Origin of the sequence: Pseudomonas putida, assembly GCF_009883635.2 — a bacterium.
GTDB lineage: Bacteria > Pseudomonadota > Gammaproteobacteria > Pseudomonadales > Pseudomonadaceae > Aquipseudomonas > Aquipseudomonas putida_W.
This window is the reverse complement of record NZ_CP026115.2, coordinates 4249410-4364752: the sequence shown is the minus strand read 5'-3', so window position 1 is coordinate 4364752 and position 115343 is coordinate 4249410. Positions and strand designations below refer to the sequence as shown.

Sequence of the window (115343 nt, the reverse complement as noted above, 5' to 3'; positions counted from 1 at the left end):
TCGCGGGCCAGCACGGTCAGCTCGGCGGCATTGGCGCAGCGGTCGATCTCCAGGTACATCAGCGACTCGTGGCGCACGTCCTCGCCCTGGGTGCCCTTGGGCAGCAGTTCGAGCAGTTCGCCCTTGGCGCCCCGGCGCACGCTCAGCACCGTGGTCTGCAGGGTGTGGATGCTGTAGCCGCGGCGATTCAGCTCGGTGCGTACCGAGTCGACCAGGAACGGCAGGTCGTGGTGCAGCACTTCGACCACGGTGTGGGTCGATTGCCAGCCATTGCGTTCGTAATCGGGGTTGTACACCCGCACTTGCGGGTACTCGGGGTCGAAGCGCTCGATGATGCGCCACGCCGACAGGGTGCAGCCGGCCAGGTCAGAAAGCCGGCGCTGGGTAAGTTCGTCCATCGAGATGATGCCGAAGAACTGCTCGGCGAATAGCGCCACTTGTGGCAGGGACTGTTCGCTGATGTGCTGCGCCAGGGCCGCTTGCAGTTGATGCTGGAAGTCGGCTTTGCTGGCTGCGGTGAAGAACGCCATCTGTGGTACTCCGCTTGGGCTTTGTATTAGTTGAAGCGTCGCGCACGTCCGCCATGTACGGATCAACAATAGCCAACCCATGGCAAGCCGGACGGTAAAAACCAGACGTTGAACGTGGCAGGCACGTTCAGGGCTCGCCGAAGCTTAACGACTGAGCGGTCATTGCCGCTTGCGAGGCTGCGACAATTTCGGTCAAGGGCTGGCAACTTTACGTTTATGGATGTGTGCAAGGCTGTCAGAATTCCCTCTCATTTCCACAAACCCGAGCCGTTGCCATGCAAATCAAGACCGCCCTGCTGTTCGCCACCCCTTGCGATGACGAGGAAGACAACATGGCGACCTTGTGCTGCCACAGCGACAAGGGGCAGATGTTTCTGCTGACCCGTTATCCGGATGAAGACACCGTCGACCTGACCCTGGATGACGAGCCGTCGACCCTGGATGGGCTGAAGGCGACCTTGAGTGCGCAACGCCTGCTGATCGAGGTGGCGGCCGGGGATCGGGATGCATTGAAGGGAGATGAAGCGCTGGAGATCGTGCTGACTTCGGCGGGGACTGACCTGGAAGAAGTGGCGCTGACCCTGAAGAACATCCTCGATGGCACGGGCACCTTCGTCAGCGAGCTCTGATTTTTTTGTGGCTGCTGGGTGCATGCGGATCGATTTGCAGCGCCTGCGAGACCGAGCGCCGCCCGCGCGGCGCATCGCGAGCTTTGCTCGCTCCTACGTTTGTTTCGGGCCAATCAGTCCTGGGGGATTTGCGCGCGAACGCCTTGGCGCATGCCTCATTTTCGTGTCGTACCAACAAGGCGGTCGTGCGCCCCTGTCACAGGCGTTACTGGCCAAAACAAACGTAGGAGCGAGCAAAGCTCGCGATGCGCCGCGCGGGCGGCGCTCGGTCGCCAAAGCAACAACCCTCTAAAGACATACATCCCAAACCTCTTCACCACCTCGAAACCGTTGACAGCCTACTCCTCCACAGGCATTGTCTGACAACCTGATAACTAGGCAACCGTTTCCATGTTAGAGCTCCAGCGCCCCGACACCCTGGTAGACCGGGTCGTCAGCGCCATTCGCGCCGAGATCGATTCCGGCCGCCTGGCCGCCGAATCGCGCCTGCCCACCGAACAGCAACTGGCCGAACAGCTGAACGTCAGCCGCTCGGTGGTGCGTGAGGCGGTGGCGCAGCTCAAGGCCGATGGCGTGCTGATCGCCCGTCGCGGACTCGGCTCCTACATCTCGCAAACACCCGCCGGCACCGTGTTCCGCTTCCCCGGCAGCAATGGCCGCAAGCCGGACCTGGTGCAGATGTTCGAAATGCGCCTGTGGATCGAGACCCAGGCCGCCGCCATCGCCGCCCGCCGCCGCGACGAGCAGGACCTGGCCCACATGGCCAAGGCCCTGCAGGAAATGCTCGACAAGCGCAGCGACTTCGCCACCGCCTCGGCCGCCGACGTGGCCTTCCACCGGGCGATTGCCGAAGCCAGCAAGAACGATTACTTCGTGGCCTTCCACGACTTCCTCGGCGGCCAGCTGGCGAGCGCCCGACGCACCGCCTGGGAAAACTCCGCTGCCCACTCGGTGGGTGGTTCGGCCGATGCCAATCGTGAACATCAGGCGCTGTACCAGGCCATCGCCGATGGCGACCGCCAGGCGGCCGCAGCCTGCGCCGAAGCGCACCTGCGCGCCTCGGCGAAGCGCCTGAAGATCGACCTTCCCGCCCTCGACTGACCTCGGAGAAACCGACGCGGCCTGACGCGGGCCTTTTTACGCACTACTTAGTCTGACAACCTGATAAGCAGATCCACCGACAAGAATACCAAGGTACCCCTGCATGACTTACGACTACTGCATCATCGGCGGCGGCATCGTCGGCCTCGCCACCGCGATGGCCCTGCTCGAACAGCGCCCGGGCGCATCCCTGCTGATCCTGGAGAAGGAAGCCAGCCTCGGTCGCCACCAGACCGGCCACAACAGTGGCGTGATTCATGCGGGCATCTACTACGCACCGGGCAGCCTCAAGGCCGAACTGTGCAAGCGCGGCGCCCAGGCGACCAAGGACTTCTGCAGCGAGCACGGCATCGCCTTCGAGGTCTGCGGCAAATTGCTGGTGGCTTCCAACGACCTGGAAGTGCAACGCATGCAGGCACTGTACGAGCGCTCGCAGCAGAACGGCCTGAAGGTCGAGCGACTGGACGCTGCCGCGCTGGCTGAACGTGAACCGAACATCGTCGGCAAGGGCGCGCTGTTCCTCGATGCCACCGGCATCGTCGACTACACCCAGGTGTGCAACGCCATGGCCAAGGTGATCCGCCAGGCTGGCGGCGAGGTGCACCTGTCCACCCGCGTGCGCGCCATCCAGGAGCACGCCGACCATGTCGCCATCGGCACCGACAACCACACCTGGCGCGCCCGCCAGCTGGTGGCCTGCGCCGGCCTGCAGTCCGACCGCCTGGCGCGCCTGGCCGGGGTGAAGATCGACCATCAGATCATCCCCTTCCGCGGCGAGTACTACCGCCTGCCGGCCAGCAAGAATCAGATCGTCAACCACCTGATCTACCCGATTCCCGACCCGGAGCTGCCATTCCTCGGCGTGCACCTGACGCGCATGATCGACGGCAGCGTTACCGTCGGCCCGAACGCCGTGCTCGGTTTCGGCCGCGAGAACTACCGCAAGCTTTCGGTCAACTGGCGCGACGTGGCCGAGTACGCCCGCTTCCCAGGGTTCTGGAAAACCATCTGGAACAACCTCGGTTCCGGCACCACCGAGATGAAGAACTCGCTGTTCAAGCGCGGTTACCTGGAACAGTGCCGCAAGTACTGCCCATCGCTGGAAGTGGCAGACCTGCTGCCCTACGAAGCGGGCATTCGCGCCCAGGCGGTGATGCGCGACGGCACCCTGGTGCATGACTTCCTGTTCGCCGAGACCCCACGCATGGTGCATGTCTGCAATGCCCCGTCGCCGGCTGCCACCTCGGCCATTCCGATCGGCCAGATGATCGCCGAGAAGATCCTGAAGGCCCGCTGAAATCTGCGTCACCCACAACTACAAAGACAATAAGGAACCCCCATGTCGGTACATGAGGCGGCCCCGGCCGCGCACGAGACTCCGCAACAGCAACGCAAGCGCCTGCGCAAGGTGGCGGCGGCGACCATCTTCGGCTCGATGCTGGAGTGGTACGACTTCTACCTCTACGCGACCATGGCAGCGATCGTGTTCTCGAAGATCTTCTTCGATGCCAGCAACCCGGCGGTGGCCTCGCTGCTGGCCTTCTCCACTTTCGCCATCGGTTTCATCGCCCGCCCCTTCGGCGGCATCCTGTTCGGCTACCTGGGCGACCGCTTCGGGCGCAAGCATGTGCTGGTGATCACCTTCTGCATGATGGGCGTGTGCACGGCGCTGATCGGGCTGATTCCAGGCTATGCCAGCATCGGCATCTGGGCACCGATCCTGCTGGTGGTGATCCGAATCATCCAGGGCCTGGGCGCGGGGGCCGAGCTGTCCGGCGCAGCAGTCACTTCCTACGAACATGCCAGCGAAGGCAAGCGCGGCAGCCAGGGCGCCTGGCCGGCGCTGGGTCTGAACCTGGGCCTGCTGCTGTCGTCGCTCACCGTGTACCTGCTGACCATGAATGGCAACGAGTTCCTCCTGGCCGGTGGCTGGCGCATCCCGTTCATTGCCAGCATCGCCCTGGTGGCGGTCGGCCTGTGGGTGCGCAAGAGCATCCCCGAGACACCGGACTTCAAGGAACTCGACAAGGCCGATAGCAGCAAGCCACAGGTGTCGCCGCTGAAGCTGCTGTTCAGGAACGACCTCAAGGGCCTGGCCGTGGTGTTCTTCGTGGCCATCGGCTACAACGCCCTGAGCTACATCTTCAAGACCTTCTCGCTGGCCTACCTGACCCAGTTCAAGGGCGTGGAAGCGCATGTCACCTCGCTGTCGGTGACCATCGCCAGCTTGGTGGCGATCTTCGCCGTGCCGTTCTTCGGCTGGCTGTGCGACCGCTGGAGCAGCAAGACCGTGCTGATGCTCGGCGGGGTTCTGTCGGCACTGTTCGCCTACCCGTTCCTGCAGCTGTTGAGCACCGGTGAGCCTACCCAGATCTACATCGCCATCGCGATCGGCACCGGCATTCTTGCGCCGATGATGTTCGCCCCGCAGGGGTCGTTCCTCAGCCGCCAGTTCCCGACCCAGACACGCTCGTCGGGCTTTGGCACCGGCCGTGAGATCGGCACCGCGGTAGCCGGTGGCCTGGCACCGCTGGGCGGCCTGGCCCTGGTGGCCGGGTCGGCGACCCATTCCACCGATGGCGTGGCGCTTATCCTGGCGATTGCCGGGGTGCTGGTGGTGGTGTTCGCCCTCTGCGACCAGGGGCGCAAGCATTCCACTTCGAAGAACTGACCCGAAAGCGTGCGGGGCGCCCTGCAGCGACCGTGACAGCGATAAAAATCGCGGCCTGCATTGGTCGGCACACCCCTGGATAGATTAAAGTATCACCCCCTGCCAGGTCGCCCGCGACCTGGCGCAAACCCAGGAACCGCCGCCGATGGAACACCGTGAAGCGCTGATCGCGCTACGCACCTTTCTTTCCTCCCAGATCCTAGGCCAGGAGAAGCTGGTCGAGCGGCTGTTGATCGTGTTGCTGGCCGACGGCCACATGCTGGTTGAAGGTGCGCCGGGGCTGGCCAAGACCAAGGCCATCAAAGAGCTGGCCGAAGGCATCGAGGCGCAGTTCCATCGCATCCAGTTCACCCCCGACCTGCTCCCCGCCGACATCACCGGCACCGAGATCTATCGCCCGGAAACCGGCAGCTTCGTGTTCCAGCAGGGGCCGATCTTCCACAACCTGGTGCTGGCCGACGAAATCAACCGCGCCCCGGCCAAGGTGCAGTCGGCGCTGCTCGAAGCCATGGCCGAGCGCCAGGTCAGCGTGGGCCGCAGCACCTACGACCTGTCGCCGCTGTTCCTGGTGATGGCCACGCAGAACCCGATCGAGCAGGAAGGCACCTACCCGCTGCCCGAAGCCCAGCTCGACCGCTTCCTGATGCACGTGAAGATCGGCTTCCCCGATGCCGCCGTAGAGCGCCGTATCCTCGCCCAGGCCCGTGGCGAAGCGCTGGGCGGCGAAGTGAAGCCCGAGCGCCGGGTCAGTCAGCAAGCGATCTTTGCCGCACGCAAGGAAATCCTCGGCCTGTACATGGCCGACGCCGTGGAGGAATACCTGGTGCAACTGGTCATGGCCACCCGCACCCCGGCCAAGTTCGACACCGAGTTGGCCGACTGGATCGCCTATGGCGCCAGCCCGCGTGGTTCGATCGCCCTCGACCGCTGCGCGCGTGCCCATGCCTGGCTGGCCGGGCGCGACTTCGTCAGCCCGGAAGACATCCAGGCGGTGCTGTTCGATGTGCTGCGCCACCGCATCATCCTGTCGTTCGAAGCCGAAGCGGCGGGGATCGACCAGGACCGGGTGGTCCAGCGCATCCTCGACGTCGTGGCCGTTGCCTGACCCATGCCCACCGCGCCGCAGGCCGAACCCGGCATCCGCATCGGCCTCGCCGAACTGATCGACATGCGCCACCGCGTGCGCGAGATCCAGCTGTTTTCCCGCCCCGGCCAGCGCAGCCCGCTGGTCGGCCTGCACCATTCCAAGCTGCGCGGGCGCGGCGTGGACTTCGACCAGGTGCGCGTGTACCAGGCCGGTGACGATGTACGCAACATCGACTGGCGCGTCACCGCACGCACTCAGGAGCCGCACACCAAGCTGTTCCACGAGGAACGCGAACGGCCGATCTTCATCCTCGTCGAACAGAGCCAGCGCCTGTTCTTCGGCTCGGGGCTGATGTTCAAGTCGGTGCTTGCAGCCGAGGCTGCCGCGCTGTTCGGCTGGGCCGCACTGGGCCACAACGACCGCATCGGCGGGCTGGTGTTCGGCGATAACGAGCACCACGAGATCAAGCCACGGCGCAGCAAACAGAGCCTGCTGCAGCTGCTCAACCGCCTGGCCAAGGTCAACCAGGCCCTGCACACCGAAGCCGCGCCGCAGACCGACAGCCTCGGCCTGGCCCTGCGCCGCGCCCGTGAAGTACTGCGCCCCGGCAGCCTGGCCATCGTCATCTGCGACGAACGCTCGCTCAGTGCCCAGGCCGAGCAACACCTGGCCATGCTCTCGCGCCATTGCGACCTGTTGCTGATGCCGGTGTCCGACCCGCTCGACCACGCCCTGCCCGCCGCCGGCCTGCTGCGCTTCGCCCAGCGCGGCTCGCAGCTGGAGCTCGACACCCTGGACGCCAACCTGCGCCAGGCCTACCGTCAACAGGCCGAAGCGCGCATCGAGCGCTGGGAGCTGATGGCGCAGAAGCTGCGCGTGCTGCTGATGCCGCTGAGCACCCAGAGCGAGATGATCGAACAATTGCGCGAATACCTGAACGCCCAGCGACCACGGGGCGATTCATGATGAGGTGCGCACAATGAACCCGCTGGACCAGCTGCAACCGCTGATCGCACCGCCAGCGATCGGCCTGTGGCCGCCGGCACCGGGCTGGTGGCTGCTGCTCGCGCTGCTGCCGCTGCTGGTCTGGGGCCTGTGGCGGTTGCGCCGCTGGCGCCCGGGCAAGCGTCCGGTGGTGCGCGCCGAGCTGCCACTCGACCCGGTGCGCCTGGAAGCCCTGGCCGAACTCGCCCGCCTGCCGCGCCCCTACGACGGCGCGCCGGCCGGCGCCTGGCTGCAGCAGATCAACGCCCTGCTCAAGCGCCTGTGCCGCAACCACTACCCCGGCGCCAACAGCCATACCTTGAACGGCCGCCAGTGGCTGGCCTTTCTCGACAACCGCTGCCCGGCCGCCGGCCTGACCCGCTGGATGGTGCTGGTCGAAGGCGCCTACAAGCCCGAGTGCAAGCTCGACGACAAGGCCATCGTCGGGCTCAGCCAGGCGGTCGAAACCTGGATTCGCAAACATGTTTGAACTGGCCTGGCCGTGGGTCTTCGCGCTGCTGCCGCTGCCGTGGCTGGCGCGCCTGGTGCTGCCCGCCGCCGACAGCGGCGAGCCGGTGCTCAAGGTCGGCTTCCTCGACGAGCTGGAAGGCCTGGCCGGGCGCCGCGCACGCCTGAATCTGCCGACCCTGCGCCAGCAGGCGCCGTATGTGCTGATCTGGCTGTTACTGCTGCTGGCCGCGGCGCGCCCGCAATGGCTCGGTGAGCCGGTGCCGGTGGCCGCCAGCGGCCGCGACCTGCTGGTGGCGGTGGATGTGTCGGGCTCGATGGACTTCCCCGACATGCAGTGGAAAGACGAAGACATCAGCCGCCTCGACCTGGTCAAGGCGCTGCTCGGCGACTTCCTGCAGGACCGCGAAGGCGACCGTGTCGGCCTGATCCTGTTTGGCAGCCAGGCCTACCTGCAGGCCCCGCTGACCTTCGACCGGCGCACCGTGCGCACCTTCCTTGACGAAGCGCAGATTGGCATCGCCGGCAAGAACACCGCCATCGGTGACGCCATCGGCCTGGCGGTCAAGCGCCTGCGCCAACGCCCGGCACAAAGCCGGGTATTGGTGCTGGTCACCGATGGCGCCAACAACGGTGGGCAGATCCACCCGCTGACCGCCGCCCGCCTGGCTGCCCAGGAAGGCGTGCGCATCTACACCATCGGCATCGGCGCCAACCCCGAGGCCAGCGGCACGCCCGGCCTGCTCGGCCTGAACCCGAGCCTGGACCTCGACGAAGCGTCGCTCAAGGAAATTGCCGACATCACCCACGGTGCCTACTTCCGCGCCCATGACGGTGCCGAGCTGAACGCCATCGGCGACACCCTCGACCAGCTGGAGCCAGTGGCCCAGCAACCGACCCAGGCGCGCACCGCCAAAGCCCTGTATGCCTGGCCGCTGGCCTTGGCCCTGCTGCTCAGCGTGTTGCTGGTGGTGGCGGTGCAATGGCCCGACAACCTGCTGCACAAGGTGCTGCGCAAACCGCGTTTCCTGCAGCCCCATCCGGAATGGCGCCAGCGCCTGAAACGCCTGCGCCTGAGGAAACGCCGATGATCGATTTCTGGCCACAATGGCTGCGCCCGCTCTGGCTGCTGGTCGTGCCCCTGCTCGGCTGGCTGCTGTTCAAACTGTGGCACCGACGCAAACGCGCCGGGCGCTGGCAGATGATCCTGCCGCCAGCGTTTCACCCGGTGCTGCTTGGCGGTGGTAGCGGCAGCAACAGCAAGCTGCCGTGGGTGGCCCTGGGCCTGGCCTGGCTGCTGGTGGTGCTGGCCCTGCTCGGGCCGAGCTGGCAGCGCCTGGAAGAAACCCGCCAGCGTCCGGCCGACCCGCTGGTGATCCTGCTCGAACTGACCCCGCAGATGCTTGCCGAAGACGTTGCGCCCAACCGCCTGGAACAGGCCCGGCGCAAGATCCTCGACCTGCTCGAACACCGCAATGACAGCCAGACCGCGCTGATCGTCTATGCCGGCAGTGCGCACACCCTGGTGCCGCTGTCGGATGACCTTGGCACCACGCGTAACCTGCTGGAAGCCATCGACCCGTCGATCATGCCCAAACCCGGTCAACGCGCCGACCTGGCCGTACAAAAAGGCCTGGCCCTGCTGGCCCAGAGCGGCCTCGGCCAGGGTCGCCTGCTGCTGGTCGGCTCGGCGCTGAGCGCGCCGGAGCGCCAAGGCATCACCCAGGCCCTCGGCCGCCAGGGCCCGAGCCTGCTGATGCTCGGCATCGGCACCGGCGACGGCGCGCCAGTGCGCCAGGCCAATGGCGAGTACCTCAAGGATGACCAGGGTGGCATCCTCCTGCCGCGACTCGACAGCGCCAGCCTCAAGGCCTTCATCAGTGGTACCGGCGGGCGCTACCGCCATGCCCGCATCGACGACCTCGACCTGCGCGGCCTTGGCCTGTTCGACAACCCGCGCCACCTGCACGATGCCGGCCAGACCCTGCAACTGGACAGCTGGGCCGACCAGGGCTACTGGCTGTTGCTGCCGTTGTTGCTGCTGGCCGCCTGTGCCGGGCGCCGCGGCTGGCTGTTCTGCCTGCCGCTGCTGCTGGCCCTGCCGCAACCGAGCCAGGCCTTCGAGTTCAATGACTTGTGGCTGCGCCCCGATCAACAGGGCCAGATGCTGCTGCGCAAACAACGCCCGGCAGACGCCGCCCGGCACTTCCACGACCCGCAATGGCGCGGCATGGCGCTGTACCAGGCCGGCGACTATGCCGGTGCCGCCGAGGCCTTCGCCCAGGGCGACAGCGCCGCAGCCCACTACAATCGAGGCAATGCCCTGGCCCGCAGTGGCGAACTGGAAGCCGCCCTGGATGCCTACGAACAGGCCCTGGAGCGCCAGCCCGACCTGCAGCCGGCACTGGCCAACCAGGCGCTGGTGCAGCAACTGCTGCAGCAACGTGAGGCCCAGGCCGAGGAGCAACCGGCCAACAGCGATGCCCAAGGTACCCCCGGCAGTGAAACCGAAGGCAACAGCAGCTCGGCCAGCAGCCCTACCCAAGGCACGCCCGGCAGTGAGGAACAGGCCAAGGCCGAACAACCCGGCGAAGGCAGCAACAACAGCCAGGCGGCGCCTGGCAACCAGGGCGGCGATGACGACAGCATCACCCAGCCGCCGCAGCGCCCGGTATCGACCAGCCTCGATGCCGAACAGCGACAGGCCCTGGAACAATGGCTGCGCGAGATCCCCGACAACCCGGCGGAGCTGTTGCGGCGCAAATTCTGGTATGAACAGCAATTGCATCAGGAAAAAACACGATGAGTCGCTTCGGCGTCTTTCTACTCAGCCTGTTGTGGGCCGTCATGGCCCAGGCCCTACCCACGCTGCAGGCCAGCGTCGACCGCACGCGCCTGGAGGCCGGCGAAACCCTTGAGCTGACCCTCGAAAGCCAGGACGTGACCCAGTTCGGCAAGCCCGACCTGCACGCCCTGGACAGCGACTTCGAAGTACGCGGCACACGCCAGCTGAACAGCCTGCACACCCTCGACGGGGAAACCCGCGCCAGCACCCGCTGGATCATCACCCTGCTGCCACGGCGCAGCGGCAGCCTGCGCATCCCCGAACTGCAGCTGGGCCAGTCGCACAGCCAGGCCATCGACCTGCAAGTGCTGCAGGCCGACAGCAGCCGCCCGGAAATCGCCTCGCAGGTGTTCGTCGAGGCCACACTGGACAGCAACGAAGTGTACGTCCAGGCCCAGGCCGTGCTGACCCTGCGCATCTACCATTCGGTGTCGCTGTACGACGACAGCAGCCTGAGCCCGCTGCAGCTGGAAAACGCCAAGGTTGAGCCGCTGGGTGAATCGCGCACCTACGAGAAAGAAATCAACGGCGTGCGCCACGGGGTGATCGAAACCCGCTACGCGGTGTATCCGCAACAGAGCGGTGACCTGGACATCCCACCGTTGACCTTCACCGCCACCGCCGCCGACAACGGCCAGCAGGCCGCCGGCACCGCCCGGGCAGGCCGCCAGGTCCAGGTCAGTTCGTTGCCGCTGCGCCTGGCCGTGCGCCCCATTCCCGCCGACTGGCCCGCCAACGTGCCGTGGCTGCCGGCGCGCAGCCTGACCCTGGAAGAACACTGGAACCCCGACCCGGCAAGCCAGCAGCCACAGATCGGCGACTCGCTGACGCGCAGCATCACCCTGCGCGCCGAAGGCCTGTCGAGCACCCAGCTGCCGCAGCTGCCCGCCACCGAAATCGTCGGCCTGCGCCGTTACCCCGACCAGCCGGTGCTGCGCAACGAGATCAGCGAGCGCGGCATGACCGCCAACCGCGAGGAACGCGAAGCCCTGGTGCCGACCCACAGCGGCAACCTGGCCTTGCCGGCAGTGGAAGTCACTTGGTGGAACACCCGCGAAGACCATCTGGAGCACAGCAGCCTGCCGGCGCGCACCCTGGACGTGCTGGACAACCCGGCGCTGAGCGCCGACTCCCCGGCCGGCGACAGCAGCGGCGCCAGCCACCTGCTCTGGCCCTGGCAGCTCGCCACCCTGCTGTTCGCCCTGACCACGGTGCTCGGCTTCGCCCTGTGGTGGCGCGCCCGCTCGCAACCAGCGGTGCTGCGTGCCGCGCAGAACGGCCCAAGCCCGCGCACCCTGCTGGACGACCTCAAGCGCGCCTGCCAGGCCAACGATCCACAGGCTACTCGCCAGGCGCTCGATGCATGGGCGCGGCAGCAGCCGGAAACCCTGGCCGAGATGGCGGCGCGCTTCGTGCCGCTGTCGGATGCGCTGGATGGGTTGAACGGGGCGCTTTACAGCGAGAGTGGGCAATATTGGCAGGGTGAGGATCTGTGGCGGGCGATTGGCACGATTCCGCCGGCGGAACAGGTGTTGTTGCCTGCGGGCGAGAGTGGGAGTTTGCCGCCGCTTTATCCGAAGTGAGGGGGTGGCTGAGAGGTGCATGCCTCCGGATTTTCAGCGCCTGTGAGATCGAGCGCCGCCCGCGCGGCGCATCGCGAGCTACGCTCGCTCCTACGTTTGTTTCGGGCCAATTATTCCTGTGGGATTTACGCGCGAACGCCTTGGTGCATGGCTTGGTATCGCGCCGTACAAACAAAAGCGGTCGCGCGCGCCTGCCACAGGCGTTACTGGCCAGAAATAAACGTAGGAGCGTGCAAAGCACGCGATGCGCCGCGCGGGCGGCGCTCGATCTCACAGGCGCTGAATCTCCCCCGCCAGGCACCTGGCAGCCCTGACGCAATCAGAAACTCAATCAACCCAAGCTTGGGTTACCATACCCGGCTCCGCAAAGCCCATCATTCACGCCAAGCCCCCGGCTTGCTGACTCGACACCGACAGGTCATCCATGCGTCTGTTTCACACCTCCGACTGGCACCTGGGCCAAAGCCTGCACGGCCAGGAACGCGACTTCGAACACGCCTGCTTCCTCGACTGGCTGCTCGGCCAGCTGCGCCTGCGCCAGCCGGACGCGTTGCTGATCGCCGGCGACATTTTCGACACGGTCAACCCGCCGGTCAAAGCCCAGGAGCGACTCTACGACTTCATCGTCCAGGCCCACGAGCAGCAGCCGAAGCTGGACATCGTGATGATCGCCGGCAACCACGACTCCGGCTCGCGCATCGAGCTGCCCGCCGCGCTCATGCGCCGCCTGCGCACCCACGCGCTAGGCCGTGTGCACTGGCTCGACGAAGGCCAGCTGGATGCCGAGCGCCTGCTGATACCGCTGACCAACGGCCGCGGCAAGGTCGCCGCCTGGTGCCTGGCCCTGCCCTTCCTGCGCCCGGCCGAAGTGACCGGCCCGCAACTGGGCGACGACTACCTGCAAGGCATCACCCAGGTGCACCAGCAGCTGATTGGCGCGGCGCAGAAAAAGCGCAAGAAGGACCAGGCACTGATCGCCATCAGCCATGCGCACATGGCCGGTGGTGCGGTGTCGGAAGACTCCGAGCGCAGCCTGATCATCGGCAATGCCGAGGCCTTGCCGGCCAAGCTGTTCGACAAGTCGATCAGCTACGTGGCGCTCGGCCACCTGCACAAGCCGCAGAAGGTCAACCGCGAAAGCCGCATCCGCTACAGCGGCTCGCCGATCCCGCTGTCGTTCGCCGAAATCAACTACCCGCACCAGGTGGTGGAAGTCGAACTCGACGGTAGCGAGCTGGTCAGCGTCGAGCCGCGCCCGGTACCGCGTGCGGTGGCCTTGCAGCGGGTCGGCCCGGCGCCGCTGGGCGAACTGCTCGAGCAACTGGCCGAGCTACCGGTGATCGACCTGCTCGAAGACCCCAACCGCCAGCCTTGGCTGGAGGTGCGCGTGATTCTGGACGAACCGCAACCCGATCTGCGCCTACAGATCGAAACCGCGCTTGAGGGCAAGGCCGTGCGCTTGATCCGCATCAGCGCTGAGTATGCTGGCCGCAACAACAGCGAAGACGACGACCTGGCATTCGTCGAACTGGCGCAGATGACCCCGCAGGACCTGTTCAGCCGCGCCTGGGAGCAGGCTTACGGCAACCCCGTCGACGAGCAGGCCCTGGCCGATTTCGCCCTGCTGCTGCAGGACGTCCAGCTGGAAGAGGAACAGCCATGAAGATTCTCGCCATCCGCCTGAAGAACCTGGCATCCCTGGCCGGCCCGGTCGACATCGACTTTACCGCCGAGCCCCTGGCCAGCGCCGGCCTGTTCGCCATCACCGGGCCGACCGGCGCCGGCAAGAGCACCTTGCTCGATGCCCTGTGCCTGGCCCTGTTCGGCACGGTTCCGCGCCTGAACGACATCGGCCGCGAAGCCAAGGTACCGGACGGCGACGGCGAAATCCCCACGTCCGACCCGCGCAACCTGTTGCGCCGTGGCACCGGCAGCGGCTTTGCCGAAGTCGACTTCGTCGGCATCGACGGCCACCGCTACCGCGCCCGCTGGGAAGCCAACCGCGCCCGCGACAAAGCCAACGGCAAGCTGCAGTTCAGCCGCCAGAGCCTGTACGACCTGGACAGCGAACAGGTGCTGGGCAGCGGCAAGAGCGAATACAAGCAACTGATCGAAGCCCGCCTTGGCCTGAATTTCGAGCAGTTCACCCGCGCGGTGATGCTGGCGCAAAGCGAGTTCGGCGCCTTCCTCAAGGCTGACGACAAGGAGCGCAGCGAGCTGCTGGAAAAGCTCACCAACACCGCCATCTACACCCGTCTCGGCCAGCGTGCCTTCAGCAAGGCGCGGGAAACCGGCGAAGCACACAAAGCCCTCAATGACCGCGCCAGTCACTTGTTGCCGATGGCCGCCGAAGCCCGCGCCGAACTCGACCAGCGCCTGGAGCAGGCGTTGCAGCAGTTCAAGACCGACCAGGCCGGCGAGCGCCGGCTCGAGCAGCAACGCAACTGGCTCAATGAACAACGCCAGTTGCAGGCCCAGCACGCCGAAGCCAGCGCCACCCTGCAAGCCGCCGAACAGGACTGGCAGCAACTGGCCGAGCAGCGCCTCGACCTGCAACGCCTGGAGCGCCTGGCGCCGCAGCGCCACCAGTTCCACCGCCAGCAGATGCTCGGCGCGCAACTGGCACCGGTCGCTGCGCAGATTGCCGAGCAACAGCGCCAGCAAACCGAATTGCACACGCGCACCGCAGAGCTGGAACAAGCATTGCTGGCGTCTCGCGAGGCTCTGGCGCAGAGCCAGACCCTGCACAGCGAAAATGCCCCACGCCTGCGCCAGGCCTTCGCCGGCCAGGACAGCCTGATACGTCTCGACCAACAACTGGCGGGGCAACGCAGCGCCTGCGATCAGGCCGCGCAGCAGGTCGCCGAAGGCCAGCAGCAACTGCAGCAAACGGAAGAGAATCAGCAGCGCAGCCAGCAGCAACTGACCCAGATCGACACCGCCCTGGCCGACAGCCAGCACCTGGCCGGCCTGGCCAATGCCTGGCAGGCCTACCTGCCACAACTCAAGCAGGTGATGCTGATCGGTGGTCGCCTGGCCAAGGGTCGCGAGGAACTGCCCGGCCTGCAGGCCCTGGCCAGCCAGGCCAATGTCCAGCTGCAGACCCAGCGTGACCACTTCGAGCTGCTGTTCCGCGAAGCCAAGGCCGAACCCCAAGCCCTGGCCGAACAGATCGACCTGCTCGGCAACATGCTGCAGGACAACCGCAAGCAGCAACGCGCCGTCGAGGAGTTGTCGCGCCTGCATGGCCGTGAACAGGAGCTGCGTCAGCAACTCGATGCCCTGCGTGAGCGTCAGCAGCAGGCCATGCAGCAACGCCAGCAACTGATCGGCAAAGGCACGGCAGCCAAGGCCGAACTGGAGGCCGCCGAACAGGCGCTCAACCTCACTCGCCAGTTGCTGGAACGCCAGCGCCTGGCGCGCAATACCAGCGTTGAGGAACTGCGCGGCCAGTTGCGCGATGGCGAGCCCTGCCCGGTATGTGGCAGTGCCGAACACCCGTTCCATCAACCTGAAGCCCTGCTGCAGAGCCTTGGTCGCCATGACCAGGTTGAAGAAGAAGCCGCGCAAAAACAGGTCGAAACCCTCAACGGCAAGCTGGTCGAGCTGCGCACCCAGCTCGGCGTGGTCAACGCCCAGCTCAAGGACTATCAGCAGCAACAGCAGCAGCTTGGCGAACAGCTGCAACCGCTGGTGGCGCAGGTGCAGGCGCACAGCCTCTGGCCCGCCCTCGCCCCGCAGGACGACAAGGCCCGCAGTGCCTGGCTCGACAGCCAGCTGCGGCGCCTCGACGAAGAAGTCGGCAAGGACGAGAAGCGCCTGAGCGCCCTGCTCGCCCTGCAGAAGGATGCCGCCCGCCTCAACCAGCAACTGCAGGCAGCGCAGGAAGCCCAGCAACAGGCCCAGCGCCATCTCGACCAGCAGCACCAGGCCTTGGCCAGTGATGAGCAGCAGCTAGAGCAGGGTCTCAAGGACTTGGCCAACGTACTCCCGGGCGACGTACTCAATGCCCTGAGCGATGACCCGGCCAATGCCTTCCTCGCCCTCGACCAGCAGATTGCCCAGCGCCTGCAACAGTTGGAGCAGCGCAAGGACGAGCAGGAAGAACAGCAAGCGCGCCAGGTGCAGCTGGACAAGCTGCGCGACCAGCAGCAAGCCCGCGTGCAAGCCCTGACGCAGGTAGAGCAACAGCTCGCCGCGCTCGACAGCCAACGTCAGCAGGCCCAGGCCGCGCTGGCCGAGCTGCTCGGCGAGCAGGCCAGCGCCGAAGCCTGGCAGCAGCACATGGACAGCCAGCTGGAGCAGGCCCGCGCCGTCGATGCCGACACCGCCCAGCGCCTGCAGGACCTGCGCACCCAGGGCGTGCAACTGGCCAGCGAACTCAAGGCCAATATCCAGCAGCAGCAGGCACTGGAAAGCGAGTGCCAGCAACTGCAGGGCGACATCGCCCAGTGGCGCGCCGAGCATCCAGAGCTGGACGACGCCGGGCTGGATCGCCTGCTGGCCATCGACGACGCCCAACTGGGTGAGCTGCGCCAGCGCCTGCAAGGTGCCGAGAAGGCCATCGAGCAGAGCCGCGTGCTACTCCAGGAACGCGCACAGCGACTGCAGCAGCACGCCGCGCAGATGAGCGTCGATGCTTCGGTCGAGAACCTTGAGCAAGCGCTGGGCGAGCTGCGCGAGCGGATGGCCGGCCATGAACAACAATGCGCCGAACTGCGTGCGCAGCAGGCCGACGACCAGCGCCGCCAGCAGGCGAGCCAGGCCCTGGCCGGGGAAATCGAGCAGGCCTACCAGCAATGGCAGCGCTGGGCGCGGCTGAACGCGCTGATCGGCTCGGCCTCGGGCGACGTGTTCCGCAAGATCGCCCAAGGCTACAACCTCGACCTGCTGCTGCACCACGCCAACGCCCAACTGCGCCAGCTGGCGCGCCGCTATCGCCTCAAGCGCGGTGGCAGCGCCCTGGGCCTGCTGGTGCTGGACACTGAAATGGGCGACGAGCTGCGCTCGGTGCACTCGCTGTCAGGCGGTGAAACCTTCCTGGTCTCGCTGGCCCTGGCCCTGGGCCTGGCATCAATGGCTTCGAGCACACTGCGCATCGAATCGCTGTTCATCGACGAAGGCTTCGGCAGCCTCGACCCGGAATCGCTGCAACTGGCCATGGACGCCCTCGACGGCCTGCAGGCGCAGGGGCGCAAGGTCGCAGTGATCTCCCACGTGCAGGAGATGCACGAGCGCATTCCGGTGCAGATCCAGGTGCGTCGCCAAGGCAATGGCCTGAGCGACGTAGAGGTGTGCGGGTGATTCTCTACTCGTTCCGCCGCTGCCCGTGGGCCATGCGTGCGCGCCTGGCGCTGCGCTATGCCGGCTGCGCGGTGGAGATCGTCGAGGTGGCGATGAAGAACAAGCCGGCCGCACTGTTGGCCTTGTCGCCCAAGGGCACGGTGCCGGTGCTGGATACCGGTGACGGTGTATTGGAAGAGAGCCTGGACATCATGCGCTGGGCACTGCAGCACAACGACCCACAGGACTGGCGCCTGCAGGCCGACCCCGCCGCCGCACAGCACGCCGAGGCGCTGATTGCCCGCAACGACAGCACGTTCAAGGCGCAGGTGAACCTGTACAAGTACGCCGAGCGCTACCCGGAGCACTCACGCGAGCATTATCGCCAGCAGGCCGAGGCCTGGCTGGCGGAGCTTGAGCAGTTGCTCGAAGGCCGGCCATACCTGCTGGCCGATCACCCGAGCCTGGCCGATGCCGCCCTGTTGCCCCTGATGCGCCAGTTTGCCGGGGTCGAACCGCAGTGGTTCGCCGAGGCGGCTTATCCGCGGGTGCGGAGCTGGCTGGAGGGGTGGTTGGCTTCGCCGCTGTTCACCTCGGTGATGGCGCGTTAAACAACTATCGACTACAACGGGGTCCCTGTAGGAGCGGGCTTGCCCCGCGAAACAGACGACGCGGTGCCTGGCTCCGGCTTCGCCGGTGTTCGCGGGGCAAGCCCGCTCCTACAAGGACCTCATACGGGCTGGAATCAGTGGCTGTGCTTGCCACTCAAAGCCGCATGAAAGTTGGCGCTCTGGCGCAGGTACTGCTCGGTATAGCTGTGGGTAGCCGTGGGCTTGCTGCTGTCGGCATGGGCATGGGCCGGCAGCACGACGGAGGCGGAGATGGCGGATGCGGCAATCACGGGGAAGAGATTGAAGTTCATGGTGGCTGACCTCGACGTGTGTGGTTTGACGTTCAGCCGCTTGGGCCTTGGGTCAAACTTACGCCGCTGAGGTCGCCCGCAGAAATTCATTGCGCTGGTAAGGGTTATCACCGCTATCGATAGTCAATCGATGAACTTGAGGTCCGAAGGTGCATCCTGGGTGAAGGTCTGCACCGTCTCGCCGAGCTTGCCGCTGCGCGGGTCGCGGCGCATGACCACGATCTGGTTGCTCTTCTGGTTGGCCACCAGCAGGAAGTTGTCGCTCGGGTCCAGGGCGAACTCCCGCGGGTGGTCGCCCTCCACCGAACGACGCTGCAGGAAGGCCAGCTGGCCATCGTCCTTGCCCACGCTGAACACCACGATTTCGTTCGCAGTGCCGCGGTTGCTCACATACAGAAAGCGCCCGTCCGCCGACAGGTGCAAGCCACCCGAGGCCTTGGCGGCGGCATCCTGTTTCTCGGTCAGTGGCAGGCGCTGACGCTCCAGCAGGGCATCGTCCCTGACGTCGAACATCACCACTTCACCGCTCATTTCCAGCGTCAGGTAGGCATGCCGGCCCTTGGCGTCGAACAGCAGATGACGCGGCCCGCTACCGGGCGGCAGGTCCACCGACGCGGGGATCGCCGGGGTCAGAGGGTGATCGGCGCTGGCGCCGTCGTAGCGATAGATGAAGACCTTGTCGGCGCCCAGGTCGCAGGCATAGACATGCTGGCCATCCGGTGACAGCACCAGCGAATGCACGTGGGCCCCGGCCTGGCGCTCGGGGTTGACGCCACTGGGCTTGTGCCGCAGCTGCTGCACCACGTCCTTGAGCTTGCCATCCTTGGCCACCGGGATCACCACCAGGCTGCCGCCCGGGTCAGGGGCAACGGCGTAGTTGGCGACGAACAGGTAGCGCTGGTCACGGCTCAGGCTGGCGTGGGTCGGTTCGTCGCCACGGCTGGCCACCTGATTCAGCGGCTTGATCTCGCCTTTGGCGCTGACGCTGAAGCTGCTGACTTGGCCGTTCGGGGTTTCATTGACCGCGAACAACTGGCGCTGGTCGGCTGACAGCACCAGCCACGACGGGCTGACGCTCTTGACCACCTGTTGCGGCGCAGGGTCGATCTGCCCCGTCCTGCTGTCGAACGCGTAGCGGTAGATACCCTGGCTCTGGCCATCGGTGTAGCTGCCCACCAGCAACGTGGCGGCGTGGGCGGTGATTGTCAGGCTCATCAGGCTAGCGGTCAGCAGGCTCGTCCAGATCCGGTTCATCGTCGTCTTCATCCGGGGCGCGAAAGGCACTCATACAGACTAGACGATGCTCGCCCTGGGCATCGGCGAGTTGCCATTCATCACCGGCGCCGACGGCGGCAGCAAGCTGCTCGGGGGTGAAGGACCAGCGGCGGTGCTGGCGTCCGTCCATGCATTCGATGGTGAGGCCGGATTCGTCGCAGGTGAAATCGAAGGCGTGCAGGCCGTCGATCAGGAGCATGTCGCAGGATGCGAGGGAAGTGGCGAGGGGGGACATGGGGATACCGATCAGAAATGAATCGGCATTATAGCGAGCTCTGTGGGAGCGGGCTTGCCCCGCTCCCACAGGATCGCTCTGTCAATGGGCGAAGATCGAGCCCCCCTCCTTGCCCACCATCTTCTCCGGCTTGATCAGGAACCGCGCCAGCGCCGGCAGCAGCCACAGCGCGCCGAACATGTTCCACAGCAGCATGAAGGTCAGCATCAGCCCCATGTCGGCCTGGAACTTGATCGCCGAGAAGATCCAGGTGCACACGCCAATCGCCAGGCACAGGCCGGTGAACAGCACCGCTTTGCCGGTCGAGCGCAGGGTCTGGTAGTAAGCCTCCTGCAACGGCAACCCGGCGCGCAGGAAGCTTTCCAGGCGGCTGTAGATGTAAATGCCGTAGTCCACGCCGATACCCACGCCCAGGGCCACCACCGGCAAGGTGGCGACCTTGACGCCGATGCCCATGAACGCCATCAGCGCATTACCCAGCACCGAGGTCAGTACCAGCGGCAGGACGATGCACAGGGTCGCGGCGAACGAGCGGAAGGTGATCATGCACATCACCGCCACGCAGAGGTAGACCAGGATCAGGATGGTCAGCTCGGCCGACTTGATCACCTCGTTGGTGGCCGCCTCGATCCCGGCGTTACCGGCCGCCAGCAGGAACTGCAGCCCCTCCTTGTCATGGCTGTCGGCAAACGCCTTGGCCACGCCGGTGACACGCTCCAGGGTCTCTGCCTTGTGGTCGTTGAGGAACACCAGTACCGGCGCCAGCGAGCAGTCGGCGTTGTACAGGCCGTCTGCACGTGCGATGGAGTTGTTGAGGATGTCCGGGTTACGCGACAGGGTCTCCCACTTGAGGCTGCCCTCGTTCATGCCCTTGATCACCTGCTTGGAGACCGTCACCAGGGAGATCGCCGACTGCACGCCTGGGGTGTTCTGCATGGTCCACATCAGCTCGTCGATCGGCGCCATGGTCGAGTGGATGGAGCAGCTTTCCGGCGGCGTCTTGACCATGATCACCAGCACGTCGGAACTGGTCGAGTAGTTGCTGATGATGAAGTTGTTGTCCTGGTTGTAGCGCGAGTCCGGGCGCAGCTCCGGCGCACCCTGGTCGAGGTCACCGATCTTCAGGTTCTGGCTGTACCACAGGCCGCCGGCAAAGGCGATCAGCGCCAGGGTGATGGACACCGGGGCCACCTTGGCGCTGGCGAAGTTCGACAGCAGGCGCCAGAACGGGTGCTCGCGGGTCGCGTCCTTCTTGCTGCGCTCGATGGCCTTTTTGCTGATGCCTACGTAGGAAATCGCCACCGGCAGCAGGATCAGGTTGGTGAACACGATCACCGCCACGCCGATGGACGCGCCGATGGCCAGCTCGCGGATCACGCCAATGTCGATGATCAACAGGGTGATGAAGCCCACGGCGTCGGCGAGGATGGCGATCATCCCCGGCAGGAACAGCTGACGGAAGGTGCGCCGGGCCGCAGTCAAGGCATTGTCGGCGTCACTGGACTGCAAGGCGATGCCGTTGATCTTCTGCACGCCGTGGGAAATGCCGATGGCGAAGATCAGGAACGGCACCAGCATCGAGTAAGGGTCCAGGCCGAAGCCCACCGCGTGCATCAGGCCCAGCTGCCAGACCACCGCCACCAGGGTGGTGATGAGCACGGCGATGGTGCTGCGGATACACCAGGTGAACCAGTACAGCAGGACCCAGGTGATCACCAGGGCCACGCCGAAGAACATCGCCACCATCACCAGGCCGTCGATCAGGTCGCCGACCTTCTTGGCGAAGCCGATGATGTGGATCTTCACGTTGGGGTTCTGCGCCTGGAACTTGTCGCGGATCTTCTCTTCGAGCTGGTGCGAGAACTGCTGGTAATCCAGCTTGACCTGCTTGCCGGGGTCCTGCGGGTCAGGGAAGCTTTCCAGCAGTGGCACGTCGACGATGCTGGACTTGAAGTTGTTGCCTACCAGGCGCCCGACCTGGCCGGACTTGAGCACGTTGTCGCGCAGGGTATCCAGGCTGTCCTGGGAGCCGTTGTAGGTGTTGGGGATGACTTCGCCGCCGGAAAAGCCCTCTTCGGTGACCTCGCTCCAGCGCACGCTGGGGCTCCACAGCGACTTGAGGCCGGCGCGGTCGACCCCAGGGATGTAGAACACCTCGTCATGGATCTGCCGCAGCGTTTCCATGTAATCCTTGTCGAAGATGTCGCCGTTGACCGCCTCGACCGAGATGCGCACGGTGTTGCCCAGGTTGGCCAGGTCGTTGCGGTGCTCCATCATCTGTTCGATGAACGGGTGCTGCAGCGGGATCATCTTTTCGAAGCTGGTCGAGGGGCGGATCTGCGTGGCCTGCCAGAACAGGAAAATGCTGACCAGCAGGCACAGGGCAATGACCACCGGGCGGTTGTTGAAGATCAGGCGTTCTAGCAGCGTGGCCTTGTCCTGATGGTGCGGGTGCATGGTGATGCTCTCCCTGCTGGTCATGGACGCACCTCCTTGGCAGCCGGCTCTGCACCTTCGGCGCTGGCCAGGTGTACACCCCCCTGCCCCACCAGCAGCAAGCCACCGTCGGCCAGACCCGTGACACCGGCCAGGGCGATACGGTCGCTGCGGTTGTAGACGCTGAAGGTCTGGCCATCATCGGTGCTGCGCAGCACGCTGCCACCGTTGCCGACCAGCACCAGGCTGCCATCCTCGACAAGCGTAGCGCCTGCCAGCCCGAATTCGAGTTCGCCACGGGTAGCCTTGAGCGCAATCGGCTGCCAGCTGTCACCGAAATCGGTGGAGCGGAACAGGTTGCCGCGCAGGCCGTAGGCCAGCAGCGTATTCGCCTTGGCGGTACCGATCACGCCGAACAGCGAGCCCTCATAAGGTCCCTGGACCTTGGCCCAGGTCTGGCCGTCGTCGCTGGAGCGGTACATGCCGCCCTGCTCGCCGACGATGAACAGGCCAGCGTCGCGCACCCGGGTGATGCCGTTGAGGTGGAGTTGGTCGGGGTTGTCCAGGCGTTCGGCAATGTCCTGCCAGTGCTGGCCGCCGTCGCGGGTTTCCATCAGCGCGCCGTAAGCGCCCACGGCAAACCCGTGCTGGGCATCGAGGAAGGTGACGTCCAGCAGCGGCGCTTCACGGGACAGGTCTTCGAACTGCTTGCTCCAGGTGGCACCCCCGTCGCTGCTGGCAAGGATCTGCGCATCATGGCCGACCGCCCAACCACGCTTGTCGTCGAGGAAGAACACCGCGGTGAGCAACTGCCGGGTGGGCACCCGGGCCTGGGTCCAGGTGCTGCCCTGGTCGTCGGAGAACAGAATGTGGCCGCGATCCCCCACTACCACCAGGCGCTTGCCGGCATGGGCGGCGCCAATCAGCAGGCTCTGGCTGGCCTTGGCTGATTCGGTCGAGTATTCGTCGGCGGCAGCGGCCTGCGCGCTGTCGGCCCACATCCCCAGTGCCAGCGCCAGCATCGCGCCGGCCGCCAACGGCCAGGCACCACGCCTGGCCTGCGTCATCACCCGCTGCTTCATGACCATCCCCTGTTGTGTTCTTCTTGGTGGGTCTGTGCTGTGAAAAGCCTGTGTTAGAGGCTTGGGGGGATCGTATCGGGGAAGGTTGCGCGATTACAACGCGCGGGACGTTATGTTTTGTTAACCGCCAAAAAGCTTCGCGGGACAAGCCCGCTCCTACAAGGGCACGCGGTCACCTGTAGGAGCGGGCTTGTCCCGCGAATGGGCAGCCCAGGCATTGAAAAACTCAAGCCAGGCTCTTGCTCACCACTTCATACACATCGCTGGACAACGCACCGGACGCGAGAATCCGCTCCAGCTCACCCTTCATCAGCACCTGCCGCGCATCGTCATACTTGCGCCAGCGGGTCAGCGGTGCCAGTTGGCGCGAAGCGATCTGCGGGTTCAGCGCATTCAGCTCGATCACCAGGTCCGCCAGGAAGCGATACCCCGAACCATCGGCCGCATGGAAGTTGACCAGGTTTTGCCCGGCAAAGGCACCGATCAGCGCCCGCACCTTGTTCGGATTCTTCAAGGTGAACGCCGGGTGCTTCATCAGCGCCTTGACCCGCGCCAACACCTGCGGCTTGCCGCTCTGTCTCAGGTACGACAGGGCGATTTTCTGCAGGCTGCGGTGAGCTGGAGGGCTGGTGGGCTGGTGGGCTGGTGGGCTGGTGGGCTGGTGGGCTGGTGGGCTGGTGGCACCCTGCTCGGTTTTCATCGGACGTTTGAAGTAGAGAGTGAATTTTAAGTGTTTCACGATGTGTTTCTTAACGCGCAAGAATGGCATAAACGGGCTGGCGGATTGGGTAAATTATTTTTAACACCCATCTTGATTGCCTACTCCGTTATTTGGGTCTCGCTAGGGATTTTGCGCCACCCAAAATTTTTGGCTTTAGCTGTCATTGCTATAGCTCCGGGGGGGGTCATGGAAAGGCCCTAAGTCCGTAGGGTAGGTGCAGGATGATTACCATGAGGTCAATAGTCTCATCGTTGGTCGAGGCACTGATGAATACTAAAGGTATTGTTAAATTGGCGATCCTGGCTGTAGATCTTAAAGATAGAATGCTGTCGGAAAAGACCTACATCGCCTATTTGCCAAAGTCGATTTTTTTAACGGCACTGACCACGTCATTACTCTTTTTCCTAGGTAGATAATGGGGCACCCACTAGACGGGACGATAGGCATGCCGATTGAGGTGTTTGATTTTTTCCGGATTCCCTATTACCGTCCAATGACATTAAGGCCAAGGCTACGCAGATGCCCCACTCACCGCAGGAGACATTTTCGCCCTAATTATTCACACCAATAATTGGTTATGCAATTTAACAGGCACGTCCAACGCTGGCACCTTGATCACTCGTTACCCCGGCACCTCTACGCATCGTAGCAGAGGACTTTTTAATACTCACACTCGTTAAAAACGAGCAAATTTCACACGCGACATCTCATCAAAGGCAACCCACCAGTTGACCGAAATAATGGGGGCGACGTCATGAAAAATATACCTAATACACTATATGCACTCTCGAGAGAGCAGTCTCGACGCTTGAAGGCAGTGCACCGTGCGCCCGAATCAACAAATGGGGTATCGCCCTATCTGGCAACCATCACTTGGTCATTCCCAACTGATCCCACATTACTATCAAACGCCGTGGATGCAGTGATCTCTCGGAATGAAGTCCTACGTTCGAAGATTACCTTCCCCAACCATTCCAGAACCCCGTTTCAAGCTATCCTTCCCACTTCCGAGCTACGACTATTAGGTTTGCATTCTAAAGCCCCATCGACGAGCGATGCCTTTGAGATGCTCTTAGATTGTTGGAGGGAAAGTGGTTGCGAGCAGGCTCTGCTACTCACATATAGTGTTACAGAGTTAGGTGAGAACTGCCTTTCTCTCCTGCTATCACCCGTGTTTGGAGACCTACCTACTCTCCGACTCTTCGCCAGGGACCTTACACGGTTTTATCACCAGCAGACCTTGGCCCACACAGCTATTCTAGACCCCGCGGTGCAGTTCGTTGAAGTCATAGAATTTCTGAACGAGCGTGAACTTGGACTACAACCAGAGACTGAGAGGAGACCTCACGCCTTCAACGCAAGCCTTAAACTGTACGGATTCCAAGACAAACCAGACGGGCAAAGTACCTGTTCTGCGTTAGTGCAGATCAATGCTGATGCCATGGAACAGATCTGCACAGTGTGTTCCAAGACCGGCGTCTCGAAAGAAGCAGTGTTGTTGGCGGCCTCTCATAGAGTCTGGAGACGCCTTTACTCGACGGAGCCCTCTGGGTTCATAATCCTCCACGAAGGACGTGTGCACTCTGAACTTGCTGATGCCTATGGCCCTTACGCACTGCGCCGACACTTACCGACGCAGTGGGAGACAGAGAAAGAAAAACCAGAAGATGTACTGAGCAAGGCGGCGGGTTTTCTAGACGCCTCTTTTGAAACAGAAATTGAACCGGCTGAACATCCCGGCGCCATAAGCCTTGTGTTCGAATGTGGCTTGGGAAGCAAATGCGCTGACCCTGCAGGTTTTAAACTTAACTTGCACGCCGCGCCTGCATCAGGCTCTGAGGTCGTCATCTCTTTTATCGAGGGGACATTACCCACTGCGCCAGGATCACTGATTTTGAGTGGGCATTCTGCCACCATCAGCAAGCTCGCCCTAGCAGACTTAGGCCATATGATATGCGCGGAAATAAATGAGTGGCTCAACCCTGCGCGAGACAGTAGTTCATCATCGGTGATTGCCCAAAAGCAATCGAACAAAATAAAGTCAACTGACCTTCTTTCCAACCTGCTCAAGGCTTTGCGCACAGGTGCAGAGAACTTAGCGATCAGGTCCGACACTCGAGACTGGACGTACGGTCAGCTGTATAGCTTTGTGAACGCTACAGGCTGGCGCCTGTTGGAGCTTGGCGCTACAAAGGGCCGCCCGGTCGTCCTTATCGATACGATCTCAAATGAACTAATTGGTACTTTGTGCGCATGCCTGTTGCTAGGCGCCCCATTCGTCGTGATTGATCCGGATACGCCAATAAAGCGACGAAATAGAATATTAGACGATTTGCAAGCACCGCTAATTCTGGCAGCCGAGGGTGCGCTCCTTACCGAGTTGCACGCGCCTGGCGCACAAACGATTGGCGCCGCTGAATTCTTCAACCCACTCCCTCTTCCAATAAATTTAATGAATGGGGAGCACCCCGCTTATCTGATTTACACATCCGGATCCACAGGCACCCCTAAGTGCGTAGAAGTTGGCCACGCGGCATTGGAGAATTTTCTCTCTTGGATGGTTGAAGCCTTCACGCTAACTTCTTCGGATCGGGTTCTCGTCACTACTGCCCCAACCTTCGATGTATTTATGCGCGAAGTATTTTGGCCATTGTTGCAGGGCGCGGCAATTGTACTTCCCGGGCGGCATTCCAACTGGCTGGATCCTCGAACTCTTACCTCCTTATGTGCTGAGGAGCGGATCACCCATCTTCGCCTTGTGCCATCTTTGATGCTGGAATTTGTCCAACTTGGGGTGGCGCTTCCTTCTACGGTTAAACGATTCATGAGCGGTGGAGAGGCTGTCTCTACGAAACTCCTACAGGATTTTATAGCGCTTAACCCACTACCATTTTGCGTCTTTTATGGACCTACCGAGACCACTATCAACATCGCTTTATGGCAAGGAGAGGGGAACTTCACCCCCATCAACACGCCACTTGGGTCACCCGCTGCCGGAGCGCAGTTGCTAATTTTAGACGAGTCGTTTAAGCCAGTACCGTGGGGGGCTGCTGGTCAATTGTCTGTGGCCGGTACGCCATTGGCAAACAGCTATAAGGATAATGCTGCTCTGTCTGAAGAGAGCTTCCGTTGGCTGCTTGAACTCTGGTCGACGTCTCTTAACAGCCGCTGCGAGGCGAGCCCTGGGAATAGCGAATGACTCAGCTCAATCTCATTACAGTGGCCAGATCCCAGTCGCCGGAGTGCCCATGACCTTATCGCCCCTACCGACTAGGATGACCCGACAACTCACGTGGATCATTGTCGCTACGCTCTGCACGTTGGGTGTCAAGGAAGTATGGCAGACCTCGATTCCGTTGATCGCGGTATCGATCATGCACCTTGATCCACGAACACTGGGGTTTCTCGTCGCGACCGAAACCTTGCCGCTTGTTTTGCTGGGATTATTGATCGGTGGCTGGGTCGATCGTCTGGGACCGCTCAAAACCCTGGGGTTGTCACAAGTCGGCTTGGTCGTGATCTTCTCGATCAGCATTTATATGTCCCAGCGGTATGACATATCGAACGCAATCCAACCGTTTTTCCTAGTGGTATTTCTGGTTGGCTTGCACAGCATGTTATTCGATGTGTCATTGCTTTCAGTCACACCGACCTTGGTAGCCCCCGAACAACTGCCTTGGGCCAACAAAATCCAGGCCATCTGCCAATCGCTAGCAGAGATTGGCGGGCCCATTCTTGCCGGCACTACGCTGGCTGGAGCTGGACCTACAGGTACCTCCACGCTCTTGTGCTTGCTTTCCGCTTCGGCCTTGGTCACCTGCACGGCTGCAATACGTTCGGGGCCCTGTTTTAAGGCTCACGAAATGCCTGCGAAACCAGTGACAACGCTTGGCCCCAAGTTTTCCGGGTTTCGATCGCTGGCGCAGTCGGCGCTGATGCGTGCGGTAGTGTTCAACTCGCTAACGTGGAACATATTCTACGGCATGTTGTTGCCTATCTTTGTCGGCGGTGTGGCGATTCTGGGAAACCGCCCCGAACTCACTATCTCTGTGGCCTTCTCAGCCAATGGCGCGGGCTTTCTCTTGGGGAGTCTGGGTTCAACGTGGATGGTCTCGCGATTAGGCGTGGGACGCACCATCCTGGCGGCAAAACTGATAGCCGCATTAACAATGCCTTGGGTTGATGCTGTTCCTCTACACGTCCCGCTTTGAGACGCTGACAGCCCTCGCGGCCGTTGTTTTCTTCATCTTCGGCGCGGTTGTAGCGACCTCTCAAGTCAGCTCCGTGAGCATTCGCCAGGCAGCAATCCCGCGCCCGTTCTTGGGACGCACAATGGCTGCGTTCCGTGTCACAACGTGGGTGGGTTTGCCGATTGGCTCGGTCTTCGGTGGCTATGCCGCTCACCACTTCGGAACCTTTGGCGCTCTGGGCGTGGCCATTGCCTTCAATGTGCTTTGCTCCGCAGTGCTATGGCGCTCTCCCCTGTCAGCCCCCGTTCTGGGCATTCAACAGTTCAATCATGACTTCCCATCCGGCCTTCCAGATCTGGAGAAAAAATGAGCACCATCCGCCGACAAAGAAACGGAATTTCGTCTGTCGATGCACTTCAGACGCTGGTTTCGTTCAGCACCGATCCACACGCCTCCCCTTGCACCATTAAGCCTCGTGTTTCAGGTGTTTCACTGGATGATCTACGCGACGAACGCCTGGAACAGACCAGGCAGTTGCTGGCGCAACATGGCTGCGTCTTGCTGCGGTCGTTCCAGGTAGAAGGGGCTGCCATGTTCTCTTCAGATAGATAACTGGGACAGGCCTGCACGACCTTTGCTGGCAAACGGTATGCCATTGTCGGTTCGAATACGCTCAGGTAAGCCGTTTTCCCGGAGCACCTTGGTAAACACCGCCTGGGTTTCCTGAAAGTTGGTGTTAGCCATGCTGTGGCACGCGAGCAAGAAGCGGCTGGCATGATCCATGATCGTAAGTGGGTAGCACCACACGCCGGCACCCGTCAGATACTGCCCTTTGTAGTCGGCGCTAAAAAGCTGATTGGGTGTCTCTGCCTTCTCCAGGGGTTTGGGATAGACCGCCACGCGCTGGCGTAAACGGCGTGGTTTTACGAGCGCTGCTTGCTTCAGGATGTTGTAGATCGTCGTCTTCGACGGAGGCACCTGATCTGGAAAACGCTCCTGCAAGGCGGCCTGATTTTACTTGGGCCCACGCTCTGTTTCTCCTCGGCCACGCAGCTCAATGATTGCCTCACGGACCGCATGCGGGGTAAGCGTCCGGCAAACTCACCTTGCGTAAGTCAGGCCGGCATCCACTGATGCGGCAGCAACTGCCCGATCTCACTGGCCCGTTGGGTCGGCAGCCGCGTCAGCACATCCTTGAGATAGGCATACGGATCATGCCCATTCATGCGTGCCGACTGGATCAAACTCATGATCGCCGCCGCGCGCTTGCCGCTGCGCAGCGACCCGGCAAACAACCAGTTCGAGCGCCCGAGTGCCCATGGCCGTATCTGGTTCTCGACCTGGTTGTTGTCGATGGGCACAGCCCCATCGTCCAGGTAGCGCGTCAGCGCTACCCAGCGTTTCAGGCTGTAATCGAGGGCTTTGGCCGTGGCTGATCCGTTGGGCACCAAGTCGCGCTGGGCCAGCATCCAGTCATGCAGTGTTTTGAGGATTGGCACCGCCATTTCCTGACGTATTCGCCAACGATCTTCATCACTCATGTCCCGCGCTTGGCGTTCGACCTCGTACAAACCGCTGATCGAGTGCAGGGCCTGTTCAGCCAGCTGGCTTTTATTCGCTACGTGCAGATCAAAGAACTTGCGACGGGCGTGGGCCATGCAGCCGATTTCAGTGATGCCTTGCTCAAAACCGGCTTTGTAGCCAGCGAAGTCATCGCAGACCAACTTACCGTTCCAGTCGCCCAGGAAGTTGCGCGCATGTTCGCCAGCACGGCTTGGGCTGAAGTCATAAACCACCGCGTTGAGCGCCGAAAACGGCGTCGTGCTGTAGGCCCAGACATAGGCCCGGTGGGTTTTCTTCTCGCCCGGCGCAAGCATTTGCACCGGTGTTTCATCAGCGTGAATCACGCCCTGGTTCAGCACCGCTTCACGTAGTGCATCGACCAGTGGCTGGAGTCGCACACCGGTTTGTCCGACCCACTGGGCCAAGGTCGAGCGAGCAATCGCCAGCCCGGCGCGGCCAAAGATTTTCTCCTGCCGGTACAGCGGCAAGTGATCGGCAAACTTGGCCACCATCACATGGGCCAGCAAGCCTGCGGTCGGGACACCTTTGTCGATAACCTGCGCCGGCACCGGCGCCTGGATCAGTGTTTCGCACTGACGGCAGGCCCATTTGCCACGCACATGTTGCTCGACCGTGAATACCCCTGGCGTGTAATCCAGCTTCTCGCTGACGTCTTCGCCGATGCGTTGAAGTTGGCAGCCACAGGCGCATTGGGTGTTTTCGGGTTCGTGACGAATCACGGTACGCGGAAACTGCGGCGGCAATGGTGCACGTTTGGGCGATTGCCGTGGCTCGGCCTGTGACGAAGCGGGAAGAAGCTGTTTCAGCTCGGCCTCGATAGCTTCAAGGTCTGTATCGAGCAGGTCGTCCAGCAAGCTGCCTTGCGCCGGGCTGATCTGCTCGCTGCGCTTGGCAAACTTGTGGCGTTTGAGCAGGGCGATTTCGAACTTGAACTGCTCGATGAGGATTTCATCGTTCTGGATCTTTTTGCTCATCGCCTCGACCTGAGACTGCAACTGCAACGCCTGTGCCGCCAAGGCACGAAGCTGTTCCGGGGTCATCTGGTCGAGATTGGGCGAGAAAGTCATGCCGCCGATTGTGCCAGACCAGGCGCGATGCGACGACAAGCAGACCGGTCAAATGGCCGGCGATTACAGCATGCTGATCACGCCACCCGCGCCGACTCGCTGCCACGGCAAACCCAGTACCAACGCCTGGAGTTGCTCGCTGTCGAGTTCGACCTCACAGCCATGGCGAATGCCGGGCCAGTGAAACTTGCCTTGATTCAGGCGCCGTGCGGCAAGCCAGACGCCCACGCCGTCGTGCACCAGTACTTTCATTCGGTTAGCCCGGCGATTGGCAAACAGATAAGCGCAGTGCGGCTTCGCCGCACCAAACACCGCGATCACTCGAGCTAATGCGGTTTCGGTACCGGCGCGCATGTCCATCGGCTCGGTGGCCAGCCAGATCGCATCGATGCGGATCATTGAGCGACAGCCCGGATAAATTGCGCGCAGCCCTCAGGATCTGAGGTAGGCCATTTCACCGTGATCACTTGCCCGGCCATGGGCAGCTCGATGATCACTGACGCTTCGACTGGCCGTTTAGGTGCGGCTTTAAGCGGGACGAATGCTGGGAGTGAAGTCGCTGCGGGCTGATCTCGATAGAGCGGCATCCATTTGCGGATGACGTTGGCATTGATGCCGTGGCTGATGGCGACACTGGAAATGGATGCGCCAGGTTGCAGGCATTCCTGAACGACCTGGGCTTTGAACGGTTTCGGATAAGAGCTTCGTTGGCGCATGGAAATCCTGGCGATAAGGGCGATCGCGTCCGCTTAAAAATACGCGGACACCATCGCCCTTAAAGCCGGAGTTCGGAAGGTGAGTTCACCGGACGCTTACCATGCGGGATGCTTCCGTCTTGGGTCAATCGGCGGCGGCTGTGCTCTTCAAGCCCTGCAGGGCCTTCCTTCTCATAGCGCTCAATCCACTTGTAGCCGGTCTTCCGACTGATTTCGTAAGCCTGGCACAGGGCACTGAAGCTGGGCGGCCCCTTGAGGTAGTCCGCGATGAAAAGCAATTTCAGACCCATAGGTGTTAGCTCTCGCCAAGGCATGGTCAGATCCTCGAAAACCGACCCTGCCAGTTAAAAACTGTTACCTATGTGAGTGAACAGATTTGTAACCTATGTGGATGAGTCATACCTGTTTTTGTCTTTGCCCGAACTCTGTGAAAAACCAAAAATTTGGGGCTGCAAAGCAACCCCCTTGGCCCTTAAGCCAGGCTCTTGCTCACCACTTCATACACATCGCTGGACAACGCACCGGACGCGAGAATCCGCTCCAGCTCACCCTTCATCAGCACTTGCCGCGCATCGTCATACTTGCGCCAGCGAGTCAGCGGTGCCAGTTGGCGTGAAGCGATCTGCGGGTTCAACGCATTCAGCTCGATCACCAGGTCCGCCAGGAAGCGATAGCCCGAACCATCGGCCGCATGGAAGTTGACCAGGTTTTGCCCGGCAAAGGCCCCGATCAGCGCCCGCACCTTGTTCGGGTTCTTCAAGGTGAACGCCGGGTGCTGCATCAGCGCCTTGACCCGCGCCAGCCCGCCCGGCAGCGTGCTGGCTGCCTGCACGCTGAACCACTGGTCCATGACCAGCGGGTTGTCCTTGAAGTGCTCGGCGAAGGTCTCCAGGGCCTTGGCACGCTCGGCCTCGAACGGCGAGTTGACCAGCACGGCCAGTGCGGTCAGGCGCTCGGTCATGTTGTCGCACTTGTCGAACTGCTCCAGGGTCGCTTCCAGCACCTGCGGCTTGCCGCTCTGCATCAGGTACGACAGAGCGATGTTCTGCAGGCTGCGGCGGGCGAAATGTTCGGCAGCGGCGACGTAGGGGGTGTTGCGCGAAACCTCGCGGTTGGCCTGGTAGCGCGCCCACAGCGCGTCGAACAGCTGCTCGGCGATCTGCTGGCGGGCGAACTCGCGGGCGGCGTGGATGGCGTCGACATCGGCCACCTGGCTGATCTCGGTCAGGTAGGCTTCACCTGGCAGCGAGAGCATCTCGGCGACCATCGCGGCGTCCAGCGACTCATTGCCCAGCACGGTACCGAGCGCGGTGATCAGGCGCTGGTCGAGTTTCAGCGCTTCGCCGCGCTGATGCTGGCCGATCAGCTCCTGCAGCACCTGCACCGACAGCTGCTGGCCCGCTTCCCAGCGGTTGAAGCCGTCGCTGTCGTGCTGCATGAGGAACATCAGCTGGTCACGGTCGTACGGGAAGCTCAGCTTGACCGGGGCGCTGAAACCGCGCAACAGCGACGGCAGCGGTTTGGCCGCGATGCCCTGGAAGGTGAAGGTCTGCTCGGCTTCTGTCACCGACAGCACGCGGCTGTTGCCCGTGGCAGCAGCTTCGCCAGCCAGTTGCAGCGGCAGGTCGTTGCCTTCGGCATCGAGCAGGCCCAGTTCGACCGGGATCACGAACGGCAGCTTCTCGGCCTTTTCCGGAGTCTGCGGGCAGCTCTGGCGGAAGGTCAGGCTGTAGGTCTGCGCAGCCGCGTCATAGGCTTCGCTGACGTCCAGGCGCGGGGTGCCGGCCTGGCTGTACCAGCGTTTGAACTGGGTGAGGTCGACGCCGTTGGCATCTTCCATGGCCTTGATGAAATCGTCGGTGGTCACCGCCTGACCATCGTGGCGTTCGAAGTACAGGTCGCTGCCCTTGCGGAAGCCATCGGCGCCCAGCAGGGTGCGAACCATGCGCACCACTTCGGCCCCCTTCTCGTACACGGTCAGGGTGTAGAAGTTGGAGATCTCGATGAAGCTGTCCGGGCGCACCGGGTGGGCCATGGGGCCAGCGTCTTCGGCGAACTGGTGGGTGCGCAGGTAGGCCACGTCCTCGATGCGCTTGACCGTGCGCGAGTTCATGTCGGCGCTGAACTCGGCATCGCGGAACACCGTGAAGCCTTCCTTGAGCGACAGCTGGAACCAGTCGCGGCAGGTCACGCGGTTGCCCGACCAGTTGTGGAAGTACTCGTGGGCGACCACACCCTCGACGCGCTGGTGGGCGGCATCAGTGGCGGTTTCGGCGCGGGCCAGCACGCAACTCGAGTTGAAGATGTTCAGGCCCTTGTTTTCCATGGCCCCCATGTTGAAGTCGTTGACGGCGACGATCATGAAGATGTCCAGGTCGTACTCGCGGCCGTACACTTCTTCGTCCCAGCGCATGGACTTCTTCAGGCTGACCATGGCGTGGTCGCACTTGTCGATGTTCTCGGGCTCGACATAGATGCGCAGGGTCACGTCGCGGCCGGACTGGCGTACGAAACTGTCTTCGACGCACCACAGGTCACCGGCCACCAGCGCGAACAGGTAGGCCGGCTTCATGAACGGGTCTTCCCAGGTCGCCCAGTGGCGGCCGTCTTCTACCGGCCCGCTGCCGATCGGGTTACCGTTGCTGAGCAGCACCGGGTAGCGATGCTGCTCGGCGATCACCGTGGTGGTGAAGGTGCTCATCACGTCCGGGCGGTCGAGGTAGTAGGTGATCTTGCGGAAGCCCTCGGCCTCGCACTGCGTGCAGAACATCTTGCCGGATTTGTACAGGCCTTCCAGCGCGGTGTTGCTCTCCGGGTGGATCTTTACGCTGGTGTCGAGGGTGAAGCGTTCAGCCTTGGGATGGACCGTCAGGCTGTCGGCTTCGAGCTGGTAGTCGCTCGCCTGCAGTTCGACATCGTCCAGCGAGGCGCGCAGCAGCTCCAGCTGCTGGCCGTCCAGTTCCAGTGGCGGCAGGCCGGCACCGCGTGCCGGGTTGCGGCGCATGACCAGTTGCGCGTGGACCAGGGTGTGGTCCTCGAACAGCTCGAAGGTCAGGTGCGTCTCGTCGATCAGGTACTCGGGCGCCTGGTAATCCTTGAGGTAGATCACTTGCGGTTGTTCGGTACGCATGTGCAGGTCCTTTTTACTGGAGCACGGCCAACTGGTAGGCCGTGTACTTGCGAATATTGATCACGCCGGTGTCGAAGATCAGGTACTGGCCCTTGATGCCCAGCAGCGTGCCTTCGGCCACCGGGTCCTTGTCGAGGTTGAAGCTGACGATCTTTTTCGGGTAGGCCTCGACCGGGTAGCGCATTTCCACCACTTCGGCGTCAGGCAAAGGCTGGATCGCCTGCAGGCCGAAGCGGCCCTGCAGCTCGCGCAGGCCGTCGGCGCAGGCGTCGAAGATCTGATCGCGGATGGCCGGCAGGTCGAGCACCTCGGCGTCGCCCTTGAGCAGCGTGCGCCAGTTGGTGCGGTCCGGCACCTGGCTACGCAGGATGTCTTCGACCAGGCCCGATTGCTGGCGGGTGGCCACGCGCATGATCGGCAGCGCCTGGCTGGCGCCCTGGTCGAGCCAGCGGGTGGGCAGTTGGGTGGCACGGGTGATGCCGACCTTGATCCCCGACGAGTTGGCCAGGTACACCACATGGTCGGTCATGCAGAACTGTTCACCCCACGACGGCTCGCGGCAGGTGCCGGCGTCGTAGTGGCATTTTTCCGGGGCCATGATGCACACGTCACACTGGGCCAGCTTGGTCATGCACGGGTAGCAATAACCCTGGCTGAAGCTGGTCTTGGTGCGCTTGCCGCAATGGCTGCAGTGAATGGCGCCGAGGTACTCCAGGCGCAGGCGCTGGCCGATCAGCGGATTGACCGGCACCTGGGTGTCATCCAGGCGGAAGCTGTATTGCACCAGGGGTGCCTGCAGGCTGACCGCCATCTTGCTCAACGAGCCACGAGCGAGTTCGATCAATGTACCGAGTCCGACTTGAACAGAATGTTGGCGATGGGTGCCGACTTCGACGCGCATTCCTGCGGGCCCATGTAACCGGTGCGCTGCTCTTCGGGCAGGTTCTTCATCTCCCAGGCGATCACCGCCTGCAGCGACAACTCTTTCTGCTCGGCGGTGAGCTTGCGCCCGTCCGACCATTTGCCGATTTCCACGGCCAGTTTCAGGCTCTCGTAGATTTCCGGGGTAATGTTTTCGATCATTTGCGCGAAAGTGGACATAGTGTCTCCTGATTCAAGCCGACAGTTTACGCCGGGCCAGCGCCCCACCCAAGAGCCCGGTCAGGCATCCGATGAGCAGGCCGCCGACATGGGCGGCGTTGGCGATCTGGCCGAAGCCGAGCTGGCCGACCACGCCGGTCAGGCAGATCACCAGCCAGATCAGCATCATCACCAGCACGCCCTTGGGCAGGTTGAAGTGAGGGTTGGGCGCCAGCCACTGATATAGCCAGACGTGGCCGAGCAGGCCGTAGAGCACGCCGGACAGGCCGCCGAACAGGCTCGGGCCACTGGTGTAGTGCTGGGCCAGGTTGGACACCAGGCTGAACAGCAGGGTCAGGCCCAGCAGCAGCCAGGGGCCCTGGCGCAGTTCGATGCGTTTGCCCAGCTCCCAGTACCACAGGCCGTTCATCGCCAGGTGCAGCACGCCAAAGTGCAACAGCATGGGAGAGACCAGGCGCCACCACTGGCCTTCGGCGAGGCCCTGGGCCAGCGGGGTGAAATGCAGGTATTCACCCTGGACGCGGAAGTCGAGGAAGGTGAACCAGCTGATGGCGTTGAGGTTGTCGCCCAGGCTGGTGAGGCCGGCGACGATCAGGCACAGGACAAGGATAGTGGCGGTGACCTTGCAGGCTTTGGCTTGGGCGGCCAAAGAAGGCTGTGTGGGGGCCATCGCGGATAAATCCGCTCCTACATCGGCGTTACCGTCGGGGAAGCGCTGGTACAGCTCGCGCACGTCGGCCACCAGGCTGTCGGGGGCCCAGAGCACTTGCTCCTCGCCCTCCTCGCTGACCCGGTGCGGTACCTGAAGGCGCTGCAGCAGGTGGACGAAGCCGCTGAGGTCGACCGACAGCGGCAGGCGCATCACTTCGATGATTTTCATTGGTTGGCCTGCGGGCGTTCGACGTCGACCCAGACGAACTTGTGCGGGTCGATGCGGGTTTCATCATCCAGCCGGTAGGCCGCCAGCTTGCCGTACAGCACCGCGCTGTAGTCCAGGCAGGCCAGGTTGGCGCGGATCGGCGCCGGGCGGCCGCTGCGCCAGTAGTGGCCGACGAACAGCAACGGTTCGTCCTCGGCGTAGCGCAGCAGGGCATTCTTTTCGGTATGGCTCAGTGGCGTGCGGGCAACGTCGTCGGGCAGCGCATCAGGCTGGAAGACGATGTCGCCGTAGGTCTGCGGGTCTTCTTCCCAGAACTTGGTACGGAAGAAGGCGCGGGTCAGGCCGTCGCCACCGGTCAGGGTCAGGCCGTCCGGCAGGCGCATGTCGGTGCCGCGCAGCAGGCGGTTGCACACGGTGGCGGCAAAGCTGCCGGACACCGCCGACGCCTGGATGAAGTGCTCGTCGATGCGCCCGCCCGGGTACTGCTGGCGCAGCGGCTCGATCAGCCGCGGGTCCCAGCAGGCATGCACCAGGCGGAAGCGCCCGGCGTCGACGAACAGTGGCATGTCGTAGAACCACTGCACGAAGTCGTGCCAATCGCCGGGATGGTGGGCGAACTGGGTCAAGGTTTCGTCGATCAGCCGAGCATGGCGCGGGGTGTGTTCGCGCACGAACGACTTGCCGCTGCCGGGCAGTGCCGGTGTCACCCAGCCCAGGGCGTTGTACTCGTGGTTGCCCATGATGCAGAACGCCTGGCCGGCCTCGACCATGTCATGCACGATGTGCAGCGCCTCGCGGATGCGCGGGCCACGGTCGACGATGTCGCCAAGGAACAGGGCTTGGCGCCGAGGGTGATGCCAGACGCCGCCGACACGTTTGTAGCCGAGGGCGTCAAGCAGGCGTTCGAGGGTCAGTGCACAGCCGTGCACGTCGCCGATGATGTCGAAACTGCGCGCCGGATCGAGCATCAGTCGTCCCTGCCTCCCAGGCGGCTGCCCCAGCCGAGTTTGGTGCGACACACCTCATAGTAGTTGTGGTCGAGCGGGTGGATCAGGCGCAGCTTCTGCGGTTTCTTGCTCACCGTGATGGTGTCGCCCGGGGCGCAGGTGAAGTGGTTCTGGCCGTCGCAGGACACTTGCGGGTAGATCTGCAGGTCCTTGGACACCACGATCTTCAGCTCGCTGTTGCCGTCGACCACGATCGGCCGCCCCGACAGGGTATGCGGGTACATCGGCACGATGACGATAGCGTCGAGCTTGGGGTGCATGATCGGGCCGCCGGCCGACAGCGCGTAGGCGGTGGAACCGGTCGGGGTGGCGACGATCAGGCCGTCGGCCTTCTGGCTGCAGACGAACTGGCCGTCGATGTAGATCTCGAACTCGATCATCCGCGTCGACTTGCCCGGGTGCAGGACCACGTCGTTGAGCGCATCGCCCTGGCCGATGGCCTCGTGATGGCGACGTACCTCGGCCTGCAGCAGGAAACGGTTTTCCACCAGGTAGTGGCCGTCGAGCACCTCGGCGACTTTCTCCTCCAGCTCGTCCGGGCGGATGTCGGTCAGGAAGCCCAGGTTGCCGCGGTTGATGCCCAGCACCGGTACATTGTGCCGGGCCAGGGCGCGGGCGGCGCCGAGCAGGCTGCCGTCGCCACCGACCACGATGACCAGGTCACAGACCTCGCCGAGCAGCTTGCGCGTCGAGGTTTGCAGGCCGTGGCCGGGCAGCACTTCGGCGATGGTGTCCTCGAGGATCACGTGCAGGTGGCGCTCGAGGAGGAATTTTTTCAGTCGGCGAATGGTGTCGAGCACCTGGGAGCTGCCAAGGCGGCCGATGATACCGATATTGCGAAATTGCTCCATGGGGCTCCTGCGAGGCTCTGCGGCGGGGTGACGATGTCGCGATTATGGGCGAAACGACCGGGCAGCGGCAAACCGGCTATGCTCGCAGCATGATGCCATTTGCCGAGCTCCATGAGCTGCCCCGCCGCTTGCGCCGCCCCGCCGTGCGCGACCTGGCCTGGACCCTGCTGTCGCCCGCGCTGCTGAGCGCCCCGCCCTGCCCCCAGCGCCATCCGCTGGCGGGCAGCGCCTGGGCGGGCGATCCGCAACGCCTGCAGGACTGGTTGCACGCACTGGATGCAGATGATCTGCCCTTGCGCGAGTGGTTGGCAAAGATCACCAGCCGGCGCCTGGGGCTGTACTACGAAGGTCTGTGGCAGTTCGCCCTGGCGCACGCGCCCGGTGTCGAGCTGCTGGCGTCCAACCTGGCGATTCGTGCAGGCGGGCGAACCCTGGGCGAGCTGGACATTCTGCTGCGTGATGGCGAAGGCACCCATCATCTGGAGCTGGCCATAAAACTGTATCTGGGGCCGACCGAGGACGACGGACGCGACCCGGCGCACTGGCTCGGGCCTGGGTGCCATGATCGGCTCGGCAGCAAACTGGCACACCTGGCCGGGCACCAGTTGCCCATGTCGGCAGACGCGCAGAGTCGCGAAGCGCTGGCCGCTGTAGGGGTCGACCAGGTGCAGGCGCACCTGTGGCTGGGTGGCTATCTGTTCTATCCATGGCCGGGGCACGCCGAGCCGCCTGCGGGGGCCAACCCCCGGCATTTGCGCGGGCGCTGGATACGACGGCGGAATTGGGCAGCGACAGCAGACGAACACTGGCAACCGCTACCACGGCATGCCTGGCTGGCGCCGGCACGGGCAGAGCCAAAGGAATGCTGGACCGTACAGCAGTTCGAGGCCTGGCTGGCTCAGCTGGACGAACATGCACCCGCGCAGTTGCTGGTCCGGCTGGAGTCGGATGACGAAGGTGCCTGGCAGGAAGTCGAGCGCGTGTTTCTAGTGGCAGACAGTTGGCCACATTTGCCGGACAACAGAATTTTCACAGATCCAGCGCAAAGATTTGTTTCAAATAGCCATTAGAGTGCTATCTGAGCGCCAACAAGAGCGCCATTCCGACCCTGATGACGAGGACCGATCATGGTTTCATCCACCCCCGCGCCCCATTACGCGCGCCTGTCCATCGCCCTGCATTGGCTCATGCTGGTGTTGCTGGCCGCTGTGTACGCCTGTATCGAATTTCGCGGCCTGTTCCCCAAGGACAGCGCCGAACGCAACCTGATGAAAGACCTGCACTTCATGCTCGGCCTGAGTGTGTTCGTGCTGGTCTGGCTGCGCCTGGCCGCGCGCCTGATCTCCCCGGCCCCGCCCATCGTGCCCAATCCGCCGGCTTGGCAGACCGGCCTTGCGCACCTGATGCACCTGGCGCTGTACCTGCTGATGATCGGCCTGCCCCTGGCCGGCTGGCTGATCCTCAGCGCTGCCGACAAGCCGGTGCCGTTCTTCGGCCTGGAACTGCCGCACCTGATCGGCCCCGACCCGGACCAGGCCAAGTTCATCAAGGGCTGGCATGAACGGGTGGCGACCTGGGGTTACTGGCTGATCGGCCTGCATGCCCTGGCCGGGCTGTACCACCACTACGTGCAGCGCGACAACACGCTGCTGCGCATGCTGCCCTACAAGTAACCACGACGGCCTTGCAGGCCGCCGGTGTGGACGAAGATCAGGCGGGTACCGGGCGCGAACAGCCCAGCCCCGACCTGATCGCGCAGGGCCAGCAAGGCCTTGCCGGTGTACAGGGCTTCCAGCGGCACGCCACTGTGCCGCTCGCTCGCGGCGATGAACGCCAGCAACTCATCATCGAATTTGCCAAAGCCGCCGCGGCAGGCGTCGTGCAGCTGGTAGCCCTGCAAGCCGACCAGTTCGGCGACTGTTTCCGGCACGCCGTGATCCATTGGCACGGCCAAAGCAGCATGCACCGGGTGTTCTTCTGCCTCGGCAAGGACCAGACCGGCCAATGTCGTACCGGTACCTGCAGCCAGCCACCAGGCGTCGTAGCCCGACCACCCCAGCGCTGACAGCTGCGAACGGGCTTGCTCGACGATCAGCGCACAACCTTCGGCACCCGCCGCCCCGCCACCGCCTTCGGGAATGCAGTGCCAGCCCGGATAACGGGCCTGCCAAGGCTCCCAGAAGCCCCGTTCATGGCGTGCCCGATAGCCGCCGTAGCCCAGCCAGTGCACTTCCATACCCAAGGCTTGCAGGTCGCGCACTGTGGGGGTGTCTTGTGGGTGACCGCGCAGCAAACCGGCGGTGGCGAAGCCGAAGCGCTTGCCAGCGGCGGCCAAGGCGTGGAGGTGGTTGGAATGGTTGCCGCCCAGGCTGATCAGGCCGGGGGCGCCTGCGGCATGGGCATGCTGCAAGTGGTGCCGGAGCTTGAACCACTTGTTGCCGCTGATCAGTGGGTCGATCAGGTCCAGGCGCAGGATCGCGGCCTGGAGCTTGGCTTGCTGAACCCAGGGCAGATTCAGGGGCTGGAGCGGTGCTTGAGGGAGGTCATCGAACATGACACCGAGTTTACCGTGTATCGCGGGGGCGCGTTGCGCCCCGGCGATCTCACAGTTCGGCAGCGATTCGAGACCCTTGGTTGATTGCCCGCTTGGCATCCAGCTCGGCCGCCACATCGGCACCGCCGATCAGGTGCACCGATTGCCCCGCCGCAACCAGCCCTTCATGCAATTCACGCAACGGATCCTGCCCGGCACAGATCACCACGTTGTCCACGGCCAGCACCTGCGGTTCCCCTTCGCCAATGCGAATGTGCAGGCCAGCGTCGTCGATCTGCAGGTACTCGACGCTGTTGAGCATCTGCACCTGCTTGTTCTTCAACCCGGTGCGGTGAATCCAGCCAGTGGTCTTGCCCAGCCCGTCGCCCACCTTGGATTTCTTGCGCTGCAGCAGGTACACCTGCCGCGCCGGCGCATGCGGCTCGGCCGTGATCCCGGCAACGCCACCGCGTGCCTCCAGGTGGGTATCGATCCCCCACTCTTTCCAGAACGCTTCGCGGTCCTGGCTGCTGGCCACGCCCTGATGCACCAGGTACTCGGACACGTCAAAACCGATGCCGCCGGCGCCAATCACCGCCACCGACTTGCCCACCGGCTTGCGCTCGAGCAGCACGTCCAGGTAGCTCAGCACCTTGGCATGCTCGACACCTGGGATGGCCGGGGTACGCGGCGCGATACCGGTGGCCAGGATGATCTCGTCGAAACCGCCACCGACCAGTGCCTGCACATCGACCCGGGTATTCAGGCGCAGATCGACGCCCGTGCTTTTCACCTTGTTGCGGAAATAGCGCAAGGTCTCGTAGAACTCCTCCTTGCCCGGTACCCGCTTGGCGACGTTGAACTGCCCGCCAATTTCGCCTGCGGCATCGAACAGCGTCACTTCATGGCCACGCTCGGCCGCCACGGTAGCCGCTGCCAGGCCCGCCGGGCCGGCACCCACCACAGCGATGCGCTTCACGGCACGTACCGGCAGGTAGTTGAGCTCGGTCTCGTGGCAGGCGCGCGGGTTGACCAGGCAACTGGTCAGTTTGCCACCGAAGGTGTGGTCCAGGCAGGCCTGGTTGCAACCGATGCAGGTATTGATCTCGTCGGCGCGCCCTTCGGCCGCCTTGTTGACGAAGTCAGCGTCGGCGAGAAATGGCCGGGCCATGGAGACCATGTCGGCATCGCCCTCGGCCAGCACGGCTTCGGCCACTTCCGGGGTATTGATGCGGTTGGTGGTGATCAGCGGAATGTTCACAGCGCCGCGCAGCTTGGCGGTGACCTTGCTGAACGCCGCACGCGGCACTTTGGTGGCGATGGTCGGGATACGCGCCTCGTGCCAGCCGATACCAGTGTTGATCAGCGTCGCGCCGGCCTGCTCGATGGCCTTGGCCAGCAGCTCGATTTCGTCCCAGGTGCTGCCGCCCTCGACCAGGTCGAGCATCGACAGGCGGAAGATGATGATGAAGTTCGGCCCTACCGCGTCGCGCACACGGGTGACGATCTGCACCGCCAGGCGCATGCGGTTCTCGTAGCTGCCACCCCAGCGGTCGGTGCGGTGGTTGGTGTGGGCGGCGAGGAACTGGTTGATGAAGTAGCCTTCGGACCCCATGATCTCGACGCCATCGTAGCCGGCACGCTGGGCCAGCACGGCGCAATTGACGAAGTCGGCAATTTGCTTCTCGATGCCTGCTTCATCCAGCTCCTTGGGCTTGAACGGGTTGATCGGCGCCTGAATCGCGCTGGGTGCCACCTGGCGCGGGCTATAGGCGTAGCGCCCGGCATGCAGGATCTGCAGGCAGATCTTGCCCCCTGCCTCATGCACGGCGTCGGTGACGATCCGGTGCTTGTCGGCCTCTTCCTCGGTGCTGAGCTTGGCGGCGCCAGAATACACGCCACCTTCGTCGTTCGGCGCGATGCCGCCAGTGACCATCAGGCCGACGCCACCCCGGGCGCGCTCGGCAAAATACGCCGCCATGCGTTCGAAACCGCCCGCGCGCTCCTCGAGGCCGGTGTGCATCGAGCCCATCAGGGTGCGGTTGCGCAAGGTGGTGAAGCCCAGATCGAGCGGGGCCAGCAAATGCGGGTAGCGGTCGGCAGCCATGGTAGGTTCCCCAGGTGGCGTGATCACGGAATGCGGGTACCTCTGCGGGCCCCGTCGTTTATCTGCCTGCGACATTAAACAGCCGTTTGAACGCGCTCAATGATCGAAACTGACAACTTATTGATCCTCCCGCGCAGCGGGACTACCCTAGGGAACCCTCGATTCCCAAGGCGCTGTACCGCTTGATGCGAAAACTCCTGGCAGGCGCCCTGGCGCTGGTAATGATCACCGCTCTGTGCGGCTACGTTTTCTGGACCCAACAGCGCCCGGAAGGCCACTATCTCTCCGATCTGCGCATCGAACTGGCGCTCAACCATGGCGTGCCCGGCGAGCATGGCAACCTGCTCGGCATCGAGCCGTTGCTGTTCCCCAGCGACTACCAGAACTTGCAACGCCTGCACCGCAAGCTGTCTGCCTATCTGGAGCAGGCACGCGCCCAGGGCCTGGTTGGCCCGCGCACGGTTGTGGTATTGCCGGAACACATCGGCACCTGGCTGTGGGCTCGTGGCGAAAAGAACGAGCTGTACCAGGTCACCCGCAGCCGCGACGCCGAGCAGTGGCTTGAGCTCAGCAACCCGCTGCGCTATGGCCTGGCGATGCTGAACGCCAATGGCGATGATCGGCGCGCCGATGCCCACCTGCGCATGAAGGCCAAGCAAATGGCCCGCGACTACCAGCAACTGTTCGGTGGCCTGGCCAAGGAGTTCGGCGTAACCCTGGTAGCAGGCTCGATCGTGCTGCCCGCCCCGTACGTCGAACAAGGCGTGCTGCACATTGGCCAGGGGCCACTGTTCAACAGCAGCCTGGTATTCGCCGCAGACGGCTCGCCGCTTGGCCAGCCGCAACACCAGCAATACCCCGACAGCGAAACAAGGCGCTACATCCACCACGGCCGGCACTTCCCGCTGCAGGTGCTGCAGACCCCCGCCGGGCGCCTCGGCGTGCTGATCGGCAGCGACAGTTGGTACCCCGAAAACCAGCGTAAGTTGCAGCAACAGCAGGTCCAGTTGATCGCCAACCCGGTGTACCTCAGCGGCAAAGGCAGCTGGGATGAACCCTGGCGCGGCAATCGCCATCAGGACGCCGCTGCCGAGCTGCCCCTGCAACGCGGCGAAGTCAGCGAGCAGACCGCCTGGCAACGCCTGACCCAGGCCGCAGGTGACGGCGTCAGCAGCATGAGCGTGTTCATGCGTGGGCAGTTTTGGGAACAGGGCAGCGACGGCCAGGGCTTCGCCCATCAGGCAGGCGAGTTGCTGGCGGGCCCTCCCAGCCACGGTGCGCGCCTGCTGAACCTGTGGCTGTAGACACGTGAGCCGCCCCCGCGTGCGCCTGGGCGACCTTTCGGTGGGTTTCGTCCAGCCCCTGGCCGAAGCCCTGCGCGAGCTAGGTCATGATCCGGTGCCGCTGCTTCAGCGCTACGGGCTCGATAGCGCACGCCTGGCCGAAGCTGGCGCGCGCCTGTCGATCCCGCGCTACATGCACCTTGGGCATGCGGCCATCGCGCTGTGTGGCGAGCCAGCGCTGGGCCTGCGCATGGGGCGCCTGAGTCGCCTGGCCCAGGCCGGGCTGGCCGGCGTCACGGCAGCCCAGGCCCCTACCCTGGGCGAGGCGGCGCGTACGCTGCTGCGTTTCGAGCCACTATACGCCGCCAACTACCGTGGCCATTCCAGCTATCAGGAAGACGCCCAGGGCGCATGGCTGCGTTTCTACTCGATCAGCCCCTACAACGACTACAACCGCTTCGTGGTCGATTCGCTGCTGGCCGGCTGGCTGGCGCAGCTCGCCGCCCTGGCTGGCGCCCCCTTGCAGGCCGAGCGTCTGGAGGTCGAATTCGATGCGCCCGACTACGCCGCCGGCTACCAGCCCCTTTGCTCCACACCCGTGCAATTCGGCGCCAGCGCCAACCGCTTGCGGCTGAGCCGCAGCACGCTCGAGCAGGCCAATCCACAGCACTGCCCGAGCACCTTCGGCCATCTGCAGCAGTTGTGCGAAGCGGAAATGCTCCAGCGCACTCGGGTACGCAGCCTGGGCGAACGCATTACTTACCTGCTCGGCCCGTTGCTCAATGGCGGCCGTGAGCCGGACCTCGAAGAAGTGGCATTGCACCTGCAACTGCCCACCTGGACACTGCGGCGCAAACTGGCCGAAGAAGGCACACGCTTTCGCGACCTGCTCAACGACACGCGACGCGACCTCGCCGAGGCCTACATCCGCGATACGGAGCTGGCCTTTGGCGAGATCGCCTATCTGTTGGGGTTTGCATCGGCAGAAGCCTTCCAGCGCGCATTCAAGCGCTGGACGGGCCTTACGCCGGGGGAGTTTCGCCGCAGCCAGCGGCGGGCAGGTTAAAGCTCTGTGGCGTCGTCTGCCGGTTCCGGCGGATCCAGTTCGTAAGCCTGAAAGTCGAGCAGCTCTTCCTGATAGTCATCCATCGCCCTGCGTCCTCTTCTCATCTGTCTTCGTTGGTCATGTCTTCAACCTAAGCGGGCCGGGTGAAGGAATGATGACAAGCTCATGAGTGGTAAACGTAGCAGGTGTTCAGGAAGTTATCGCCGCTCATCTGTAACAGCGAATTAAAGCGACGACGGTGCAGGCTGCGCGTCCTGCTGCACCTGAATCGGTGCGGCTTCCACTGGCGGTGCCACCGGTTGCGAGCTCTGGCTGTCATCGACCACCGGCTTGGCCGCGGCTTCACTGGCAGGTGCAACCGCCGCAGGTTCCGGCGTGGCGTCAACCAGTGGCGCAGCTGCTGGCGCTGCAACGGCCGGAGCCGCCGAGGCCTGCTCCGGCAAGCCCAGGTCAGGCGCTGGCTTTTCGGGCTTGACCACAGGCGCTTCGACCTTGGCCTTGGCGACTTTCTTCGGTTTCGGCAGGAAGCTTTCGACCAAAGCGAAGTAACGGTCGTAGAACTGCGCCGCCGTCACCGTCTCGCTGGCGACCTTGACCATCGAGTCATCGCTGGAGCCGATCGGCATCGATACCGAGCCGAGCACGCCGACCCCCAGGCTGGCGGAGCTGTTGGACTTCTTCAGGCTGTAACGGTCCTGCAGGGCGTTGGCGAACATGGTCGAACGCTTATCGTCGTTGACGTCTGGCGCACAGGTCACGTTGAAGCTGATCTGCAGGTGGTTTTCGCTGTTCTGCTGGAAGCTCTTGTTGCCCATCACCTGGTTGGCGCCACTGCTGGTGATGATGTAGCCCTGGCTGAGCAACGCACGGCGAGCCGCCTCGCAGGAGCCGGCATCGGTCACCGGGAAGCTGCGCGAGTAGGTCCCCGAGTCGTCGAAGTTCTCGTGCTCGTAGATGGCAGCTTTCTTCGAAGAGCAACCGGTCACGCCCGCCAGCACCAGGGCCAGCCCGAGCGCACCAAAGACGGATGATCTGGCCATTGCGAATTCCGGGTAAGTCAAAAGATGCCTATTGTGCATCACTGCAGGCAAGCACAGGAACCATTGATCGGTGAAGAACCTGTCAGGTTCGTGTAAATCTGGTCGCCGACAGGACACAGAAACGAAAAAAGCGACCAGAAGGTCGCTTTCTCGTTGCTTCAAGGCGTTCAAGGGGCCTTGAGGCGAAGATGGCGCAGCGGACGGGACTCGAACCCGCGACCCCCGGCGTGACAGGCCGGTATTCTAACCGACTGAACTACCGCTGCGTATCATTCAGGCTTTCGCCCGATTGAAACCTGGGTCCGCCCTTCCGGCGCGATGGCCTCAGGGCAGGCACAAAAAAAGCGACGTGTGATCGCTTCATTTGTGTTTGCTTCAAGGTGTTCTAGGGACCTCGAAACGAAGATGGCGCAGCGGACGGGACTCGAACCCGCGACCCCCGGCGTGACAGGCCGGTATTCTAACCGACTGAACTACCGCTGCGTATCGTTCAGGCTTGCGCCCGATTGAAACTGGGATCAGCTTCAGGCATTTCGCCTTTGGCTTCAGACCGGTGCCAGGCACCCATCTGTTACTAAAAATGGCGCAGCGGACGGGACTCGAACCCGCGACCCCCGGCGTGACAGGCCGGTATTCTAACCGACTGAACTACCGCTGCGCAGTGCGTTTCTCTCCGGCCGTCGACTTCATCAGAAGCGTCCAGCGCTAGAAACAATCTCAGGAAGTGGTGGGTGATGACGGGATCGAACCGCCGACCCTCTGCTTGTAAGGCAGATGCTCTCCCGGCTGAGCTAATCACCCTCGCGATGTTGCTTGTTGCGTTTGCTTCGCTGAGGCCGCGAAATTTACGCAGGTGGCGATGCTAAGTCAATAGCCCCGTTGAATTTTTTTCAAAAAAGGTAAAAACGGAAAAGGGACCTTTCGGTCCCCTTCCCTTACTGCAGTCTGCTCAGGTGTAGATCATCTTGCGGGTCATGCCGCCGTCGACCACGAACTCCTGGCCAGTGACGAACCCGGCCTGGCGCGACAGCAGCCAGGCGACCATGGCCGCCACATCCTCCACCGTCCCTACCCTGCCCGTCGGATGCTGGGCATGGTCGGCCTCGGTCAAGGGCTCGGCACGGCGCTGGGACGGGTCACGGGCATCGATCCAGCCCGGGCTCACCGCATTGACGCGGATCTCCGGGCCCAGGCTCATGGCCAGGGCATGGGTCAAGGCCACCAGTCCGCCTTTGCTCGCCGCATAGGCCTCAGTGTCCGGTTCGGACTGCCGGGCACGGGTCGAGGTCAGGTTGACGATCGCACCATTGTGCGCACGCAAGTACGGCGCACAATGCTTGGCCAGCAACATCGGGCCATTGAGGTTGACCGCCAGCACCCGGTTCCACTGCGCCAGGCTCAGGCTTTCCAGGGTCTGGTTGTGCGGGTTGGCGATCGCCGCGTTGCACACCAGCGCATCCAGACGCCCGAATTGGCCGAGCACCTCGGACACCCCGGCGCTGACCTGGGCCTCGTCGGCCACGTCCATGGTGATGAACCAGGCGTTATCGCCCAGGGCCTTGGCGACCTTGGCACCGCGCTGGCGGTCGAGGTCGCTGAGCACCACTTGCCAACCTTCGCAGATCAGCCAGGCGGCAATGCCCAGGCCGATGCCGCGGGCGGCACCGGTGACCAGGGCAACCCGACCATTATGGCCGGGTACACCGCCGCGGATTTCCATCACAGCGCCGCCAGCCCACGGGCGAGATCCGCCTGCAGGTCGGCCACGTCTTCCAGGCCCACGGCAACCCGGATCAGGCTGTCGCGGATGCCCGCAGCCTCACGCTCCTGCGGCGTCAGGCGGCCGTGGGAGGTGGTGGCCGGGTGGGCGATGGTGGTCTTGCTGTCGCCGAGGTTGGTGGTGATCGAGATCACCCGGGTCGCGTCGATGAAGCGCCAGGCGCCCTCTTTGCCACCCTTGACCTCGAAGCTGACCACCGCACCGAAGCCGCTCATCTGGCGCTTGGCCAGTTCGTGCTGCGGGTGGCTCGGCAAGCCGGCGTAATGCACCTTCTCCACGCCCTCTTGTTGCTCCAGCCATTGCGCCAGGATCTGCGCGCTCTCGCAGTGCGCACGCATGCGCAGCTTGAGGGTTTCCAGGCCTTTGGTGAAGATCCAGGCGTTGAACGGGCTAAGGGTCGGCCCGGCAGTACGCAGGAAGCCCACCACTTCTTTCATCTGCTCGGCACGGCCGGCGACCACGCCACCCATGCAACGGCCCTGGCCGTCGATGAACTTGGTGGCCGAGTGGAACACGATGTCGGCACCCAGCTTGAGCGGCTGCTGCAAGGCCGGGGTGCTGAAGCAGTTGTCCACCACCAGCATGGCACCACGGGCGTGGGCAATTTCAGCCAGTGCAGGAATATCCACCAACTCGGCCAGCGGGTTGGAGGGGGACTCTACGATCAGCAGCTTGGTGTTGGCCTTGATGGCCTTTTCCCAGCCAGCAAGATTGACCAGTGGCACGTAGTCCACCTGCACACCGAAGCGCTTGAAGTACTTCTCGAACAGGCTGATGGTCGAGCCGAATACGCTCTGCGACACCAGTACGTGGTCGCCGGCACTGCACAGCGACATGACTACGGCAAGGATCGCCGCCATGCCGGTGGAGGTGCCCACGGCCTGCTCGGCGCCTTCCATTGCCGCCAGGCGCTCTTCGAACGCACGCACGGACGGGTTGGTATAGCGCGAGTAGACGTTGCCCGGCGTTTCGCCGGCAAAGCGCGCAGCGGCATCGGCCGCCGTGCGGAACACATAGCTGGAGGTCAGGAACAGCGCTTCGCTGTGCTCGGCCTCCGGTGTACGGTTTTGACCGGCGCGCACCGCCAGGGTGTCGAAACCGACACCCTCGAGGTCACTGTCCAGTCGTCCGGCATCCCATTGATCCGTCATGCCGTCGCTCCCAAATCAGTTGTTGTAGAGGTCGATGATCGCGCTGACCGCCTGGTTCTTGACCTTGGCCAGGTCGTTACGGGCCTGCTCGATACGGTCAAGGTAGGCTTCGTCGATGTCGCCGGTGACGTATTCACCGTTGAACACCGCGCAATCGAAGTGATCGATCTTGATCTTGCCGCCACCGACCGAGTCGATCAGGTCCGGCAGGTCCTGGTAGACCAGCCAGTCGGCGCCGATCAACTCGGCCACCTGTTCGGTGGTACGGTTGTGGGCGATCAGTTCGTGAACACTCGGCATGTCGATGCCGTAGACGTTGGGGTAGCGCACCGCAGGGGCTGCGGAGCAGAAGTAGACATTCTTGGCGCCGGCTTCACGGGCCATCTGGATGATCTGCTTGCAGGTGGTGCCGCGCACGATCGAGTCGTCCACCAGCATCACGTTCTTGCCGCGGAATTCCAGCTCGATTGCGTTGAGTTTCTGGCGCACCGACTTCTTGCGTGCGGCCTGGCCAGGCATGATGAAGGTACGGCCGATGTAGCGGTTCTTGACGAAGCCTTCGCGGAATTTCACGCCCAGACGGTTGGCCAGCTCCAGCGCGGCAGTGCGGCTGGTGTCCGGGATCGGGATGACCACGTCGATGTCGTGCTCGGGGCGCTCGCGCATGATCTTGTCGGCGAGCTTTTCGCCCATGCGCAGACGGGCCTTGTACACCGAGATACCGTCGATGATCGAGTCCGGGCGGGCCAGGTAGACGTGCTCGAAAATGCACGGCTGCAGCTTCGGTGCGTCGGCGCACTGCTTGGTGAACAGCTGGCCTTCTTCGGTGATGTACACCGCTTCGCCCGGCGCCAGGTCGCGGATCAGGGTGAAGCCGAGGACGTCGAGGGCGACGCTTTCCGAGGCGATCATGTATTCCACGCCTTCGTCGGTGTGACGCTGGCCGAATACCACCGGGCGGATGCCGTTCGGGTCACGGAAGCCGACGATGCCATAGCCGGTGATCATCGCGACTACTGCGTAACCACCGACGCAACGGCTGTGCACGTGGGAAACGGCGGCGAACACGTCTTCCTCGGTCGGCTGCAGCTTGCCACGCACGGCCAGCTCATGGGCGAACACGTTCAGCAGCACTTCCGAGTCGGAATTGGTGTTGACGTGGCGCAGGTCGGACTCGTAGATCTCCTTGGCCAGCTGCTCGACATTGGTCAGGTTGCCGTTGTGCGCCAGGGTAATGCCGTACGGCGAGTTGACGTAGAACGGCTGGGCTTCGGCCGAAGTCGAGCTGCCCGCGGTCGGGTAGCGCACGTGACCGATGCCGATGCTGCCGACCAGGCGCTGCATGTGGCGCTGCTGGAAGACGTCACGCACCAGGCCATTATCCTTGCGCAGGAACAACCGGCCGTCGTGGCTGGTCACGATACCGGCAGCGTCCTGGCCGCGGTGCTGGAGGACCGTAAGCGCGTCATACAGCGCCTGATTGACGTTCGACTTACCGACGATACCGACGATGCCACACATGCGACGCAACCCCTACTTTGATGAAACTTGAACGAACAGCGCTCAGGGCTTTGCCGGCCCGAGCAACTGCTCCTTGAATGGAAGATCAGCCGGAGCGCTGATCAGCCCACTGGGAGTCCACTGACCGGTGAAACCCAGGATCAGGTTTTTCGACCAGTCAGCGACCAATAGAAACTGTGGTATCAGGCGTGATTCCTGCCACCAGGTGTCTTGCTGCACCGGCCCCAGACTGAGCAGGCCGACGGCCACCACCACCAGCAAGCCCCCGCGTGCGGCACCGAAGGCCATGCCGAGGAAACGATCGGTGCCGGACAACCCGGTCACGCGGATCAGCTCGCCGATAAGAAAGTTGAGCATGGCCCCCACGAGCAGGGTGGCGACGAAAAGAATGGCGCAGCCGGCGATGGTGCGCATCGACGGCGTCTGGATATAGCTTTCAAGGTACACCGAAAGCGACCCACCGAACATCCAGGCGACCGCCCCTGCAACGATCCAGATGAGCAGGGACAAGGCTTCCTTGACGAAGCCGCGCTTGAGACTGATCAGTGCGGAGACGGCGATGATCGCGATGATCGCCCAATCAACCAGAGTAAAGGCCACGGTGCTGCCTGCAGACGTTTGAGGCGGCGCATTTTACCAGAGCGAAAGGCCGGGAGTAAGCGGAATGTCAGGTGGATCCCTGAGTCAGGTTTTCAGGCCTGCGTCGCTCCCACAGAGGTATCACCGGCGTCCAGGCCTGCGCTGTACTTGTGGGAGCCGCGCTTGCCGGCGATGGGCCGCGAAGCGGCCCCGGCAATTTATGCAACAACCATGAAACTATGGGGCCGCTTTGCGGCCCATCGCCGGCAAGCGCGGCTCCCACAGGGATCGCGCCAGCTTTAAGCATTTGACCAGGACAGTTGCTTCTACTGGAACAACGCTGACCCGTGCTCAGCCTTTTTCGGGCTGGAAGCGCACCACGAAGCCATTGAGCTTCTGCTGGCGGTTGATCGTTTCGCGCAGTTTGTCAGCCTCGGCGCGCTCGATCAACGGCCCGACATACACCCGGTTCATGCCACCGGCCGAGCGGATGTAGGCGTTGTAGCCCTGGCTGCGCAGGGTCTTCTGCAGGTTCTCGGCGCCGGCCCGGCTGGACAGGCTGGCCAGCTGGATCGACCAGCTCACCGGCAGGCCATTGACATCGATCTTCGACGGCGCAGGCGCAGTTGCCACTGGCGCGGCCGGCTTGGCAACAGGTGCCGGCGCTGGCACAGGCGTCTGCGGTTTGGCCTGGGCTTGCACCTGGGGCTGAGCCTGCGGCGACGGCGTGATCGGCTGGCTCGGCGTCCTCATCGGCGCCGTCGACTCGTTGACCACCACTGGCGGCTGCTCGGGCTGTTCGGATTGCTCAGGCAGAGGCTGTGGCTCAGGTACCGCCACCTGTTCCACCTTGACCTCCGGCAGGGTCGGCATGGCCGGCGCCTGCGGGGCGTCGACCCGCACCTGGCGCATCTCGTCCTGGCGGGTGAACAGCATCGGCAGGAAAATCACCGCCAGCGCCACCAGCACCAACGCACCCACCATGCGCTGTTTCATCCCTTTGTCCAGCACTGCCATCTAGTCACCCCTCCAGGGCCTGCCGCTCCAGCCATTCCAGGGCCTCGGCGACACAGAAAAACGAACCGAACAGCAGAATCTGATCATCCGCCGTCGCCTGCGCGCATTGCCCCTCAAGGGCGGCGTCGACGCTGGCGTAAGACTTCACCGCAGCACCATGGTTCGTCAAGGCAGCGACCAATTCGGCAGCCGGACGGCTGCGCGGCGTGTGCAGAGGCGCTACCGCCCAGTCATCCACCAACCCGTGCAGCGGCGCGATGACGCCCTGCAGGTCCTTGTCGGCGAGCAGGCCGAACACTGCCAGGCGCCGGCCTTTCAGAGGACGCGCAGCCAGACGACGGGCCAGATACTCCGCAGCGTGCGGGTTGTGCCCGACATCCAGCAGCAGCTCAACAGCACTGCCCTGCCAGGTCAGTTGGCGACGGTCGAGGCGGCCGGTGATGCGGGTGTCGAGCAAGGCCTGACGGATCTGCCCAGCGTCCCACGGCAAGCCCATCAACAGATAGGCCTGCAGGGCCAGGGTGGCGTTCTCCATGGGCAGGTCGAGCAGTGGCAGACCGTGCAACGCTACCGGCTTGCCGTCTGCAGCGACGCCGCGCCAGTCCCAACCACCTTCATGGTTTGCCAGATCGAAATCGCGGCCGCGCAGGAACAGTGGCGCCGCCAGTTCGGCGGCCTTGTCCAGCAACGGCTGCGGCGGGTCGAGGTCGCCGCACAGCGCCGGCTTGCCCTGGCGGAAGATGCCGGCCTTCTCGAAGGCCACCAGCTCACGGGTATCGCCCAGGTAGTCGACATGGTCGACGCCGATGCTGGTGACCAGCGCCAGGTCGGCATCCACCACGTTCACGGTGTCCAGGCGGCCACCGAGCCCCACTTCGAGCACCACGGCATCCAGCTGCGACTGGTAGAACAACCAGAACGCTGCCAGCGTGCCCATCTCGAAGTAGGTCAGGGAAATATCGCCCCGCGCCGCCTCGACGGCGGCAAAGGCCTCGCACAGGCGCTCATCGCTGGCTTCCTGGCCATCGATCAGGACCCGTTCGTTGTAACGCAACAGGTGGGGCGAGCTGTACACGCCCACCTTCAGCCCCTGGGCCCGCAGCAACGAGGCCACGAAGGCGCAGGTCGAGCCCTTGCCGTTGGTGCCAGTCACCGTGACCACCCGTGGCGCCAGCTTGCCCAGCGTCAGCCGGGCAAGCACCTTCTGCGACCGCTCCAGGCCCATATCGATGGCCGAAGGGTGCAACTGCTCGAGGTAGGCGAGCCACTCGCCCAGGGATCGTTGTCTCATCACGCGACCGCAGCGACCTCGCGGGCCTGCTCCGGCGTTTCCTGGCCGGTCATCTGCGCCAGCAGACGAGCCAGACGCGGACGCAGGTCGCCACGGGAGATGATCAGGTCAATGGCACCGTGCTCCAGCAGGAACTCGCTGCGCTGGAAGCCCTCTGGCAGTTTTTCGCGCACGGTCTGCTCGATCACGCGTGGGCCGGCAAAGCCGATCAGGGCCTTCGGCTCACCGACGATCACGTCGCCAAGCATTGCCAGGCTGGCGGAAACACCGCCGTAGACCGGGTCGGTCAGCACCGAGATGAACGGAATGCCTTCTTCGCGCAGGCGTGCCAGCACGGCCGAAGTCTTGGCCATCTGCATCAGCGAGATCAGCGCTTCCTGCATGCGCGCACCGCCGGAGGCGGAGAAGCAGACCATCGGGCAGCGGTTTTCCAGGGCATAGTTGGCGGCACGCACGAAACGCTCACCGACGATGGCACCCATGGAACCACCCATGAACGAGAACTCGAAGGCGCTGACCACGATCGGCATGCCCATCAGGGTACCGCTCATGGAGATCAGGGCGTCTTTTTCGCCGGTTTGCTTCTGCGCACCGACCAGGCGGTCCTTGTACTTCTTGCCGTCACGGAACTTCAGGCGGTCGACCGGCTCCAGATCGGCGCCCAGTTCGGCGCGGCCTTCCGGGTCGAGGAAGATGTCGATGCGGGCACGTGCGCCGATGCGCATGTGGTGGTTGCACTTGGGGCAGACATCCAGGGTCTTTTCCAGCTCCGGACGATACAGCACGGCCTCGCAGGCCGGGCACTTGTGCCACAGGCCTTCCGGCACCGAGCTCTTCTTCACCTCGGAACGCATGATCGAAGGGATCAGTTTGTCGACTAACCAGTTGCTCATGCTTTCTTTCTCCAGTATTGGCGGACGGGGACCGGACTGGCCGGCCATGCCCTGCCCTTGAGCTCAAATTCTTCTATGAAACGATGACGGCCCGGCCACAGGGGCTGCCTGCGCACCGCGCCGTCTTCAATCTGTGTTGTGGCCATACGGCATGCCGCTGGCCGCCCCGCAGGGCTGCGAAACCTATGGACGATGGCGCGCCGCCAGCCGTCACATCTGCCGTCACGCCTGCTTCACCGCACGCATGAAGGCTTCGATCTTCGCCGCATCCTTGATGCCCTTGGCCTGCTCCACGCCGCCACTGACGTCCACCGCATACGGCCGCACCTGGGCGATCGCCTGGCCAACGTTATCGGCCGACAGCCCGCCCGCGAGGATGATCGGCTTGCTCAGCCGCGCCGGCACCAGTGACCAGTCGAAGGCCTCGCCGGTACCGCCAGGTACGCCGGCCACGTAGGTGTCGAGGAGAATGCCGCGAGCGCCGGCATAGTGCTGGCAGGCGGCTTCCAGGTCATCGCCCGGGCGCACGCGCAGCGCCTTGATCCAGGGCCGATGAAAACCTTCGCAATCGGCCGGGGTTTCGTCGCCGTGAAACTGTAGCAGGTCCAGCGGCACCACCTCGAGAATCTCGTTCAGCTCGCAACGCGAGGCGTTGACGAATAACCCGACCGTGGTCACGAACGGCGGCAGCTCGGCAATGATCGCCCGTGCCTGGCGTACGTCCACGGCACGCGGGCTCTTGGCATAGAAGACGAAACCGATGGCATCGGCCCCCGCCTCGGCGGCGGCCAGCGCGTCTTCGATGCGGGTGATCCCGCAGATCTTGCTGCGAACGTTGCTCATGGACTGCAAACCCTGAGTGATCTTGTGAGGGGCCCGATGTTAGCAAATGACTTTTGACGCGTCAGTCGGCCAACGCCTCATAACCGGTCAAAAAGTGTGGGCCGATGTAACGCTGCGGCAGCTGGAACTCTTCCGGGTACTCCACTTGCACCAGGTACAAGCCGTAAGGGTGCGCGGTTACTCCGCCCTCGCGGCGGTTGCGCCCTTCCAGCACCTCGCGCGCCCATTCGACCGGGCGCTCACCGGCACCGATGGTCATCAGTACGCCGGCAATGTTGCGCACCATATGGTGCAGGAAGGCAGTGGCTCGCACGTCCAGCACGATCATCTGACCGTGGCGGGTCACGCGCAGGTGATGAATGTGCTTGATCGGCGACTTGGCCTGGCACTGGCTGGCACGAAAGGCGCTGAAGTCATGGGTACCGAGCAGGTACTGGGCTGCCTGGGCCATGCGCTCGACGTCCAGCGGGCGGTGGTTCCAGGTCACTTCCTCGGCCAGGTGCGCGGGGCGGATCGGATCGTTGTAGATCACGTACCGGTAGCGCCGGGCACAGGCCTTGAAGCGCGCATGGAAGTCGGCCGGCATCGGCCGCGACCAGACCACGCTGATGTCGTGGGGCAGGTTGAAATTGGTGCCCAGGGTCCAGGCACGCTCGTCACGCACGGCGCGGGTGTCGAAATGCACGATCTGCCCGCAGCCGTGCACGCCGGCATCGGTGCGCCCGGCGCAGATGACACTGATCGGCTCGTCGGCCACCTTCGACAGCGCCTGCTCGAGGGCCTGCTGGACGCTGGGCACGCCGCTGGCCTGGCGCTGCCAGCCGCGGTAGCGCGAGCCCTTGTATTCCACACCCAGGGCAATGCGGGTGAAGCCTTCGGCGGCCGATTCGGTGGCGGCAGTGTCGATGATGTCCAAGAGCGTGAAACCTGTGGGTGATACGGAATGGCGGGGATTATAACGACAACGGCAGCCCTGTTGGGCTGCCGTCGTGGTTGTTGCTGCCTGAAGCGGAATCAGACCAGGCGCGAGAGCATCTCTTCGGCTTCCTGACGCTGGCCGTCATCACCATCCTTGACCACTTCGTCGAGGATGTCACGGGCGCCCTGGTGGTCGCCCATGTCGATGTAGGCGCGCGCCAGGTCGAGCTTGGTCGCTACTTCATCGGCACCGGAGAAGAAGTCGAAGTCGAGGTCATCCAGCGGCTCGGGCTCGGCTGCAGCGTCCTCGGCGGTGAAGTGCGGCTCCAGCGATGGCGATTCCAGGCTTTGCGACAGCTTGTCGAGCTCGGCGTTGACGTCGCTCAGCTCCGAGGCAAAGCTCTTGGCTGCTGGCGAGTCGTCATCCAGCGACAGCGACAGGTCGAAGTCGTCCGGCAGCTCCAGCTCGGAAATCGGGTCGAACTCCGGGATGGCGTCGAAGGCCGCCAGTTCGGCGGCAACGTCCACCGGCTCTTCTTCCACCGCATCCGGGGCAACTGGAGCAGCCGTTTCGCCACTGTCCAGATCGAAATCGGCCAGGTCGAAATCAGCCAGGTCGTCAACACTCTGCGGCTCAGCCTGAGCCTGGGCCAGCAAGGCTTCGAAATCGTCATCGGCATCGGTTTCCGGCACAACGGCTGCCGGCTCGGCTTCCACCTGAGCCTCGGCCAGTGGCGCCTCATCCACCATCGGCGGCTCGAGATGATCATCAACCGGCAGATCATCACCCAGGCTCAGGTCGAAGGCGCTGTCCAGGTCGTTATCATCGAGTACCGAGGTCTCGGTGAACGCCTCGGCGGCTGCTTCGAGCTCAGGTTCAGCTGCTGGCTCAGTTGCCGGCTCTTGCTCGACGACTGCCTGCGGCTCAGGTGCCACTTCAGGTTCTGCTTCTGCTTGCGGCTCTTCCTGAAGCAACTCCTGCACATACTGCTCGTCCATTTCGGCGGCCAGTGCCGCAGCACCCACGCCAACGGCGGCGGCAGCGAGCCCCAGCATGGCCGGGTAGCGCTCCTTGAGGCTGTTGACCTGTGCAGTGTTCGCTTCGTTGCCAGGCAGCTTGCGCTCCTGCTCGACGAAGGCGCTGTGGTCGCCCTGGCGGGCGTAGACATCCATCAGCTTGAGGCGCAAGGTGTCGTTTTCCGGCTGCGCCGCCACAGCTGTTTCCAGCAGGTCGGCCGCGTGATTCAGGCGACCACGCGACAGACTCAGATCAACTTCAGCCAGCAGTTCGGCATTCGGGTCCTGTACCGGCTCGGGCTCGGCAACCGGGGCAACAGGCGCGGGAGCAGCTGGTTTTTCCGCAGCCACGGCAGCGGCAGCAGAAGCCGCCACAACGGCAGGCGACAGGGTGACGCTCGGCGCAGACACTTCCAGCTCGTCGAAGCTGCTTGGTGGCAGGTCGAGATCCGGGCTGCGCTCGCCCTCATCGGCCAGCGCGCGGGCCATGCGCAGGTGTTTTTCCGCTTCCTGCTGGGCTTTGCGCTTGCGCGCCAGCAGCAACAGCAGGAGCAGCAGCACGAGGAACGCGGAACCGGCGATCAGGCCCAGCACCACAGGGTTGGCCAGCATCTCGTCGATGCCGCCTGGTTGCGCAGGTGCAGCCTCGTCGGCGGGGGCTGCAGCCGGAGCCGTATCGGCAGCGGCCGGGGCCGGTGCGACCACAGGCTCGGCCGGTGCTGCATCTGCCGCAGGGGCCTGCACAGGGGCCGGCTCACCGGGCAAGGTGCCCGCAAGCGGGGCTTCAGGTGCCGCGCCCTGGGCTTCCAAGCGCGCCAACTGGTCATTCTTCAGCTGGATCAGCTTCTGCAGCTTGTCCATCTGGCTCTGCAGGTCGCTCACCCGGCTCTTCAGTTCGTCGTTGTCACGACGGCTGGTGTCCAGGCTCTCCTGGGCCACCGCCAGCTTGTCGCTGACGGCCTTGGCACTGTTGCCGCCAGCCTGGTTACCAGGGCTGACCAGGCGCAGGTTGTCGCCTTGGGCGATACGATCGGGCGCCGCATCGGCGGCACCACGGCGGGTGGCATCCAGCTGCCGCGCACGCGGCCCCAGGCGCCGGCCTTCACGCCAGGCCGCGTACTGCTCGGCCACTTCTCGATTGGCTTCGGCCTGGGGAATACTCTGAACCTGCTGCTGGTCGGGCAGGCGCAGGACCTGGCCAACCTTCAGCTGGTTGATGTTGTTGCCGATGAAGGCATCCGGGTTGAGCGCCTGGATGGCGATCATGGTCTGCTGCACCGAGCCACCGCCCTGGGTGTTGCGGGCGGCGATCTGCCACAGGGTGTCGCGGCGCTTGGTGGTGTAGCTGCCTGCGCTGCTGGTGGCCGGGTTGACATTGGCCGCAGCAGGCTGCTGGCCCTGGGCCTTGGCCTGGTCGAGCAGCACGCTGTAGTCACGCAGCAGGCGACCCTGGGGCCACATGACTTGAACCAGGAACTTGACCACCGTACCGGGCAGTGGCTGGCTGGAGGTAACCCGCAGCACGCTCTTGCCGTTGGGGTTGATCACCGGGGTGAAGGTCAGGTCTTCGAGGTAGCTCGGAAACTCCACCCCGGCCTTGCTGAACTCTTCCGGTGGCGCCAGGCTCGGCGCCACTTCGGCTGCGGTGAGGTCGCGCACGTCGAGCAGTTCGATCTCGGCGTCCAGAGGCTGGTTCTGTGCTGACTTCAATGTCAGTTCACCCAACCCCAGGGCATTCGCCATGCCCGACGTCAGCGCCGACGCTGCCGCCATGGCCAGAACCAGTTTGCGAATTCGAAGCATGACCTCTTCCCTTGTATGAATCGTCCCGAAAACCTGCGTGCGGCGCGGGACAAAAGTGCTCGCCAGTATCTTTTACGCCATGTGTTTAATCAACAATTGCGCCACCTGCACGGCGTTCAAAGCAGCGCCCTTGCGCACATTGTCGGTGGTCAACCAGAGGTTGAGCTGCTGGTTTTCGTCAATTCCATGGCGTACACGACCAACATAGACCACGTCTTGGCCGACTGCGTCACCGACCGGGGTCGGATAATCATCGTTTTCCACCAGTTCGACACTTTCGGCGTGTTCCAGTGCCTGGTTGACCTGCGCCAGATCGACCGGGCGACCACTCTGCACCGCCACACTGAAGCTATCGCCGAAAAACACCGGGACTTGAATGCAGCTCACGGAAATCTTCAGCTCCGGCAGGCCCAGCAGCACGCGCAGTTCGCCAACCAGACGACGTTCCACGGCAGTGTGCCCCTGCTCGTCGACGGCACCGACCTGGGCCAGCACGTTGAAGGCCATCTGCCGATCGAAGAAACGTGGCTCCAGTGGGCGGGCGTTGAGCAGCTCGGCGGTTTGCCGGGCCAGTTCGCTGACCGCTTCGCGGCCTTGCGCGGACACCGCCAGGGCGGCCATGACCTGCACCCGTTCGATATCCAGCTGAGCCTTGAGCGGTGCCAGGGCAACCGCCACGGCAACGGCTGCGCAGCTGGGGCTGGTAATGCGTGCTGGCAGGTTCAATGTGGCAAGGCTGTCGCCATTGGCCTCCGGGACCACGGCCAGGGCATCTTCCAGGCCACCGGAAAGGTCGATGACCGTGCAGCCGGCCTGCTCGGCCTTGCTGGCAAAGCTGCGGCTGACGGCCGGGCTGGCGGCGAAGAAGGCCAGTTTGACCTGGGCGAAGTCGAAGCTGTCGACCTCACGCACCTTAAGCTTCTTGCCGGCGAACATCACGCTGCTGCCCGCCGATTCCATGCTGGCCAGCAGATGCAGGGTGCCGACCGGGAAGGCCAGTTCTTCGAGGATCTGCACGAGGGTTTCACCGACGCTGCCGGTTGCGCCGACGACGGCGATGTCCAGGGGGGTGGTCATGGTAGAGATCCTTTTGCTGATACGGCGGGGGCGGCACTTTACTTGGATTGTAGTGTTTTGTCTGTGCTGGCCTCTTCGCGGCTACAGGCACAAAAAAACCCGCGCTGTCACCAGCGCGGGTTTTCGGTGCAGCAGAAGCGATCAACGCTCCAGCAGGATTCGCAGCATGCGGCGCAGCGGTTCGGCGGCGCCCCACAGCAGCTGGTCACCCACGGTGAACGCGCCCAGGTACTGGGAGCCCATGTTCAGCTTGCGCAGGCGGCCAACCGGGATGTTCAGGGTGCCGGTGACCTTGGTCGGGGTCAGCTCTTGCATGCTGATCTCGCGCTGGTTCGGCACCAGTTTCACCCACGGGTTGTGCTGGCTGATCATGCCTTCGATGTCGGCCAGTGGCACATCCTTGTTCAGCTTGATGGTCAGCGCCTGGCTGTGGCAGCGCATGGCACCGATGCGCACGCAGATGCCATCGACCGGGATCGGGCTCTTGAAGCGGCCGAGGATCTTGTTGGTCTCGGCCTGGGCCTTCCACTCTTCACGGCTCTGCCCGTTCGGCAGCTCCTTGTCGATCCACGGGATCAGGCTGCCGGCCAGCGGCACGCCGAAATTCTCGGTCGGGAACGCTTCGCCACGCATGGTCTCGGCCACCTTGCGATCGATGTCGAGGATGGCGCTGGCCGGATTGGCCAGGTCATCGGCAACGGCCGCATGGGTAGCGCCCATCTGCTTGATCAGCTCGCGCATGTTCTGTGCGCCAGCACCAGAGGCCGCCTGGTAGGTCATGGCGCTCATCCACTCGACCAGGCCGGCTTCGAACAGGCCACCCAGGCCCATCAGCATCAGGCTGACGGTGCAGTTGCCGCCGATGTAGTTCTTGGTACCGGCATCGAGCTGCTGGTCGATGACCTTGCGGTTGACCGGGTCGAGCACGATGACTGCGTCGTCCTGCATGCGCAGCGACGAAGCGGCATCGATCCAGTAACCCTGCCAGCCAGCTTCACGCAGCTTGGGGAACACCTCGTTGGTGTAGTCGCCGCCCTGGCAGGTCAGGATCACGTCGAGGGTCTTGAGTTCTTCAATCGAATAAGCGTCCTTGAGCGGAGCAATATCCTTGCCCACGTTCGGGCCCTGGCCACCCACGTTGGACGTGGTGAAGAACACCGGCTCGATAAGGTCGAAATCCTGCTCCTCCAGCATCCGCTGCATGAGCACGGAACCGACCATACCGCGCCAACCGATCAGACCTACACGTTTCATCGCAACTACACCTTTGCTAAAAGTGGGCCGCCACCTCGAGTTTTTGGTGGCGGGCCAGAGAGATTACAGATTCCGCAGCGCTGCGACTACTGCGTCGCCCATTTCCTGCGTGCCTACTTTGTCGCAGCCGGCCGACCAGATGTCACCGGTACGCAGGCCCTGGTCCAGAACGACGCTGACGGCCTTCTCGATCGCTTCGGCTGCCGCGTGCTGGTTGAAGCTGTAACGCAGCATCATCGACACCGACAGGATGGTCGCCAGCGGGTTGGCGATGCCCTGCCCGGCGATGTCCGGAGCCGAACCGTGGCAAGGCTCGTACATGCCCTTGTTGTTGGCGTCCAGGGATGCCGAAGGCAGCATGCCGATGGAGCCGGTCAGCATGGAAGCCTCATCCGACAGGATGTCACCGAACATGTTGTCGGTCACTACCACGTCGAATTGTTTCGGTGCGCGGACCAGCTGCATGGCAGCGTTGTCGACGTACATGTGGCTCAATTCGACGTCCGGGTAATCCTTGGCCACGTCTTCGACCACTTCACGCCACAGCTGGCTGGAAGCCAGGACGTTGGCCTTGTCCACCGAGCACAGCTTCTTGCCGCGCACGCGGGCCATGTCGAAGCCGACGCGGGCGATACGGCGCACTTCGCTTTCGCTGTACGGCAGGGTGTCGTAAGCCTGACGCTCGCCGCCTTCCAGCTCGCGCTGGCCGCGCGGCGCACCGAAGTAGATGCCGCCGGTCAGCTCACGGACGATGAGGATATCCAGGCCCGAGACGATTTCCGGCTTCAGCGAGGAAGCGTCGGCCAGTTGCGGGTAGAGGATGGCCGGGCGCAGGTTGGCGAACAGGCCCAGTTGCGAACGGATTTTCAGCAGGCCGCGTTCCGGGCGGATGTCACGCTCGATCTTGTCCCATTTCGGGCCGCCCACGGCGCCCAGCAGCACGGCGTCGGCCTTGCGTGCACGCTCCAGGGTTTCATCGGCCAACGGTACGCCGTGCTTGTCGATGGCGGCGCCGCCGATCACGTCGTGCTCGAGGCTGAAACCGAGCTGGAACTTGTCGTTGGCCAGTTCCAGCACCTTGACCGCCTCGGCCATGATTTCCGGACCAATGCCATCACCTGGGAGAATCAGAATCTGCTTGCTCATGCTTTCCTCTATCCATTCGCGCGGTGCGGCCAAGCGGGCCCCACCGAAAAGTGCTTTATCGCTCGGCCCACAACACCAGCACATCAGTGCTGAACGAGCCATCGGCCTCGATCTGGTAATACTGCCGTACTTCTTCGCCCATGGCTTGCTGCAATTGGAGGATGGCAATGCGCATCGGCTCCGGGGTGCGCATGCGCTCCACCCAGCTGGCAAACTCCAGGCGCAACGGCTGGCGCGTGTGGCTGCGCACATGCAGGCCGGCTTCGCTGACCTGGCGCTGCCATTCGGCAGCGGAGTAGTCGCGCACGTGACTGGTGTCACGCAGCACTTCCACGGTTTGCAGGTAGGTGTCGAGCAACGGACTGCCCGGCGACATTACGTCGATGAACGCTGCCACGCCACCCGGCTTGAGCACCCGGCGTACTTCGCGCAGGGCCAGGCCGAGGTCGCTCCAGTGGTGCGCCGAATAGCGGCTGAAGACGAAATCGAACGAAGCGTCGGCGAACGGCAGGCGTTCGGCGGCGCCGCGTTCGGTAGTGACATTGCCCAGGCCGCGCTCGCTGGCGGCGCTGGCGACCACGTCGAGCATCGATTGCGAGAGGTCATAGGCGACCACTTCGGCGACCAGCGGCGCGACGTGAAAACTGACATGACCGGCACCGCACCCCAGGTCCAGCACGCGGGCATTGCCCTGCCCCGCCAGCGCAGCCTGCAGCAGGGCGAATTCGCTGCCCTGGGCGTGTACGGCGCTGCTGAGGTAGGCGCTGGCCTGTTCGCCGAACTGGCGTTGGACCACATCGGTGTGGGTGGTGCTGGTCATGGCTAAATCCTTTCAGGTTGCTGTTGCCTGGGCCGGCCTCTTCGCGGGTCAAGCCCGCTCCCACAGAGGCCGGTACTGCTAACGACGAACTTCAGGCATCACGGAACAGCCAAGGCTGGCCGGCGCGGTGCTTGCCTTCGAATGCCTTGATCGCGTCGCTGTCCTGCAAGGTCAGGCCGATGTCGTCCAGGCCATTGAGCAGGCAGTGCTTGCGGAACGCGTCGATCTCGAAGTGCAGCACCTTGCCATCCGGGCGGGTCACCGCCTGCGCTTGTAGGTCAATGGTCAGCTGGTAGCCCGGGTTGGCTTCGACCTGCTTGAACAGCTCGTCGACTTCCTCGTCGCTGAGGATGATCGGCAGCAAGCCGTTCTTGAAGCTGTTGTTGAAGAAGATATCGGCGAAGCTCGGTGCAATCACGCTGCGGAAGCCGTACTCGTCCAGTGCCCACGGCGCGTGTTCTCGGCTGGAACCGCAGCCGAAGTTCTCCCGCGCCAGCAGCACGCTGGCACCTTGGTAACGTGCGTGGTTGAGCACGAATTCCTGATTCAGCGGGCGCTTGCTGTTGTCCTGGTACGGCTGGCCGACATCCAGGTAACGCCACTCGTCGAACAGGTTGGGGCCGAAGCCGGTGCGCTTGATCGACTTGAGGAACTGCTTGGGGATGATCTGGTCGGTGTCGACGTTGGCACGATCCAACGGCGCGACGAGACCGGTGTGCTGGGTAAAGGCTTTCATGCTGCGCTCCCTTGGATCAACTCGCGGACATCGATGAAGTGGCCGGTCACCGCAGCGGCGGCAGCCATGGCCGGGCTGACCAGGTGGGTACGGCCACCGGCGCCCTGACGGCCTTCGAAGTTGCGGTTGGAGGTGGACGCGCAGTGCTCGCCGCTTTCCAGGCGGTCCGGGTTCATCGCCAGGCACATCGAGCAGCCGGGCTCACGCCATTCGAAACCGGCTTCGACAAAGATCTTGTCCAGGCCTTCACGCTCGGCCTGGGCCTTGACCAGGCCCGAGCCCGGTACGACCAGCGCCTGCTTGACTGTCGCGGCGACCTTGCGGCCCTTGGCGATTTCGGCAGCGGCGCGCAGGTCTTCGATGCGCGAGTTGGTGCACGAGCCGATGAATACACGGTCGAGCTTGATGTCGGTGATCGCCTGGTTGGCGGCGAGGCCCATGTACTTGAGGGCACGCTCGATCGAACCACGCTTGATCAGGTCTGGCTCGGCGGCCGGGTCCGGAACACGCTGGTCGACGGCCAACACCATTTCCGGCGAAGTGCCCCAGCTGACTTGCGGCTTGATCTGCGCAGCATCGAGCTCGACCACGGTGTCGAACACGGCATCGTCGTCGGAAACCAGGTCCTTCCACGCTTCAACGGCCCGCTTCCAGTCCTCGCCCTTCGGCGCGTACGGGCGGCCTTCGACGTAGGCAACGGTGGTGGCATCGGTCGCGACCAGGCCAACACGGGCACCGGCCTCGATGGACATGTTGCAGATGGTCATGCGGCCTTCCATCGACAACTCGCGGATGGCGCTGCCGGCGAATTCCATGGCGTGGCCGTTGCCACCGGCAGTGCCGATCTTGCCGATCACGGCAAGGACGATGTCCTTGGCGGTGACACCAGCCGGCAACTGGCCTTCGACACGCACCAGCATGTTCTTCATCTTCTTGGCAACCAGGCACTGGGTGGCGAGCACGTGCTCGACCTCGGATGTGCCGATGCCATGGGCCAAGGCACCGAAAGCACCGTGGGTGGAAGTGTGCGAGTCGCCGCAGACCACGGTCATGCCTGGCAAGGTGGCGCCCTGCTCCGGGCTGATGACGTGGACGATGCCCTGGCGTTCGTCGTTCATCTTGAATTCGACGATGCCATATTCGTCACAGTTCTCATCGAGGGTCTGCACCTGCAGGCGCGACACCTGGTCGACGATGGCTTCGATGCCGCCCTTGCGCTCTGGCGTGGTCGGCACGTTGTGGTCCGGGGTGGCGATGTTGGCATCGATGCGCCACGGCTTGCGGTTGGCCAGGCGCAGGCCTTCGAAGGCCTGGGGCGACGTCACTTCGTGAATGATATGGCGGTCGATGTAGATCAAGGACGAGCCGTCATCACGGCGCTTGACCTCATGGGCTTCCCAGAGTTTGTCGTAGAGCGTTTTGCCAGCCATCAGACTGTTCCTCATCAGCGTCTTTCTATGCCAAAGACCCCTTGGCTTGTACGGACGATGCTATGGGGTTAGATTGAATAACTCAAATTCATATTTTTTATGCTTTGGATAACCAAAAGGAATCCGAAATCGTGGACCTGGCCAATCTGAGCGCATTCATTGCAATTGCCGAGACCGGCAGCTTCTCTGGCGCCGGCGAACGCCTGTTCCTCACCCAGCCGGCGATCAGCAAACGCATCGCTGGCCTGGAACAGCAACTGGACGTGCGCCTGTTCGATCGCCTGGGTCGCGAAGTGACCTTGACCGAAGCCGGCCGCGCCCTGCTGCCCCGCGCCTACCAGATCCTCAACGTCCTCGATGATACCCGACGGGCGCTGACCAATTTGACGGGGGAAGTGAGCGGTCGTCTCACCCTGGCCACCAGCCACCACATCGGTTTGCACCGCCTGCCCCCACTTTTACGGGCTTTTACCCGGCAGTACCCGGCGGTGGCGCTGGATATTCAGTTCATGGATTCGGAACAGGCCTACGATGAAATCCTCCATGGCCGTGCTGAAATTGCCGTCATTACCCTCGCCCCCGAGCCTCATCACCTGGTCAGGGCCGTACCGGTATGGGACGACGCCCTGGATTTCGTAGCGGCGCCCGAGCATCCACTGGCCAGCAACCAGGCGGTCAGCCTGGCCGATGTCGCCCGCCACCCGGCGGTATTTCCCGGCGGCAACACCTTCACCCACCACATCGTCCAGCGCCTGTTCGAAAGCCAGGGGCTGACACCGAACATCGCCATGAGCACCAACTACCTGGAAACCATCAAAATGATGGTGTCGATCGGCCTGGCGTGGAGCGTGCTGCCCCGGACTATGCTGGATGATCAGGTTGCACCTATCGCTTTACCCGGCATACAGCTGTCGCGCCAGCTAGGCTACATTCTGCACACGGAGCGCACGCTATCGAACGCTGCAAGGGCCTTCATGGCCCTGCTCGACAGCCACGCAGGGTCCGCCTGACCGGTCGTCAGCTCGGCATTTCCAACTCATGGACGCGTCACACGCCAAAGGTCTGGTACCAATGCCCAAATCAGCAAATCGCTTTCCGCGCCTGCCGCGTATCCCTGCGGCCGACCCACAGGAATCGGAACAGGCCTGGCAGAACGCCCCGCAGCTGTTGGCGGCACTCAATGGCGCACGCCTGGGAGCCTGGCTGTGGGATATCGATACCGGCCGGATCAGCTGGTCACGGGGTACCCAGGCGCTGTTTGGCTTCGACCCGCAACGCCCGCTGCCCAACGACATCGACTACCTCGACCTGCTGCCGGAAGAAGACCGCGCCCGCACCCGCCAGCTGTTCCATGCAGTCGTCAATGGCGAACCGGTGGAACAGGCCATGCGCCATCGCATTCGCTGGCCGGACGGCAGCCTGCACTGGCTGGAAATCAACGGCAGCCTGACCCACGACCGCCATGGCCGAAGGCAGATGATCGGGGTAATCCGTGAAATCACCCGCCAGCGCGAACGGGAAACCGCGCTGATCAACTCGGAAAAGCGCTTCGCCACGCTGTTCCACCTGAGCCCCAACGCCATTTTGCTGAGCCGCCGCCAGGACGGCATGATCATCGAGGTCAACCAGCACTTCGAGGACATGTTCGGCTGGCCCGGCGGCCAGGTGATCGGCAAGACCAGTATCGAACTGGGCCTGTGGGTCAACCCCGAACAGCGCCATCAGGTGATCGAGGCCACCCGCAGCAACCACGGCCCGGCGATCATGGAGGTGCAGTTTCGCGCCAGCACCGGCAAGCTCCATGACGGCATCCTGTGCACCCAGAGCATAGAGATGGAGGGCGTCACCTACCTGATCAGTACCTTCGTCGACACCACCGAGCGCAAACGCGCCGAACAGGCCCTCAAGGACAGCCAGGAGCGCCTCGACCTGGCACTGGACTCGGCGCAACTGGGCACCTGGGACTGGCACATCCCCAGCGGCATGCTCTACGGCTCGGCTCGCGCTGCGCAACTGCACGGGCTGGACCCGGTGCCGTTCCATGAGTCGTTCGACTCGTTCTTCGAAGGCGTACCGGAACACGAACGCGCCAGCATGCGCCAAGCCTACCGCAGCCTGCGCGAAGGCCCGGCCGGCAACTACCAGATCACCTACCGCGTGCAACTGGAAAACGGCACCTCGCGCTACATCGAAAGCCGTGCCCGCCTGTATCGCGACGACCAGGGCAACCCGTTGCGCATGGCAGGCACCTTGCTCGATATCACCGAGCAGGTGGAACGTGAACAGCGCCTGAGCGCCTCGGAAGAAAAGTTTGCCAGCCTGTTCCAGGTCAGCCCCGACCCGATCTGCGTGACCCGCCAGGACACGGGCCAGTTCATCGAGATCAACCCGGCCTTCACCCAGACCTTCGGCTGGAATGCCGAACAGGTAATCGGCCGCACCGCCGAAGAGATCGGCCTGTGGGCGGAATCGATCGAACGCGCCCAGCGCATCGAGCGGGTGATCCGCGAACAGGCTCTGAGCAATGTCGCGGTGGTGGTCAACCACCGCAACGGCTCGCCACTGACCTGTGTCATCGCCAGCCGCCTGATCAGCGTCGATGACCAACCGTGCAGCGTCACCACCCTGCGCGACATCACCCAACAGCAGCGCGCCGAGGCGGCGCTCAAATCCAGCGAAGAGAAGTTCGCCAAAGCCTTCCACTCCAGCCCCGACGCCATCACCATCACCGAACGCCGCAGTGGCCGCTACCTGGAAGTCAACGACGGCTTCTGCCGGCTGACCGGCTACAGCGCTGACGAAGTGATCGGCCGCAGCGTCTACGAAATCGGCATCTGGGCCGACGACAAGCAGCGCGGCGCCCTGCTCAGCGAGCTCAAGGAGCGCGGCCGGGTGCACCACCGGGAGATGCTCGGGCGCAACAAGCGCGGTGACATCCTCACCGTGGAGGTGTCCGTGGAGCCGATCAGCCTCAATGAGGTCGACTGCCTGCTGCTGACCGCCCGCGATGTCAGCCAGCTGAAGAACGCCCAGGCGCAGATCCGCCACCTCGCCTACCACGACCCGCTGACCAACTTGCCCAACCGCGCCTTGCTGATGGACCGCCTGAGCCAGCAAATCGCCCTGCTGCGCCGCCACAACCTGCGCGGCGCGCTGCTGTTCCTCGACCTCGACCACTTCAAGCACATCAACGACTCGCTCGGCCACCCGGTGGGCGACACCGTGCTGAAGATCATCACCGCACGCCTGGAGGCCAGCGTGCGCCTGGAAGACACCGTGGCGCGCCTGGGTGGCGATGAGTTCGTGGTGCTGCTCAGCGGCCTGGAAGGCAGCCGCGAGGCCGTGGAAGGCAAGGTCCGCGAACTGGCCGACACCCTGCGCGAACTGCTGGCCGAACCGATGTCGCTGGACGGCCAGCGCCTGCAAGTGACGCCAAGCATCGGCGTGGCCCTGATTCCCGACCATGGTGCAACCCCGGCCGACCTGCTAAAGCGCGCCGATATTGCCCTGTACCGCGCCAAGGATTCGGGACGCAACACCACCCAACTGTTCCACACCACCATGCAAAAGGCCGCCAGCGAGCGCTTGCGCATGGAAAGCGACCTGCGCCTGGCCCTGGCCCGCGGCGAGCTGGCCTTGCATTTTCAACCCCAGGTCGATGCCCGCGACAATCGCATCGTCGGTGCCGAAGTGCTGCTGCGCTGGCACCATCCGCAGCTGGGCCAGCAACCCCCCGCGCAGTTCATCCAGGTACTGGAAGAAAGCGGCCTGATTCTCGAAGTTGGCAGCTGGATCCTCGACGAAGCCTGTGACGCTTGCGCACACATGCTCGAAGACGGCTTGATCGACGCCAATGACTTCAGCCTGTGTGTGAACATCAGCCCGCGGCAGTTCCGCCAGAACGATTTCGTCGAAAGGGTGCTACGCAGCCTGGATGACTACCGCCTGCCGCGGCAGATGCTGAAGCTGGAGATTACTGAGGGCATCGTCATCCAGAACCTCGAAGACACCATCAGCAAGATGCGTGAACTCAAGCGCTATGGCGTGAGCTTTGCCATGGATGACTTTGGCACGGGCTATTCCTCGCTGACCTACCTCAAGCGCCTGCCGGTGGACGCGCTGAAGATCGACCAGACGTTCGTCCGCGACGCGCCAGAAGACCCCAACGATGCCGAGATTGTCCGCGCCATCGTGGCCATGGCCCGCAGCCTGGACCTGGCGGTGATTGCCGAAGGGGTGGAACTGACCGAGCAACTGGCGTTTCTCGAACGCCTGGGCTGCCACCTGTACCAGGGCTACCTGCACAGCCGGCCGTTGCCGCTGCCGGAATTCAGGCAGATGCTGCTGGAAGCACCGGCGGATTACTGAAACGAAGAAAGGGCACCCGAAGGTGCCCTTTCTTTCAAGCCGCCGAACTCAGTTCAGAGCTGGCTTGTCGCCATTGATCGGGATGCGTTTGGCCTTGGCCTCTTCCGGCACGATGCGCAGCAGGTCGATGCTGAGCAGGCCGTTGGCCAGGCCCGCCGACTTGACCTCGATGTGGTCAGCCAGGCGGAACGACAGCTTGAAGGCGCGCTGGGCAATGCCCTGGTGCAGGTAGGTCACTTCAGCGGCGCCGTTTTCGCGCTTGCCACCGATGACGGTCAGGACACCCTTTTCGACTTGCAGGTCGAGGTCCTGCTCCTGGAAACCGGCAGCGGCAACCACAATGCGGTAGTGGTCATCGCCATGTTTTTCCACGTTGTAGGGAGGGTAGCTGCTACCCGCCTCGTTGCGTGCCGCGGACTCGAACAGGTCATTGAAACGGTCGAAGCCAACGGAATGGCGGAACAGTGGAGCGAGAGAGAAAGCGGTAGTCATGGTCATAAACTCCTGAGATTCAGCAAGTAAAGTCACTACGCGACCCGACTTCGGCATCGCGTACTCAAGAGATATGGCCGGCGTGAGAGCTTTCAAGGGGCGAGCTGAAAAATCTGTTCGGAGCTGATGGCCGTTTCGCGGGGCAAGTCGGATCGCCGCACCGCCGCTCTACAGGATGCGCACAAACCTCAGGTTTACGGTGATCCTGTAGGAGCGGCGGTGCGGCGATCCGACTTGTCCCGCGAAAGGGCCGGATCAGGCAACACAAGCCTCGAAGGAGATCGCATCAACCCCAAGCAACCGACTGATCCGCGCGCAATCATCCTCACGCCGCAACTCGGCAAACAGCATCACCGCCTCGGGATAACTGCGGGTCAGCATCGCCAGCCACTGCTTCATCCGCCCCGGCGCATAGCGCGGCGACAGCTTGGCCTGGGCCTGGCGCCAGAACTCGCGCAACAACGGCAGCAGCTGATCCCAGCTCATCGGCTGGTATTCGCGCCCGTCACGCGACGCCGCAATCTGCAGGGCCAAGTCCGGGCGCGACACTAGCCCGCGGCCCAGCATGATGTCTTCGGCACCGCTGACCTCGCGGCAACGCCGCCAATCGTCGACAGTCCAGATTTCACCGTTGGCGAACACCGGCACCCGGACCACATCCTGCACCCGCGCCACCCACTCCCAGTGAGCGGGTGGCTTGTAGCCTTCAACCTTGGTCCGCGCATGCACCACCAGATGCGCCGAACCGCCCTCGGCCAAGGCCATGGCGCAGTCCAGCGCCCCATCCGGGCTGTCGAAGCCCAGGCGCATCTTGGACGTGACCGGGATATGCGCCGGCACCGCGCGGCGCACTTCACGGACGATGGCATGCAGCAGTTCCGGCTCCTTGAGCAGCACCGCACCGCCACGTGACTTGTTCACGGTCTTGGCCGGGCAGCCAAAGTTCAGGTCGATTACCGGCGCGCCCAGTTCGCAGGCCAACGCGGCGTTCTCCGCCAGGCATACCGGGTCCGAACCCAGCAATTGAACACGCATCGGCACGCCAGCAGCCGTGCGTGCACCCTGGCGCAGCTCAGGGGCGAGCTTGTCGAACGAGGACGCCGGCAGCAGGCGGTCGCACACGCGGATGAACTCGGTGACGCACCAATCGATGCCGCCCACTCGGGTCAGGACGTCGCGCAGGATGTTGTCGACCAGCCCCTCCATTGGGGCCAGGGCAATTTGCATGTCTGGGTCTCGGCGGAAAAAGGCGGCAGTCTAGCAAAAAATGCTGCGGCTTCAGTTGCCGATCAGCGCCGGCCCGTAACCGTCGAGGAATTCCGCCGGCATGCGCTTGGGTTTGCCGCTGGACAGCTCGATGCAGGCGAAGGTGGTCTGCGCGCGCAGCAAGGTCACGCCATCGCGTGGACGCTTGAGCTGGAAGCGCCGGGTCATGCGCAGGCGCTGGTCCCAGTCGATGATCCACGTGGCCAGTTGCAGCTCATCATCCTCGTAGCCTGCGGCGAGGTAGTCGATTTCGTGGCGCACCACCGCCATGGCCCGGTCCAGGCGCCGGTATTCGGCCAGGTCCAGGCCCAGGCGCTGGGAGTGGCGCCAGGCGCAGCGCTCCAGCCAGGTGACGTAGACCGCGTTGTTGGCGTGGCCGAGGCCGTCGATGTCCTCGCTGCCGACGCGCAGGTCGATGATGAATGGCGTTGCCAGGTCCCAGCTCATGCCCGCTCCCAATATCAGTGAACGGGCCGAGTGTAACGGATGTTCAAGCGCTCTGCCGCGATGGTTCACGGGCCAGCAGTTCCAATACCGCCTCGCCCAGGCGCGGATCAGCCAGTACGCGTTGGTGCCCGCCCTCCTCCAACAGCAGCAGCCGACTGTCGAACCAGGCCTTGTGAATGGCCTGCGCTTCACCGGCAGGCACCAGCGCGTCATCTGCGGCATGCACTACCAGGCCAGGCAGCTCTAGCTGATAGCCCCTGACATCGAGGCGGGCAATCTGCATGCCGACATCCCGCTCTACCTGGCGTATGAATGCTGCCCTTGCCCGCGCCGGCATGCCCAGATGACGAGCAAAACCGCGCAACACGCCCAGCAGCTGGGCTGGCGCGGCAATGCTCACTGCGGCCTCGGCACGCAGCCCCATCTGCAGGGCCAGCATCACACTGGCACCACCCATGGAATGACCGATCACGACGCGCAACGGCGGCAGTTCGGCGGCCGCTTCCAGCAGCGCCCGGGCAAACAGCACCACATGCGCCTGCTGACCAGGCGAGCGCCCATGGGCCGGGCCCTCCAGCGACACCACCGTGTGCCCCGCCTGCACCAGGGTTTCGATCAGCGCTGCGAACTGGGTTGGGCGCCCTTCCCAGCCATGCATCAGCAACACCGTCGGCCCCTTGCCCCAACGCAGGGCCGACAGGCCGAAGCGCAAGGTGATGCGCTCGGCACTGGCCAGCAGCGGCAGCTCCCATTGCCGGGGCGGCAGGTTGCGCGGGGTCATGAAGGCACGGCGCATCTTGCTGGCAATGTGTTCGGGGGCCAGTCGGCCCAGGGTGCCATTCACGCCACGAATCCAGCTCAGGGTAGTCATCGCCTTGCTCCAGGATCAGAGGTATCAGAGAACTGCCGACTTGGCGGCACGCAGAATGCGATCAGACAATTCGCCCGGGCCCAAGGCCCGCGCCAGGGCCAGGCCACCGATCATCAGCGCAAGGTCAGCCAAGGCTTTGTCGGCGTCTTCCGGGCGGTCGACCATGGCCGCCGTCATCAGCTCGATATGCTCGGCCAGCACCTCACGGAAGGCTTCGGGCAAGCGCTGCATCTCGCCAAGCGAGTTGGGCAGCGGACAGGCATGCACTTCGGCGTCACGGTGCTTGCGCGACAGGTAAAAGGCGCTCACCAGGGCCCGACGCCCTTCCCCATCCAGGTTCGGGTCGACTTGGGCAAGCAAGGCACGGCGCTCGCTCAGCAACTGGCGAAAGGCCTCGAGCATGAGTTCGTCCTTGCTCTCGAAGTGCGCATAGAAACCACCAACGGTCAGGCCTGCTGCACCCATCACCTGGCTGACACTCGGCTCAGCCGGGCCGTGCTGCATCAACGCGCTGCGGGCCGCTTCGAGGATGCGTTCGCGGGTCTTGCTCTTCTTGTCGCTCATTCGGCGAATCACCGTGAGGAATATGATGATCGAAATATTATTCTCATCATATTTTTTGGCAAGCAGAATTTGCCACCGCTTGTCGGCGCCGGAATTTTTTCGGAAGGGAGAAAAACAAAAGGCCCATTCAATAAGCGAATGAGCCTTTAAAGTCCCGCAAAACGCGGGTAAAAATGGCGTCCCCTAGGGGACTCGAACCCCTGTTACCGCCGTGAAAGGGCGGTGTCCTAGGCCACTAGACGAAGGGGACGTAACCTTCGCGAAGGTCCGATTAATCGAACCCTGGCAGAATTGGTGGAGCTAAGCGGGATCGAACCGCTGACCTCCTGCATGCCATGCAGGCGCTCTCCCAGCTGAGCTATAGCCCCGAAACAAAGACCCATTCAATATGCGAACGAGCCTTTTAAGTCCCGCAAAACGCGGGTAAAAGTGGCGTCCCCTAGGGGACTCGAACCCCTGTTACCGCCGTGAAAGGGCGGTGTCCTAGGCCACTAGACGAAGGGGACGTAACCTTCGTGCCGATCCGTTTTCACGAACCGCGGCAAAATTGGTGGAGCTAAGCGGGATCGAACCGCTGACCTCCTGCATGCCATGCAGGCGCTCTCCCAGCTGAGCTATAGCCCCGGATTTCTAGCCTCTCGGCCCAGCGACATCGTGAAACATCGCTTGTGCAAAACTGGCGTCCCCTAGGGGACTCGAACCCCTGTTACCGCCGTGAAAGGGCGGTGTCCTAGGCCACTAGACGAAGGGGACGAACCTTCTTACCTTCAAGACCCGGTTGCTGGACCCGATCTTGCTCGACAGCCTTGGCTGCCAAGCGGAATTTGGTGGAGCTAAGCGGGATCGAACCGCTGACCTCCTGCATGCCATGCAGGCGCTCTCCCAGCTGAGCTATAGCCCCACAATGTCGCTCTGAACAGAAGCGCTGGCTGGGTGCCTGGCGTTTCGTTTTCGTTCATCGCTGTGGACGGGGCGCATATTAAGATCGGATTGCAGGCCTGTCAAACTAAATTTTGAAAATATTCAAAATTTTTTTCACAGATAACAATCACTTACCGCCCTGCCCCGCTATCGCGGGGTGTTCGCTGCTGCCGGAGCAGGCAAGCCCGCTCCGGCAGCAGACATGGAAAAGCCTCAGGCGATGTTGGCCAGCAGCTTTTCCCATTCCTTGTTTTCTTTCTTCGACACACCACCGAGCAGGTCCAGGGCCTGGCGCAGACGGTAGCGAGTCAAGTCAGGGCCAAGGATTTCCATGGCGTCGAGCACCGACACCGAGCTGGCCTGGCCGGTAATGGCGGCGAACATCAGCGGCATGGCGTCACGCAGCTTCAGTTCCAGTGCTTCGACCACGGCCTGGATGCAGCCGGTGATGCGCTCTTTCTCCCACTGACGAAGGCTTTCCAGTTTCCACAGGATCAGCTGCATCACCTGACGCACCTGGTCGGCGGACAGCTTCTTGCTTTCGAACAGCTTGGCATCGAGCTTGAGCGCGCCTTCGAAGAAGAAACCACCCAACGGGGCGATCTGGCTGAAGGTTTCGACCCGGCCCTGCACATGCGGGGCAATTTTCATCATGTAGTCGCTGTTGAACGCCCACTGCTGCACGCGCGCGGCGAATTCTTCCACCGGCAGCTCACGCAGCCACTGGCCGTTGAGCCAGGACAGCTTTTCGATGTCGAAGATCGGGCCACCCAGGGAGATGCGCGACAGGTCGAAGTGCTCGACCATCTCGGCCAGGGAGAACTTCTCGCGCTCGTCTGGCATCGACCAGCCCATGCGCCCCAGGTAGTTGAGCATGGCCTCGGGCATGAAGCCCATGCGCTCGTAGAAGGTCACCGACGTCGGGTTCTTGCGCTTGGACAGCTTGGACTTGTCCGGGTTACGCAGCAGCGGCATGTAGCACAGCTTCGGCTGTTCCCAACCGAAGTACTCGTACAGCTTGATCAGCTTCGGTGCCGACGGCAGCCACTCTTCGCCACGCAGGACGTGGGTGATACCCATCAAGTGGTCGTCGACCACGTTGGCCAGGAAGTAGGTCGGCAGGCCGTCGTTCTTCATCAGCACCTGCATGTCCATGCGGTCCCATGGGATTTCGACATCGCCACGGAGCATGTCCGGCACTACGCAGATGCCTTCGCTCGGCACCTTCATGCGGATCACATGCGGCTCGCCAGCGGCCAGGCGGCGCTGGACTTCTTCTTCGCTCAGCAGCAGGGCACGGCCGTCGTAGCGCGGGGTTTCACCACGGGCCATCTGCTCGGCGCGCATCTGCTCCAGCTCTTCGGCGGTGCAGAAGCAGTAGAAGGCGTGGCCGGCATCGACCAGTTCCTTGGCGTACCTGGCGTAGATCTCGCCACGCTCGCTCTGCCGGTACGGGCCGTGCGGGCCACCGACATCCGGGCCTTCGTTCCATTCGATGCCGAGCCAGCGCAAGGCGTCGAAGATCTGCTGTTCCGACTCGCGCGTGGAACGCAGCTGGTCGGTGTCTTCGATACGCAGGATGAACTCACCGCCGTGCTGCTTGGCAAAGCAGTAGTTGAACAGGGCGATGTAGGCGGTGCCGACATGGGGGTCGCCAGTGGGCGATGGCGCGATACGCGTGCGAACGGTGGTCATGGAGAGTCTCGAACGAAAGATGAAACAAAGGCGGGATGTTAGCAGGGAGCAGGCACCGGGCTCCAGCAATGGCGCGAACGTCACTTGTCCGCTGGCCATCTGCCGCTGTTAAATTTACTTACATTTCTGGAACGATAGTCCTCATGCCTGCCCAACTCAAACGCCGCCTGGCGATCTTCTTCACCCTGGTGGCCATCATCGCCCTCGCCTTTTTGGCCGAGTGGTATTTCAAAGGCCGCTTCTTTGAGAGCACCGACAACGCCTACGTGCAGGGCGAAATCACCCGCATATCCAGCCAGCTCGGCGCGCGTATCGACGAGGTTCGGGTCGACGACAACCAGCACGTGAACAAGGGTGACCTGCTGGTGCGCCTGGAGGCCGCCGACTTCGAACTGGCCGTGGAGCGCGCCCGCGCCGCCCTGGCCACCCGCGAGGCCGAATATGCCCAGGCGCAGAGCCGCCTGACCCAGCAAGGCAGCCTGATCGCCTCCAGTCAGGCCCAGGTGGCGGCCAACCAGGCCACCTTCGACCGCTCGCGCCTGGACCTGAGCCGCGCCGAAAAGCTGCGCAAGCCTGGTTTCGTCTCCGAAGAACGGGTGACCACTCTGTCCGCAGACAGCCACGTCGCCGGCTCCCAGGTCGACAAGGCCCGCGCCGACTTGCAAAGCCAGCGCCAGCAGATCAATGCCCTGAATGCCGACCTCAAGCGCCTCGACGCGCAGATCGCCAATGCCCGCGCCGACCTGGCCCAGGCCGAGCTGAACCTGACCCGCTGCGAGATCCGCGCACCGCTCAGCGGCACCATCGGCCAGCGCAATGCCCGCAATGGCCAGGTGGTGCAGGCCGGCGCCTACCTGTTGTCGATCGTGCCCGATGAAAACATCTGGGTGCAGGCCAATTTCAAGGAAACCCAGATCGGCAAGATGCAGCCCGGCCAGCGCGCAGAACTGCTGTTCGACAGCTACCCCGACACCCCGATCGAAGGCCGCGTCGAGAGCCTGTTCGCTGCTTCCGGCGCGCAGTTCAGCCTGCTGCCGCCGGACAACGCCACCGGCAACTTCACCAAGGTGGTGCAGCGTATTCCGGTGAAACTGACCTTCGTCGCCGACAACCCGCTGCATGGGCGCATTCGCCCGGGCATGTCGGTCACCGCCACTGTCGACCTGCGCCGTGAAGACGAAGGCCACGATGGCCGGTGATCAACTGCTGCGCCCGACTGCGGAGCCAAGCCGGCGCGACTGGATCGCGGTGATGAGCGTGATGCTCGGTGCCTTCATGGCGGTGCTGGACATCCAGATCACCAACTCATCGCTCAAGGACATCCAGGGCGCGCTGTCAGCGACCCTGGAGGAAGGCTCGTGGATTTCCACCTCGTACCTGGTGGCGGAGATCATCATGATTCCGCTGACCGCCTGGCTGGTGCAGCTGCTGTCGGCGCGGCGCCTGGCGGTGTGGGTGTCTGGCGGCTTCCTGCTGTCCTCGCTGCTGTGCTCGATGGCCTGGAACCTCGAGAGCATGATCCTGTTCCGTGCCCTGCAGGGTTTCACTGGCGGTGCACTGATCCCGCTGGCATTCACCCTGACCCTGATCAAGTTGCCCGAGCACCACCGTGCCAAAGGCATGGCCATGTTCGCCATGACCGCCACTTTCGCCCCCTCGATCGGCCCGACCCTCGGCGGCTGGCTGACCGAGAACTGGGGCTGGGAGTACATCTTCTACATCAACATTCCGCCCGGGCTGGTGATGATCGCGGGCCTGCTCTATGGGCTGGAGAAGAAGGAAGCGCACTGGGAACTGCTGAAAAGCACCGACTATGCCGGCATCGTCACACTTGGCGTGGGCCTGGGCTGCCTGCAGGTGTTTCTTGAAGAGGGCCACCGCAAGGACTGGCTGGAGTCCAACCTGATCGTCGGCCTGGCAACTGTTGCCCTGATCAGCCTGATCACCTTCGTCATCCTGCAGCTTTCCAAGCCGCACCCCTTGATCAACCTGCGCATCCTCGGCAACCGTAATTTCGGCCTGTCGAGCATTGCCAGCCTGGGTATGGGCGTGGGGCTTTACGGATCGATCTACCTGCTGCCGCTGTACCTGGCACAGATCCAGGGCTACAACGCCCTGCAAATCGGCGAGGTGATCATGTGGATGGGCATTCCGCAGCTGTTCCTGATTCCGCTGGTGCCACAGCTGATGAAGGTGATACCGCCCAAGCTGTTGTGCGCCCTCGGCTTCTGCCTGTTCGGCGCCGCCAGCTTCGGTTCGGGGGTGCTGAACCCGGACTTTGCCGGGCCGCAGTTCAACCATATCCAGATCATCCGCGCCCTTGGCCAGCCGATGATCATGGTGACCATTTCGCTGATCGCCACGGCGTATATCCAGCCTCAGGATGCCGGGTCGGCTTCGAGCCTGTTCAACATCCTGCGTAACCTGGGCGGTGCGATCGGCATTGCCTTGCTGGCGACCTTGCTGGATGCGCGGACCAAGGTGTATTTCGATTACCTGCGGGAGTCGGTGGTGCCGAGCAACCCACAGGTGGCCGAACGGTTGGCACAGCTGGCGGAGCGGTTGGGCAATGACAATGCGGCGCTAGGCAAATTGAGCGAGATTGCCCACCAGCAGGCGCTGATCATGGCCTACAACGATGCGTTCCACTTTGTCGGGATCGGGCTGGCGGTGAGCATGGTGGCGGTGCTGTTGACCCGCAAGCTGCCGGAGGGATTGAAGGCAGGGGAAGCCCACTGATATCGCGCCCCTGAGGGAGCGCAAAGGGCTTCAGCTGGTGATCAGGCGCTCGCGCAGTTGGGTAATCTCGTCACGCAGCTGCGCGGCAGCCTCGAACTCCAGGTCGCGGGCAAACTGCATCATCTTTTCTTCCAGCTGTTTGATGCGCTTGGTGATTTCGCCCGGGGTACGCAGCTCGGCCTCGTAACGGGCGCTCTCCTCTGCTGCCTTGGCCATGCCCTTGCGCTTCTTGCTGCGCGCGCCGGGCACGGTGGCGCCTTCCATGATGTCGGTGATGTCCTTGACCACACCCTTGGGCACGATGCCATTGGCCTGGTTGAAGGCGATCTGTTTCTCGCGGCGCCGCTCGGTCTCGTCGATGGCACGCTGCATGGAGCCGGTAATGTTGTCGGCATACAGGATCGCCCGGCCATTGAGGTTACGCGCAGCGCGGCCGATGGTCTGGATCAGCGAGCGCTCGGAACGCAGGAAGCCTTCCTTGTCGGCATCGAGAATCGCCACCAGCGACACCTCGGGCATGTCCAGGCCCTCGCGCAGCAGGTTGATACCCACCAGCACATCGAAGGTACCCAGGCGCAGGTCGCGGATGATCTCGACGCGCTCCACCGTGTCGATGTCCGAATGCAGGTAGCGCACCCGCACGTCGTGGTCGGCCAGGTAATCGGTGAGGTCTTCGGCCATACGCTTGGTCAGCGTGGTGGCCAGTACCCGATCACCCTGAGCGACACGCTTGCGGATCTCCGACAGCAGGTCGTCGACCTGGGTCAGCGCCGGGCGCACTTCCACCTGTGGGTCGACCAGGCCGGTCGGACGCACCACCTGCTCGACTACGCGGCCTGCGTGCTCGGCTTCGTAGGGGCCCGGGGTGGCCGAGACGAAGATGGTCTGCGGGCTGACATCCTCCCACTCGTCGAAGCGCATCGGCCGGTTGTCCAGCGCCGACGGCAGGCGGAAGCCGTATTCGACGAGGGTTTCCTTGCGCGAGCGGTCGCCCTTGTACATGGCGCCGACCTGCGGAACGCTGACGTGGGACTCGTCGATCACCAGCAGCGCATCGGCCGGCAGGTAGTCATAGAGCGTGGGCGGCGGCGCCCCGGCCGGGCGCCCGGACAGGTAGCGCGAGTAGTTCTCGATACCGTTGCAGTAACCCAGCTCGAGGATCATCTCCAGATCAAAGCGGGTGCGTTGCTCCAGGCGCTGGGCTTCGACCAGCTTGTTGGCCTTGTGCAGGTACTCGAGCCGGTCCTTCAGCTCCTCCTTGATGCCCTCCACCGCCTCCAGCAGGGTTTCCCGCGGGGTCACGTAGTGGCTCTTGGGGTAGAACGTGAAGCGTGGCAGCTTGCGGAAGACCTCACCGGTGAGCGGGTCGAAGGCGGCGATATTCTCGACCTCGTCGTCGAACAGCTCGATGCGGATGGCCTCGAGGTCGGATTCGGCCGGGAAGATGTCGATCACATCACCGCGTACGCGGAACGTGGCACGGGCGAAGTCCATCTCGTTGCGGGTGTACTGCAGGTCGGCCAGCCGGCGTAACAAGGCGCGCTGGTCGAGCTTGTCGCCGCGATCGACGTGCAGGACCATCTTCAGGTAGGTCTCGGGGCTGCCCAGGCCATAGATGCAGGACACGGTGGTGACGATGATCGCATCGCGCCGTTCCAGCAGCGCCTTGGTCGCCGACAGGCGCATCTGTTCGATGTGGTCGTTGATCGAGGCGTCCTTCTCGATGAAGGTGTCCGACGACGGTACGTAGGCCTCTGGCTGGTAGTAGTCGTAGTAGGAAACGAAATACTCCACCGCATTGTTCGGGAAGAACGCCTTGAACTCGCCATAGAGCTGCGCCGCCAGGGTCTTGTTCGGCGCCAGCACCAGGGTCGGCCGCTGCAACTGCTGGATGACGTTGGCGATGCTGAAGGTCTTGCCCGAACCGGTCACCCCGAGCAGGGTCTGGTGCGACAGGCCTGCGTCGATACCCTCGACCATCTGGCGGATGGCCTCGGGCTGGTCGCCGGCCGGCTGGAAACGGGTGACGAGCTGGAACTCGGACATGACGGACCTCGCGGTAACGCAGCAACTGTAAATTTAGCCAGTAGTCTATACCCAAATGCGCCTGCCAGGGACCGCAATCAAGGCCAAGCTGTGAGCGCGCATTACGGTGGACCCGGCAATTCGACCAATGGTCGAAAAATATTTGCGCAAATCGCTGGAAAACCTGCGCCAAGCTGTCGCAGTGACCGGTCGGTATCACTATACTGACTCCCCGTTTGTGCACCGCTTCAGTGCATTCGGCTGGAGCGTGTACGTCCTATCACTCTCCAATCAGAGCCGAAGTAACAATGAGCCTGTTTTCCGCTGTCGAGCTGGCACCCCGCGACCCTATCCTGGGCCTCAACGAAGCATTCAACGCCGACCCACGTACCGACAAGGTCAACCTGGGTGTAGGCGTGTACTGCAATGAGGAAGGCCGCATTCCGCTGCTGCGCGCCGTGATCGAAGCCGAGACCCAGCGTGCTGCCCAGCACGCCTCGCGCGGCTACCTGCCGATCGATGGTATCGCCACCTACGACCAGGCCGTGCAGAAACTGCTGTTCGGTGCCGAATCGCCACTGCTGGCCGCTGGCCGGGTGGTCACCGTGCAGGCCGTTGGCGGCACGGGCGCTCTGAAGATCGGCGCCGACTTCCTCAAGCGCATTTCGCCGAATGCCGTGGTGGCCATCAGCGACCCGAGCTGGGAAAACCACCGCGCGCTGTTCGAAAGCGCCGGTTTCCCGGTACAGAACTACCGTTACTACGATGCACCGAGCAACGACGTCAACCGTGCCGGCATGCTCGAAGACCTCAACGCTCTGCCGTCCGGCTCGATCGTGGTACTGCACGCCTGCTGCCACAACCCGACCGGTGTCGACCTGACCCTGGACGACTGGAAAAACGTCCTGGAAGTGGTCAAGGCCAAGGGCCACGTGCCGTTCCTCGACATGGCCTACCAGGGCTTCGGTGACGGCATCGGCGAAGACGCTTTCGCCGTGCGCCTGTTCGCCGAGTCGGGCATGGAGTTCTTCGTTTCCAGCTCGTTCTCCAAGTCGTTCTCGCTGTACGGCGAGCGCGTCGGCGCACTGTCGATCGTCACCGCCTCGAAGAACGAAAGCACTCGCGTGCTGTCGCAGGTCAAGCGTGTGATCCGCACCACCTACTCCAACCCACCGACCCACGGCGCGACCATCGTCGCCACCGTGCTCAACAGCGTCGAACTGCGCCAGATGTGGGAAGCCGAGCTGGGCGAGATGCGCGAGCGCATCCACGGCATGCGCAAGCAGATGGTATCGCTGCTGGCCGAATACGGTGCCAACCGCGACTTCAGCTTCGTTGGCCGCCAGGTGGGCATGTTCTCCTACTCGGGCCTGACCGTTGAGCAGGTTGCCCGCCTGAAGAACGACTTCGGCATCTACGCCCTGGACACCGGTCGCATCGCCGTCGCTGCGCTGAACCAGAGCAACATTCACGTGGTCACCAAGGCCATCGTTGAAGTGCTGTAACTGATTGATTTGTCAGGAGGTCGCTTGACTTCCTCCTGGCAATCGGTAAGATACGCACAGATTCCGCGATAGCTCAGTCGGTAGAGCAAATGACTGTTAATCATTGGGTCCCTGGTTCGAGTCCAGGTCGCGGAGCCAAACACTGAAAAAACCTCCAGTTGCGCAAGCACTGGAGGTTTTTTGTTGCACTTCTTTTTACCCCTATCGGCACAACGCTGCTGTATCGTCCACGCTCACTCGACGACCGCAGAGCCTCGATCAGCGTGAACGATATTACTTACAACGCCCAGCAAGCGGTTGCGATCGCCGCCAACCAGGCACTATTGGCAAGCCGACAAGCAACATTCGCGGTGGGTGGATGCATCATCGAAAACGCCACCGGCAAGGTGCTGGCCGCCCTGCACAACAGCGTGCTCAAGCCTTTCCCGAACAGCGAGGCGCAGCCTGCCTTCAGGCTCCATGACCCGACCGCCCATGGCGAACGGCGCCTGATCGACTGGTATTTCGAGAATCAGCAGCGCCTGGCCCTGCCCCCCACTCACGCGCTGACCTTGGTAACCACGCTCGACCCCTGCGCCATGTGCGCGGGGGCCTTGCTGACAGCCGGTTTCAATGTCGCGGTCAGCGCTCTGGACACCTTCGCTGGCATCAACCATAACGCCTGCTTCAACTTTCCCGGCCTCCCTGCGGCACTGCCAAAAGTCGCGCAAGCCACCTGGGGCTACTACGCGATTGAAGCGCCTTTGGAGCGGGAATATGCGGGTCCCCTCACGGGCCCGATCTACGCAGGCGAACACATCGAGGCCGCGACCGCCAGCCTGACCAGCTCTCTATTCGAAACCAGCGTGAATACGGTCCACGATGAGAGCAGCTCTGCCGGCCTGCCTCCGTCTGAACTTAAGGACCCGAGCAACCTCCCGCTGCATAGCAAGGTGCGCCAAGCCTTGGCCAACCTGAGCCCTTGGAGCCTACGCAGCAAAAGTGACAACCCCCGCCTTGCCGGACCAGAGCTGGCACAACCCCTGCTAGAGACGGCCAGCCAGGCGGACACCTTCAACGCAGTCGCGTTGCTCGATCCATTCGGCAACCTGCTGTCATGCCTGGGCGGCAGCGAGAAGCGCTCGCCCATTCGCAGCGCATTCATGGAAACTACCCGCAGCTATGCGGCCCTGCGCTGGACATTGATGAACCATGTCGACCCACTGGTCCGCAACGAAGCGCGGGAGCACCTGACACATCCGCGTCACTGCACATTCGTCATGCTTGTCTTTCCAGACCCGACTGACAGCGAAGCAGTCATGACCCTTGGCGCCTATGGCTCCACGGTGGAGCGCAACACCGCACCGTCCTTCCCTTCCAGCCTGCAATACGTCTTGCTGCCAGCGGGCCGGACCGGCAAAGAGGTCGCTCGACTCGCACAGAATCTGCCGCCCTTCTACACCCACAACGTACAGCTCGCGCCAAGCCAGGTATGGGACAAAGCACTGGTGCGAGCTGTATCGAGCAAGCTGTGTCACGCTCAGCGCGCTGATTTCGCCCCGGAGTAGGGCAAAGTGACTGGCTTGCCTTCATCCACCAGGCTCCATACCAGCAACTTGGCTGGCCGGGTCTTGCTGGCATTGCGCGATACGCTGTGCACGGTGCCGGGCGCTTCGTACCAGTATTCACCGGCCTTGTAGGTCTTTTCCTGTTCGTCGTTGAGCTTCGATACCACCGCCCCTTCCAACACATAGGCCATAACCGCACCCGGATGCTGGTGGGCGGGCGAAGCCTGCCCGGGGGCATAGCTGACCGTGAGCATGACGGCGCTCTTGCCCGGGGCATTCGAGGGCTGTTGTAGCTGCAGGATTTTTACCTGGTCAGCGGCGTCGCCGTGCGCCCAGGCTGGGGTCTGAAGACCGAACAGACCAGCGGCAACGAACAAGGCAAAAGAAAATTTGGCAGATTTCACGGGCGTACTCCTGATTGGCAAGTGCCTGCAGGTTAGGCCCAGTGGCACAGGGCGCAAACGGCCAATCAGGAGAAAAAGCAGGGAGCCAGTGGGGAGCGCGCGCTCAACAATTGCGCCCGATCGGGTAGAACACACCATGGCTCCATACCCCGAGCCATTCCTCGCCATCGATCACCTGCGGCACCGCCAGGTCGACCAACTGGTAGAACACATTGCGATGGATCAATGCCTCGAGATTGCTACGCATCAGCACATAAGGCGCCGGCTCCTGGGTATCCGGATCGATTTCGACCCGCAACGGGTTCTGCGGCCCCGCTTCGGCCTGATCCTCGACATTGCTGGTAAAGCGCAGCACCTGCGCCTCACCACTGCCCAGTACCTCAAGCGTCACAGCCACGAATGGCGCATCATCGACGCGGATGCCGACCTTCTCCACCGGGGTGATCAGGAAATAATCATCGCCATCGCGGCGAATGATGGTGGAGAACAGGCGAACCATCGGTTTGCGCCCGATGGGAGTACCCAGGTAGTACCAGGTACCATCGCGGGCAATACGCATGTCGATATCGCCGCAGAAATCCGGGTTCCACAGATGCACCGGCGGCAGCCCCTTGTGCTTGGGAATCTGTGCCAATAGATCGTTGGCCTTGCCGGAATCCGTCATCACGCTGCCCTCACTCACTCATGCCCAGAAGGCTACGAGCGTACTCGCGCATCGGTGCGCCAAGCAAATCCTGGGGCGACTGGTCGTGGAACGTCAACAAACCGCCGCGGCTCTTGATTCGTGCGGTGTCGATCAGGTAGCGGGTGTTGGTCTCGATCAGCATCATCTGCACCACACCGGTGTCCCAACCCAAGCGGTCGACGGCCTGCTCGTCATACCATTCGTCGCCATTACCGATACGGTCATCCGTGCGGGCGAAGCGCGTGTACAGCACATAGTCGGCGCCCACCGAGCGGGCCTGGGCAATCGCTTCTTCAAGGCCCAGCGGCCCTTGGGCGCGACGCACCAGCGGGAAGTACTCGACGAAACTCTTGAATGCCTCATCGGCTACGGCATTCTGCCTCGGCACCGGGCCCTTGCCTGGCGGCATGAACGCGCCCTGGCCGATGAAGATGAACGAATCCGGCTGCAGGCGAATCGACAGGGTACGACGGGTATCACTGTGGTCCAGCAAGCCGGCGTCGCTCATGTGGTAACGGACGCCCTCGCCCATATCGCTGACATTCATGCAACCGCCCAACGCCATCAGCGTCAGCAGCAAGACCAGGCTACGCATCTTTCCTCCAGTGGCCGGTGACGAAAAACCGGCGAATAGCCGGCGGATGCAGCTTTTGCGCCAGCTTCAGCCGCCAATCACCTTCATCACCGTCGCACCCCCGGAAAACGCCAGTTCCTGCTTGTCTGCCAAGGCTTTTACCAGCAGCCGCTGCAAGCCAGGCAGCGCCTGATGACGGGGTTTTTCCAGCAGGTCGCCGACAAAGTGGCGATTGCCGGAAGACAGGCAGCCGTGCAGCCAGCCGGTAGAGGACAGGCGCAGGCGCGAGCAGGTTCGGCAGAACGGCACGCTTTCATTGGCGATGACGCCGAAATAGCCGTGACCCGGGATCTGGTAGCGCAGCGCGGTGGCATCCAGCGGTGCGTCTACCTGCTGGAAGCCATGGCGGCCGCCGATCACATGGAGCAATGCATCGAGCCCGACAAACTGCTGCAGGAACGCATTGTTGTCCCGTGCCAGGTGCCCCATGCGCATCAGCTCGATGAAGCGCAACTCGAAACCACGCGCCATGCAGTAGTCGAGCATCGGCAGCACTTGATCGAGGTTCTGCCCGCGCATCGGCACCATGTTGACCTTGATTCGCATGCCCATGGCGCTGGCCTGATCCATGCCGGCCAACACGCTGGCCAGATCACCGCCACGGGCGATTCGGCGGAATGCCTGAGGGTCGAGGGTATCGAGGGAGACGTTCAAGCGGCGAATGCCGGCCGCCTGCAGCTGCGGCAGCTTGCGGGCGAGCAGTTGCCCGTTGGTGGTCAGCGTGATGTCATCAAGGTCGAGCTTCGCCACCGCCGCCAGAAAGGCGTCCAGCCGAGGGCTGACCAGTGGCTCGCCACCGGTGATGCGCAAACGTTCGATGCCGGCCGCTTCAATGAGATAGGCCACCCCACGCGCCAAGGTTTCCGCCGACAGCTCATCCTGGGCTGCGACCAGGCGCTTGCCGTCCGGTACGCAGTAGGTGCAGGCGTAGTTACAGGCAGCCGTCAGGCTGACGCGCAGGTTGCGAAAACGCCTGCCTTGACGATCGACGATCATGGGTGACTCCGGCATGGATGAATCGGGGCTGGCAAAACTTGACTCATGGTTCAAGTTTTTGCAAGTCCCCATTTCACGCCAGGCTCACCCGGTGACGACGAATGCCTTCAGTTGGTGGCTTCCGGATCACGCTTGCGCTTGTTGCCCATGCGCACGCCGATATCCATCAGGAACTGGAAGAAGCCTTCCTGATCTTCCAGCACATTGCTCCAGAACGGTGAGTGGTACAGCGCCACGGCGCCGTGCACCAACGCCCAGGCGGCGCAGTAGTGGAAGTACGGTGGCACGTCTTCGAGCTTGCCTTCGCTGATGCGCCCCTTGATCAACTGGGTCAGGCGGTCGAAGTTGGACGCGCGGATGCTGTGCAACTGCTCGACCATTTCCGGCACCTGGTTGCCCTTGACCACCTTCTCTTCCAGGCGGTCGAACAGCCGGTAGCGCTGCGGGTCACGCATGCGGAACTCGAAGTAGGCGCGCGACAGTGCCTCCTTGTCGCGGTCGACATCGGCCGAGTGCAACAGCGCGTTCAAGTCACGCTCATAGTCGAGCATCAGGCGCAGGTAGATCTCCGCCTTGGACTTGAAGTGCTTGTAGATCGTGCCTTTGCCGATACCCACGGCGTCGGCGATCATCTCGACGGTGACGCTGTCTTCACCCTGTTCGAGGAACAGCTTCAGCGCTGTATCGAGGATTTCCTGTTCGCGACGGCGAAACTCACGGACCTTACGAGGTTCTTTCTGCATAGGAAGGACTGGATGACATTGAAGCGGTTTATTATGCCTAACTTGCAGCAAATTGCACGGATCATCCAACCATGTCTATGTTTCACGATGAGTTCGAACAGGCGCCAGGGCTGCGATACCTGAACCATGCGGCCATCGCTCCCTGGCCGCGCCGGGCCAGCGAGGCCGTGGCGCGCTTTGCCCGTGACAACGTGCGCCAGGGTGCAAGCGGATACCCGACATGGCTGGCCACCGAACGCAGGCTGCGGGAAAGGCTGGCGCGCCTGGTCAACGCCCCCTCGTGGGCTGACATAGCGCTGGTAAAGAACACCTCCGAGGCGCTTTCACTGGTCGCGTTCGGCCTCGACTGGCAAGCCGGCGACCAGGTGGTGATCAGCGACGAGGAGTTTCCCTCCAACCGTGTCGTGTGGGAAGCATTGCGCGAGCGCGGCGTCGTGGTGACCGAGGTGAGCCTTGCCGGGCCAGACCCGGAGGCAGCGCTGCTCGCGGCCTGCGGCCCGCTTACGCGCCTGCTGGCCGTGAGTGCCGTGCAGTTCGCCAGCGGCCTGCGCCTGGACCTGCCTCGCCTCGGTGAGGGCTGCCAGGCCCGCCATGTCCTGTTATGCGTCGATGCCATCCAACAGATTGGCGCCCTACCCTTCGACGTGCAGCGCTACCAGTGCGACTTCGCCATGGCGGACGGCCACAAATGGATGCTCGGGCCCGAGGGCCTGGGCCTGTTCTATTGCCGCGCTGCTTTGCGCCCGCAGCTTAGGCTGCATGCCTACGGCTGGCATATGCTGGAGCGCCTGGGCGACTTCGATCGTCGCGAGTGGCGGCCGGCACGCAGCGCCAGGCGCTTTGAAAGTGGTAGCCCGAACATGCTGGGCGCGTGCGCCCTGGAGGCCAGCCTGTCATTGCTGGAGGAAATCGGCATGGACGAGGTGGGCCGGCAATTGCAGTTGCGGGTGGAGCAACTGCTTCAGGGCCTGGCCGGTATTCCTGGGGTATGCCTGCATAGTCCCGTAACACTTGAAAAACGGGCGGGTATCGTTACCTTCAGCCTTCAGGGGCAGGACATTGCGGCTGCCTATCGAAGTCTGTTGGCGGAGCAGACGGTCTGTGCACTAAGAGGCCCAGGTATACGATTTTCGCCACATTTCTACACCAGTGAGCAGGTAATCGACGAAGCTGTCCAGCAAGTACGGCGCCTGGCCATGCGCTGAGGGAGGAAGGGACGGCGGCCGTATTCCAAATCTGTTTAAAAAACGAACAGAGAAGCACTGGCACTGTGCCAAACCTGACCAATACTTGAAGTGTTGGCGCGGCGCATCCCCCCCAAGTGGCGCGCCGATAAAGGTGCTCAGGGACCGCGTACCTTTGTTTTACTCCTAATGGTCTTAACCCGGATTCCCCCCCCAGAACCCGGGTTTTTTTTGCCCAAGACCAGCCGCCAGGCTCTGGCTAGCTCTGGCGCTAGCTCTGGCGCTAGCTCTGGCGCTAGCTCTGGCTCTGGCTCTGGCTCTGGCTCTGGCTCTGGCTTTTGATTTTGATTTTGCTTCTAAGCGCGCGATAGTTCAGGCAACGCGAAATGCGACTTCAGGAGGCCGAGCGCAGGCGTCTGGAGGGCCAGGGTGCGCAGCACCCCTTCGGCGCAGCCGAAGGCGCGAGATGTAGACTTGCGCAGCAAGTCGTAGGCCGCGCGGGCCCGGAAGGCGCCGGAGCGAGGGGACCCCGGAGCGCAGCGCAGGGGCCGGATGATGGGAGCCAGCGTTTTTTGGTTACTTTTTGTCGCGTTTGACAAAAAGTGACCCGCCGTAAGGGCGGAAAGGTGACTGTGCGTCGCCATCGCAAATGAATGTACTCGACTGAATTAAAACCACCGCAGTCGAGCTTTTGGCTTTTGACTTTTGGCTTTTGGCTTTTGGCTTTTGGCTTTTTGGAAAAATGGGCATTTGAATCAGATCAACATTCATTTGCCAAGGTGGCGCTGAGTCACCTTTCCGCCCTTACGGCGGGTCACTTTTTGACTGGGCAAAAAGTAACCAAAAACCCCGGCTCCCATCATCCGGCCCCTGCGCTGCGCTCCGGGGTCCCCTCACTCCGGCGCCTTCCGGGCCCGCGCGGCCTACGACTTGCTGCGCAAGTCTACATCTCGCGCCTTCGGCTACGCCGAAGGGGTGCTACGCACCCTGGCCCTCCAGACGCCTGCGTTCGGCCTCCTGAAGTCGCACTCAGCGTCGCCTGGACTACCGCGCGCTTAGAAGCAAAAAGCAGAGCAAAAGCAGAGCAAAAGCAGAGCAAAAGCAACTGGACTGGATTCAGACTACTCGCGCCAGCGGGAACAGGCGCTTGAAGTTGGAGGTGGTCTGCTCGGCCAGTTGCTCGTAGCTGACCCCACGCAACGATGCCACATACTCCGCCACCTCCCGCACATACTGCGGCAGGTTAGGCTTGCCACGATGCGGGATCGGTGCCAGGTACGGCGAATCGGTTTCTACCAACAGGCGGTCGACCGGCACCTGCCGCGCCACCTCGCGCAGGGCATCAGCATTGCGGAAGGTGACAATGCCAGACAACGAGATGTAATAGCCCAGGTCCAGCGCCGCCCTGGCCATATCCCAGTCTTCGGTGAAGCAATGCAGCACACCCGCCTGAGGCAGATTCGCTTCCCGCAGTAGCGCCAAGGTATCGGCCCGCGCCGCACGGGTATGCACGATCACCGGCTTGCCAGTCTGACGCGAGGCCTCCAGATGCAGGCGGAACGATGCCTGCTGCAACTCGGCAGCTTCCGGTTCGTAGTGATAGTCCAGCCCGGTTTCGCCAATCGCCACCACATGCGGATGCGACAGCTCGCGCAACAGCCATTCCAGCGCCGGTGTCTCGCCCGGCGCCAGGTCCAGCGGGTGCACCCCCACCGAACAGTCGACATCGGCGTACTGCTCGCTCAGCGCCTTCACCGCCCCGGCATTTTCGGCACTGACGCCAATGCACAGGAAATGCCCGACCCCGCGCTCACGCGCCGCCTGCAGGGCAGCATCGAGGGAGCCCTGGTGGGCGCTCAGGTCAAGACGGTCGAGATGGCAATGGGAATCTACGAGCATGGCAGGCGGCACACATGAAAAGATGGAAAATCAGCGGGAACCCGGCAGCTGTACCCAATGGGCCAGCAGCGCTTCCAGCAGCAATACGCGATTGAGGTTGGCTTTGCCGAGCACCTTCTGGCGCTGCTCGAGGATCCACGCCTGGACCTCCAGCACCTTGCCCTGACGGGCCTTCTGCGCCAGGTACTGCACCACCTTGCGCATGTCGGCCAAGCCCAACCCCTCTTCATCCTGGGTCAACTGGTAACGCAGGATCAGGTGCGACCAGTCGCAGAACCAGTCGAACAGCAACAACAACGGCACACTGCTCCAGGCCTCGGCCAACTGGCTGGGCGATTGCTGCTGCTTGAGCAGCTTCTTCACCCCGTCGGTCACCAAGGCCCGTTGCTCACGCACACCTTGCGCTTGCAGGCTGACCGCCATCAGCGGCGAACCGGCGGCCAGGGTCAGCAGCTCCTCGCGCTCGGCCTCGTCGCTGTCGGGCAATGCCGTGGCCAGCCAGGCCTGGCTCTGCGCCAGGCTCGGCTGTGGGCAGACAACTTGCTGGCAGCGGCTCTTGATCGTCGGCAACAAGCGGCTGGGCTGGTGACTGACCAACAGCAGCACGGTATCGCCCGAAGGCTCTTCCAGGCTCTTGAGCAAGGCGTTGGAGGCATTGACGTTCATCGCCTCGACCGGCTCGATCAGCACCACTTTACGCCCGCCCAGCTGCGCCGTCTGCACCACGAACGACACCAGCTCGCGCACCTGGTCGACCTTGATCGGCTTGTCGGCCTCTTCCGGCTCCAGCACGAAGTTGTCCGGGTGGCTACCGGCCTTGAGCAGCAGGCACGACTTACACTGCCCGCAGGCATCCAGCCCCTGCGGCTGCTGGCACAGCAGACGCGCCATCAGCCGCTCGGCCAGGGCGCGCTTGCCAATGCCCTGCGGCCCGTGCAGTAGGTAGGCATGGGCGTGCCGGGCACGCCCTGCCAGTTGCTGCCACAGCGCCTGCTGCCAGGGGTAGGCCTCAGCCACGGCAACGCCCCACGATGGCAGGCAGCAGCGCATCGATGGCAAGCTGCACCGCCTTTAGTGGCTGGGCGGCGTCGAGCAGGCTGTAGCGCTGCGGTGCGCCATGGGCGCGTTGCAGATAGGCTTGGCGCACGGCTTCGAAGAAGGCCTGACCTTCCTGCTCGAAGCGGTCCAGGCGACCGCGCGCGGCGGCGCGAGCCAGGCCGACTTCCACAGGCAGGTCGAAGACCAGGGTCAGGTCCGGGCGCAGGTCACCCTGGACGAATTGCTCCAGCGCAGCGATACGCTCCACGGACAGGCCGCGGCCACCACCCTGGTAGGCGTAAGTAGCATCGGTAAAGCGATCACAAAGCACCACCGCACCACGGGCAAGCGCCGGGCGAATCACTTCGGCCAGATGCTGGGCACGGGCAGCGAATACCAGCAGCAGCTCGGTATCTGCGGCCATCACTTCGTCACTCGGCGCCAGCAACAGCTCGCGGACTTTTTCAGCCAGCGGCGTACCGCCAGGCTCGCGGGTCAGCACCACGTCCAGGCCCTGTTCGCGCAGGCGCGCGGCCAGGTAATCACGGTTGGTGCTCTTGCCCGCGCCTTCGGGGCCTTCAAGGGTAATAAACAAGCCGCTCACAGGCAGTCCTTAATGTTGTTCGTCAGGCGTTGGCGCGTCGGCCGGCGTGGCCTCGCTGGCAGGGTCCTGCTCAGCAGGCTCGGCGGCGTCCTCAGGTGCACTTTGTGGCCCCGGGCTGGACCGGTAATCCGCACGACGCTTGAGCTGAAACTCGCGCACCGCCGAGTTGTGATCGTCCAGGTCATCAGAGAACACGTGGCTGCCATCGCCACGGGCGACGAAGTACAGGCTGGTGCCATCGGACGGGTTGAGCGCAGCATGGATCGCCTCGCGCCCGACCATGGCGATCGGTGTCGGTGGCAGGCCAGTCATGGTGTAGGTGTTGTAGGGCGTCGGCTCACGCAGGTCGGCGCGGGAAATCTTGCCGTTGTAGCGCTCACCCATGCCATAGATCACCGTCGGGTCGGTCTGCAGCATCATGCCCAGGCGCAAGCGACGCACGAAGACGCCAGCGATCTGCCCGCGCTCCTGGGGGATGCCGGTTTCCTTCTCCACCAGCGAGGCCATGATCAAAGCCTGGTAGGGATCACGGTAAGGCAGGTCAGTGGTGCGCTCGGCCCATTCCTTGGCCAGCACTTCGTCCAGGCGCATGTACGCCTGCTGCAGCAGCTCGACGTCACTCATGCCGCGCACGAAACGGTAGGTATCAGGGAAGAAGCGGCCTTCAGGGAACACGCCGGTGTGGCCGAGCTTGTCCATCACTTCAGAGTCGGAAAGGCCATCCAGGGTGTGCTTGAGCTTTTCATGCTTGGCCACCGCCGAACGCACCTGGCGGAAGGTCCAGCCTTCGACCAGGGTCAGGTTGTACTGCACCACATCGCCACGGCGCCAGACGTCGAACAGATCTTCCACGGTCATGCCCGGGGTGAGGCGATACTCGCCGGTATGCAACTGTGTGCCGGCCATGTTGAAGCGCCAGTACAGGCGCAGCCAGACAGCGTCGTCGAGCAAGCCGTCGGCCTGCATGCGATAGAACATGCGGTTGGGGTTGGTGCCGTTGGGCACGTCGAGCAGGCGCTCTTCGGCCACGTGCAGGGGCTGCTCCAGCACCGAGTTGATCTTCCAGGCCGACCAGCCCAGGGCCAGGCCGGCGAGGATCAAGCCCATTTCCAGCAGCAGCAGGAATTTGCGTCTCACGAATTCAGGTATCCAGTAACGTACGGGCAACGGCCTGCAGTTTACGGGTGAGCGGGCCCGGCGACCAGTTCAGCGCGGCAATTCCACGCACGGGCCAGACACCGTAGACACTGTTGCAGACGAACACTTCATCCGCCTGTTGCAGTTCGTCGAATGCGATATCACGCACCTTTACCGCGATGCCCAGCCGTTGCGCCTGCTCCAGCAGGGCACCGCGCATCACGCCAGCTACGCCGCAACGGCTGAGGTCAGCCGTGAGCAGCACGCCATCGCGCACCAGGAACAGATTGCTGTATACGCCTTCGATCACCCTGCCCTGCCCGTCACGCATCAGGCCCTCGGCATGTTCGCTGTCCTGCCATTCGGCACGGGCCAGCACCTGCTCCAGGCGATTGAGGTGTTTGAGACCGGCCAGTAACGGTTGCTCCCCAAGCCGGGTCTGGCAGGGGAACAGCCGCACGCCGTGCTCGGCATGTTCGACAGGATAGCTGGGCAGCGGGCTGCCCTGGAGGATCCGGCGCGGCGCAACGCCGGCAACCGGTGCGTAGCCACGTTGGCTGTCGCCACGGGTGAGGACCAGCTTGGCGACACCGTCGCCCAGCTGACTGGCGAAGCGCAGGATTTCATCACGCACCAGCGCCAGGTCGGCGTTGATCATCAGCCGCTGGCAACCCAGCGCCAGGCGAGCCAGGTGGCCGTCCAGCAGACTGGGCCGGCCACCCCGCACGGCGATGGTCTCGAACAGGCCATCGCCGTAGGCCAGGCCGCGGTTCTGCAAATTGATCGCAGTCGCGGGCTGGCCGTCGATCCAGCTGTGCATCAACCGATGAACCGGCGGAACACCAGCGAACCGTTGGTGCCGCCAAAGCCGAACGAGTTGGACAACACCACGTCGATCGGCATGCTGCGCGCTTCGTGCGGTACGAAGTCGAGGTCGCAGCCTTCGTCCGGCTCGTCGAGGTTGATGGTCGGCGGCGCCATCTGGCTGTTGATCGCCAGCACGCTGAAGATCGCCTCTACCGCGCCGGCAGCGCCGAGCAGGTGGCCTGTCATCGACTTGGTCGAGCTTACCGCCAACTTGTAGGCATGCTCGCCGAACACGCGTTTGATCGCCGCCACTTCGGCGATGTCGCCGGCCGGGGTCGAGGTGCCGTGGGCGTTGATGTAGCTGACCGCTTCAGGCTGGATGCCAGCGTCGCGCAGGGCATTGGCCATGCAACGGGCAGCACCTTCACCGCTATCGGGCGGCGAAGTCATGTGGTAGGCGTCACCGCTCATGCCGAAACCGACCAGCTCGGCATAAATGGTCGCACCACGGGCCTTGGCGTGCTCGAGCTCTTCGAGCACCAGCGCACCGGCACCGTCGGACAGCACGAAGCCATCACGGCCCTTGTCCCACGGACGGCTGGCACGGGTTGGCTCATCGTTGCGGGTCGACAGCGCACGGGATGCACCGAAGCCGCCCATGCCCAGGCCGCAAGCGGCCATTTCGGCGCCACCGGCGATCATCACGTCCGCTTCACCGTAGGCGATGTTGCGCGCGGCCATGCCAATGCAGTGGGTGCCCGTGGTGCAGGCGGTGGCGATGGCGTAGTTCGGCCCCTGCAGACCCAGGTGAATCGACAGGAAACCGGAGATCATGTTGATGATCGAACCCGGCACGAAGAACGGCGAAATACGGCGCGGGCCCTGCTCGTGCAAGGTGCGGCTGGTTTCTTCGATGTTGGTCAGGCCGCCGATACCCGACCCCATGGCCACGCCAATGCGCTCGCGGTTGGCGTCGGTGACTTCCAGGCCGGCGTTACGCACCGCCTGGAAACCGGCCGCCAGGCCGTACTGGATGAACAGGTCGAGCTTGCGGGCCTCTTTGGCCGACAGGTACTGCTCAACCTCGAAGCCTTTCACCGAGCCGCCAAAACGGGTGGAGTAGGCAGACAGGTCCGTGTGTTCGATCGGACCAATGCCACTGCGGCCAGCCAGAATGCCCTGCCAGGTGCTCGGTACATCGGTACCCAGTGGCGACAGCATACCCATACCGGTGACCACGACGCGTCTACGCGACACAGTACTCTCCTTTTCTAATCACAGAGTTTCTTGCCATTGCATTCAAGCAATGGAATGAAATGGCAACAAGCTCTCGGCGCGAGCGAAGCGACGCTGAAGGCTCGCAAAGAAAAAACCGCACGCCGGCAAAGGCAGTGCGGTTCTTCTCGACAAGAAGCGTCGACTACAACGTCTTAGGCCTTGTGGCTGTTGACGTAGTCGATTGCAGCTTGAACGGTAGTGATCTTCTCGGCTTCTTCGTCAGGGATTTCGGTCTCGAATTCCTCTTCCAGAGCCATCACCAGCTCAACGGTGTCAAGCGAATCGGCACCCAGGTCATCGACGAAGGACTTCTCGTTGGTCACTTCCTCTTCCTTGACGCCCAGTTGCTCGGCGACGATTTTCTTGACGCGTTCTTCGATGGTGCTCATACCTAGTTTTCACTCCTAATGGACATATGTCAGGCAGCTGGCCGGTGACCAAGTTTATAGAAAGACGTTCGCTTTTCAAGCGGAACGCACCTTCCCTTGAACCACCGCACCCGCTGCCTGGAATCTGGTTGCAGCTTTATAACGGATTTTAGGCTCGCAGTATGACTCTTTTTTGAAGCAATCCGTCACATTGCGTTGCAGTTTTACATGTACATCCCGCCGTTGACCGGCACGGTAGCGCCGGTAACGTAGCCAGCGCCGTCCGACGCCAGGAACGAAACCACCTTGGCGATTTCATCAGCCTGGCCCAGGCGGCCCAGCGGAATCTGGGTCTGCAGGGCTTCGCGCTGCGCTTCTGGCAGCTCGCGGGTCATGTCGGTGTCGATGAAGCCCGGGGTCACCGAGTTGACGGTGATGCCACGCGAACCCACTTCACGCGCCAGGGCGCGGCTGAACCCTTCGAGGCCGGCCTTGGCCGCCGCGTAGTTGGCCTGGCCAGCGTTGCCCATGGCACCGACGACCGAACCGATGCTGATGATACGACCCCAGCGCGCCTTGGTCATGCCACGCAGCACGCCCTTGGACAGACGGTAGAGGCTGTTCAGGTTGGTGTCGATCACGTCGAACCACTCGTCGTCCTTCATGCGCAGCATGAGGTTGTCGCGGGTGATCCCAGCGTTGTTGACCAGAATGGCCGGCGCGCCGAACTGCTCGCCGATGGCGCCCAGTACCGCTTCCACGGACTCGGCGCTGGTAACATTCAGTTCCATGCCAGTGCCGGTGATGCCGTGCTCTTTCAAGGTGGCGGCGATGCGCTCGGCACCGGAAGCCGAAGTGGCGGTACCGATCACGGTCGCGCCCTGGCGGCCCAGTTCGAGGGCGATGGCCTGGCCAATACCACGGCTGGCGCCAGTGACCAGTGCAACTTTACCTTGCAGGCTCATGCAAGCTTCTCCAAATCAGGCCAGCGCCGCGCGGGTGGCGGCGACAGCATCAGGGGTATTGAGGTTGTAGGTGGTCACGCCGTCGGCGCAACGCTTGTTCAGGCCAGCCAGGACCTTGCCCGGGCCGCACTCGACCAGGTTGACCGCACCGTTGGCGGCCAGGGTCTGCACGCATTCTACCCAGCGCACCGGCTGGTACAGCTGTGCCAGCAGGTCCTGCTTCAGGGCATCGAGGTCGGCGGCGATGGCGGCGGTGACGTTCTGCACCACCGGGATCTGCGGGGCCTTCCATTCGATGGCGTTGACGAACTCGGCAAAGCGCTCGGCAGCTGGTTTCATCAGGGCGCAGTGCGACGGCACGCTGACCGCCAGCGGCAGGGCACGCTTGGCGCCCTTGGCCTTGCACAGCTCCATGGCGCGGTCGACCGCTGCCTTGTTACCGGCGATGACCACCTGGCCTGGCGAGTTGAAATTCACGGCGCTGACCACTTCGTCTTCGGCCGCTTCGGCGCAGATTTCCACCACGACGGCGTCATCCAGGCCGAGGATTGCAGCCATGGCGCCATGACCGGCCGGCACGGCTTCCTGCATCAGCTGGCCACGGCGCTCGACCAGGCGCACGGCATCTTTCAGCGACAGTGCGCCGGCTGCAACCAGAGCGCTGTATTCACCCAGGCTGTGACCGGAAACGAAGGCCGGCTGCGCGCCGCCCTCTTCCAGCCACAGGCGCCACAGGGCGATGGAGGCGGTGAGGATCGCCGGCTGGGTCTTGTCGGTCTGGTTGAGTTGTTCTTCCGGACCTTCCTGGACCAGCTTCCACAGGTCATAGCCCAGAGCCTCGGAAGCCTCCTTGAAGGTCTCGATGACCACCGGCTTTTCAGCACCGAGTTCGGCGAGCATGCCCAGCGACTGGGAACCTTGACCTGGGAAGACGAATGCGAGGGATGCAGACATTGAACAAGCCCTTATGATCTTGTCGTCGGATAGGGTGCGCCAGGCCTCGGGCCGGGCGCGGAATCTGAAAACTTGGATGAAAACGAAAACTGAGCGGTCACATTTAAGCACTTCATGGCAGAAATGCCTAAGGCAACAAGTCTTCGAGGCGGCCATGAAGCCGCTGCGGGAGATTTTCCTGGATCTCGATCAGTGCTCGCTGGATCGCGCTCTGGAAGCCCTGCACCCCCGCCGAGCCATGGCTCTTGATGACGATGCCCTGCAGGCCGAGAAAGCTCGCGCCATTGTGCCGCGCCGGTGCCAGGTCGGCCTGCAGGCGCTTGAGCAGTGGCATCGCCACTGCCCCGGCGACACGCGACAACGCGCCGCCCTTGAACAGCTTTTCGATACGCTCGCCGATCATGGTCGCCAGGCCTTCGCTGGACTTGAGCAGGATGTTGCCGACAAAGCCGTCGCACACCACCACGTCCGCCTCGCCGCGATACAGGCCGTCACCTTCGACGAAGCCGACATAATTGAGGCCGCGGGCGTTCTGCAGCAACGTGGCCGCCAGCTTGACCTGCTGGTTGCCCTTGATGTCCTCGGTACCGATGTTCAGCAGCGCCACGCGCGGCCGGTGAATGCCCAAAGCCTGGGCAGCCACGGAGCCCATGACGGCAAACTGGTAGAGGTTATCGGCACTGCAGTCGACGTTGGCACCAAGGTCGAGCAGCTGGCAGTAACCCGCCTGGGTCGGAATCGCCGCCACCATGGCTGGCCGATCGATACCCGGCAGGGTTTTGAGCACGAAACGCGACAACGCCATCAGCGCCCCGGTATTGCCGGCACTCACGCAGGCCTGGGCCTTGCCGTCACGCACCAGTTCAAGGGCGATGCGCATCGACGAGTCCGGCTTGCCACGCAACGCCTGGGATGGCCGCTCGTCCATACCGATCACCTCACTGGCGGCGACAATCTGCAGGCGCGCGCGATCCGCAGCTGCCAGGCCGCTGACAAGATCTTCAAGGAGGGAGGGTTGACCGACGAGGGTCAGGTGCAGCGAGGGGGTAGCCGAAAGGCAGGCAATGCTAGCCTGGACAATGCTGCGGGGACCGAAGTCCCCGCCCATTGCGTCGATCGCGATGATCTGAGCGGACAAGGATTACTCGTCAGCGCCCTTGTCGACCACTTTGCGACCACGGTATACGCCTTCTGGCGAAACGTGGTGGCGCAGGTGTACTTCACCGGTGGTTTTCTCTACCGACAGCGCGTTTTCCGACAGGGCGTCGTGCGAACGGCGCATGTCACGGGCAGAGCGGGATTTTTTGTTCTGCTGAACAGCCATAATTGATTAACTCCTAAACGTTTGGGTCACGCTTTAACTGCGCCAAAACACTGAACGGGTTGGACCGCGATACCTCGTCCTTGCTCGATTCGGGCTCGTCTGCGCCCGCCGGCTGCTGGCATTCTTCCGGATGATGAGCAGGCACGATAGGCAAGGCGAGCAGCAGCTCCTCCTCGACCAAGGCCTGCAGATCCAATGGATCTTCGCCCAGTTCCAGCACGTCATAGCCTTTCGGCAACGACTGGGTATTCGCACCCTCCTTCACCACGGCGTATGTACATTCGCTGTGGATCGGCAGGGTGACCAGCTCAAGACAACGCTGGCAAACCATTTTGACTTCGACGTCCAGCTCGCTGTGGATAACCACCACGTGCTGTTCATCTCGTTCAAAATCGAACTTCGCCTGCACCGTACCGACATCGTCGGAAAGCGGGTCGCAGAGTCTTTCCAAATCAGCGAGTTGCAGCGTACCAGTGATGGATACGCCTCGGTCGGCTAATTTGCGCGGGTCAACGTGAGGTGGAATCGGGTCATTCAACATAGGCGCAGCATTCTAGGGATGCCCCCCGCCCCTGTCAAAGGAAATTCGGCGACATCTTGCATGTTAGAATCAGGTTCATCTGACCAGGAGTCTATCATGCTGCCTCTGTTGCTGGCTTCCAGCTCTGCCTATCGGCGCGAACTGCTCGCGCGCCTGCGCCTGCCCTTCACCTGGGCAAGCCCTGATCTAGACGAGCGGCGCCTGGCCGACGAGCCCGCCGTTGAGCTGGTACGGCGCCTGGCCAGGCAAAAAGCCGAAGCGCTTGCCGCCAGCCATCCTCAGCACTTGATCATCGGCTCCGACCAGGTCGCGGTACTGGGCGAGCAGATCCTCGGCAAGCCGCACACCTTCGATCGCGCCTGCGAGCAGTTGCTCGAAGCCAGCGGCCAGCAGGTGACCTTCCTGACCGGACTGGCGCTGCTCAATACCGCGACCGGGCACTGCCAGGTCGACTGCGTGCCTTTTACGGTGACGATGCGCGAGCTGGATCGGGAGCGCGTGGAGCGCTATGTGACAGCGGAGCAGCCGCTGGATTGCGCAGGGAGCTTCAAGGCTGAGGGTTTGGGGGTGAGTTTGTTTCAGAGTACCCACGGGTGCGACGCCACCAGCCTGATCGGGCTGCCGCTGATTCGACTGGTGGATATGCTGACCCGGGAAGGCGTGGTCATACCTTGAGATTTTTGGGGGCGCTTTGCGCCCCCAGCAATTTCGAATCAGCGCAGCTGCGGGCCCTGGAACCCCATCCACATGGCCAGGTGCTCGGCCACGCTGGCGCCAATGCGCTTGGAGAAACGATCGAACGGTGATTCCTGCACGGTGTAGTCAACCAGATCCTTCTCACCGACGATTTCACGCGCCACATAGCTGGCACTACCCAAACCATCCACCAGCCCCAGCGCCTTGGCCTGCTCACCCGACCAGACCAGGCCGCTGAACAACTCCGGATGCTCCTTGTCCTTCAGGCGGTCGCCCCGCCCCTGCTTGACCATGGCAATGAACTGCTGGTGCGTGGTGTCCAGCACACCCTGCCAGAACGCTCGCTCATCAGGCTTTTCAGGCGAGAACGGATCAAGGAATGCCTTATGCTCGCCAGCGGTGTAAGTACGCCGCTCGACACCCAGCTTTTCCATTGAACCGACAAAGCCGTAGCCGGCTGCCGTCACGCCAATGGAGCCGACCAGGCTGGCCTTGTCGGCATAGATCTCATCTGCCGCACTGGCGATGTAGTAGGCGCCGGAAGCCCCCAGATCAGTGATCACCGCATACAGCTTGGTATCCGGGTGCTCGCCGCGCAGACGACGGATCTCGTCATACACGTAGCCCGCCTGCACCGGGCTGCCGCCCGGACTGTTGATGCGCAGGACCACCGCCTTGGTCTTGGGGTCCTTGAACGCATCACGCAGGCTCTTGACGATATTGTCGGCGCTCGCGGCCTCCTGATCGGCAATCACGCCTCGCACCTCGACCAGGGCCGTGTGATTGCCACTGCGCGATGCAGCCTTGTCCACATCCATGAACGGCAGGAACAAGGCCAGGATGCCGAACAGGTAGACGAAGGTCAGCAGCTTGAAGAAGATCCCCCAGCGCCGTGACCGACGCTGCTCCTGGACCCCGGCCAGCAGGGTCTTTTCCAGCAGCTTCCAGCTCTTCTGCTCGACACGATCCTCTTCGTTCTGCGCTTCACGCGCTTCGCGAGCGAGGCGCTCCTCTTCGGTTTCGTTAACCGGCGCTTTCCACTCGTCAGCCATGCTCACCTACCTTGGAATTGAACTTGCCTGGAACCTGCCAGCCACTCGCGCAGCTGGGAAAAATGATCGATGCACACCTGCGGGCCAAACTCGGCCAGTGCCTTCAGCGACATGGCGCCATAGCCCACCGCCACCGAATGCATGCCAGCGTTGCTGGCCATCTGCAGGTCGAACGCCGAATCGCCGACCATCAGCGCCCGCCCAGGCTCGACACCGCAATGCCCGAGGATTTCCTCAAGCATCAGCGGATGGGGCTTGCCGCGGGTTTCGTCGGCGGCACGGGTAATGTCGAAGAACTGCTCCCAGCCATTGGCCTTGAGCACGCGATCCAGCCCGCGGCGCGCCTTGCCGGTCGCTACCGCCAGGCGATAACCCTCGGCACGGAACGCATCCAGTGATTCGACCACACCCTCGAACAGCGGCGAAGGCTGCTGATCGAGCGCCATATAGATGTCGGCGTAATGCTGACGGAAGGTTTCGACCTGCAGCGGATCAAGGTGCGGATACAGCGTCGAGATGGCCTCCCCCAGCGCCAGGCCGATGATACCCTTGACGGCGTCCTCGGGGCTTGGCGCCTCTCCGGCACGCTCGGCAGCGGCATTCATTGACTCGACGATACGACCGATGGAATCGGCCAGGGTGCCGTCCCAGTCGAAGATCAGCAACTCATAAGGCTTGTTCGACAGATCACGACGCACTCAAACGCTCCACGGTCTTCGCCCAGACTTCGTCCACAGGCGCTTCGAGTTTCAGCTCGCCACCATCCGGCAGCGGCACGGTCAATGCGTAGGCATGCAGGAACAGGCGCTTGCCACCCAGCTCGCGGATCTCGCGGCTGAAGTCCTCGTCGCCATACTTGCTGTCACCGGCGATCATGTGCCCGGCATGCAGGGTATGCACGCGAATCTGGTGGGTACGACCGGTGATCGGGCGTGCCTCGACAATGGTGGCAAACTCGCCGAAACGGCGCAGCACGCGGAACAAGGTCAGCGCCTCCTTGCCTTCGTCGTTGACTTCGACCATGCGCTCGCCAGAGCGCAGGTTGCTCTTGAGCAGCGGCGCGTTGACCTGCTTCTTCGAGGTTGGCCAGTGGCCACGTACCAGCGCCATGTAGCGCTTGTCCACGCCATCACCACGCAAGGCGGCATGCAGATGGCGCAGCATGCTGCGCTTCTTGGCAATCATCAGCAGCCCCGAGGTGTCGCGGTCCAGGCGATGCACCAGCTCCAGCTCCTTGGCGTCCGGGCGCAACTGGCGCAGCGCTTCGATCACGCCGAAGCTCAGGCCACTGCCGCCGTGCACGGCGATGCCGGCCGGCTTGTTCATCACGATCAGCGCCTTGTCTTCATAGACGATGGCGGCCTCCAGGCGCTGCAGCAGCCCTTGGGCCACCGGCGCCGGTTCGTCACGCTCAGGCAACCGGACAGGCGGCACGCGCACGATGTCGCCGGCCTGGATCTTGTACTCGGGCTTGACCCGGCCCTTGTTGACCCGCACCTCACCCTTGCGCAGGATGCGGTAGACCAGGGTCTTGGGCACGCCCTTGAGCGCCGTGATAAGGAAATTGTCGATGCGTTGGCCGGCAAGTTCCGGCGCGACTTCGATCAGCTGAACGCCGGAAGTCGGAGGGGTATTGGTCGTCATGGCGGGAATCATAACAATTATTTATGGAATTGAAGCACTTAATCATCAATGCTATAGTCGCGAACGCCGCCAAAAGCGGCAGGCCAGTGAAACCAGGCCCTGGGCCGGTTCCTGACCTACGCAGTTCTCCAGGACGCGAGGCCGTCCTACGGGGTTTTCGCCAGTTTACCGAATTGCCTGGAATCGCCACCAGCGCTGTGTAGAGAAGACCGAAAAAAAACGACAAGTGTGGTTTTTCACCTGCTTCCCGATTCTTTTCGCTGTACCTCTGCCCGCCCCCGTCGCTTCCACGCAACGCCAGGCGAATGCTTCGGAAATACCTGCCTTGGATATGTAATGGCGTCAGCTTCCCGTTCGAAGCTGGCGAAAAATGCAACCCGTTGCGGATTCAGCGCGCGGCAGCACCCGAATTATCAGGGATACGTGCAGGGTGGAGATGCACAGCCCTCGGACCGTGTAGCACCGCGTCCGGCCACCGGCCCACTGAATGGCCGGCGAGCGGATAAGGTCCTGAACAGATGCCCTCGGGCGTCCACGGCTGACGGTTGATTCCTCCTCCTGACTGAGTGCACGAGGCCCGCTTGGTTGATTCGGATACCCATTCGAAGCCACCGGGGCCTGGTAGGCACCGCAGCAAACAGGACGCGTCGTCGCGACAACGGCAGGCTGGGCAACCGGCTGGTGCCGAACGTTGCTCGACACGGGGGTGGCCCGGCCACCCTTTGCGCACCTTGGCACCGACCATGAGAAGTCGTGTGTGCCGAACGCCGTTTCCGGCAGCCCGGAAACCGACGGTACAACATGAAAAGAATGCTGATTAACGCAACTCAACCCGAAGAGTTGCGTGTAGCCCTGGTGGACGGCCAACGTCTCTACGACCTGGACATCGAGTCCGGCGCGCGCGAGCAGAAAAAGGCCAACATCTACAAAGGCAAGATCACCCGGATCGAGCCCAGCCTCGAAGCCGCCTTCGTCGACTTCGGTTCCGAACGTCACGGCTTCCTGCCGCTGAAGGAAATCTCCCGCGAATACTTCAAGAAGTCCCCTGAAGGCCGGGTCAACATCAAGGAAGTCCTGAGCGAAGGCCAGGAAGTCATCGTCCAGGTCGAGAAGGAAGAGCGCGGCAACAAAGGCGCCGCCCTGACCACCTTCATCAGCCTGGCTGGCCGCTACCTGGTGCTGATGCCCAACAACCCACGTGCCGGTGGCATTTCCCGCCGCATCGAAGGCGAAGAGCGCAACGAACTGCGTGAAGCCCTGAACGGCCTGACCGTGCCGGGCGACATGGGCCTGATCGTGCGCACTGCCGGCCTTGGCCGCAGCAGTGAAGAAATGCAGTGGGACCTCGATTACCTGCTGCAGCTGTGGACCGCCATCAAGGAAGCGTCCCTGGACCGCGCCGCGCCATTCCTGATCTACCAGGAAAGCAACGTCATCATCCGCGCCATCCGCGACTACCTGCGCCAGGACATCGGCGAAGTGCTGATCGACAGCATCGATGCCCAGGAAGAAGCCCTGACCTTCATCCGTCAGGTGATGCCGCAGTACGCCAGCAAGGTCAAGCTGTACGAAGACAGCGTGCCGCTGTTCAACCGCTTCCAGATCGAAAGCCAGATCGAGACCGCCTTCCAGCGCGTCGTCGACCTGCCGTCCGGCGGCTCGATCGTGATCGACCCGACCGAGGCCCTGGTCTCCATCGACATCAACTCGGCGCGCGCCACCAAAGGCAGCGACATCGAAGAAACCGCCCTGCAGACCAACCTGGAAGCGGCCGAGGAAATCGCCCGCCAGCTGCGCCTGCGTGACATCGGCGGCCTGATCGTCATCGACTTCATCGACATGACCCCGGCGAAGAACCAGCGCGCCGTAGAAGAGCGCGTGCGTGAATGCCTGGAAGCCGACCGTGCCCGCGTGCAGGTCGGCCGCATCTCGCGCTTCGGCCTGCTGGAAATGTCCCGTCAGCGCCTGCGCCCATCGCTTGGCGAAAGCAGCGGCATCGTCTGCCCACGCTGCTCCGGCACCGGCATCATCCGTGACGTCGAATCGCTGTCGCTGGCCATCCTGCGCCTGATCGAAGAAGAAGCCCTGAAAGACCGTACTGCCGAAGTACGCGCCCAGGTGCCAATCCCGGTCGCCGCGTTCCTGCTCAACGAGAAGCGCAACTCGATCACCAAGATCGAACTGCGCACTCGCGCGCGCATCATCATCCTGCCGAACGACCACCTGGAAACCCCGCACTTCGAAGTCCAGCGCCTGCGCGACGACAACCCGGAAGTGCTGAACAACCAGTCCAGCTACGAAATCGCCGCCTCCGAAGCCGAAGAAGCGCCGCAGCCGACCGCCACCCGCACCCTGGTTCGCCAGGAAGCTGCGGTGAAGACCGCCCCGGCCCGCACCAACGCCCCGGCACCGAGCGCCGCCGAAGAGCAGCCGCAGCCTGCTGCACCGGCAGCCCCTGCGCCGAGCGCACCTGAGCCAAGCCTGTTCAAGGGCCTGGTGAAGTCGCTGGTCAGCCTGTTCGCCGGCAAGGAAGAACCTGCCGCCGCACCGGTCGTTGCTGCCGCCGAGAAGCCCGCTGCCGAGCGCAGCCAGCGCAACGAAGAACGCCGCAACGGCCGCCAGCAGAGCCGCAACCGCAACGGCCGTCGCGATGAAGAGCGCAAGCCGCGCGAAGAGCGTGCCGAGCGCGCGCCGCGTGAAGAGCGTCAACCGCGCGAAGAACGCGCACCTCGTGAGGAACGTGCTCCACGTGAAGAACGTGCACCTCGCGAAGAGCGTGCTCCACGTGAAGAGCGTGCACCCCGCCAGCCTCGCGAAGACCGCCGCGGCAATCGCGGTGAAGAACGCGTACGTGAGCTGCGTGAGCCGCTGGACGCCACACCGGCAGAACGCGAAGAGCGTCAGCCGCGTGAAGAACGTGTAGCCCGTGAAGAGCGTGCTCCACGTGAAGAACGCGCCCCACGTGAAGAGCGTGCACCCCGCGAAGAACGTACCCCACGCGAAGAGCGCGCACCTCGCGAAGAACGTGCTCCGCGTGAAGAGCGTGCACCTCGCGAAGAACGCCAGCCTCGCCCACCACGCGAAGAGCGCCAGCCACGCCCGGCCGAACAAGCCGCCGAGCAGGCCGCCGAGCTCGCCGATGAGCAACTGCCGAACGAAGAGCTGCTGCAGGACGAGCAGGAAGGCACCGATGACGAGCGTCCGCGTCGTCGCTCCCGTGGCCAGCGTCGCCGCAGCAACCGTCGTGAGCGCCAGCGCAATGCCAATGGCGAGCTGATCGAAGGCAGCGACGAGGAAGGCAGCGACGAACAGCCGCATCAGCACCAAGCCACGGAGCTTGGCGCCGAACTGGCTGCCGGCCTGGCCGTCACCGCCGCTGTCGCCAGCAGCCACATCAGCGCCAGCGCCGAAGCTGAAGCCAACCAGCAGGCCGAACGCGCCAGCACCGAAGCTGTAGCCACCGAAAACAGCGAAGTCGCCCAGCCGTCCGAGCAGTTTGAAGTGGTCGCTCAAGCCGAGGAAGCTGTCATCGCCCCGGTGGTCGAACAGCCCGTCAGCGAGCCGGTCGCCGTGGTCGAAGCCAGCGCCGAGCCAGTGGTCGAAGTCGCACCGCAGCCAGTGGTTGAAGAAGCCCCTGCCGCCGAGCCGGTAGTGGTTGCCGAAGCACCGGTCGAGGCCCCTGCTGTCGAAGCCAAGGTGATCGAAGCGCCAGTGGTCGAGGGCGGTGAAGCCGAGAAGGCTCAGGTGGTAGCTGAAGAAGCAGCGATTGCCGAACAGCCCGTTGCGGTCGTCGAAGCTCAGCCGGAAGTCGTGGCAGAACCTGCACCTGCCGTCGTTGAGGCCGCCCCGGTAGCCGTCGAACCGGCCCCGGTCGAAGAAGCACCGGCCGTCGCCGAAGCCGCCACCGTAATGCTGCCAAACGGCCGCGCGCCTAACGACCCACGCGAAGTGCGTCGCCGCAAGCGTGAAGCCGAGGCCGCTGCCAAGGCTGCACAGGAAGCCGCCGAGCCAGTGCTGGAAGCCGCCGATGAGCACAAGCCTCATTGATAGCTGACGCTGAATGAAAAAGCCCCGCCAGTGCGAACTGGCGGGGCTTTTTCTTGGCTATCTGTTTCACCAGGACCGGCCTCTTCGCGGGACAAGCCCGCTCCTACAGGTATCGCGCTTCTTGTAGGAGCGGGCTTGCCCCGCGAAAGGGCCCGCCCAGGCAGAGCAATCAGTAAAGGTTGGGCTCCATCTCCAGTTCCACCCCGAACCGTGCCAGGATATCCGCCTGGATTCGCTGCGCCAGCGCATGCAGCTGCGCCCCGCTCGCCTGGCCATAGTTGACCAGTACCAGCGACTGCAACCGATGCACCCCGGCATCACCCTCACGATACCCTTTCCACCCCGCCTGCTCGATCAGCCAGCCCGCTGCCAGCTTCACCTGGCCGTCAGCCTGGGGATAAGCGACCACACCCGGATGCTGGGCACGGATGCGCTCCACCTGCTCAGCCGACACCACCGGGTTCTTGAAGAAGCTCCCAGCATTGCCCAGCTCGGCTGGGTCCGGCAATTTCTCGCGACGAATGCTGCAAATGGCGTCACTGATCGCCTGTGCGGTCGGTTGCTCGATACCCTGCTCCGCCAGACGCTGGCGCACTGGCCCATAATCCAGGTGGGCACGCAACGCACGGCTCAAGGCAAAACGCACACGCAGGATCAACCAGCGCCCGGGGTTTCGCTTGAACACGCTGTCGCGGTAACCGAAGGCGCACGCCTCCAGGTCAAAGTCACGCAGCTCGCCAGTCTCCCGGTCCAGCGCGGTCAGCCCGGCGAACACATCCTTGATCTCGACACCATAGGCGCCAACGTTCTGCATCGGCGCAGCACCCACGGTCCCGGGGATCAGGCTGAGGTTCTCCAGGCCACAATAGCCTTGCGCCAACGACCATTGCACGAACGGGTGCCAGGGTTCGCCGGCTTCTGCCTCGACCACAACCTGCTCGCCGTCATCACTCAGCACGCGCCGACCACGGCTGGCCATGTGCAACACCACAGCATCGATATCGCGGGTCAGCAGCAGGTTGCTGCCACCACCGATCACCTGCACCACCAGCTCACGCCGACGCGCCTGGGCCAACGTCTCGCGCACGTCGTCATCGCCGTGCGCCTGGGTGAAATAGCGGGCTTTCACATCGATGCCGAAGGTGTTGTAGGGTTTGAGCGAAACCTGCTCCTGCCAAACCGCTGTCATAGCCGCCCCTTGATTTCCACGACCAGTTCGCGACATGCAGCTTCGATCAGGTCGAGCACCTGCTCGAAGCCCTCGGTGCCGCCATAGTAAGGGTCCGGCACCTCGTCCAGGGCCGCGCCGTAACGGCGCAGGAACAGGTCGAGTTCGCCAGCGGCGTTGTGCGGGCGCAGGGCGCGCAGGTGGCCGAGGTTGCTCTCGTCCATGGCCAGGATCAGGTCGTACTCGGCGAAATGCGCCGGTTTGACCTGCTGGGCACGTTGCTGCGACAAGTCATACCCACGCGCCAGCGCCGCCTTGCAGGTGCGGCTGTCAGGGGCCTTGCCGACATGCCAGTCACCGGTACCTGCAGACGCCACATGCACCTGCCCAGCCAGCCCTGCCACCTGCAACTGATGGCGCAGCACGCCTTCGGCGGTGGGCGAGCGACAGATATTGCCGAGGCAGACGAACAGGACGCGCATCAGGCCTCCAGCAAGCGCCGTACGCGCTCCAGGTCTTCAGGGGTATCGACACCCACGGCTGGCGCCTCGATGGCGTCCTCGACGTGGATACGCACGCCATGCCACAGCGCACGCAATTGCTCCAGGGCCTCGGCCTGCTCGAGCCAGCATGGGCCCCAGCTGACGAAATCCTGCAGGAAACCGACGCGGTACGCGTACATGCCGATGTGGCGACGATAGGGCACGCCCTGCGGGAGCTGGTTGCGGTCCTTGGCAAAGGCATCGCGGGCCCACGGCAGCGGCGCGCGGCTGAATGTCAGGGCCAGGCCATTCTTGTCGCTGACCACCTTGACGGCATTGGGATTGAACACGGTTTCCGGCTCATGGATCGGTTCGGCCAGGGTGGCGATGCCGGCTTCCGGGTGGGCAGCCAGGTTGGCGGCCACCTGGTCGATGATCACCGGCGGGATCAGCGGCTCGTCACCCTGCACGTTGACCACGATGGCATCGGCCGGCAGGCCGAGGTGCGCGGCCACTTCGGCCAGGCGGTCGGTGCCCGATTCATGGTCGGCGCGGGTCATCAGCACTTCGGCGCCGAAGGCCTGGCAGGCTTCAAGGATGCTGACGTCATCGGTGGCGATGACCACGCGGTTTGCACCGCTCTTGCGCGCCTGCTCCCAGACATGCTGGACCATCGGCTTGCCGGCGATCGCCAGCAATGGCTTGCCTGGCAGGCGCGTGGAGCGCAGCCGGGCAGGAATGACCACGGTGAAGTTCACGCTCATTTGTCCAGACGCTCATCGTCGGTCAAGGTACGCGCCTCGCTTTCCAGCATCACCGGGATGCCGTCGCGGATCGGGTAGGCCAGGCCAGCGCCCTTGCTGATCAGCTCGGTCTTGTCGGCACTGAGCTTGAGCGGGCCCTTGGTGATCGGGCAGGCCAGGATATCGAGCAGTTTGGTGTCCATGGAAGCGTCCTTGAGGCCGGATGGCCGGAAATTGAAGAAGGGCTCAGGGCTTGCGCAGCAAGCGCTGCAGCTGGCTGTCGAACCAGGCGCCGAAGGCTGGCGTGGGCTGTGCCTCGACAGCCAGGTACCACCAGTCATCGGCAGCGAAGGCCCGGCATTTCACCGCATCCTTTTCGGTCATGACCAGCGGCAGCGCCGGGCTGAATGCCAGGCTTTCGGCGCTGAACTGCGCATGGTCGGCAAAGGGATGCGGCACCGGCTGCCAGTTTAGCCCCAGCAGGGTGTTGAAGAAACGTTGCGGGTTACCGATACCGGCTACCGCGTGCAGGCGCTGGCCTGCAGGAAAAAGATCAAGCTCGCGGCGCTCGCCGCTGCGCAGGTTGACCAGGGCGGACGGTTGCAGGCGGAAACCGAAACCCTCGGCGCAGTCTTCACTGGCGCCGTTGAACAGCACGGCATCAGCTTCCTGAAGACGCTCGGCAGGCTCGCGCAGCGGCCCGGCCGGCAGGCAACGGCCATTGCCCAGGCCACGGGCGGCATCGATCAGCACCAGTTCAAGGTCACGGGCCAGGCGGTAGTGCTGCATGCCATCGTCACACAGGATCAGGTCGAGCGGCTCGCTGGCCAGTAGCGCCCGCACCGCGGCGGAACGGTCAGGGTCGATCATCAGCGGCACGCCAGTGCGCTGGACGATCAGCAAGGGTTCGTCACCGGCCTGCTCGGCTGGCTGGCTCGCGGCTACCCGCCAAGGGAAGTGCGGCGGCTTGGCGCCATAGCCACGGCTGACCACTCCGACCTTGAGGCCCTGGCGACGGCAATGCTCGATCAGCCAGAGAATCATCGGTGTCTTGCCGGTGCCGCCCACGGTGATATTACCCACCACGATCACCGGTACCGGCGCCCGGTAGCTGGCACTTTCACCCTTGAGAAAACGCGCGCGCTTGCGCGTCACCACGCGCCGGTACAACGCTTCGAGCGGGCGCAGCAGCGCCAGGGCCGGATGCCCGGCATACCAGGCAGCGAGCAAGCGGTCGGCGAGCGCCATCAAGGTGTCCCCTGGGTGGCCTCGACGGTGGTCATGCGCAAGTGGCTGAAACCGAGCTTGCCGGCAGCATCCATTGCGGTGATCACGGCCTGGTGCGGGGTCTTGCCGTCGGCGCTGATGGCCAGCGGCAGCTTGTTGTCGCCACCCGACTCGCGCTCGATGGCTTCGGTCAGGGTCGCCAGGTCGCTCTTGGGCAGCAGGTGGTTGTTCACCGAATATACGCCATCGGCGCTGATGGTCACTTCCACCAGCTTGCCCTGATCGGCCGGCGCCTGCTCGGCACTGGCCGCTTCGGGCAGCTCGACGCGCAACTGCGTCTCGCGGGTGAAGGTGGTGGTGACCACGAAGAACAGCAGCAGGACGAACACCACATCGATCAGCGATGCGAGGTTGATGTCGACGTTCTCCCGCTGGCGATTGCGCCGGAACTTCACGCCTTGCCTCCGGCCACTTCCACTTCGCGGTCGCCCTGGATCACTTCCACCAGCTTGATCGCCTCCTGCTCCATGCCCACCACCAGCTCATCGATGCGGCGCAGCAGGAAGCGGTGGAAGAACACCGCCGGGATACCGACCATCAGGCCCGCTGCAGTGGTGACCAGGGCCTTGGAGATACCGCCGGCCAGCACGGCGGCGTTGGCGGTCATCTGCGAGCCCATGAAGGCGCTGAAGATGTCGATCATGCCCAGCACGGTGCCCAGCAGGCCGAGCAGCGGTGCCATGGCGGCGATGGTGCCGAGGGTGCTGATGTAGCGCTCGAGTTCGTGGATGACGCGCGAGGCGGCTTCCTCGATGCACTCTTTCATGATTTCGCGACCGTGGCGCGAGTTGGCCAGGCCCGCCGCAAGAATTTCGCCCAGCGGCGAGTCGGCGCGCAAGGCCTTGAGCTTGTCACTGGTGAGTTGCTTGTCCTTGATCCACATCCACACCTGGCCCAGCAGATGCGGCGGGGTGACGCGGCTGGCGCGCAGTGTCCACAGGCGCTCGACGACGATAGCCATGGCGGCGATGGAACTCAGAATGATCGGCAGCATCATCCAACCACCGGACTTGACCAATTCCCACACAGTAAACGCCCCTCTGGAAAAAGGCCGCCACTCTAACACAGGAGCGCAAGGGGCTCATCTGCCGGAGGTCAGGCAAATGGCAGGACCGGCCGCCTCGCGGGCAAACCCGGCCCAGATCAGCCATCGCCTACATCACGCCAGAAACGTCGCTGCCGGCGCATACTTTCAACCTCCCCCTGTCCACCCAACACCACGCGCAACGCCCCCTCCACCGCCGTGTCGTGAACAACCAGCCCATGCCGCCGATAACGCTCGACCACCTGTGCATGCGGGTGCCCGAAGCTGTTGTTGCGCCCCCGCGAAATCAGCACGCCACGTGCAGCCGTAGCGCGGATGAACGCCTCGGTGGAAGACGTACGGCTGCCATGGTGCGGCGCCTGCAGCCAGTCGACACGGGGTGCAGCGGTGTCCACCAGCCAAGCCCGCTCGGCGCCAGCCTCCATATCCCCCGCCAGCAACATCCGCTCGCCTTGCGCCTCGACCATCAGCACACAGGAGCGGTCGTTGCTACTTTGCCCATCCACCCAGTGCCATAGCGAAAAATGCACGCCATCCCATGTCCATTGCTCGCCACTGCTACAAGGTTGCAACTGAACGTCACCCAGTGCCTCACCGCCAACTATCCGACCGATCGGCAAGCCTCGCTGGATGGCCGCAGCGCCGCCGGCATGGTCGGCATGGGCGTGGCTGATCAGCATCAGGTCCAGGCGATCCACCCCCAGCTTGCGCAGGGTTGGCAGCACCACCCGCTCGCCCAGATCGGTTTCGCCCTTGGCCGGCCCGGCGTCGTACAGCAGGGTGTGATGCTGCGTGCGTAACAGCATCGCCAAGCCTTGGCCGACGTCCAGCTGCCAGATCTCGACCTGCCCATGGGGCACGGGCGCCTTCGGCACCCACAAGGCCAACAGCATGACCCCGCCCAGGCCACGCAGCGGCACACCGCGAGGCAACAGCAACAGCAGCGCCCCGCAACACACCAGCAACCAGGCCCACACCGGCAGTGCCGGCGGTATCCATGCCGGCCGCCACTGCGCCAGCAAACCCAGCAGGTGGAACAGGAGGTCCAGCAAACCACCTGCGCCCCACAGCAGGCCCTCGCCAATGCCGGCCAGCGGCAGCAACAACGTACCGAGCAACGCCAGTGGCAGCACAGCCAGGCTGACCCAGGGCACCGCCAGCAAGTTCGCTGCAGGCGCACTCAGGCTGACCGGCAACCCCGTAGCCAATAGCACCGGCAACAGACCGACGGCGATCACCCACTGGGCTCGCGTCCACGCCTGCCAGGGTCGCCAGCCGCCGAGCCGTGCCGCAAAGCTGTAGATAAGGATCGCCACCGCCGCGAACGATAGCCAGAAACCAGGGAGCAACGCCGCCAAGGGTTCGACCAGCAACACCAGGTTCAATGCCAGCAACAGTGGCAACACCGCCCCCAGCTGGCGAAAACGCAGGCGCCACAGCAGCACCACCGCCAGCATCAGGCAGGCGCGTTGCACCGATACTCCCGCACCGGCCAACCAGCCGTAGCTCAGTGCCCCCGCCAACGCCAGGCCGCAGGCCCACGGCAACCACGGCCAACCCCGCGGCCAGAGCCCCCAGCGCGCCAGGCCCGCGACCAGGGCATACAGCAAGCCCGCGAGCAGACCAATGTGCTGCCCGGAAATCACCAGCAGGTGCACCGTGCCGGTTGCCTGCAACGTCTGCCACTGCTCACGGGCCAAGCCCGCCCCATCGCCGAGCACCAAAGCCACCAATGCCGCTTCCTGCCCCTGCGCATCGACCTTGAGCAGCCGCTCGCGCAGCGCATCCCGCCACCCCGGGGCCACCGCGTGCATGAGCTGGCCGGCCTTTACCGTGCCAGTGGCACCGATGCGTCGGGCCAGCAGCAGCGCCTCGCGATCCGGGCCATGGGGGTTGAGCAACCCAGCCGGGCGCTGCAAGGTGACTGCCATGCGCCACTGCTCGCCAGCATGCATGACCGGGCCATCGAACCAGCTCAGTTGCAGGCGCCGGGGCAGCTCGGCGCGGCGCGAATGCGCTTGCTCCAGCTCGAAGCGCATGCCCTGTGCAGTCCGCGTAGGCAGCCCGACCACCCTCCCCTCCAGCCATAGCGTGCGGCCATCCAGGCTCGCTGCCAGGCGGTCATCCAGCGCCTGCTGTGCCGACCAGCAGGCCCAGCACAGCCCCAGCAGAAAACAACCCAGCGGCCACAACCGGGTGCCCGCGCAGATGCCACCGCCCAGCAGCAGCAAAAGCAGCCACCCGACCGACGGCAAAACGGGGAGAAAGCCCAGGCACATCAGACCGAGCGCGAGCGCAAACATCCCTGTGCGCATGAGATAGAGCTCCAGTAACGGAATCGCTTACTGAGGCATAGACGAAAAGCCGGCGTTGCCTGCTCAACAATTGTCACAAACTCTAAACGAGGCTGAACGCGAATCGAGGCATACTGCCCCGATCAACGCTCCGGGAGCCTACATGCCGCGCCGACTTTTCAAACGCTACATGCCGGACCCGACCAGCATTCGGGAACACAAGTCCTTACGCTTTTTCGGCAAGCTGCTGCATGACCCGAACCTCTGGCACCTCAACCGCCATTCGGTGGCGCGGGCAATGGGGGTGGGCCTGTTCGCGGCGTTGATCCCTATTCCCATGCAGATGCTGCTGGCTGCGGCTCTGGCGATCCCGGTACGCGGCAACCTGCCGATCGCCGTCAGCCTGGTCTGGCTGACCAACCCGCTGACCATGCCACCGGTGTTCTTCGTCACCTACATGACCGGCGCATGGCTCATGCAGGTTCCACCGCGCAGCTTGCCGGACGAGCTGACCTTCGAATGGATCACCGACCAGCTCGCCAGCCTGTGGCAGCCGTTCCTGCTGGGTTCGGTGGTGTGCGGGGTGGTGCTCGGCGTGGTCGCCTACTTCACCACCCTGCTGTACTGGCGCTGGTGGATTGGCCGGCAGTGGCGCCGGCGCAAGCACCGTCTGTCAGGCGCGCATGCCGCGGCCGCTGACCAGCAGGCGAACGCACAGCACATAGAGCACGGCAGTAGCCACCAACATGAAGGTGATCGCCGTGCCAATACTGATGTCCGACACCCCTAGGATGCCGTAGCGGAACGAGTTGACCATGTGCAGCACCGGGTTGGCCAGCGACACGGTCTGCCAGAACGGCGGCAGCAGGTTGATCGAGTAGAACACCCCGCCCAGGTAGGTCAGCGGCGTCAGCACAAAGGTCGGGATGATAGAGATATCGTCGAAGTTGCGCGCGAACACCGCGTTGACGAAGCCCAGCAACGAGAAGATGGTGGCGGTCAGCAGCACCACGACCACGGTCACGCCCAGGTGATGGACCTGCAGGTTGGTGAAGAACATCGACAGGATGGTGACGATCACCCCCACTGCCAGGCCGCGCAGTACGCCACCCAGCACGTACCCCACGAGAATGGTGTGTGGTGACACCGGCGACACCATCAGCTCTTCGATCGAACGCTGGAACTTGCTGCCAAAGAAGCT

The 115343-nt window shown here is 63.5% G+C and carries 101 protein-coding genes, 11 tRNA genes and 3 pseudogenes (2 of these 115 cut by a window edge); 32 read left to right on the top strand and 83 right to left on the bottom strand.

Going from position 1 to position 115343, the window contains the following annotated elements:
- Positions 1-530, bottom strand: partial view of an NAD-glutamate dehydrogenase gene (locus tag C2H86_RS19910; RefSeq protein WP_159409467.1) — the start only. The gene continues 4336 nt to the left of window position 1, outside the view; 530 of the gene's 4866 nt are visible here — the first part of the coding sequence; the start codon lies at positions 528-530; its stop codon lies off the left edge, out of view.
- 275 nt (positions 531-805) lie between these two features.
- Here C2H86_RS19910 and C2H86_RS19905 point away from each other — a divergent pair, with 275 nt between their 5' ends.
- The 13 genes from C2H86_RS19905 (at position 806) to C2H86_RS19845 (ending at position 17792) form a co-directional block, all read left to right on the top strand.
- Complete coding sequence (locus tag C2H86_RS19905) at positions 806-1159, top strand: hypothetical protein (RefSeq protein WP_159409466.1); 354 nt, start codon at positions 806-808, stop codon at positions 1157-1159.
- A 390-nt stretch (positions 1160-1549) separates the two neighbouring features.
- The gene (locus C2H86_RS19900) at positions 1550-2260 is read left to right on the top strand and encodes a FadR/GntR family transcriptional regulator (RefSeq protein ID WP_159409465.1); all 711 of its coding nucleotides are present in this window, start codon (positions 1550-1552) and stop codon (positions 2258-2260) included.
- A 103-nt stretch (positions 2261-2363) separates the two neighbouring features.
- On the top strand, positions 2364-3557 hold the full coding sequence (gene lhgO / locus C2H86_RS19895; protein WP_159409464.1) for an L-2-hydroxyglutarate oxidase: 1194 nt from the start codon (positions 2364-2366) through the stop codon (positions 3555-3557).
- A 42-nt stretch (positions 3558-3599) separates the two neighbouring features.
- On the top strand, positions 3600-4931 hold the full coding sequence (locus C2H86_RS19890; protein WP_159409463.1) for an MFS transporter: 1332 nt from the start codon (positions 3600-3602) through the stop codon (positions 4929-4931).
- Between the two features lie 145 nt (positions 4932-5076).
- A complete protein-coding gene (locus C2H86_RS19885) occupies positions 5077-6036 on the top strand; it encodes an AAA family ATPase (protein ID WP_159409462.1) in 960 nt (319 codons plus the stop codon).
- Between the two features lie 3 nt (positions 6037-6039).
- The gene (locus tag C2H86_RS19880; RefSeq protein ID WP_159409461.1) at positions 6040-6984 is read left to right on the top strand and encodes a DUF58 domain-containing protein; all 945 of its coding nucleotides are present in this window, start codon (positions 6040-6042) and stop codon (positions 6982-6984) included.
- Positions 6985-6997: 13 nt separating this feature from the next.
- Positions 6998-7492 (top strand): DUF4381 domain-containing protein, encoded by a 495-nt coding sequence (locus tag C2H86_RS19875; RefSeq protein ID WP_027919336.1) that lies wholly within the window; start codon positions 6998-7000, stop codon positions 7490-7492.
- The gene (locus tag C2H86_RS19870) at positions 7485-8561 is read left to right on the top strand and encodes a vWA domain-containing protein (protein WP_159409460.1); all 1077 of its coding nucleotides are present in this window, start codon (positions 7485-7487) and stop codon (positions 8559-8561) included. Before C2H86_RS19875 ends, C2H86_RS19870 begins: the two co-directional genes overlap by 8 nt.
- Positions 8558-10276, top strand: coding sequence for a tetratricopeptide repeat protein (locus C2H86_RS19865; protein ID WP_159409459.1), 1719 nt, complete (start codon positions 8558-8560; stop codon positions 10274-10276). Before C2H86_RS19870 ends, C2H86_RS19865 begins: the two co-directional genes overlap by 4 nt.
- Positions 10273-11898 carry a BatD family protein gene (locus C2H86_RS19860; RefSeq protein WP_159409458.1) on the top strand — a complete coding sequence of 542 codons (1626 nt, stop codon included), beginning with the start codon at positions 10273-10275 and terminating at the stop codon, positions 11896-11898. The genes C2H86_RS19865 and C2H86_RS19860 overlap by 4 nt, the downstream gene beginning before the upstream one ends.
- 424 nt (positions 11899-12322) lie before the next feature.
- Positions 12323-13561 (top strand): exonuclease SbcCD subunit D C-terminal domain-containing protein, encoded by a 1239-nt coding sequence (locus tag C2H86_RS19855; RefSeq protein WP_159409457.1) that lies wholly within the window; start codon positions 12323-12325, stop codon positions 13559-13561.
- The gene (locus tag C2H86_RS19850) at positions 13558-17202 is read left to right on the top strand and encodes an AAA family ATPase (protein WP_159409456.1); all 3645 of its coding nucleotides are present in this window, start codon (positions 13558-13560) and stop codon (positions 17200-17202) included. Before C2H86_RS19855 ends, C2H86_RS19850 begins: the two co-directional genes overlap by 4 nt.
- Positions 17199-17792 (top strand): glutathione S-transferase, encoded by a 594-nt coding sequence (locus tag C2H86_RS19845; RefSeq protein WP_159409455.1) that lies wholly within the window; start codon positions 17199-17201, stop codon positions 17790-17792. The genes C2H86_RS19850 and C2H86_RS19845 overlap by 4 nt, the downstream gene beginning before the upstream one ends.
- A gap of 134 nt (positions 17793-17926) precedes the next feature.
- Here the strand turns inward: C2H86_RS19845 and C2H86_RS28215 are convergent, their stop codons facing one another.
- From C2H86_RS28215 to C2H86_RS19820, 6 genes and pseudogenes are all read right to left on the bottom strand, one after another.
- A complete protein-coding gene (locus tag C2H86_RS28215) occupies positions 17927-18103 on the bottom strand; it encodes a hypothetical protein (protein ID WP_177331676.1) in 177 nt (58 codons plus the stop codon).
- A 123-nt stretch (positions 18104-18226) separates the two neighbouring features.
- Positions 18227-19357, bottom strand: a complete 1131-nt coding sequence (locus C2H86_RS19840; protein WP_205524555.1) for a lactonase family protein — start codon at positions 19355-19357, stop codon at positions 18227-18229.
- Positions 19323-19613, bottom strand: a complete 291-nt coding sequence (locus C2H86_RS19835) for a DUF5629 family protein (RefSeq protein WP_159409453.1) — start codon at positions 19611-19613, stop codon at positions 19323-19325. The genes C2H86_RS19840 and C2H86_RS19835 overlap by 35 nt, the downstream gene beginning before the upstream one ends.
- A gap of 81 nt (positions 19614-19694) precedes the next feature.
- Positions 19695-22070 carry an efflux RND transporter permease subunit gene (locus tag C2H86_RS19830; RefSeq protein WP_159412962.1) on the bottom strand — a complete coding sequence of 792 codons (2376 nt, stop codon included), beginning with the start codon at positions 22068-22070 and terminating at the stop codon, positions 19695-19697.
- A 20-nt stretch (positions 22071-22090) separates the two neighbouring features.
- Positions 22091-23116, bottom strand: a complete 1026-nt coding sequence (locus C2H86_RS19825; RefSeq protein WP_430738596.1) for a WD40/YVTN/BNR-like repeat-containing protein — start codon at positions 23114-23116, stop codon at positions 22091-22093.
- 241 nt (positions 23117-23357) lie between these two features.
- A pseudogene (locus C2H86_RS19820) lies at positions 23358-23696 on the bottom strand (aminopeptidase N C-terminal domain-containing protein); the annotation flags it as partial.
- A 1732-nt stretch (positions 23697-25428) separates the two neighbouring features.
- Here C2H86_RS19820 and C2H86_RS19815 point away from each other — a divergent pair.
- Genes C2H86_RS19815 through C2H86_RS19800 form a run of 4 tightly spaced genes read left to right on the top strand, consistent with a single transcriptional unit; the run spans position 25429 to position 28654 of the window.
- Positions 25429-27051, top strand: a complete 1623-nt coding sequence (locus C2H86_RS19815) for an AMP-binding protein (protein ID WP_159409451.1) — start codon at positions 25429-25431, stop codon at positions 27049-27051.
- Between the two features lie 49 nt (positions 27052-27100).
- A complete protein-coding gene (locus C2H86_RS19810; RefSeq protein ID WP_159409450.1) occupies positions 27101-28063 on the top strand; it encodes an MFS transporter in 963 nt (320 codons plus the stop codon).
- On the top strand, positions 28035-28412 hold the full coding sequence (locus C2H86_RS19805) for a hypothetical protein (RefSeq protein WP_159409449.1): 378 nt from the start codon (positions 28035-28037) through the stop codon (positions 28410-28412). Before C2H86_RS19810 ends, C2H86_RS19805 begins: the two co-directional genes overlap by 29 nt.
- Complete coding sequence (locus C2H86_RS19800) at positions 28409-28654, top strand: hypothetical protein (protein ID WP_159409448.1); 246 nt, start codon at positions 28409-28411, stop codon at positions 28652-28654. The genes C2H86_RS19805 and C2H86_RS19800 overlap by 4 nt, the downstream gene beginning before the upstream one ends.
- Here C2H86_RS19800 and C2H86_RS19795 read toward each other — a convergent pair.
- The 11 genes and pseudogenes from C2H86_RS19795 to C2H86_RS19745 form a co-directional block, all read right to left on the bottom strand.
- Positions 28646-29125, bottom strand: a pseudogene (locus C2H86_RS19795) (DDE-type integrase/transposase/recombinase); the annotation flags it as partial. The gene C2H86_RS19800 and the pseudogene C2H86_RS19795 overlap by 9 nt on opposite strands.
- Positions 29126-29157: 32 nt before the next feature.
- Positions 29158-30693: an IS66 family transposase gene (gene tnpC, locus C2H86_RS19790; protein ID WP_159409447.1), complete on the bottom strand. Its 1536-nt coding sequence runs from the start codon at positions 30691-30693 to the stop codon at positions 29158-29160.
- 63 nt (positions 30694-30756) lie between these two features.
- Positions 30757-31092 carry an IS66 family insertion sequence element accessory protein TnpB gene (gene tnpB / locus C2H86_RS28390; protein WP_004575513.1) on the bottom strand — a complete coding sequence of 112 codons (336 nt, stop codon included), beginning with the start codon at positions 31090-31092 and terminating at the stop codon, positions 30757-30759.
- Positions 31089-31409 carry an IS66-like element accessory protein TnpA gene (tnpA, locus tag C2H86_RS19780; RefSeq protein ID WP_159409446.1) on the bottom strand — a complete coding sequence of 107 codons (321 nt, stop codon included), beginning with the start codon at positions 31407-31409 and terminating at the stop codon, positions 31089-31091. Before tnpA ends, tnpB begins: the two co-directional genes overlap by 4 nt.
- 92 nt (positions 31410-31501) lie before the next feature.
- Positions 31502-31723 (bottom strand): annotated as a pseudogene (locus tag C2H86_RS19775) (helix-turn-helix domain-containing protein); the annotation flags it as partial.
- 158 nt (positions 31724-31881) lie between these two features.
- Entirely contained in the window at positions 31882-34539 is a 2658-nt protein-coding gene (gene pepN, locus C2H86_RS19770) for an aminopeptidase N (RefSeq protein WP_159409445.1), read from the bottom strand.
- 13 nt (positions 34540-34552) lie between these two features.
- Complete coding sequence (locus tag C2H86_RS19765) at positions 34553-35383, bottom strand: DUF2797 domain-containing protein (protein ID WP_159409444.1); 831 nt, start codon at positions 35381-35383, stop codon at positions 34553-34555.
- The gene (locus C2H86_RS19760) at positions 35380-35640 is read right to left on the bottom strand and encodes a YeaC family protein (RefSeq protein ID WP_016485539.1); all 261 of its coding nucleotides are present in this window, start codon (positions 35638-35640) and stop codon (positions 35380-35382) included. Before C2H86_RS19760 ends, C2H86_RS19765 begins: the two co-directional genes overlap by 4 nt.
- A gap of 13 nt (positions 35641-35653) precedes the next feature.
- Positions 35654-36520, bottom strand: coding sequence for a rhomboid family intramembrane serine protease (locus tag C2H86_RS19755; RefSeq protein WP_159409443.1), 867 nt, complete (start codon positions 36518-36520; stop codon positions 35654-35656).
- Positions 36517-37488: a metallophosphoesterase gene (locus C2H86_RS19750; RefSeq protein WP_159409442.1), complete on the bottom strand. Its 972-nt coding sequence runs from the start codon at positions 37486-37488 to the stop codon at positions 36517-36519. Before C2H86_RS19750 ends, C2H86_RS19755 begins: the two co-directional genes overlap by 4 nt.
- Positions 37488-38378 carry an NAD(+) kinase gene (locus tag C2H86_RS19745; protein WP_103449750.1) on the bottom strand — a complete coding sequence of 297 codons (891 nt, stop codon included), beginning with the start codon at positions 38376-38378 and terminating at the stop codon, positions 37488-37490. Before C2H86_RS19745 ends, C2H86_RS19750 begins: the two co-directional genes overlap by 1 nt.
- Positions 38379-38422: 44 nt before the next feature.
- Here C2H86_RS19745 and C2H86_RS19740 point away from each other — a divergent pair, with 44 nt between their 5' ends.
- Positions 38423-39448 carry a DUF1853 family protein gene (locus C2H86_RS19740; RefSeq protein WP_159409441.1) on the top strand — a complete coding sequence of 342 codons (1026 nt, stop codon included), beginning with the start codon at positions 38423-38425 and terminating at the stop codon, positions 39446-39448.
- Between the two features lie 57 nt (positions 39449-39505).
- Positions 39506-40051: a cytochrome b gene (locus C2H86_RS19735; protein ID WP_159409440.1), complete on the top strand. Its 546-nt coding sequence runs from the start codon at positions 39506-39508 to the stop codon at positions 40049-40051.
- Here the strand turns inward: C2H86_RS19735 and C2H86_RS19730 are convergent.
- Both C2H86_RS19730 and C2H86_RS19725 read right to left on the bottom strand, forming a co-directional pair.
- Complete coding sequence (locus tag C2H86_RS19730; RefSeq protein ID WP_159409439.1) at positions 40042-40932, bottom strand: 1-aminocyclopropane-1-carboxylate deaminase/D-cysteine desulfhydrase; 891 nt, start codon at positions 40930-40932, stop codon at positions 40042-40044. The two genes, C2H86_RS19735 and C2H86_RS19730, sit on opposite strands and share 10 nt — an antisense overlap.
- Before the next feature lie 49 nt (positions 40933-40981).
- Entirely contained in the window at positions 40982-43018 is a 2037-nt protein-coding gene (locus tag C2H86_RS19725; protein WP_159409438.1) for an NADPH-dependent 2,4-dienoyl-CoA reductase, read from the bottom strand.
- 185 nt (positions 43019-43203) lie between these two features.
- Between C2H86_RS19725 and C2H86_RS19720 the strand changes: the two genes are divergently transcribed.
- Complete coding sequence (locus C2H86_RS19720; RefSeq protein WP_159412961.1) at positions 43204-44322, top strand: nitrilase-related carbon-nitrogen hydrolase; 1119 nt, start codon at positions 43204-43206, stop codon at positions 44320-44322.
- A gap of 4 nt (positions 44323-44326) precedes the next feature.
- A complete protein-coding gene (locus tag C2H86_RS19715) occupies positions 44327-45367 on the top strand; it encodes an AraC family transcriptional regulator (RefSeq protein ID WP_159409437.1) in 1041 nt (346 codons plus the stop codon).
- A gap of 224 nt (positions 45368-45591) precedes the next feature.
- On the opposite strand, the gene C2H86_RS19710 is transcribed toward C2H86_RS19715, so the two are convergent.
- From C2H86_RS19710 to leuC, 21 genes are all read right to left on the bottom strand, one after another.
- A complete protein-coding gene (locus C2H86_RS19710; protein WP_159409436.1) occupies positions 45592-46407 on the bottom strand; it encodes a DUF2242 domain-containing protein in 816 nt (271 codons plus the stop codon).
- Between the two features lie 189 nt (positions 46408-46596).
- A tRNA-Asp gene (locus tag C2H86_RS19705) sits at positions 46597-46673 on the bottom strand.
- Between the two features lie 140 nt (positions 46674-46813).
- Positions 46814-46890: transfer RNA gene (locus tag C2H86_RS19700), tRNA-Asp, on the bottom strand.
- A gap of 98 nt (positions 46891-46988) precedes the next feature.
- Positions 46989-47065 (bottom strand) — tRNA-Asp (locus tag C2H86_RS19695).
- A gap of 67 nt (positions 47066-47132) precedes the next feature.
- Positions 47133-47208, bottom strand: a tRNA-Val gene (locus tag C2H86_RS19690).
- A gap of 148 nt (positions 47209-47356) precedes the next feature.
- On the bottom strand, positions 47357-48127 hold the full coding sequence (locus C2H86_RS19685) for an SDR family oxidoreductase (protein WP_163985987.1): 771 nt from the start codon (positions 48125-48127) through the stop codon (positions 47357-47359).
- A complete protein-coding gene (locus C2H86_RS19680) occupies positions 48127-49338 on the bottom strand; it encodes an O-succinylhomoserine sulfhydrylase (RefSeq protein WP_159409434.1) in 1212 nt (403 codons plus the stop codon). The genes C2H86_RS19685 and C2H86_RS19680 overlap by 1 nt, the downstream gene beginning before the upstream one ends.
- Before the next feature lie 15 nt (positions 49339-49353).
- A complete protein-coding gene (gene purF / locus C2H86_RS19675) occupies positions 49354-50859 on the bottom strand; it encodes an amidophosphoribosyltransferase (RefSeq protein WP_110638363.1) in 1506 nt (501 codons plus the stop codon).
- 42 nt (positions 50860-50901) lie between these two features.
- Positions 50902-51459, bottom strand: coding sequence for a CvpA family protein (locus C2H86_RS19670; protein ID WP_103449739.1), 558 nt, complete (start codon positions 51457-51459; stop codon positions 50902-50904).
- Between the two features lie 330 nt (positions 51460-51789).
- Entirely contained in the window at positions 51790-52455 is a 666-nt protein-coding gene (locus tag C2H86_RS19665) for an SPOR domain-containing protein (protein WP_159409433.1), read from the bottom strand.
- A 4-nt stretch (positions 52456-52459) separates the two neighbouring features.
- Positions 52460-53746: a bifunctional tetrahydrofolate synthase/dihydrofolate synthase gene (gene folC / locus C2H86_RS19660; RefSeq protein WP_159409432.1), complete on the bottom strand. Its 1287-nt coding sequence runs from the start codon at positions 53744-53746 to the stop codon at positions 52460-52462.
- Positions 53746-54639 (bottom strand): acetyl-CoA carboxylase, carboxyltransferase subunit beta, encoded by an 894-nt coding sequence (accD, locus tag C2H86_RS19655; RefSeq protein WP_079227081.1) that lies wholly within the window; start codon positions 54637-54639, stop codon positions 53746-53748. The genes folC and accD overlap by 1 nt, the downstream gene beginning before the upstream one ends.
- A 222-nt stretch (positions 54640-54861) precedes the next feature.
- Entirely contained in the window at positions 54862-55482 is a 621-nt protein-coding gene (locus C2H86_RS19650; protein WP_159409431.1) for a phosphoribosylanthranilate isomerase, read from the bottom strand.
- 61 nt (positions 55483-55543) lie between these two features.
- The gene (gene truA, locus C2H86_RS19645; protein ID WP_027919148.1) at positions 55544-56398 is read right to left on the bottom strand and encodes a tRNA pseudouridine(38-40) synthase TruA; all 855 of its coding nucleotides are present in this window, start codon (positions 56396-56398) and stop codon (positions 55544-55546) included.
- Positions 56399-56496: 98 nt separating this feature from the next.
- Complete coding sequence (locus C2H86_RS19640; RefSeq protein ID WP_159409430.1) at positions 56497-59220, bottom strand: FimV/HubP family polar landmark protein; 2724 nt, start codon at positions 59218-59220, stop codon at positions 56497-56499.
- Between the two features lie 72 nt (positions 59221-59292).
- Positions 59293-60297, bottom strand: coding sequence for an aspartate-semialdehyde dehydrogenase (locus C2H86_RS19635; RefSeq protein WP_159409429.1), 1005 nt, complete (start codon positions 60295-60297; stop codon positions 59293-59295).
- Between the two features lie 141 nt (positions 60298-60438).
- On the bottom strand, positions 60439-61551 hold the full coding sequence (asd, locus tag C2H86_RS19630; RefSeq protein ID WP_079227077.1) for an aspartate-semialdehyde dehydrogenase: 1113 nt from the start codon (positions 61549-61551) through the stop codon (positions 60439-60441).
- 63 nt (positions 61552-61614) lie between these two features.
- Positions 61615-62697, bottom strand: a complete 1083-nt coding sequence (gene leuB, locus C2H86_RS19625) for a 3-isopropylmalate dehydrogenase (RefSeq protein ID WP_110638356.1) — start codon at positions 62695-62697, stop codon at positions 61615-61617.
- A gap of 55 nt (positions 62698-62752) precedes the next feature.
- Positions 62753-63517, bottom strand: coding sequence for a class I SAM-dependent methyltransferase (locus C2H86_RS19620; protein WP_159409428.1), 765 nt, complete (start codon positions 63515-63517; stop codon positions 62753-62755).
- Between the two features lie 91 nt (positions 63518-63608).
- Entirely contained in the window at positions 63609-64253 is a 645-nt protein-coding gene (leuD, locus tag C2H86_RS19615) for a 3-isopropylmalate dehydratase small subunit (RefSeq protein ID WP_054885742.1), read from the bottom strand.
- Complete coding sequence (gene leuC, locus C2H86_RS19610) at positions 64250-65683, bottom strand: 3-isopropylmalate dehydratase large subunit (protein ID WP_159409427.1); 1434 nt, start codon at positions 65681-65683, stop codon at positions 64250-64252. The genes leuD and leuC overlap by 4 nt, the downstream gene beginning before the upstream one ends.
- A gap of 131 nt (positions 65684-65814) precedes the next feature.
- On the opposite strand from leuC, the gene C2H86_RS19605 reads away from it, so the two are divergent.
- Together C2H86_RS19605 and C2H86_RS19600 are read left to right on the top strand one after the other, a co-directional pair.
- On the top strand, positions 65815-66693 hold the full coding sequence (locus C2H86_RS19605) for a LysR family transcriptional regulator (RefSeq protein WP_159409426.1): 879 nt from the start codon (positions 65815-65817) through the stop codon (positions 66691-66693).
- A 61-nt stretch (positions 66694-66754) separates the two neighbouring features.
- The gene (locus tag C2H86_RS19600) at positions 66755-70051 is read left to right on the top strand and encodes a PAS domain S-box protein (RefSeq protein ID WP_159409425.1); all 3297 of its coding nucleotides are present in this window, start codon (positions 66755-66757) and stop codon (positions 70049-70051) included.
- Between the two features lie 48 nt (positions 70052-70099).
- Here the strand turns inward: C2H86_RS19600 and C2H86_RS19595 are convergent, their stop codons facing one another.
- From C2H86_RS19595 to gltX, 12 genes are all read right to left on the bottom strand, one after another.
- On the bottom strand, positions 70100-70543 hold the full coding sequence (locus C2H86_RS19595; protein WP_012313453.1) for an Hsp20 family protein: 444 nt from the start codon (positions 70541-70543) through the stop codon (positions 70100-70102).
- Positions 70544-70798: 255 nt separating this feature from the next.
- Positions 70799-71770: a tRNA dihydrouridine synthase gene (locus C2H86_RS19590; RefSeq protein ID WP_159409424.1), complete on the bottom strand. Its 972-nt coding sequence runs from the start codon at positions 71768-71770 to the stop codon at positions 70799-70801.
- A gap of 51 nt (positions 71771-71821) precedes the next feature.
- A complete protein-coding gene (locus tag C2H86_RS19585) occupies positions 71822-72256 on the bottom strand; it encodes an acyl-CoA thioesterase (RefSeq protein WP_159409423.1) in 435 nt (144 codons plus the stop codon).
- Between the two features lie 43 nt (positions 72257-72299).
- Complete coding sequence (locus C2H86_RS19580; RefSeq protein WP_159409422.1) at positions 72300-73127, bottom strand: alpha/beta fold hydrolase; 828 nt, start codon at positions 73125-73127, stop codon at positions 72300-72302.
- 24 nt (positions 73128-73151) lie between these two features.
- A complete protein-coding gene (locus tag C2H86_RS19575) occupies positions 73152-73691 on the bottom strand; it encodes a TetR/AcrR family transcriptional regulator (protein WP_159409421.1) in 540 nt (179 codons plus the stop codon).
- A gap of 174 nt (positions 73692-73865) precedes the next feature.
- Positions 73866-73941 (bottom strand) — tRNA-Glu (locus C2H86_RS19570).
- Between the two features lie 42 nt (positions 73942-73983).
- A tRNA-Ala gene (locus C2H86_RS19565) sits at positions 73984-74059 on the bottom strand.
- 62 nt (positions 74060-74121) lie between these two features.
- Positions 74122-74197, bottom strand: a tRNA-Glu gene (locus C2H86_RS19560).
- A gap of 42 nt (positions 74198-74239) precedes the next feature.
- A tRNA-Ala gene (locus C2H86_RS19555) sits at positions 74240-74315 on the bottom strand.
- A gap of 53 nt (positions 74316-74368) precedes the next feature.
- Positions 74369-74444 (bottom strand) — tRNA-Glu (locus C2H86_RS19550).
- A gap of 72 nt (positions 74445-74516) precedes the next feature.
- Positions 74517-74592 (bottom strand) — tRNA-Ala (locus C2H86_RS19545).
- Positions 74593-74825: 233 nt separating this feature from the next.
- On the bottom strand, positions 74826-76307 hold the full coding sequence (gene gltX / locus C2H86_RS19540; RefSeq protein ID WP_159409420.1) for a glutamate--tRNA ligase: 1482 nt from the start codon (positions 76305-76307) through the stop codon (positions 74826-74828).
- Positions 76308-76450: 143 nt separating this feature from the next.
- Between gltX and C2H86_RS19535 the strand changes: the two genes are divergently transcribed.
- Positions 76451-77506: an HlyD family secretion protein gene (locus tag C2H86_RS19535; RefSeq protein ID WP_159409419.1), complete on the top strand. Its 1056-nt coding sequence runs from the start codon at positions 76451-76453 to the stop codon at positions 77504-77506.
- A 49-nt stretch (positions 77507-77555) separates the two neighbouring features.
- Positions 77556-79046, top strand: coding sequence for an MDR family MFS transporter (locus C2H86_RS19530; protein ID WP_178083399.1), 1491 nt, complete (start codon positions 77556-77558; stop codon positions 79044-79046).
- 30 nt (positions 79047-79076) lie between these two features.
- Here the strand turns inward: C2H86_RS19530 and uvrB are convergent, their stop codons facing one another.
- Positions 79077-81092 carry an excinuclease ABC subunit UvrB gene (gene uvrB, locus C2H86_RS19525; RefSeq protein ID WP_159409418.1) on the bottom strand — a complete coding sequence of 672 codons (2016 nt, stop codon included), beginning with the start codon at positions 81090-81092 and terminating at the stop codon, positions 79077-79079.
- Between the two features lie 287 nt (positions 81093-81379).
- Here uvrB and C2H86_RS19520 point away from each other — a divergent pair, with 287 nt between their 5' ends.
- The 3 genes from C2H86_RS19520 (at position 81380) to C2H86_RS19510 (ending at position 84123) form a co-directional block, all read left to right on the top strand.
- Positions 81380-82576, top strand: a complete 1197-nt coding sequence (locus C2H86_RS19520) for an amino acid aminotransferase (RefSeq protein WP_159409417.1) — start codon at positions 81380-81382, stop codon at positions 82574-82576.
- A gap of 62 nt (positions 82577-82638) precedes the next feature.
- Positions 82639-82714: transfer RNA gene (locus C2H86_RS19515), tRNA-Asn, on the top strand.
- Positions 82715-82839: 125 nt separating this feature from the next.
- A complete protein-coding gene (locus C2H86_RS19510) occupies positions 82840-84123 on the top strand; it encodes a nucleoside deaminase (RefSeq protein ID WP_430738595.1) in 1284 nt (427 codons plus the stop codon).
- On the opposite strand, the gene C2H86_RS19505 is transcribed toward C2H86_RS19510, so the two are convergent.
- From C2H86_RS19505 to C2H86_RS19485, 5 genes are all read right to left on the bottom strand, one after another.
- Entirely contained in the window at positions 84096-84527 is a 432-nt protein-coding gene (locus tag C2H86_RS19505) for a cupin domain-containing protein (RefSeq protein WP_430738557.1), read from the bottom strand. The two genes, C2H86_RS19510 and C2H86_RS19505, sit on opposite strands and share 28 nt — an antisense overlap.
- Before the next feature lie 103 nt (positions 84528-84630).
- Complete coding sequence (locus C2H86_RS19500) at positions 84631-85191, bottom strand: DUF1285 domain-containing protein (RefSeq protein WP_159412958.1); 561 nt, start codon at positions 85189-85191, stop codon at positions 84631-84633.
- A 10-nt stretch (positions 85192-85201) separates the two neighbouring features.
- Positions 85202-85807, bottom strand: a complete 606-nt coding sequence (locus tag C2H86_RS19495) for a DUF4823 domain-containing protein (protein ID WP_159409416.1) — start codon at positions 85805-85807, stop codon at positions 85202-85204.
- Between the two features lie 66 nt (positions 85808-85873).
- On the bottom strand, positions 85874-86842 hold the full coding sequence (locus C2H86_RS19490; protein ID WP_159409415.1) for a GTP 3',8-cyclase MoaA: 969 nt from the start codon (positions 86840-86842) through the stop codon (positions 85874-85876).
- 107 nt (positions 86843-86949) lie between these two features.
- Positions 86950-87585 (bottom strand): TetR/AcrR family transcriptional regulator, encoded by a 636-nt coding sequence (locus C2H86_RS19485; RefSeq protein WP_159409414.1) that lies wholly within the window; start codon positions 87583-87585, stop codon positions 86950-86952.
- A 71-nt stretch (positions 87586-87656) separates the two neighbouring features.
- On the opposite strand from C2H86_RS19485, the gene C2H86_RS19480 reads away from it, so the two are divergent.
- On the top strand, positions 87657-88790 hold the full coding sequence (locus C2H86_RS19480; RefSeq protein WP_159409413.1) for an aminotransferase class V-fold PLP-dependent enzyme: 1134 nt from the start codon (positions 87657-87659) through the stop codon (positions 88788-88790).
- A gap of 1095 nt (positions 88791-89885) precedes the next feature.
- Here the strand turns inward: C2H86_RS19480 and C2H86_RS19475 are convergent.
- From C2H86_RS19475 to C2H86_RS19420, 12 genes are all read right to left on the bottom strand, one after another.
- A complete protein-coding gene (locus tag C2H86_RS19475) occupies positions 89886-90668 on the bottom strand; it encodes a TatD family hydrolase (protein ID WP_159409412.1) in 783 nt (260 codons plus the stop codon).
- Positions 90669-90698: 30 nt separating this feature from the next.
- The gene (locus C2H86_RS19470; protein ID WP_159409411.1) at positions 90699-91685 is read right to left on the bottom strand and encodes a DNA polymerase III subunit delta'; all 987 of its coding nucleotides are present in this window, start codon (positions 91683-91685) and stop codon (positions 90699-90701) included.
- Positions 91678-92310, bottom strand: a complete 633-nt coding sequence (tmk, locus tag C2H86_RS19465) for a dTMP kinase (RefSeq protein ID WP_159409410.1) — start codon at positions 92308-92310, stop codon at positions 91678-91680. Before tmk ends, C2H86_RS19470 begins: the two co-directional genes overlap by 8 nt.
- 9 nt (positions 92311-92319) lie before the next feature.
- On the bottom strand, positions 92320-93447 hold the full coding sequence (mltG, locus tag C2H86_RS19460; protein WP_159409409.1) for an endolytic transglycosylase MltG: 1128 nt from the start codon (positions 93445-93447) through the stop codon (positions 92320-92322).
- Between the two features lie 4 nt (positions 93448-93451).
- Positions 93452-94267, bottom strand: a complete 816-nt coding sequence (gene pabC / locus C2H86_RS19455) for an aminodeoxychorismate lyase (RefSeq protein ID WP_159409408.1) — start codon at positions 94265-94267, stop codon at positions 93452-93454.
- Positions 94267-95511: a beta-ketoacyl-ACP synthase II gene (fabF, locus tag C2H86_RS19450; protein ID WP_159409407.1), complete on the bottom strand. Its 1245-nt coding sequence runs from the start codon at positions 95509-95511 to the stop codon at positions 94267-94269. The genes pabC and fabF overlap by 1 nt, the downstream gene beginning before the upstream one ends.
- 173 nt (positions 95512-95684) lie before the next feature.
- Positions 95685-95921 carry an acyl carrier protein gene (gene acpP, locus C2H86_RS19445; protein ID WP_008096410.1) on the bottom strand — a complete coding sequence of 79 codons (237 nt, stop codon included), beginning with the start codon at positions 95919-95921 and terminating at the stop codon, positions 95685-95687.
- Between the two features lie 203 nt (positions 95922-96124).
- Positions 96125-96865 (bottom strand): 3-oxoacyl-ACP reductase FabG, encoded by a 741-nt coding sequence (fabG, locus tag C2H86_RS19440; RefSeq protein WP_103449709.1) that lies wholly within the window; start codon positions 96863-96865, stop codon positions 96125-96127.
- Positions 96866-96880: 15 nt separating this feature from the next.
- The gene (fabD, locus tag C2H86_RS19435) at positions 96881-97819 is read right to left on the bottom strand and encodes an ACP S-malonyltransferase (RefSeq protein ID WP_110638329.1); all 939 of its coding nucleotides are present in this window, start codon (positions 97817-97819) and stop codon (positions 96881-96883) included.
- A gap of 127 nt (positions 97820-97946) precedes the next feature.
- A complete protein-coding gene (plsX, locus tag C2H86_RS19430; RefSeq protein WP_159409406.1) occupies positions 97947-98957 on the bottom strand; it encodes a phosphate acyltransferase PlsX in 1011 nt (336 codons plus the stop codon).
- A 3-nt stretch (positions 98958-98960) separates the two neighbouring features.
- On the bottom strand, positions 98961-99143 hold the full coding sequence (gene rpmF / locus C2H86_RS19425) for a 50S ribosomal protein L32 (protein ID WP_003247154.1): 183 nt from the start codon (positions 99141-99143) through the stop codon (positions 98961-98963).
- Between the two features lie 13 nt (positions 99144-99156).
- Positions 99157-99684, bottom strand: a complete 528-nt coding sequence (locus C2H86_RS19420; protein ID WP_027919446.1) for a YceD family protein — start codon at positions 99682-99684, stop codon at positions 99157-99159.
- A 96-nt stretch (positions 99685-99780) separates the two neighbouring features.
- Between C2H86_RS19420 and C2H86_RS19415 the strand changes: the two genes are divergently transcribed.
- Complete coding sequence (locus C2H86_RS19415) at positions 99781-100359, top strand: Maf family protein (RefSeq protein WP_159409405.1); 579 nt, start codon at positions 99781-99783, stop codon at positions 100357-100359.
- Positions 100360-100397: 38 nt separating this feature from the next.
- Here the strand turns inward: C2H86_RS19415 and C2H86_RS19410 are convergent, their stop codons facing one another.
- Genes C2H86_RS19410 through rluC form a run of 3 tightly spaced genes read right to left on the bottom strand, consistent with a single transcriptional unit; the run spans position 100398 to position 103076 of the window.
- Positions 100398-101432 (bottom strand): S49 family peptidase, encoded by a 1035-nt coding sequence (locus C2H86_RS19410; protein WP_159409404.1) that lies wholly within the window; start codon positions 101430-101432, stop codon positions 100398-100400.
- Between the two features lie 2 nt (positions 101433-101434).
- Positions 101435-102130 carry an HAD family hydrolase gene (locus C2H86_RS19405; RefSeq protein ID WP_240349611.1) on the bottom strand — a complete coding sequence of 232 codons (696 nt, stop codon included), beginning with the start codon at positions 102128-102130 and terminating at the stop codon, positions 101435-101437.
- Entirely contained in the window at positions 102120-103076 is a 957-nt protein-coding gene (rluC, locus tag C2H86_RS19400; RefSeq protein WP_103449704.1) for a 23S rRNA pseudouridine(955/2504/2580) synthase RluC, read from the bottom strand. Before rluC ends, C2H86_RS19405 begins: the two co-directional genes overlap by 11 nt.
- A gap of 801 nt (positions 103077-103877) precedes the next feature.
- Between rluC and rne the strand changes: the two genes are divergently transcribed.
- Positions 103878-107123, top strand: a complete 3246-nt coding sequence (gene rne, locus C2H86_RS19395) for a ribonuclease E (RefSeq protein WP_159409403.1) — start codon at positions 103878-103880, stop codon at positions 107121-107123.
- Between the two features lie 169 nt (positions 107124-107292).
- On the opposite strand, the gene murB is transcribed toward rne, so the two are convergent.
- From murB to C2H86_RS19355, 8 genes are all read right to left on the bottom strand, one after another.
- Positions 107293-108312: a UDP-N-acetylmuramate dehydrogenase gene (murB, locus tag C2H86_RS19390; RefSeq protein ID WP_159409402.1), complete on the bottom strand. Its 1020-nt coding sequence runs from the start codon at positions 108310-108312 to the stop codon at positions 107293-107295.
- Positions 108309-108773, bottom strand: coding sequence for a low molecular weight protein-tyrosine-phosphatase (locus C2H86_RS19385; RefSeq protein WP_159409401.1), 465 nt, complete (start codon positions 108771-108773; stop codon positions 108309-108311). Before C2H86_RS19385 ends, murB begins: the two co-directional genes overlap by 4 nt.
- A complete protein-coding gene (kdsB, locus tag C2H86_RS19380) occupies positions 108773-109537 on the bottom strand; it encodes a 3-deoxy-manno-octulosonate cytidylyltransferase (protein ID WP_159409400.1) in 765 nt (254 codons plus the stop codon). The genes C2H86_RS19385 and kdsB overlap by 1 nt, the downstream gene beginning before the upstream one ends.
- On the bottom strand, positions 109534-109719 hold the full coding sequence (locus C2H86_RS19375; protein ID WP_003247142.1) for a Trm112 family protein: 186 nt from the start codon (positions 109717-109719) through the stop codon (positions 109534-109536). Before C2H86_RS19375 ends, kdsB begins: the two co-directional genes overlap by 4 nt.
- Positions 109720-109762: 43 nt before the next feature.
- Positions 109763-110764, bottom strand: a complete 1002-nt coding sequence (lpxK, locus tag C2H86_RS19370) for a tetraacyldisaccharide 4'-kinase (RefSeq protein ID WP_159409399.1) — start codon at positions 110762-110764, stop codon at positions 109763-109765.
- Entirely contained in the window at positions 110764-111198 is a 435-nt protein-coding gene (locus C2H86_RS19365; RefSeq protein ID WP_159409398.1) for an ExbD/TolR family protein, read from the bottom strand. The genes lpxK and C2H86_RS19365 overlap by 1 nt, the downstream gene beginning before the upstream one ends.
- Positions 111195-111830 carry a MotA/TolQ/ExbB proton channel family protein gene (locus tag C2H86_RS19360; RefSeq protein ID WP_016391244.1) on the bottom strand — a complete coding sequence of 212 codons (636 nt, stop codon included), beginning with the start codon at positions 111828-111830 and terminating at the stop codon, positions 111195-111197. The genes C2H86_RS19365 and C2H86_RS19360 overlap by 4 nt, the downstream gene beginning before the upstream one ends.
- A gap of 116 nt (positions 111831-111946) precedes the next feature.
- Complete coding sequence (locus C2H86_RS19355; protein WP_159409397.1) at positions 111947-114163, bottom strand: DNA internalization-related competence protein ComEC/Rec2; 2217 nt, start codon at positions 114161-114163, stop codon at positions 111947-111949.
- Between the two features lie 142 nt (positions 114164-114305).
- On the opposite strand from C2H86_RS19355, the gene C2H86_RS19350 reads away from it, so the two are divergent.
- Positions 114306-114932 (top strand): DUF2062 domain-containing protein, encoded by a 627-nt coding sequence (locus tag C2H86_RS19350; RefSeq protein WP_159409396.1) that lies wholly within the window; start codon positions 114306-114308, stop codon positions 114930-114932.
- On the opposite strand, the gene C2H86_RS19345 is transcribed toward C2H86_RS19350, so the two are convergent.
- Positions 114816-115343: the 3' portion of an ABC transporter permease gene (locus C2H86_RS19345; RefSeq protein WP_103449696.1), read on the bottom strand. The gene runs 252 nt beyond the window's last position; the window shows 528 of its 780 coding nt (coding positions 253-780); its start codon lies off the right edge, out of view; its stop codon occupies positions 114816-114818. The genes C2H86_RS19350 and C2H86_RS19345 overlap by 117 nt on opposite strands.

Coding starts and splice junctions, on each gene's coding strand:
- C2H86_RS19905 (WP_159409466.1), top strand. CDS start 806: ATGCAAATCAAGACCGCCCTGCTGTTCGCCACCCCTTGCGATGACGAG.
- C2H86_RS19900 (WP_159409465.1), top strand. CDS start 1,550: ATGTTAGAGCTCCAGCGCCCCGACACCCTGGTAGACCGGGTCGTCAGC.
- lhgO (WP_159409464.1), top strand. CDS start 2,364: ATGACTTACGACTACTGCATCATCGGCGGCGGCATCGTCGGCCTCGCC.
- C2H86_RS19890 (WP_159409463.1), top strand. CDS start 3,600: ATGTCGGTACATGAGGCGGCCCCGGCCGCGCACGAGACTCCGCAACAG.
- C2H86_RS19885 (WP_159409462.1), top strand. CDS start 5,077: ATGGAACACCGTGAAGCGCTGATCGCGCTACGCACCTTTCTTTCCTCC.
- C2H86_RS19880 (WP_159409461.1), top strand. CDS start 6,040: ATGCCCACCGCGCCGCAGGCCGAACCCGGCATCCGCATCGGCCTCGCC.
- C2H86_RS19875 (WP_027919336.1), top strand. CDS start 6,998: ATGAACCCGCTGGACCAGCTGCAACCGCTGATCGCACCGCCAGCGATC.
- C2H86_RS19870 (WP_159409460.1), top strand. CDS start 7,485: ATGTTTGAACTGGCCTGGCCGTGGGTCTTCGCGCTGCTGCCGCTGCCG.
- C2H86_RS19865 (WP_159409459.1), top strand. CDS start 8,558: ATGATCGATTTCTGGCCACAATGGCTGCGCCCGCTCTGGCTGCTGGTC.
- C2H86_RS19860 (WP_159409458.1), top strand. CDS start 10,273: ATGAGTCGCTTCGGCGTCTTTCTACTCAGCCTGTTGTGGGCCGTCATG.
- C2H86_RS19855 (WP_159409457.1), top strand. CDS start 12,323: ATGCGTCTGTTTCACACCTCCGACTGGCACCTGGGCCAAAGCCTGCAC.
- C2H86_RS19850 (WP_159409456.1), top strand. CDS start 13,558: ATGAAGATTCTCGCCATCCGCCTGAAGAACCTGGCATCCCTGGCCGGC.
- C2H86_RS28215 (WP_177331676.1), bottom strand. CDS start 18,103: ATGAACTTCAATCTCTTCCCCGTGATTGCCGCATCCGCCATCTCCGCC.
- C2H86_RS19840 (WP_205524555.1), bottom strand. CDS start 19,357: ATGAACCGGATCTGGACGAGCCTGCTGACCGCTAGCCTGATGAGCCTG.
- C2H86_RS19835 (WP_159409453.1), bottom strand. CDS start 19,613: ATGTCCCCCCTCGCCACTTCCCTCGCATCCTGCGACATGCTCCTGATC.
- C2H86_RS19830 (WP_159412962.1), bottom strand. CDS start 22,070: ATGCACCCGCACCATCAGGACAAGGCCACGCTGCTAGAACGCCTGATC.
- C2H86_RS19825 (WP_430738596.1), bottom strand. CDS start 23,116: ATGACGCAGGCCAGGCGTGGTGCCTGGCCGTTGGCGGCCGGCGCGATG.
- C2H86_RS19810 (WP_159409450.1), top strand. CDS start 27,101: ATGACCTTATCGCCCCTACCGACTAGGATGACCCGACAACTCACGTGG.
- C2H86_RS19805 (WP_159409449.1), top strand. CDS start 28,035: ATGCTGTTCCTCTACACGTCCCGCTTTGAGACGCTGACAGCCCTCGCG.
- C2H86_RS19800 (WP_159409448.1), top strand. CDS start 28,409: ATGAGCACCATCCGCCGACAAAGAAACGGAATTTCGTCTGTCGATGCA.
- tnpC (WP_159409447.1), bottom strand. CDS start 30,693: ATGACTTTCTCGCCCAATCTCGACCAGATGACCCCGGAACAGCTTCGT.
- tnpB (WP_004575513.1), bottom strand. CDS start 31,092: ATGATCCGCATCGATGCGATCTGGCTGGCCACCGAGCCGATGGACATG.
- tnpA (WP_159409446.1), bottom strand. CDS start 31,409: ATGCGCCAACGAAGCTCTTATCCGAAACCGTTCAAAGCCCAGGTCGTT.
- pepN (WP_159409445.1), bottom strand. CDS start 34,539: ATGCGTACCGAACAACCGCAAGTGATCTACCTCAAGGATTACCAGGCG.
- C2H86_RS19760 (WP_016485539.1), bottom strand. CDS start 35,640: ATGTCCACTTTCGCGCAAATGATCGAAAACATTACCCCGGAAATCTAC.
- C2H86_RS19755 (WP_159409443.1), bottom strand. CDS start 36,520: ATGAAAATCATCGAAGTGATGCGCCTGCCGCTGTCGGTCGACCTCAGC.
- C2H86_RS19750 (WP_159409442.1), bottom strand. CDS start 37,488: ATGCTCGATCCGGCGCGCAGTTTCGACATCATCGGCGACGTGCACGGC.
- C2H86_RS19745 (WP_103449750.1), bottom strand. CDS start 38,378: ATGGAGCAATTTCGCAATATCGGTATCATCGGCCGCCTTGGCAGCTCC.
- C2H86_RS19740 (WP_159409441.1), top strand. CDS start 38,423: ATGGGCGAAACGACCGGGCAGCGGCAAACCGGCTATGCTCGCAGCATG.
- C2H86_RS19735 (WP_159409440.1), top strand. CDS start 39,506: ATGGTTTCATCCACCCCCGCGCCCCATTACGCGCGCCTGTCCATCGCC.
- C2H86_RS19730 (WP_159409439.1), bottom strand. CDS start 40,932: ATGTTCGATGACCTCCCTCAAGCACCGCTCCAGCCCCTGAATCTGCCC.
- C2H86_RS19725 (WP_159409438.1), bottom strand. CDS start 43,018: ATGGCTGCCGACCGCTACCCGCATTTGCTGGCCCCGCTCGATCTGGGC.
- C2H86_RS19720 (WP_159412961.1), top strand. CDS start 43,204: ATGCGAAAACTCCTGGCAGGCGCCCTGGCGCTGGTAATGATCACCGCT.
- C2H86_RS19710 (WP_159409436.1), bottom strand. CDS start 46,407: ATGGCCAGATCATCCGTCTTTGGTGCGCTCGGGCTGGCCCTGGTGCTG.
- C2H86_RS19685 (WP_163985987.1), bottom strand. CDS start 48,127: ATGGAAATCCGCGGCGGTGTACCCGGCCATAATGGTCGGGTTGCCCTG.
- C2H86_RS19680 (WP_159409434.1), bottom strand. CDS start 49,338: ATGACGGATCAATGGGATGCCGGACGACTGGACAGTGACCTCGAGGGT.
- purF (WP_110638363.1), bottom strand. CDS start 50,859: ATGTGTGGCATCGTCGGTATCGTCGGTAAGTCGAACGTCAATCAGGCG.
- C2H86_RS19665 (WP_159409433.1), bottom strand. CDS start 52,455: ATGGCAGTGCTGGACAAAGGGATGAAACAGCGCATGGTGGGTGCGTTG.
- folC (WP_159409432.1), bottom strand. CDS start 53,746: ATGAGACAACGATCCCTGGGCGAGTGGCTCGCCTACCTCGAGCAGTTG.
- accD (WP_079227081.1), bottom strand. CDS start 54,639: ATGAGCAACTGGTTAGTCGACAAACTGATCCCTTCGATCATGCGTTCC.
- C2H86_RS19650 (WP_159409431.1), bottom strand. CDS start 55,482: ATGAGCAACGTTCGCAGCAAGATCTGCGGGATCACCCGCATCGAAGAC.
- C2H86_RS19640 (WP_159409430.1), bottom strand. CDS start 59,220: ATGCTTCGAATTCGCAAACTGGTTCTGGCCATGGCGGCAGCGTCGGCG.
- C2H86_RS19635 (WP_159409429.1), bottom strand. CDS start 60,297: ATGACCACCCCCCTGGACATCGCCGTCGTCGGCGCAACCGGCAGCGTC.
- asd (WP_079227077.1), bottom strand. CDS start 61,551: ATGAAACGTGTAGGTCTGATCGGTTGGCGCGGTATGGTCGGTTCCGTG.
- leuB (WP_110638356.1), bottom strand. CDS start 62,697: ATGAGCAAGCAGATTCTGATTCTCCCAGGTGATGGCATTGGTCCGGAA.
- C2H86_RS19620 (WP_159409428.1), bottom strand. CDS start 63,517: ATGACCAGCACCACCCACACCGATGTGGTCCAACGCCAGTTCGGCGAA.
- leuD (WP_054885742.1), bottom strand. CDS start 64,253: ATGAAAGCCTTTACCCAGCACACCGGTCTCGTCGCGCCGTTGGATCGT.
- leuC (WP_159409427.1), bottom strand. CDS start 65,683: ATGGCTGGCAAAACGCTCTACGACAAACTCTGGGAAGCCCATGAGGTC.
- C2H86_RS19600 (WP_159409425.1), top strand. CDS start 66,755: ATGCCCAAATCAGCAAATCGCTTTCCGCGCCTGCCGCGTATCCCTGCG.
- C2H86_RS19595 (WP_012313453.1), bottom strand. CDS start 70,543: ATGACTACCGCTTTCTCTCTCGCTCCACTGTTCCGCCATTCCGTTGGC.
- C2H86_RS19590 (WP_159409424.1), bottom strand. CDS start 71,770: ATGCAAATTGCCCTGGCCCCAATGGAGGGGCTGGTCGACAACATCCTG.
- C2H86_RS19585 (WP_159409423.1), bottom strand. CDS start 72,256: ATGAGCTGGGACCTGGCAACGCCATTCATCATCGACCTGCGCGTCGGC.
- C2H86_RS19580 (WP_159409422.1), bottom strand. CDS start 73,127: ATGACTACCCTGAGCTGGATTCGTGGCGTGAATGGCACCCTGGGCCGA.
- C2H86_RS19575 (WP_159409421.1), bottom strand. CDS start 73,691: ATGAGCGACAAGAAGAGCAAGACCCGCGAACGCATCCTCGAAGCGGCC.
- gltX (WP_159409420.1), bottom strand. CDS start 76,307: ATGACCACCGTTCGCACGCGTATCGCGCCATCGCCCACTGGCGACCCC.
- C2H86_RS19535 (WP_159409419.1), top strand. CDS start 76,451: ATGCCTGCCCAACTCAAACGCCGCCTGGCGATCTTCTTCACCCTGGTG.
- uvrB (WP_159409418.1), bottom strand. CDS start 81,092: ATGTCCGAGTTCCAGCTCGTCACCCGTTTCCAGCCGGCCGGCGACCAG.
- C2H86_RS19520 (WP_159409417.1), top strand. CDS start 81,380: ATGAGCCTGTTTTCCGCTGTCGAGCTGGCACCCCGCGACCCTATCCTG.
- C2H86_RS19500 (WP_159412958.1), bottom strand. CDS start 85,191: ATGACGGATTCCGGCAAGGCCAACGATCTATTGGCACAGATTCCCAAG.
- C2H86_RS19495 (WP_159409416.1), bottom strand. CDS start 85,807: ATGCGTAGCCTGGTCTTGCTGCTGACGCTGATGGCGTTGGGCGGTTGC.
- C2H86_RS19490 (WP_159409415.1), bottom strand. CDS start 86,842: ATGATCGTCGATCGTCAAGGCAGGCGTTTTCGCAACCTGCGCGTCAGC.
- C2H86_RS19485 (WP_159409414.1), bottom strand. CDS start 87,585: ATGCAGAAAGAACCTCGTAAGGTCCGTGAGTTTCGCCGTCGCGAACAG.
- C2H86_RS19480 (WP_159409413.1), top strand. CDS start 87,657: ATGTCTATGTTTCACGATGAGTTCGAACAGGCGCCAGGGCTGCGATAC.
- C2H86_RS19475 (WP_159409412.1), bottom strand. CDS start 90,668: ATGCTCGTAGATTCCCATTGCCATCTCGACCGTCTTGACCTGAGCGCC.
- pabC (WP_159409408.1), bottom strand. CDS start 94,267: ATGCACAGCTGGATCGACGGCCAGCCCGCGACTGCGATCAATTTGCAG.
- acpP (WP_008096410.1), bottom strand. CDS start 95,921: ATGAGCACCATCGAAGAACGCGTCAAGAAAATCGTCGCCGAGCAACTG.
- fabG (WP_103449709.1), bottom strand. CDS start 96,865: ATGAGCCTGCAAGGTAAAGTTGCACTGGTCACTGGCGCCAGCCGTGGT.
- fabD (WP_110638329.1), bottom strand. CDS start 97,819: ATGTCTGCATCCCTCGCATTCGTCTTCCCAGGTCAAGGTTCCCAGTCG.
- rpmF (WP_003247154.1), bottom strand. CDS start 99,143: ATGGCTGTTCAGCAGAACAAAAAATCCCGCTCTGCCCGTGACATGCGC.
- C2H86_RS19420 (WP_027919446.1), bottom strand. CDS start 99,684: ATGTTGAATGACCCGATTCCACCTCACGTTGACCCGCGCAAATTAGCC.
- C2H86_RS19415 (WP_159409405.1), top strand. CDS start 99,781: ATGCTGCCTCTGTTGCTGGCTTCCAGCTCTGCCTATCGGCGCGAACTG.
- C2H86_RS19410 (WP_159409404.1), bottom strand. CDS start 101,432: ATGGCTGACGAGTGGAAAGCGCCGGTTAACGAAACCGAAGAGGAGCGC.
- rluC (WP_103449704.1), bottom strand. CDS start 103,076: ATGACGACCAATACCCCTCCGACTTCCGGCGTTCAGCTGATCGAAGTC.
- rne (WP_159409403.1), top strand. CDS start 103,878: ATGAAAAGAATGCTGATTAACGCAACTCAACCCGAAGAGTTGCGTGTA.
- murB (WP_159409402.1), bottom strand. CDS start 108,312: ATGACAGCGGTTTGGCAGGAGCAGGTTTCGCTCAAACCCTACAACACC.
- C2H86_RS19385 (WP_159409401.1), bottom strand. CDS start 108,773: ATGCGCGTCCTGTTCGTCTGCCTCGGCAATATCTGTCGCTCGCCCACC.
- kdsB (WP_159409400.1), bottom strand. CDS start 109,537: ATGAGCGTGAACTTCACCGTGGTCATTCCTGCCCGGCTGCGCTCCACG.
- C2H86_RS19375 (WP_003247142.1), bottom strand. CDS start 109,719: ATGGACACCAAACTGCTCGATATCCTGGCCTGCCCGATCACCAAGGGC.
- lpxK (WP_159409399.1), bottom strand. CDS start 110,764: ATGGCGCTCGCCGACCGCTTGCTCGCTGCCTGGTATGCCGGGCATCCG.
- C2H86_RS19355 (WP_159409397.1), bottom strand. CDS start 114,163: ATGCGCACAGGGATGTTTGCGCTCGCGCTCGGTCTGATGTGCCTGGGC.
- C2H86_RS19350 (WP_159409396.1), top strand. CDS start 114,306: ATGCCGCGCCGACTTTTCAAACGCTACATGCCGGACCCGACCAGCATT.